The 115,343-nt window shown below is 56.9% G+C and carries 101 protein-coding genes and 1 rRNA gene (2 of these 102 running past the window's edge); 45 read left to right on the forward strand and 57 right to left on the reverse strand.

Going from position 1 to position 115,343, the window contains the following annotated elements:
* From V6L81_RS02725 to V6L81_RS02735, 3 genes are all read right to left on the reverse strand, one after another.
* Positions 1-739, reverse strand: a 16S ribosomal RNA gene (locus tag V6L81_RS02725); it reaches 798 nt to the left of the window's first position.
* Between the two features lie 549 nt (positions 740-1,288).
* Entirely contained in the window at positions 1,289-2,509 is a 1,221-nt protein-coding gene (locus V6L81_RS02730) for a CaiB/BaiF CoA-transferase family protein (RefSeq protein WP_094999505.1), read from the reverse strand.
* Between the two features lie 14 nt (positions 2,510-2,523).
* Positions 2,524-3,705 (reverse strand): acyl-CoA dehydrogenase, encoded by a 1,182-nt coding sequence (locus V6L81_RS02735; protein WP_094999506.1) that lies wholly within the window; start codon positions 3,703-3,705, stop codon positions 2,524-2,526.
* A gap of 158 nt (positions 3,706-3,863) precedes the next feature.
* On the opposite strand from V6L81_RS02735, the gene V6L81_RS02740 reads away from it, so the two are divergent.
* The 16 genes from V6L81_RS02740 (at position 3,864) to V6L81_RS02815 (ending at position 22,693) form a co-directional block, all read left to right on the forward strand.
* Positions 3,864-4,760 (forward strand): LysR family transcriptional regulator, encoded by an 897-nt coding sequence (locus V6L81_RS02740; protein ID WP_095017960.1) that lies wholly within the window; start codon positions 3,864-3,866, stop codon positions 4,758-4,760.
* A gap of 437 nt (positions 4,761-5,197) precedes the next feature.
* Complete coding sequence (locus V6L81_RS02745) at positions 5,198-6,319, forward strand: Re/Si-specific NAD(P)(+) transhydrogenase subunit alpha (RefSeq protein WP_094999508.1); 1,122 nt, start codon at positions 5,198-5,200, stop codon at positions 6,317-6,319.
* Between the two features lie 11 nt (positions 6,320-6,330).
* Positions 6,331-6,654, forward strand: coding sequence for an NAD(P) transhydrogenase subunit alpha (locus V6L81_RS02750; protein WP_003438157.1), 324 nt, complete (start codon positions 6,331-6,333; stop codon positions 6,652-6,654).
* The gene (locus V6L81_RS02755; RefSeq protein ID WP_150629145.1) at positions 6,651-8,087 is read left to right on the forward strand and encodes an NAD(P)(+) transhydrogenase (Re/Si-specific) subunit beta; all 1,437 of its coding nucleotides are present in this window, start codon (positions 6,651-6,653) and stop codon (positions 8,085-8,087) included. The genes V6L81_RS02750 and V6L81_RS02755 overlap by 4 nt, the downstream gene beginning before the upstream one ends.
* Positions 8,088-8,268: 181 nt before the next feature.
* On the forward strand, positions 8,269-9,759 hold the full coding sequence (locus V6L81_RS02760) for an acetyl-CoA hydrolase/transferase family protein (RefSeq protein ID WP_338660464.1): 1,491 nt from the start codon (positions 8,269-8,271) through the stop codon (positions 9,757-9,759).
* A gap of 318 nt (positions 9,760-10,077) precedes the next feature.
* Positions 10,078-10,293, forward strand: coding sequence for a DUF1127 domain-containing protein (locus V6L81_RS02765; RefSeq protein WP_094999511.1), 216 nt, complete (start codon positions 10,078-10,080; stop codon positions 10,291-10,293).
* 300 nt (positions 10,294-10,593) lie between these two features.
* Positions 10,594-10,911: a DUF2388 domain-containing protein gene (locus V6L81_RS02770; RefSeq protein ID WP_094999512.1), complete on the forward strand. Its 318-nt coding sequence runs from the start codon at positions 10,594-10,596 to the stop codon at positions 10,909-10,911.
* A 204-nt stretch (positions 10,912-11,115) separates the two neighbouring features.
* On the forward strand, positions 11,116-11,409 hold the full coding sequence (locus tag V6L81_RS02775) for a DUF2388 domain-containing protein (protein WP_094999513.1): 294 nt from the start codon (positions 11,116-11,118) through the stop codon (positions 11,407-11,409).
* 26 nt (positions 11,410-11,435) lie between these two features.
* Positions 11,436-11,756 carry a DUF2388 domain-containing protein gene (locus V6L81_RS02780; protein ID WP_016782951.1) on the forward strand — a complete coding sequence of 107 codons (321 nt, stop codon included), beginning with the start codon at positions 11,436-11,438 and terminating at the stop codon, positions 11,754-11,756.
* Complete coding sequence (locus tag V6L81_RS02785; protein ID WP_338660465.1) at positions 11,753-13,714, forward strand: DUF4105 domain-containing protein; 1,962 nt, start codon at positions 11,753-11,755, stop codon at positions 13,712-13,714. Before V6L81_RS02780 ends, V6L81_RS02785 begins: the two co-directional genes overlap by 4 nt.
* Positions 13,715-13,911: 197 nt before the next feature.
* Positions 13,912-15,378: a hypothetical protein gene (locus tag V6L81_RS02790; protein WP_095038449.1), complete on the forward strand. Its 1,467-nt coding sequence runs from the start codon at positions 13,912-13,914 to the stop codon at positions 15,376-15,378.
* On the forward strand, positions 15,366-16,841 hold the full coding sequence (locus V6L81_RS02795) for a hypothetical protein (RefSeq protein WP_338660466.1): 1,476 nt from the start codon (positions 15,366-15,368) through the stop codon (positions 16,839-16,841). The genes V6L81_RS02790 and V6L81_RS02795 overlap by 13 nt, the downstream gene beginning before the upstream one ends.
* A gap of 30 nt (positions 16,842-16,871) precedes the next feature.
* A complete protein-coding gene (locus V6L81_RS02800) occupies positions 16,872-17,288 on the forward strand; it encodes a hypothetical protein (protein ID WP_095023126.1) in 417 nt (138 codons plus the stop codon).
* A gap of 104 nt (positions 17,289-17,392) precedes the next feature.
* The gene (locus V6L81_RS02805) at positions 17,393-21,010 is read left to right on the forward strand and encodes a tubulin-like doman-containing protein (protein ID WP_338660467.1); all 3,618 of its coding nucleotides are present in this window, start codon (positions 17,393-17,395) and stop codon (positions 21,008-21,010) included.
* Between the two features lie 347 nt (positions 21,011-21,357).
* Positions 21,358-21,933, forward strand: coding sequence for a hypothetical protein (locus tag V6L81_RS02810; protein WP_338660468.1), 576 nt, complete (start codon positions 21,358-21,360; stop codon positions 21,931-21,933).
* 43 nt (positions 21,934-21,976) lie between these two features.
* Positions 21,977-22,693: a hypothetical protein gene (locus V6L81_RS02815; RefSeq protein WP_095017952.1), complete on the forward strand. Its 717-nt coding sequence runs from the start codon at positions 21,977-21,979 to the stop codon at positions 22,691-22,693.
* 69 nt (positions 22,694-22,762) lie between these two features.
* On the opposite strand, the gene V6L81_RS02820 is transcribed toward V6L81_RS02815, so the two are convergent.
* The 7 genes from V6L81_RS02820 to V6L81_RS02850 form a co-directional block, all read right to left on the reverse strand.
* On the reverse strand, positions 22,763-23,653 hold the full coding sequence (locus V6L81_RS02820; RefSeq protein ID WP_094999521.1) for a response regulator: 891 nt from the start codon (positions 23,651-23,653) through the stop codon (positions 22,763-22,765).
* Positions 23,654-23,730: 77 nt separating this feature from the next.
* Positions 23,731-24,492 (reverse strand): phosphate signaling complex protein PhoU, encoded by a 762-nt coding sequence (gene phoU / locus V6L81_RS02825; protein ID WP_094999522.1) that lies wholly within the window; start codon positions 24,490-24,492, stop codon positions 23,731-23,733.
* A gap of 85 nt (positions 24,493-24,577) precedes the next feature.
* Positions 24,578-25,411 carry a phosphate ABC transporter ATP-binding protein PstB gene (gene pstB / locus V6L81_RS02830; protein WP_094999523.1) on the reverse strand — a complete coding sequence of 278 codons (834 nt, stop codon included), beginning with the start codon at positions 25,409-25,411 and terminating at the stop codon, positions 24,578-24,580.
* Between the two features lie 155 nt (positions 25,412-25,566).
* Positions 25,567-27,237 carry a phosphate ABC transporter permease PstA gene (pstA, locus tag V6L81_RS02835; RefSeq protein ID WP_095017950.1) on the reverse strand — a complete coding sequence of 557 codons (1,671 nt, stop codon included), beginning with the start codon at positions 27,235-27,237 and terminating at the stop codon, positions 25,567-25,569.
* A gap of 15 nt (positions 27,238-27,252) precedes the next feature.
* Positions 27,253-29,538: an ABC transporter permease subunit gene (locus V6L81_RS02840; protein ID WP_094999525.1), complete on the reverse strand. Its 2,286-nt coding sequence runs from the start codon at positions 29,536-29,538 to the stop codon at positions 27,253-27,255.
* 217 nt (positions 29,539-29,755) lie between these two features.
* A complete protein-coding gene (locus V6L81_RS02845) occupies positions 29,756-30,742 on the reverse strand; it encodes a phosphate ABC transporter substrate-binding protein PstS (protein WP_094999526.1) in 987 nt (328 codons plus the stop codon).
* 166 nt (positions 30,743-30,908) lie between these two features.
* On the reverse strand, positions 30,909-32,198 hold the full coding sequence (locus tag V6L81_RS02850) for an MFS transporter (protein ID WP_094999527.1): 1,290 nt from the start codon (positions 32,196-32,198) through the stop codon (positions 30,909-30,911).
* 373 nt (positions 32,199-32,571) lie between these two features.
* On the opposite strand from V6L81_RS02850, the gene V6L81_RS02855 reads away from it, so the two are divergent.
* Together V6L81_RS02855 and V6L81_RS02860 are read left to right on the forward strand one after the other, a co-directional pair.
* Complete coding sequence (locus V6L81_RS02855) at positions 32,572-32,973, forward strand: acyl-CoA thioesterase (RefSeq protein ID WP_003438129.1); 402 nt, start codon at positions 32,572-32,574, stop codon at positions 32,971-32,973.
* A 22-nt stretch (positions 32,974-32,995) separates the two neighbouring features.
* Positions 32,996-33,895, forward strand: a complete 900-nt coding sequence (locus V6L81_RS02860) for a D-hexose-6-phosphate mutarotase (protein ID WP_338660469.1) — start codon at positions 32,996-32,998, stop codon at positions 33,893-33,895.
* 81 nt (positions 33,896-33,976) lie between these two features.
* On the opposite strand, the gene V6L81_RS02865 is transcribed toward V6L81_RS02860, so the two are convergent.
* The 4 genes from V6L81_RS02865 to purE form a co-directional block, all read right to left on the reverse strand.
* Entirely contained in the window at positions 33,977-34,513 is a 537-nt protein-coding gene (locus V6L81_RS02865) for a DUF3299 domain-containing protein (protein WP_094999529.1), read from the reverse strand.
* 81 nt (positions 34,514-34,594) lie between these two features.
* The gene (locus tag V6L81_RS02870; protein WP_016782939.1) at positions 34,595-34,843 is read right to left on the reverse strand and encodes a GlsB/YeaQ/YmgE family stress response membrane protein; all 249 of its coding nucleotides are present in this window, start codon (positions 34,841-34,843) and stop codon (positions 34,595-34,597) included.
* 106 nt (positions 34,844-34,949) lie between these two features.
* Entirely contained in the window at positions 34,950-36,035 is a 1,086-nt protein-coding gene (locus tag V6L81_RS02875; RefSeq protein WP_094999530.1) for a 5-(carboxyamino)imidazole ribonucleotide synthase, read from the reverse strand.
* A gap of 11 nt (positions 36,036-36,046) precedes the next feature.
* Entirely contained in the window at positions 36,047-36,538 is a 492-nt protein-coding gene (gene purE, locus V6L81_RS02880; protein WP_016782937.1) for a 5-(carboxyamino)imidazole ribonucleotide mutase, read from the reverse strand.
* Between the two features lie 415 nt (positions 36,539-36,953).
* Here purE and V6L81_RS02885 point away from each other — a divergent pair, with 415 nt between their 5' ends.
* Complete coding sequence (locus V6L81_RS02885) at positions 36,954-37,508, forward strand: hypothetical protein (protein ID WP_094999531.1); 555 nt, start codon at positions 36,954-36,956, stop codon at positions 37,506-37,508.
* A gap of 323 nt (positions 37,509-37,831) precedes the next feature.
* On the opposite strand, the gene V6L81_RS02890 is transcribed toward V6L81_RS02885, so the two are convergent.
* The gene (locus tag V6L81_RS02890; RefSeq protein WP_095017945.1) at positions 37,832-38,737 is read right to left on the reverse strand and encodes a LysR substrate-binding domain-containing protein; all 906 of its coding nucleotides are present in this window, start codon (positions 38,735-38,737) and stop codon (positions 37,832-37,834) included.
* Between the two features lie 180 nt (positions 38,738-38,917).
* Here V6L81_RS02890 and aspA point away from each other — a divergent pair, with 180 nt between their 5' ends.
* From aspA to V6L81_RS02915, 5 genes are all read left to right on the forward strand, one after another.
* A complete protein-coding gene (gene aspA, locus V6L81_RS02895) occupies positions 38,918-40,342 on the forward strand; it encodes an aspartate ammonia-lyase (protein ID WP_094999533.1) in 1,425 nt (474 codons plus the stop codon).
* A gap of 496 nt (positions 40,343-40,838) precedes the next feature.
* Positions 40,839-42,260 carry a sodium:alanine symporter family protein gene (locus V6L81_RS02900; RefSeq protein WP_094999534.1) on the forward strand — a complete coding sequence of 474 codons (1,422 nt, stop codon included), beginning with the start codon at positions 40,839-40,841 and terminating at the stop codon, positions 42,258-42,260.
* Between the two features lie 56 nt (positions 42,261-42,316).
* Positions 42,317-43,321: an asparaginase gene (locus tag V6L81_RS02905; RefSeq protein WP_094999535.1), complete on the forward strand. Its 1,005-nt coding sequence runs from the start codon at positions 42,317-42,319 to the stop codon at positions 43,319-43,321.
* A 180-nt stretch (positions 43,322-43,501) separates the two neighbouring features.
* Positions 43,502-44,494, forward strand: coding sequence for an AraC family transcriptional regulator (locus tag V6L81_RS02910; protein WP_094999536.1), 993 nt, complete (start codon positions 43,502-43,504; stop codon positions 44,492-44,494).
* A 140-nt stretch (positions 44,495-44,634) separates the two neighbouring features.
* Entirely contained in the window at positions 44,635-45,666 is a 1,032-nt protein-coding gene (locus tag V6L81_RS02915) for a histone deacetylase family protein (protein WP_095020581.1), read from the forward strand.
* A 102-nt stretch (positions 45,667-45,768) separates the two neighbouring features.
* Here the strand turns inward: V6L81_RS02915 and V6L81_RS02920 are convergent, their stop codons facing one another.
* Complete coding sequence (locus V6L81_RS02920) at positions 45,769-47,325, reverse strand: PLP-dependent aminotransferase family protein (protein WP_130872235.1); 1,557 nt, start codon at positions 47,323-47,325, stop codon at positions 45,769-45,771.
* An 89-nt stretch (positions 47,326-47,414) separates the two neighbouring features.
* Here V6L81_RS02920 and V6L81_RS02925 point away from each other — a divergent pair, with 89 nt between their 5' ends.
* Genes V6L81_RS02925 through V6L81_RS02935 form a run of 3 tightly spaced genes read left to right on the forward strand, consistent with a single transcriptional unit; the run spans position 47,415 to position 49,195 of the window.
* Positions 47,415-48,044 (forward strand): FMN-binding negative transcriptional regulator, encoded by a 630-nt coding sequence (locus tag V6L81_RS02925; protein ID WP_095023132.1) that lies wholly within the window; start codon positions 47,415-47,417, stop codon positions 48,042-48,044.
* 6 nt (positions 48,045-48,050) lie between these two features.
* A complete protein-coding gene (locus V6L81_RS02930; RefSeq protein WP_095020583.1) occupies positions 48,051-48,500 on the forward strand; it encodes a GNAT family N-acetyltransferase in 450 nt (149 codons plus the stop codon).
* A 14-nt stretch (positions 48,501-48,514) separates the two neighbouring features.
* Positions 48,515-49,195 carry a GNAT family protein gene (locus V6L81_RS02935; protein WP_338660470.1) on the forward strand — a complete coding sequence of 227 codons (681 nt, stop codon included), beginning with the start codon at positions 48,515-48,517 and terminating at the stop codon, positions 49,193-49,195.
* A gap of 341 nt (positions 49,196-49,536) precedes the next feature.
* Here the strand turns inward: V6L81_RS02935 and oadA are convergent, their stop codons facing one another.
* Positions 49,537-51,345 (reverse strand): sodium-extruding oxaloacetate decarboxylase subunit alpha, encoded by a 1,809-nt coding sequence (gene oadA / locus V6L81_RS02940; RefSeq protein WP_094999542.1) that lies wholly within the window; start codon positions 51,343-51,345, stop codon positions 49,537-49,539.
* A gap of 11 nt (positions 51,346-51,356) precedes the next feature.
* Positions 51,357-52,772 carry an acetyl-CoA carboxylase biotin carboxylase subunit gene (locus V6L81_RS02945; RefSeq protein ID WP_016782925.1) on the reverse strand — a complete coding sequence of 472 codons (1,416 nt, stop codon included), beginning with the start codon at positions 52,770-52,772 and terminating at the stop codon, positions 51,357-51,359.
* Between the two features lie 190 nt (positions 52,773-52,962).
* Here V6L81_RS02945 and V6L81_RS02950 point away from each other — a divergent pair, with 190 nt between their 5' ends.
* Positions 52,963-53,925 (forward strand): LysR family transcriptional regulator, encoded by a 963-nt coding sequence (locus V6L81_RS02950; protein WP_094999543.1) that lies wholly within the window; start codon positions 52,963-52,965, stop codon positions 53,923-53,925.
* On the opposite strand, the gene V6L81_RS02955 is transcribed toward V6L81_RS02950, so the two are convergent.
* The 3 genes from V6L81_RS02955 to V6L81_RS02965 all read right to left on the reverse strand — a co-directional run bounded on the left by V6L81_RS02955 (position 53,867) and on the right by V6L81_RS02965 (position 56,848).
* Positions 53,867-54,079 carry a PA3496 family putative envelope integrity protein gene (locus V6L81_RS02955; RefSeq protein ID WP_094999544.1) on the reverse strand — a complete coding sequence of 71 codons (213 nt, stop codon included), beginning with the start codon at positions 54,077-54,079 and terminating at the stop codon, positions 53,867-53,869. The two genes, V6L81_RS02950 and V6L81_RS02955, sit on opposite strands and share 59 nt — an antisense overlap.
* 209 nt (positions 54,080-54,288) lie before the next feature.
* A complete protein-coding gene (gene hexR, locus V6L81_RS02960; protein WP_094999545.1) occupies positions 54,289-55,155 on the reverse strand; it encodes a transcriptional regulator HexR in 867 nt (288 codons plus the stop codon).
* Positions 55,156-55,312: 157 nt separating this feature from the next.
* Complete coding sequence (locus tag V6L81_RS02965) at positions 55,313-56,848, reverse strand: bifunctional diguanylate cyclase/phosphodiesterase (protein WP_095020585.1); 1,536 nt, start codon at positions 56,846-56,848, stop codon at positions 55,313-55,315.
* A gap of 193 nt (positions 56,849-57,041) precedes the next feature.
* On the opposite strand from V6L81_RS02965, the gene uvrD reads away from it, so the two are divergent.
* The 3 genes from uvrD (at position 57,042) to V6L81_RS02980 (ending at position 60,875) form a co-directional block, all read left to right on the forward strand.
* Positions 57,042-59,225, forward strand: a complete 2,184-nt coding sequence (gene uvrD, locus V6L81_RS02970) for a DNA helicase II (RefSeq protein ID WP_094999547.1) — start codon at positions 57,042-57,044, stop codon at positions 59,223-59,225.
* 263 nt (positions 59,226-59,488) lie between these two features.
* Positions 59,489-60,334, forward strand: coding sequence for a Tim44 domain-containing protein (locus tag V6L81_RS02975; RefSeq protein WP_094999548.1), 846 nt, complete (start codon positions 59,489-59,491; stop codon positions 60,332-60,334).
* Between the two features lie 133 nt (positions 60,335-60,467).
* Positions 60,468-60,875: an SMI1/KNR4 family protein gene (locus V6L81_RS02980; protein ID WP_016782918.1), complete on the forward strand. Its 408-nt coding sequence runs from the start codon at positions 60,468-60,470 to the stop codon at positions 60,873-60,875.
* Positions 60,876-60,970: 95 nt separating this feature from the next.
* On the opposite strand, the gene V6L81_RS02985 is transcribed toward V6L81_RS02980, so the two are convergent.
* The gene (locus tag V6L81_RS02985; RefSeq protein WP_094999549.1) at positions 60,971-62,731 is read right to left on the reverse strand and encodes a cation:proton antiporter; all 1,761 of its coding nucleotides are present in this window, start codon (positions 62,729-62,731) and stop codon (positions 60,971-60,973) included.
* 287 nt (positions 62,732-63,018) lie between these two features.
* On the opposite strand from V6L81_RS02985, the gene V6L81_RS02990 reads away from it, so the two are divergent.
* The gene (locus V6L81_RS02990) at positions 63,019-63,504 is read left to right on the forward strand and encodes an acyl-CoA thioesterase (protein ID WP_094999550.1); all 486 of its coding nucleotides are present in this window, start codon (positions 63,019-63,021) and stop codon (positions 63,502-63,504) included.
* Positions 63,505-63,534: 30 nt separating this feature from the next.
* On the opposite strand, the gene pdxY is transcribed toward V6L81_RS02990, so the two are convergent.
* Positions 63,535-64,407: a pyridoxal kinase PdxY gene (gene pdxY / locus V6L81_RS02995; protein WP_095020586.1), complete on the reverse strand. Its 873-nt coding sequence runs from the start codon at positions 64,405-64,407 to the stop codon at positions 63,535-63,537.
* A 113-nt stretch (positions 64,408-64,520) separates the two neighbouring features.
* Between pdxY and V6L81_RS03000 the strand changes: the two genes are divergently transcribed.
* Positions 64,521-64,922, forward strand: coding sequence for a DUF3301 domain-containing protein (locus tag V6L81_RS03000; RefSeq protein WP_094999552.1), 402 nt, complete (start codon positions 64,521-64,523; stop codon positions 64,920-64,922).
* 199 nt (positions 64,923-65,121) lie between these two features.
* Here V6L81_RS03000 and V6L81_RS03005 read toward each other — a convergent pair whose 3' ends face one another.
* The 4 genes from V6L81_RS03005 to V6L81_RS03020 form a co-directional block, all read right to left on the reverse strand.
* Positions 65,122-66,096 carry a GTP-binding protein gene (locus V6L81_RS03005; protein WP_095020587.1) on the reverse strand — a complete coding sequence of 325 codons (975 nt, stop codon included), beginning with the start codon at positions 66,094-66,096 and terminating at the stop codon, positions 65,122-65,124.
* A 39-nt stretch (positions 66,097-66,135) separates the two neighbouring features.
* The gene (locus tag V6L81_RS03010; protein WP_094999554.1) at positions 66,136-66,789 is read right to left on the reverse strand and encodes a DUF1826 domain-containing protein; all 654 of its coding nucleotides are present in this window, start codon (positions 66,787-66,789) and stop codon (positions 66,136-66,138) included.
* On the reverse strand, positions 66,786-67,994 hold the full coding sequence (gene zigA, locus V6L81_RS03015) for a zinc metallochaperone GTPase ZigA (RefSeq protein ID WP_153326315.1): 1,209 nt from the start codon (positions 67,992-67,994) through the stop codon (positions 66,786-66,788). The genes V6L81_RS03010 and zigA overlap by 4 nt, the downstream gene beginning before the upstream one ends.
* A gap of 93 nt (positions 67,995-68,087) precedes the next feature.
* Complete coding sequence (locus tag V6L81_RS03020) at positions 68,088-69,299, reverse strand: N-acetylmuramoyl-L-alanine amidase (protein ID WP_094999556.1); 1,212 nt, start codon at positions 69,297-69,299, stop codon at positions 68,088-68,090.
* A 127-nt stretch (positions 69,300-69,426) separates the two neighbouring features.
* Between V6L81_RS03020 and folE2 the strand changes: the two genes are divergently transcribed.
* The 5 genes from folE2 to V6L81_RS03045 are packed head-to-tail and all read left to right on the forward strand — an operon-like array spanning position 69,427 to position 73,304.
* A complete protein-coding gene (gene folE2, locus V6L81_RS03025) occupies positions 69,427-70,320 on the forward strand; it encodes a GTP cyclohydrolase FolE2 (RefSeq protein ID WP_338660471.1) in 894 nt (297 codons plus the stop codon).
* Positions 70,320-70,979 carry a metal ABC transporter ATP-binding protein gene (locus V6L81_RS03030; protein WP_095024798.1) on the forward strand — a complete coding sequence of 220 codons (660 nt, stop codon included), beginning with the start codon at positions 70,320-70,322 and terminating at the stop codon, positions 70,977-70,979. The genes folE2 and V6L81_RS03030 overlap by 1 nt, the downstream gene beginning before the upstream one ends.
* Complete coding sequence (locus tag V6L81_RS03035; protein WP_094999559.1) at positions 70,979-71,845, forward strand: metal ABC transporter permease; 867 nt, start codon at positions 70,979-70,981, stop codon at positions 71,843-71,845. Before V6L81_RS03030 ends, V6L81_RS03035 begins: the two co-directional genes overlap by 1 nt.
* Positions 71,846-71,856: 11 nt before the next feature.
* The gene (locus V6L81_RS03040; RefSeq protein ID WP_095023138.1) at positions 71,857-72,747 is read left to right on the forward strand and encodes a metal ABC transporter substrate-binding protein; all 891 of its coding nucleotides are present in this window, start codon (positions 71,857-71,859) and stop codon (positions 72,745-72,747) included.
* The gene (locus tag V6L81_RS03045; protein ID WP_095020592.1) at positions 72,744-73,304 is read left to right on the forward strand and encodes a DapH/DapD/GlmU-related protein; all 561 of its coding nucleotides are present in this window, start codon (positions 72,744-72,746) and stop codon (positions 73,302-73,304) included. Before V6L81_RS03040 ends, V6L81_RS03045 begins: the two co-directional genes overlap by 4 nt.
* Here the strand turns inward: V6L81_RS03045 and V6L81_RS03050 are convergent, their stop codons facing one another.
* Positions 73,305-73,823, reverse strand: coding sequence for a DUF3617 domain-containing protein (locus tag V6L81_RS03050; RefSeq protein ID WP_153379700.1), 519 nt, complete (start codon positions 73,821-73,823; stop codon positions 73,305-73,307).
* Between the two features lie 134 nt (positions 73,824-73,957).
* Between V6L81_RS03050 and cls the strand changes: the two genes are divergently transcribed.
* Both cls and V6L81_RS03060 read left to right on the forward strand, forming a co-directional pair.
* Positions 73,958-75,397, forward strand: coding sequence for a cardiolipin synthase (gene cls / locus V6L81_RS03055; RefSeq protein ID WP_094999562.1), 1,440 nt, complete (start codon positions 73,958-73,960; stop codon positions 75,395-75,397).
* A gap of 125 nt (positions 75,398-75,522) precedes the next feature.
* On the forward strand, positions 75,523-75,993 hold the full coding sequence (locus V6L81_RS03060) for a hypothetical protein (RefSeq protein ID WP_254925213.1): 471 nt from the start codon (positions 75,523-75,525) through the stop codon (positions 75,991-75,993).
* Here the strand turns inward: V6L81_RS03060 and cfaB are convergent.
* The 7 genes from cfaB to V6L81_RS03095 form a co-directional block, all read right to left on the reverse strand.
* Positions 75,984-77,168, reverse strand: coding sequence for a C17 cyclopropane fatty acid synthase CfaB (cfaB, locus tag V6L81_RS03065; RefSeq protein WP_088378578.1), 1,185 nt, complete (start codon positions 77,166-77,168; stop codon positions 75,984-75,986). The two genes, V6L81_RS03060 and cfaB, sit on opposite strands and share 10 nt — an antisense overlap.
* Positions 77,169-77,287: 119 nt before the next feature.
* Complete coding sequence (locus V6L81_RS03070) at positions 77,288-79,198, reverse strand: cation-translocating P-type ATPase (RefSeq protein ID WP_095038462.1); 1,911 nt, start codon at positions 79,196-79,198, stop codon at positions 77,288-77,290.
* Entirely contained in the window at positions 79,195-80,253 is a 1,059-nt protein-coding gene (gene hflK / locus V6L81_RS03075; RefSeq protein WP_095017932.1) for a protease modulator HflK, read from the reverse strand. The genes V6L81_RS03070 and hflK (V6L81_RS03075) overlap by 4 nt, the downstream gene beginning before the upstream one ends.
* The gene (gene hflC, locus V6L81_RS03080) at positions 80,250-81,263 is read right to left on the reverse strand and encodes a protease modulator HflC (RefSeq protein WP_094999566.1); all 1,014 of its coding nucleotides are present in this window, start codon (positions 81,261-81,263) and stop codon (positions 80,250-80,252) included. Before hflC ends, hflK (V6L81_RS03075) begins: the two co-directional genes overlap by 4 nt.
* A gap of 11 nt (positions 81,264-81,274) precedes the next feature.
* Positions 81,275-83,209, reverse strand: coding sequence for a protease modulator HflK (gene hflK, locus V6L81_RS03085; RefSeq protein ID WP_094999567.1), 1,935 nt, complete (start codon positions 83,207-83,209; stop codon positions 81,275-81,277).
* 150 nt (positions 83,210-83,359) lie between these two features.
* Positions 83,360-84,694, reverse strand: coding sequence for a serine hydrolase (locus V6L81_RS03090; protein ID WP_338660472.1), 1,335 nt, complete (start codon positions 84,692-84,694; stop codon positions 83,360-83,362).
* Positions 84,695-84,798: 104 nt separating this feature from the next.
* Entirely contained in the window at positions 84,799-85,713 is a 915-nt protein-coding gene (locus tag V6L81_RS03095; protein ID WP_095024802.1) for a LysR family transcriptional regulator, read from the reverse strand.
* 186 nt (positions 85,714-85,899) lie between these two features.
* Here V6L81_RS03095 and V6L81_RS03100 point away from each other — a divergent pair, with 186 nt between their 5' ends.
* Positions 85,900-86,862 (forward strand): bifunctional GNAT family N-acetyltransferase/nucleoside diphosphate kinase regulator, encoded by a 963-nt coding sequence (locus V6L81_RS03100; protein WP_095026778.1) that lies wholly within the window; start codon positions 85,900-85,902, stop codon positions 86,860-86,862.
* A gap of 135 nt (positions 86,863-86,997) precedes the next feature.
* Here V6L81_RS03100 and glmS read toward each other — a convergent pair whose 3' ends face one another.
* From glmS to rpmH, 22 genes are all read right to left on the reverse strand, one after another.
* Positions 86,998-88,833, reverse strand: coding sequence for a glutamine--fructose-6-phosphate transaminase (isomerizing) (glmS, locus tag V6L81_RS03105; protein WP_094999571.1), 1,836 nt, complete (start codon positions 88,831-88,833; stop codon positions 86,998-87,000).
* A 9-nt stretch (positions 88,834-88,842) separates the two neighbouring features.
* Positions 88,843-89,610 carry a DeoR/GlpR family DNA-binding transcription regulator gene (locus V6L81_RS03110; RefSeq protein ID WP_088378585.1) on the reverse strand — a complete coding sequence of 256 codons (768 nt, stop codon included), beginning with the start codon at positions 89,608-89,610 and terminating at the stop codon, positions 88,843-88,845.
* Between the two features lie 269 nt (positions 89,611-89,879).
* Entirely contained in the window at positions 89,880-91,247 is a 1,368-nt protein-coding gene (gene glmU / locus V6L81_RS03115; RefSeq protein ID WP_338660473.1) for a bifunctional UDP-N-acetylglucosamine diphosphorylase/glucosamine-1-phosphate N-acetyltransferase GlmU, read from the reverse strand.
* Between the two features lie 115 nt (positions 91,248-91,362).
* Entirely contained in the window at positions 91,363-91,782 is a 420-nt protein-coding gene (locus tag V6L81_RS03120) for a F0F1 ATP synthase subunit epsilon (protein WP_029611653.1), read from the reverse strand.
* A 56-nt stretch (positions 91,783-91,838) separates the two neighbouring features.
* Positions 91,839-93,218: a F0F1 ATP synthase subunit beta gene (atpD, locus tag V6L81_RS03125; protein WP_016782877.1), complete on the reverse strand. Its 1,380-nt coding sequence runs from the start codon at positions 93,216-93,218 to the stop codon at positions 91,839-91,841.
* A 27-nt stretch (positions 93,219-93,245) separates the two neighbouring features.
* Positions 93,246-94,106, reverse strand: a complete 861-nt coding sequence (atpG, locus tag V6L81_RS03130) for a F0F1 ATP synthase subunit gamma (protein ID WP_003438003.1) — start codon at positions 94,104-94,106, stop codon at positions 93,246-93,248.
* Between the two features lie 50 nt (positions 94,107-94,156).
* The gene (gene atpA / locus V6L81_RS03135; protein ID WP_086799496.1) at positions 94,157-95,701 is read right to left on the reverse strand and encodes a F0F1 ATP synthase subunit alpha; all 1,545 of its coding nucleotides are present in this window, start codon (positions 95,699-95,701) and stop codon (positions 94,157-94,159) included.
* A gap of 21 nt (positions 95,702-95,722) precedes the next feature.
* Entirely contained in the window at positions 95,723-96,259 is a 537-nt protein-coding gene (locus V6L81_RS03140; protein ID WP_016782875.1) for a F0F1 ATP synthase subunit delta, read from the reverse strand.
* Positions 96,260-96,271: 12 nt separating this feature from the next.
* Positions 96,272-96,742, reverse strand: coding sequence for a F0F1 ATP synthase subunit B (locus V6L81_RS03145; protein WP_094999573.1), 471 nt, complete (start codon positions 96,740-96,742; stop codon positions 96,272-96,274).
* A 57-nt stretch (positions 96,743-96,799) separates the two neighbouring features.
* Positions 96,800-97,057 (reverse strand): F0F1 ATP synthase subunit C, encoded by a 258-nt coding sequence (gene atpE / locus V6L81_RS03150; RefSeq protein WP_002555987.1) that lies wholly within the window; start codon positions 97,055-97,057, stop codon positions 96,800-96,802.
* Positions 97,058-97,179: 122 nt separating this feature from the next.
* Complete coding sequence (atpB, locus tag V6L81_RS03155; RefSeq protein WP_086799500.1) at positions 97,180-98,049, reverse strand: F0F1 ATP synthase subunit A; 870 nt, start codon at positions 98,047-98,049, stop codon at positions 97,180-97,182.
* A 16-nt stretch (positions 98,050-98,065) separates the two neighbouring features.
* Complete coding sequence (locus V6L81_RS03160; protein ID WP_003437994.1) at positions 98,066-98,473, reverse strand: F0F1 ATP synthase subunit I; 408 nt, start codon at positions 98,471-98,473, stop codon at positions 98,066-98,068.
* Positions 98,474-98,621: 148 nt separating this feature from the next.
* Positions 98,622-99,494 (reverse strand): ParB/RepB/Spo0J family partition protein, encoded by an 873-nt coding sequence (locus tag V6L81_RS03165; RefSeq protein ID WP_094999574.1) that lies wholly within the window; start codon positions 99,492-99,494, stop codon positions 98,622-98,624.
* Positions 99,495-99,503: 9 nt separating this feature from the next.
* Positions 99,504-100,295, reverse strand: a complete 792-nt coding sequence (locus tag V6L81_RS03170) for a ParA family protein (protein WP_094999575.1) — start codon at positions 100,293-100,295, stop codon at positions 99,504-99,506.
* 18 nt (positions 100,296-100,313) lie between these two features.
* Positions 100,314-100,958: a 16S rRNA (guanine(527)-N(7))-methyltransferase RsmG gene (gene rsmG / locus V6L81_RS03175; RefSeq protein ID WP_094999576.1), complete on the reverse strand. Its 645-nt coding sequence runs from the start codon at positions 100,956-100,958 to the stop codon at positions 100,314-100,316.
* Positions 100,955-102,847: a tRNA uridine-5-carboxymethylaminomethyl(34) synthesis enzyme MnmG gene (gene mnmG / locus V6L81_RS03180; RefSeq protein WP_016782869.1), complete on the reverse strand. Its 1,893-nt coding sequence runs from the start codon at positions 102,845-102,847 to the stop codon at positions 100,955-100,957. Before mnmG ends, rsmG begins: the two co-directional genes overlap by 4 nt.
* Before the next feature lie 504 nt (positions 102,848-103,351).
* Entirely contained in the window at positions 103,352-104,968 is a 1,617-nt protein-coding gene (locus V6L81_RS03185) for an ABC-F family ATP-binding cassette domain-containing protein (RefSeq protein ID WP_338660474.1), read from the reverse strand.
* A gap of 269 nt (positions 104,969-105,237) precedes the next feature.
* On the reverse strand, positions 105,238-106,605 hold the full coding sequence (gene mnmE / locus V6L81_RS03190) for a tRNA uridine-5-carboxymethylaminomethyl(34) synthesis GTPase MnmE (protein WP_094999578.1): 1,368 nt from the start codon (positions 106,603-106,605) through the stop codon (positions 105,238-105,240).
* 80 nt (positions 106,606-106,685) lie between these two features.
* Complete coding sequence (gene yidC, locus V6L81_RS03195; protein WP_094999579.1) at positions 106,686-108,368, reverse strand: membrane protein insertase YidC; 1,683 nt, start codon at positions 108,366-108,368, stop codon at positions 106,686-106,688.
* Between the two features lie 13 nt (positions 108,369-108,381).
* Positions 108,382-108,615 (reverse strand): membrane protein insertion efficiency factor YidD, encoded by a 234-nt coding sequence (yidD, locus tag V6L81_RS03200; RefSeq protein WP_019828647.1) that lies wholly within the window; start codon positions 108,613-108,615, stop codon positions 108,382-108,384.
* Positions 108,608-109,009 (reverse strand): ribonuclease P protein component, encoded by a 402-nt coding sequence (gene rnpA, locus V6L81_RS03205; protein ID WP_019828646.1) that lies wholly within the window; start codon positions 109,007-109,009, stop codon positions 108,608-108,610. Before rnpA ends, yidD begins: the two co-directional genes overlap by 8 nt.
* Positions 109,010-109,025: 16 nt before the next feature.
* Complete coding sequence (gene rpmH, locus V6L81_RS03210; RefSeq protein ID WP_003213577.1) at positions 109,026-109,160, reverse strand: 50S ribosomal protein L34; 135 nt, start codon at positions 109,158-109,160, stop codon at positions 109,026-109,028.
* Positions 109,161-109,723: 563 nt separating this feature from the next.
* Here rpmH and dnaA point away from each other — a divergent pair.
* The 4 genes in view from dnaA to gyrB are tightly spaced (at most 38 nt apart) and all read left to right on the forward strand, a layout consistent with a single transcriptional unit that may run on beyond the window.
* On the forward strand, positions 109,724-111,223 hold the full coding sequence (gene dnaA / locus V6L81_RS03215) for a chromosomal replication initiator protein DnaA (RefSeq protein WP_095031564.1): 1,500 nt from the start codon (positions 109,724-109,726) through the stop codon (positions 111,221-111,223).
* Between the two features lie 38 nt (positions 111,224-111,261).
* Entirely contained in the window at positions 111,262-112,365 is a 1,104-nt protein-coding gene (gene dnaN, locus V6L81_RS03220) for a DNA polymerase III subunit beta (RefSeq protein ID WP_016782864.1), read from the forward strand.
* A gap of 21 nt (positions 112,366-112,386) precedes the next feature.
* Positions 112,387-113,490 carry a DNA replication/repair protein RecF gene (gene recF / locus V6L81_RS03225; RefSeq protein WP_094999581.1) on the forward strand — a complete coding sequence of 368 codons (1,104 nt, stop codon included), beginning with the start codon at positions 112,387-112,389 and terminating at the stop codon, positions 113,488-113,490.
* Between the two features lie 5 nt (positions 113,491-113,495).
* A protein-coding gene (gyrB, locus tag V6L81_RS03230) for a DNA topoisomerase (ATP-hydrolyzing) subunit B (protein ID WP_016782862.1) crosses the window boundary here: on the forward strand, positions 113,496-115,343 show its 5' portion. The gene runs 570 nt beyond the window's last position; the window shows 1,848 of its 2,418 coding nt (coding positions 1-1,848); the start codon lies at positions 113,496-113,498; its stop codon lies beyond the right edge, outside the window.

Below are 115,343 nucleotides of genomic sequence, written 5' to 3' on the forward strand. Positions count from 1 at the left end.
AGTCCAGGTAGTCGCCTTCGCCACTGGTGTTCCTTCCTATATCTACGCATTTCACCGCTACACAGGAAATTCCACTACCCTCTACCATACTCTAGCTTGCCAGTTTTGGATGCAGTTCCCAGGTTGAGCCCGGGGATTTCACATTCAACTTAACAAACCACCTACGCGCGCTTTACGCCCAGTAATTCCGATTAACGCTTGCACCCTCTGTATTACCGCGGCTGCTGGCACAGAGTTAGCCGGTGCTTATTCTGTCGGTAACGTCAAGACAATCACGTATTAGGTAACTGCCCTTCCTCCCAACTTAAAGTGCTTTACAATCCGAAGACCTTCTTCACACACGCGGCATGGCTGGATCAGGCTTTCGCCCATTGTCCAATATTCCCCACTGCTGCCTCCCGTAGGAGTCTGGACCGTGTCTCAGTTCCAGTGTGACTGATCATCCTCTCAGACCAGTTACGGATCGTAGCCTTGGTGAGCCATTACCTCACCAACTAGCTAATCCGACCTAGGCTCATCTGATAGCGCAAGGCCCGAAGGTCCCCTGCTTTCTCCCGTAGGACGTATGCGGTATTAGCGTCCGTTTCCGAACGTTATCCCCCACTATCAGGCAGATTCCTAGGTATTACTCACCCGTCCGCCGCTCTCAAGAGAAGCAAGCTTCTCTCTACCGCTCGACTTGCATGTGTTAGGCCTGCCGCCAGCGTTCAATCTGAGCCATGATCAAACTCTTCAGTTCAAACATCTTTGGGTTTTTAAGAAACCCTAAACTTGGCTCAGCAATCGTTGGTTACATCTTTGATTTCTCGCGGAGTAACTTGTGATGCTGATAATCTTGTTGACTATCAGTCTGACTCCACAAGCACCCACACGAATTGCTTGATTCAATTGTTAAAGAGCGGTTGGTCAGCTATTCGCTGTACCGAGGCGCGCATTCTACAGCAGCCTCTGTTGCTGTCAAGCGGTTATTTTAAGATGTTTTCAAAGTTTCCTCTGTAACATCAACCACTTGCGCTTTCGATCTCTCGTTAGCGGGAGGCGAATTCTACAGCGTTACACGCTGCTGTCAACACCTCATTTCCTGCTTCGATGACTTGAAGCTGACACCGCCGAAAACCGTCCAACTCATTGAAACTCAAGGAGTTTTCCGTTTCGACTGCGCCGGAAGTGGGGCGAATTATAGACAGTTACAAAACTGAGTCAAGGACTAATTGAGCGACTCTATCACTTAATCCAGAAACACCCGTAATACAGCTATATAGAGGGGGCTAACGCCCCCTCTATATAGCTACACAACACCCGACCGCCTTAAAGCCTCCACCGTTGCTGCCTTCAACCCCAGTACCTGCTCCAGGACCTGCCGGGTATGCTCACCCAGCAAAGGAGGAGCATTGCGATACTCCACCGGGGTTTTGGACAACCGGATAGGGCTCGCCACTTGGGGTACCAGCCCCGCCAGCGCATGGGGCAACTGCATCGCCAACCCTCTGGCCTGAACCTGAGGATCAGCAAACACCTGCGCCAGGTCATTGATGGGCCCACAAGGCACGCCGACAGCCTCCAACTGTGCAACCCACTGAGCGGTGGTTTTAAACACCGTTGCCTGCCTGATGAGCGGTACCAGCTCCGACCGGTTCGCCACACGCAACTTGTTGGTAGCAAAACGCGGATCATCGACCCACTCCGGTCGGCCAGCTACTTCAGCAAACTTGCGGAATTGACTGTCATTTCCCACAGTAAGAATGAAGTCACCATCTGCCGTCGGAAAATCCTGATAAGGCACGATGTTTGGATGGGCATTACCCAGGCGTTGCGGAGCCACACCTGTAGTCAAATAGTTCATCGCCTGATTAGCCAAACAAGCGACCTGCACGTCCAGCAACGCCATATCTATATGCTGCCCGCCACCATCATGCTGACGATGGGCAAGGGCTGCCAGGATCGCAACCGTCGAGTAGAGCCCGGTCAAAATATCTGTCAGCGCAACACCCACCTTCACCGGCCCCGCACCCTCCTCACCCTCAGGCCGCCCGGTCAGGCTCATCAACCCACCCAGCCCCTGAACCATAAAGTCATAGCCGGCCCGCTTGGCATAAGGGCCAGTCTGACCGAACCCCGTAATCGAGCAGTAGATCAAGTCCGGATTCAATACCTTGAGCGACGCGTAGTCCAAGCCATACGCCTCCAGGCCACCCACCTTGAAGTTCTCGATCAGGATGTCGGATTTGGCTGCCAGCTCGCGAACCAGTTGCTGGCCTTGCGGCTTGGTGAAGTCAATAGTTACCGATTGCTTGTTGCGGTTGGCTGACAAGTAATAGGCAGCCTCCCCCGTACTCTCACCATAAGCATCTTTAAGGAAGGGGGGCCCCCAGGCCCGGGTGTCATCACCATTGCCCGGGCGCTCAACCTTGATTACCTCAGCCCCCAGGTCAGCCAGTATCTGCCCCGCCCACGGCCCCGCCAGCACACGAGACAAATCCAACACCCGCAAATGCGATAAAGCACCCATGAGCCGAGCTCCTGTTAATAGAACGCCTGAAGACCGGTCTGCGCACGCCCAAGGATCAAGGCATGCACATCATGCGTGCCTTCATAGGTGTTCACGACTTCCAGGTTGACCAGATGACGCGCCACGCCGAACTCATCGGAGATTCCGTTGCCACCCAGCATGTCGCGAGCCATGCGTGCGATATCCAGGGATTTGCCACACGAGTTGCGCTTCATGATCGAAGTGATCTCAACCGCCGCGGTACCCTCATCCTTCATCCGCCCCAGACGCAGGCAACCCTGCAGGGCCAGCGTAATCTCGGTCTGCATGTCAGCCAGCTTTTTCTGGATCAGCTGGGTCGCAGCCAAAGGCCGGCCAAACTGATGACGGTCAAGGGTGTACTGGCGCGCGGTGTGCCAGCAGAACTCGGCTGCGCCCAGCGCCCCCCAGGAGATGCCGTAACGAGCCGAATTAAGACAAGTAAAAGGACCTTTCAGGCCGCGCACATCCGGAAAGATGTTCTCTTGCGGCACAAATACGTTGTCCATGACGATTTCGCCGGTAATGGACGCACGCAAACCGACCTTGCCGTGAATCGCAGGTGTAGTCAGACCCTTCCAGCCTTTTTCAAGAACAAAGCCACGAATGTCGCCTTCATCGTCCTTCGCCCACACTACAAACACATCGGCGATAGGGCTGTTGGTGATCCACATCTTGCTGCCCGTCAGGCTGTAGCCACCCTCTACCGAACGCGCACGGGTAATCATCGCACCAGGGTCAGAGCCGTGGTTTGGCTCAGTCAGACCGAAGCAGCCAATCCACTCGCCAGATGCCAGCTTGGGCAGGTACTTCTGCTTCTGCGCTTCGGTACCGAACTCATTGATCGGCACCATTACCAGGGAGGACTGCACGCTCATCATTGAACGGTAGCCCGAGTCGACACGCTCCACTTCGCGGGCAATCAGGCCGTAGCTGACGTAGTTAAGGCCACTGCCGCCGTACTGCTCAGGGATCATCGCGCCCAGCAAACCGGTCTCACCCATCTCACGGAAAATTGCAGGGTCGGTCTTCTCATTGCGGAAAGCCTCAAGTACACGCGGCGCCAGTTTGTCCCGAGCAAACTGCTCGGCACTGTCGCGCACCATGCGCTCTTCTTCAGTGAGCTGCTGATCCAGCAACAGTGGATCAATCCAGTTGAAGCTTGCTTTACCCGCCATGAGAGAACCCTCGCGTAATAGATCAAATATCGTGCACTGATCCTAGGCTCCCTCTATATAGAAGGACAAACGAGGATTCGACACGATGCTGTGATAATTTCTCACTCCGTGAACCACATGAAAGCCATTTCTGACTGTATTTAGTGAGGAAGCCGTACATGCGCCGCAAGATCCCCAGCACAACCGCCCTGATCAGCTTCGAAGCGGCTGCGCGCCATGAAAGCTTTACCAAGGCCGCACAAGAGCTTTCCATCACTCAAGGGGCTATTTGCCGACAGATCGCCAGCCTGGAAGAGTTTCTGAGTGTAGAACTGTTCCGACGCTCCAAGCGTGGCGTAAAACTGACAGAAGCCGGCATCTCCTACAGTAGGCGCATTGCAATCCAACTGGATGCTGTAGAACGGGACACGCTGTCCGTCATGGGCCAACAAGGCGCCAACGTGATCGAACTGGCCGTGGTGCCCACCTTCGGCACGCAATGGCTGCTGCCCCGGCTCAAGGACTTCCAGCAACAGCACCCGGATGTCACGGTCAACCTGACCAACCGCACACGCCCTTTTCTGTTCGCAGATACCGACTTCGATGCTGCCATCTACTTCGGTGATGCTGACTGGTCCGGCACTTCGTCCTACCGCCTGATGGGAGAAAACCCGGTACCCGTGTGTAGTCCTAACCTGCTGGGCCCGCATAAGAGCCTCTCCCCGCACACCCTCGCCGAACTCCCCCTACTGCAGCAAACCACCCGCCCCTACGCCTGGCGCCAATGGTTCAACGCCCAGGACATAAATGTGCCACGCGACATGAGCGGCCCACGTTATGAGCTTTTTTCAATGCTGGCTCAGGCCGCCATGCATGAAATGGGGGTCGCCCTGATCCCGCCCTTTTTGATTCAGCGCGAATTGGCCGAAAAACGCCTGGTGATTGCCAATGACAGCAGCCTGCCCAGCACCAGGGCTTACTACCTGATGATCCCCGAACGCAAAATTGAGTCGGCTTCATTGCAGGCCTTTCGAGACTGGCTGATCAAGCAGGCCGAGGGCTACAGCCTGATTTAAAGGATCGCATCGTCCGCACGAACTATGTAGCGCAGCATAAAAAGTCACTACATATATAAGTAAATGTCGCGTTTTGACACTCGGGACTTTGGTCTAACTGGACAAACCTGCAGGCCAGTAACCACGCGGCCTACAGGGTATTTCTCAAAGTTATGCAGCGATAACCAAAAGAAATCTGAAAAAAACTCAAAAAAACGTCAAATCTTCTGTAAGCCACGTATTTAAAGGCATGCAGCCGACCATTGCGACATTCGGTCACTGCATGACTTGTAGTTTGTATCTCGTCATCCTCCATAAGTCCTTGAAGGGCAAAAAAATTGCCAGCAGAATGCCCCGCCCCACCCATACTTTTGGTGGGATCGTGCTGATCGGCCGCCCCAGTCGCACCATCCGTAGTGCGCTGGCTTTCTTATAAAAGATCACGCAGGAGATATGACGTGCACATTGGTGTTCCTCTCGAAACCCATACGGGTGAAACGCGGGTTGCTGCAACCCCGGAAACCATCAAGAAGCTGATCGGCCAAGGCCATAAAGTGACTGTTCAAAGCGGCGCCGGCGTTAATGCCAGCGTTATCGACAGTGCTTATGAAGCCGCCGGCGCAACTATTGGCAACGCTACAGATGCTTTCGGCGCAGAGCTGATTCTCAAGGTTGTCGCCCCCAGCGACAGCGAACTGGCCCTGATCAAAACCGGCACCGTGCTGATTGGCATGCTTAACCCGTTCAGCAATGAAACCATTGCCAAACTGGCCGAGCGCGGGATCACCGCCTTCTCTCTCGAAGCTGCTCCACGAACCTCTCGTGCGCAAAGTCTTGATGTGCTGTCATCCCAAGCCAATATCGCCGGCTATAAAGCCGTCCTGATCGCCGCTCACCACTATCCGCGCTTTATGCCGATGCTGATGACCGCCGCCGGTACCGTCAAAGCCGCTCGCGTGCTTATTTTGGGTGCCGGTGTTGCAGGTTTGCAGGCCATTGCCACCGCCAAGCGCCTGGGTGCCGTAATCGAAGCCAGCGATGTGCGACCTGCGGTTAAAGAGCAGATCGAATCGCTTGGAGCCAAGTTTGTCGACGTGCCTTATGAGACCGACGAAGAACGCGAGTGCGCCGTTGGCGTAGGCGGCTACGCCCGCCCGATGCCTGCCAGCTGGATGCAGCGCCAGGCACTGGCCGTGCATGAGCGCGCCAAGCAGGCTGACATCGTGATCACCACAGCCCTGATCCCGGGCCGTAAAGCCCCGGTGCTGCTAAGCGCAGAAACCGTAGCCCAGATGAAGCCGGGCTCAGTGGTCATCGATCTGGCTGCAGCCCAGGGCGGTAACTGCCCGCTGACCGTCGCCGATCAGGTCGTGGTTGAACACGGCGTAACCATCGTCGGCCACACCAACCTGCCCGCCATGGTTGCTGCGGACGCCTCGGCACTCTACGCCCGCAACCTGCTGGACTTCCTCAAGCTGGTCTTCACCTCCGAAGGGCAGTTCCAGATCAACCTTGAAGACGACATCGTCGCCGCGTGCCTGATGTGCCGCGACGGTCAAGTCGTGCGCAAAAACGGCTGAGGACAATAATAATGGAAGAGCTCATCTCCCCCGGTATCTACAACCTGATCATCTTCGTGCTGGCCATCTATGTGGGCTATCACGTGGTCTGGAACGTTACACCTGCGCTGCACACCCCGCTGATGGCCGTTACCAACGCCATCTCGGCGATCGTGATTGTAGGCGCCATGCTCGCCGCCGCGCTGACCGTTACCCCCCTGGGTAAAACTATGGGCACCCTGGCAGTCGCGCTGGCTGCCGTAAACGTATTCGGTGGATTTTTGGTCACCCGGCGCATGCTGGAAATGTTCAAGAAGAAAGCACCTAAAGCCAAAGAAGAGGTGCGCAAGCCATGAGCATGAACCTGGTTACTGTTCTGTATCTGGTTGCGTCGATCTGCTTCATTCAGGCCCTCAAAGGCCTGTCGCACCCCACCACCTCTCGTCGCGGGAACCTGTTCGGCATGCTCGGCATGGGTCTGGCGATCATCACCACGGTTGGCCTGATCTACAAGCTGGGCGCCGAGATTGCCACCGCTGGTATCGGCTACGTCATTGTTGGCCTGTTGATCGGCGGTACAGCAGGCTCGATCATGGCCAAGCGTGTCGAGATGACCAAAATGCCTGAGCTGGTTGCCTTCATGCACAGCATGATCGGCCTCGCGGCGGTATTTATTGCCATTGCAGCCGTGGTCGAACCGCAATCGCTGGGCATCGTCAAACACCTGGGCGACGCCATCCCGGCGGGCAACCGTCTGGAGCTGTTCCTGGGCGCGGCCATTGGTGCAATCACCTTCTCCGGTTCGGTGATCGCTTTCGGCAAACTCTCGGGCAAGTACAAGTTCCGCCTGTTCCAGGGTGCACCGGTACAATTCGGCGGCCAGCACAAGCTCAATCTGGTACTGGGCCTGGCCACGCTGGGCCTGGGCATCACGTTTATGCTGACCGGCAACCTCAATGCTTTCGCGCTGATGCTGGCTCTGGCGTTCGTGCTGGGTGTGCTGATCATTATCCCGATTGGCGGCGCCGACATGCCGGTGGTGGTGTCGATGCTTAATAGCTACTCGGGGTGGGCGGCTGCCGGTATCGGTTTCTCGCTGAACAACTCGATGCTGATCATTGCCGGTTCGCTGGTAGGTTCTTCGGGCGCGATCCTGTCGTACATCATGTGCAAGGCGATGAACCGTTCGTTCTTCAACGTGATCCTCGGCGGCTTTGGCGGTGCAACCGACGTCGGTGGCCCGGCCGGTGCGCAAGAGGCCCGCCCGGTGAAATCCGGCTCGGCGGACGACGCCACCTTCCTGTTGACCAACGCCGACACCGTGATCATCGTCCCGGGTTACGGCCTGGCCGTGGCACGGGCACAACACGCACTTAAAGAGCTGACGGAAAAGCTGACTCACCGCGGCGTGACCGTGAAGTACGCGATTCACCCGGTTGCGGGCCGCATGCCAGGCCATATGAACGTACTGCTGGCCGAGGCCGAAGTGCCTTACGACCAGGTGTTCGAGATGGAAGATATCAACTCCGAGTTCGGCCAGGCCGACGTGGTGCTCGTACTGGGCGCCAACGACGTGGTCAACCCGGCGGCCAAGAACGATCCAAAATCGCCGATTGCCGGCATGCCGATCCTCGAAGCCTATAAAGCCAAGACTGTCATCGTGAACAAGCGCTCAATGGCCAGCGGCTATGCCGGTCTGGATAACGAGTTGTTTTACCTGGATAAAACCATGATGGTCTTCGGTGACGCCAAGAAAGTTATTGAAGATATGGTTAAAGCTGTCGAGTAACATCGCGCACCAACGCAACATCGAGAACCCCGGCGCTCTATTGGCCGGGGTTTTTCTTTTTCCAAGGAACCCGACCAAAGGCTCTAAATCGGCCGCTGGCATTCGACCATGGTAGCGGGACGCAAGGCTCTGAAAATGAATAGACTGCGCCTCTTGCTTCCGTTGCCCGAGATAACAATCCATGTACCGTGAACGTATTCGCCTGAACTCCCTGCACGATAAGGTCATGAGCGCCGAAGAAGCCGCCGCCCTTATCCATGACGGCATGACTGTCGGCATGAGCGGTTTTACCCGTGCCGGCGAAGCCAAAGCCGTCCCCCAGGCCCTGGCCGAGCGGGCCAAGAAGTCGCCGCTGAAAATCACCCTGATGACCGGCGCCAGCCTGGGCAACGACCTCGACAAGCAACTGACGGAAGCCGGCGTATTGGCCCGTCGCATGCCGTTCCAGGTAGACAGCACTCTGCGCAAGGCGATCAACGCCGGTGAAGTGATGTTTATCGACCAGCATTTGTCCGAAACCGTTGAGCAGTTGCGCAACAATCAGCTCAAGCTGCCGGACATTGCAGTTATTGAAGCAGTGGCCATTACCGAACAAGGTCATATTGTTCCGACGACATCCGTGGGCAACTCCGCCAGCTTCGCGATTTTCGCCAAGCAAGTGATCGTCGAGATCAACCTGGCGCATAACCCGAACCTGGAAGGTCTGCACGACATCTATATTCCGACCTACCGTCCGACGCGTACACCGATCCCGCTGGTGAAGGTCGACGATCGTATCGGCAGCACCGCAATCCCGATCCCGGCGGAAAAAATCGTCGCCATCGTGATCACCAACAAGCCGGACTCGCCATCCACCGTGTCCGAGCCGGACAGCGAAACCGACGGTATCGCCTTTCATCTGATCAACTTCCTTAAAGCCGAAGTTGAAGCCGGGCGCATGACCAACAAGCTCGGCCCGCTGCAAGCCGGTATCGGCAACATCGCCAACGCGGTGATGTGCGGCCTGATCGACTCGCCGTTCGAAGACCTGACCATGTACTCCGAAGTACTGCAGGATTCGACCTTCGACCTGATCGACGCGGGCAAGATGAGCTTCGCTTCGGGCAGCTCCATCACCCTGTCGGAGCGTCGCAACTCGGACGTATTTGGCAATCTGGAGCGCTACAAGGACAAACTGGTCCTGCGCCCGCAGGAGATTTCCAACCACCCTGAAGTGGTTCGTCGCCTGGGTATCATCGGCATCAACACCGCCCTGGAGTTCGACATCTACGGCAACGTCAACTCCACTCACGTGTGCGGCACGCGGATGATGAACGGCATTGGCGGTTCGGGTGACTTTGCCCGCAACGCGCACTTGGCGATCTTCGTGACCAAATCCATTGCCAAGGCGGGTGCGATCTCCAGCGTGGTGCCAATGGTCAGCCACGTTGACCACACCGAACATGACGTCGACATCCTGGTTACCGAACAGGGTCTGGCCGACCTGCGTGGCCTGGCCCCGCGTGAGCGCGCACGGGTCATTATCGACAACTGTGTGCACCCGGACTTCCGTGAAGCTCTCAATGACTACTTCGCCAAGGCCTGTGCGATTGGCGGCCACACCCCGCACATCCTGCGCGAAGCCCTGAGCTGGCATATCAACCTGGAAGAAACCGGGAAAATGCTGCCGTAACCCGCGAGCTAGACAGCCGCTGACGTAAATACTGTTACGTCAGCGGCTTTTTTATGCCTTATATTTCAAAAACTGTACTGCTGTACTGGTCATTTCCCACCCGTAACACTCACTTTGACTCACCTTCGGGCCAATTTCGCACCACTTAGGTGCGGACAGGTACAGTTGAGTCTATTTGTGCCCGTACAGCGTGCATAAACAGTTAACTGGCCCATCGCAATACAGCCGAACTGTATCTAGAGACCCTGGACAAAGAGGAGGATCATTGGCATCAGTTAAACCACTAGCCAATGCCGCCACAAGCGGAAGGATGTCACCATGGAACGTACACTCAGTTCCGAACTGTTCAGCGAAAGCAGCACTGTAAACTCCCAGGCTTCCATGCCTTTGCGCGTACTTGCCAACCTGATGTTGTGGCAGCGCCGCATCTCCAGCCGCCATCAACTGGCTCGCCTGGACTCGCGTCTTCTGGCTGATGCCGGGATTAGCGAAGCACAGCGTTACGAAGAGCTGAGCAAGCCGTTCTGGCGCTGATTAGCGCTCGCTGGCCCTGACCACCGGTCCACCGCCAGCAACCTGAATTGAAAAAACAAAGCCCGTCGCGGATTACCGCTGACGGGTTTTGTCGTTTTAGGGCCGAGTTTTGCCCACTTGCAAAGTGACAAGTACAGTTTTAAATTAATTGAAATACCACAGGTACAGTTTGCCTGATACCTGATTCAGAGCACCCTGATACGCGCTTCGGACAAAACAACCTTTGCCTGAAGCAACCCTGAGCCTACTATTCGGCCCATAACCGTCTATTTTCATTAGTTCATGTTCAGGAGTATTACCATGCCCACTCTTCGCCTACTTAGTGCCGCAGTTCTGCTGGCTGTTGCTGCAAGCGCCAACGCCACGAGCTTCATCGCCACCACCGATGGCATCGTGGGTACGCTCAAAGCCACCACCGACCTGACATCGGATGCTACCGGCTCGTTTCGTGACAACAAGATCGTGCGCGCAGCCCGTGACGACGCTGCCAGCTTTGTGGCCAGCGAAGGCGCCATCCGTGGCGTGAAACTGGAAAGCGCCTTCGATGCCATCCGCCAGCAAGCACCACAGCTGCAGGCCACCGATGCACAGCTGGCCCAGGCGATCCTGACGATCTGATCGGGGTCAGCACTCTGTGAGAGCGGGCTTGCTCGCGATTCAGGCGCCCTGATTTCTCAGGTAAACCGCGCCGATACAATCGCGAGCAAGCCCGCTCCCACATATACCGTGCAGGCATGAAAAAAATTTCAACAACACCCCCACGCTGGCCCTGCCCCGGCCATTACGCTAGCCTTGGCGCTCATTCAAACAGCCTCGAGACCCATGCGTTTTTCCTTATTAGCTCTGCTTGCACTCTGCTGGACTCAATCAGCCAACGCCTTCGACCTGACCACGCAAAATGTGGTGCTCAGTGGTTATGTCACCAGTAAAGTGACGTCCGCGCCTTTTGATCACAAACTGATACGTGCCGCCCAGGATGATGCCGCCGTCTTTATTGCCAGTGATGGCCAGACGCGAGGCGCACAGCTGGAGTCTGCCCTGCGTTATCTGCGCCAGAACCAGCCAAAATTGAGTGCCAGCGACCTTGAACTGGCACAGACAATTCTCGTCCAATAAATACCCGCTTTTTCTGGAGAAAATTCATGCGTAGCCCTTTGATTGTCGCCACTCTTGGCCTTTTGCTGCTTGCCGATGTGGCACAGGCACAGACCGTCGTGCAGACCAGTAACATCATCGTGCGTGCTTTTGGCCGCACCATCGATTTTACGTCCGATACAACTACCTCCATCCGTGACTCTAAAGTAGTGCGCGAAGCCCACGACGACGCCGCCACTTTCGTTGCCAGCCAAGGCGATATTCGCGGCGTACAACTGGAGGCGGCCTTCAGCACCTTGCGCGACCGCGTGCCTGAAGCCCGTAACGCCAGCGATCACGACCTCGCCGAAGCCATACTCGCACTGTGAGGCCGTTAACGCGCTGGCTCGCCGCCTGTGGCCTGCTGCTGATTGCCAGCAGCGCCCAGGCCGCGCTGCATCTGCAACTCAAGACCGAGGGCCTGAGCCCGGCCGAGCAACAGGCCAGCCAAGCCCTGCTTGATGAAGCCATGCAGAGACTGCCACCGCGTTTTATCGAACAACTGGACCGGCAAGTCCTGGTGGGGTGGACCGATGACATGCCCGCCAACGCTTACGGCCAGGCTTCGCTGACCTCCGAGCTGGACCTTAATCGCAAGCTGCTGGCCGGGCTGACCGATGGTTCCGCTGCCAGCCTGCAGACCAACCGCCCCCACGGCACTGCGCGCCGGGAGATGCTCGCCACCGTCTTGCACGAACTGACACACCTATATGACCGTGCCCGCCTCTGGCCCGCGGACGAGCGCACGCTGATACGCCGCTGCACCCGCCAAAACAGCAACACGGGGCTGATTGGCCTGCCCGACCAATGCCGCGGGCAAGCCGGACGCCGCTTCACCCTCAGCGATGACCCGCGTCTGCTTGATCTGGCCGGCTGGCAGCAATACGTGGGGCGCCGGGGCGAGCGCGAGCAAGACAATCATCAGGTGGTGCGCAGCCCGGACCTGTACGAAGTCAGCAGCCCCAAGGAGTTTGTCGCAGTCAACATGGAGTATTTCCTCCTCGACCCGGCTTACGCCTGCCGCCGCCCGGCACTGTATCGCTACTACCAGCAGCATTTCGGCTGGGCGCCTGCCGCCAGAGACGAATGCCCGAAGGGTTTTGCCTTCCTCAATGCCGGCAACGATTTCGCCAAACAGCCACTGGGTACCGTCGATCCCGAGCGGGTCTACGCCGTCGACTACCTGCTGGCTGAGGCCAATCAGGAATGGGCCAGCCGCTGGGGCCATAGCATGTTGCGCCTGGTGATCTGTGCCCCGGGCCGCCCACGCGGGCCGGACTGCCGACTCGACCTGCAAGAACACTTAGTGTTGTCCTACCGGGCATTCGTCAATGACGTACAGCTCTCAAGCTGGGACGGCCTGACAGGCGCTTACCCATCGCGCCTTTTCGTATTGCCGCTGGCCCAGGTAATTGACGAATACACTAAAACCGAACTGCGCAGCCTGGCTTCCGTGCCGCTCAAACTGAGCCGCCCTGAAATCGAAGAAGTGGTTGAACACGCCGCCGAGATGCACTGGAGCTATGACGGCGACTACTACTTCATCTCCAATAACTGTGCGGTTGAAACCCTCAAACTGCTGCGCAGCGGCAGCGACAATGCCCGGCTCAAAGGCCTGGACAGCATTGTGCCCAATGGTTTGCTCGAAGTGCTCAAGGCTCGCGGGCTGGCCGATACCAGCGTGCTGGAGGATCCCAAAGAGGCGTTGCGCCTGGGTTATCGCTTCGACTCCTACCGTGATCGCTACCAGGCGATGTTTGATGTTCTCAAAACCCGCTTGCCGATCAAGCAAACCACAGTCGAAGACTGGCTGGCCCTTGATGCAGCAGAACGCCGCCCATGGCTTGAGCAAGCCGATCTGCGCGCCAGTGCGGCATTGTTGCTGCTGGAACAAGCCAGCTTTCGTCGGCAACTGCTGTTGGCACAGGATGAGGTCAAGCAAAAGTACCTGGGCGCACGCCAGCTCAAGGATGGCGGTATGGACAAAGCCAACAAGACCCTGCAGGAAATTCTTGCCAGCAGCGGTTTTCTCAGCCGCCCGGCAGAATTGCTCGGCAGCGACGGCTACGGCTTGCCGCAAACCAGGGAGTGGGAAAAGCTCGAATCAGAAAGCAGCCAGCGCCAGCAGCAGCTACTGCGTCTGACCACTGATCTGGACAAGGAGGTGCGCAGCCTGCTGGAGCCTGCCCGTGCAGCCGAAATTGCAGCCACCGAAGCCAACGTCAAACTGATCGGCGAACATCTACGGACAATCCACAAGGCATCCGGCGGTTTGCAGCTGCCCTGACCGAACTAAAGTTCGGTTGACAAGCCCTATCATTCTGCCACTATTCCGCGATGGAAAGTGGCACCGCGCCATTATTCGGCACTGATCAATGCCGTTGGCCACACCATCGTTTGAGTCACACCCTCTCATTTGTGAAGTGCTTGCCATAACCCCGGCAGGGACTGGCATGCACCGTTTACAGGTATCGGCAGGATTATATGGAGATAGCCAGAAACGACCGCACCTCTGTCTGGACGCTAGGCGACCAGGAGTGGCTGCAAGCAGATGACGGTACATTCTCTCTGCACCAGGTCGCTGGTACCAAGCCCCCGGCCGAGCTGGTTGATCTGGATTATCTGGTCGGGGCAACACCCGCGCCTGATACCTCTCCCGGCAACTACCTGCCTGCTGCATTCGCGTTTTGCCCCAGCACAGGCAAAGAACTGCCGAAGGTCGCCTACCAGACAACTACCCGCTGGCTACCGCCTTATGGCGATGGCAGTGGCTCTCGCGTGATCAATGAGCGCTGCAAACTGTCCTCGGCCGAGGAGATCAGCTCGCGCTTGTACAGCCAGTTGCTCGATACCCGCCAGGGTGACCTGAACAGTCGCAAGCTGATTATTGAGTTGCCTCGCAAGAACGGCCTCAACTTCCTCGCCGCCAACCTCGGCGGGCATCGCGAAGCCCTGTACGCACTAAGCCGCGAAGGCAGCTTGTTCCTGTGGCAAAGAGGCTCGGGAAAGTGGCTTGAGTTACTGCCAAAGAGCGAACCCATCGGTCGCTCTCGCCTGGAAAGCTGGGCCTGGTCGGTCGCCCTTCACGTGGACGAAAACCAGCAGCACCTGTTGCTCTCCAGCGATAGCGGAGCGACGTTAGTCAGTGTCGACCCACTCACACTGCGTTACCAAACCTTGCGCGACGACGGCAGCCCGCTGGCCGGCCCTGGCACGCTGGAAGGCCAGTCTTATTTGCCTCAGCTCAAGAGCGGCCACGTTTGCATCGTCAACCCTGCCAGCCTCTACGGGTGGGACCGTTGCCTGGTTGAAGGCGCTGACCATGAGCGCATGACCCGGCTCTCGGCGCCGATTCTCGACGCAGCCTCCCGTCGCCTGTTGTGGATCGGTGAACACGGCTACCTCAGCCTGACCCAAGGCAGCGAACTCAAGGCCCAATGGCATCCGTGGCCCAACAACGCCACCGCCCATCCCGAGCAAGGGCCACCGTTTCTGGACGGCAGGGGCCTGTGGCAGCTGATCTTCGATGCCAACGGTCAGCATTACCTGCAACTGGATCCGGGTGCTACCGACCTGCCGATGCCCATCAAGGGGTATCGCCTGAGCACCGGGCATTTGAGCTTTAAATACAACATCCGGCTTGAGTTGCCCTGGGGCGAACACGACGAGAATATCGAGCCCACCACCCGTGAAGTGGTGCAGCCCTTCATCGAATTCGCCACGCAAAAGCGACTTCTCTCAATGCGGGCCCAGCAGTCCAGTACGCTGGAAACCTTTTTCGACAGCCGCCAGCCAATGGACGTTGATTATTGCTTCGAGCAGATTGGTGATCAGCGCTTTTCGATCAGTGCCCGCGCCAGCGAACCCTGGAATGCCCAGTGGTTCTTTTTTGATAACGCAATGTGGCTGTATATCGACTCATGCGGAGCGCTTTACCGATGGAATGCTTGACCTTCTGGCTGCGCCGCTGCCTGTTGCTCTCCCTCGTACTTGCCAGCAGCGTGGCCAGCGCAGAGCCTCTGCGCCAGGTATTCCTGGTACAAAATTCAGGCTGGATGGAGCCGTTCTACAGCGATCCGTCATCGCCGTTCAAGTCGATGGTCACCCAACTGGTGGGCACTGCTGCCGGCAGGGCAGAAGTCGTCATTGGCGGGTTCAACCAGGCTGACAGTCAGCACCCTTCGCCCGAGTGGATCTATCGCGGCCCGGCCAACCACGCTGCACTGCCCAACTACGTCAATGGCTTGAAGCTGGAGCGCAAAGCCAGCGGTGCCTATGCCGACACGGATTTCAAAGAGGCTTTGCTGGCCTCAATCACCACCGGGCTGGAAGGTCGCGAGGGTATTGTCTGGATCATCACCAACAATAAAAACAGCCCGAACAACAGCAGCGAAACCCAGGCCAAAAACCGCGAATTCTACGACCTGTTGCATAGCGAAGCAGCTATCACCCGGATTGCCGCCTTCCCGCAGAAAATGCCGGTCAAAGGCCCCAACTACGAAGCCAACGGGTTGATGATCTACGCTCTGGCCTATGGTCAAAAAGCCGGCGTGGCACTGGAGCAGGTGCTCAATCAGCCTGCCCTCGCCAGCTTGCTTAAAGATGACCGGGTACGGCTAAAGCCGTTGACCCAGGCTGCCGTGCGCTTTATTCCTACCGGTGTTGAAGACACTCAGGACGTGAGTGCCGAACTGGCCCCCGACCAGCAAACGGTCATCCTCAATATCAACGTCGACAGCTCGCCGAAAACGGCAGTGCTGCTGGGCAAATTCGAAAACCAGTTCAACCCTTACCAGATTCATGACGCGAAAATAGGCATGACCCTGGACATGCCGGGCGAAGCCCTGAACTCGAATATATCGCTGGACCGCCTGACAGACCTCGAGCCAGGCGCCCGCTCCGACGAGCTGAAGATCAGCCTGCAACTGCCGCCCCTGCCATCGCAATGGTCCAGCGATGTGATCTTTTCCAGCGGTTACCAACGCGCCGGCAGCATCAGCATCAACCTCAGCGAGCAACAACTGCGTATCTCCCAGGGGTTCATTGCACGCATGAATGAACTGTTCCCCGGTGACGCCCTGCCTGACGTATTTATCCCCTCCGGTGAAGCCACTACTTCCGAGACCCGTCTGCCGGTTGTGCTGAAAATCAGCTACCCGCTCGGTCCGGTGCTCATGCTGCTGGGGCTGTTTATTCTGCTCTTGATTGGCGCCCTGCTGGCTGCCTTGCTGATTGCAGGCAAAAAGACCCTGACCGTGATCGTCGAAGGTGTGCCCCAGTCTTATCCGCTCAAGCCCTTCAGCAGTGCCGGCGTATACGATTCAAACCAGAACAGGGTCGCGACCCTCAAGCGCGCCCTGTTTGGTGCCCGCCTGGAAAATATCCAGCCCGATACCGCCGTACGACTCAAGTAACCCCACACGCATAGCAAGGAAGTTTTATACATGGCACAGACCAGCACATTGCCAGCACCTATCGAAAGCGAAAGCCCTGCACCTGCGCCGTCGCCCATGACCACCACTCTGGCCGCGCCGCAACCGCTGGGCCTTGACCTCGGGGCGAAGAAAGTCGACAGCCGCGATGCCCTGATTGGCGTCGCCGTGCTGGTGGTACTGGCCATCCTGTTTTTCGTGATCAAAAACGCCTATGCCAACTGGCGCGTACGTGAGCGTGTCGCACCGAGCCGGGCAAACGCCTCGGGCTGGTTCCTGTTTCTGGGCCTGTTGATGATCGCCATCATGGCCGTGCTCGCCGTACTCAACTCGGGGCAGTTCCTTGCGCCGCTCTACATCGCACCGTTGGGTGGCGTAGCTGCCATCTCGCTGGTGGCATGGCTGATGACGTTTTCGGCCAAACGCTGAGCTCATCGGCCGTTGGCAGACACCTGTCTTTGGCCCGCCTGACCTGAATACTGGATTAACACACCGAAAGCATCGGTTGCCCCCAAGGGCTCATGGAGTTTGAGATGGACAAGAGTGAAGAACTGACCGGCCCTGCAACCCCTCCGGTCTGCGACAAAATATACCCCACTTTGTTTATCGCTCTTGGCGGCACCGGTATGAAGGTCAATATTCGCCTGCGCCGGCGCATCCTTAATGCGATCTGGGGAGGCAATAATCAAGTCCAACATATCTCGGATTTCCCGCTGGTGCAGTTCATCAATTTCGACCTCGATTCAGGTGAAGTAACCCAGGATGGTAAGTCAGTAAAAACCGACGTGCTGGCCGAGCAAGTGGCCTTCACCTCTGAAGAGAAAGTCATTGAGCCTCTGCATCTGAGCAAATACACCCACTCCATGGATGAGCTCAATCGCCACCGTGAAGTGGCCGAATGGTTCCCGCTGACACCAGATAAAATCAAAGCTTTAGGCATCGACCCCTCCAAGGGGGCAGGGCAGATTCGTGCACTGTCACGCCTGTATTTCTTCGACAAATATCCAAAAATCCGCGACAAAATGCGCGACAAAGTCGGGCGTTTGCTCAATAACATTGGTACTCAAGCAGACAAGCTGAAAAAACTTGGTCTGGAAATCGAACCGGGAAAACTGCGGATCGTTATTACCGGCTCAGCCGCCGGGGGTACCGGCTCCGGTGCATTCCTGGACATGGGCTATCTGGCCAAGGCCATCCTTAAAGAAAAAAACATTGTTGGCAAGGTCGACTTGTTCCTCGTCCTGCCAGGCGGTTTCCAAGCCTTCAACAGCGAGCGTGTTCAAGCGAACGGCTACGCTGCATTGATGGAAATGGAAACCTGCATGCGCGGCAATCCCCTGCTAAAACATTGGGACGCCTCCGACAATCTGTTTATCGACAGTCGCCCCTACGATGACGTTTTCATCCTAGACAACAGCAACGTCGCACAAGCAAGAACCGAGAATCAGGAAGACGTCTATGAAATGCTTTCCGACATCTTGTTCACCGACTTCACTTCACAAGACTTCGCCAACAAAAAGCGATCAGTTTCCGTAAACCAAAACCTGTTCAAGACCGAGAACTTTGATGTCAGCCTGCCGCGCGACTATGGCGACAACAACACACTGCAGTTTCCTCGTATCTACTCCTCGGTCGGGCAGGCCGTTCTCGACACACAAATTGACGCCCGCCAGAACGTACGTCTGAATCAGCAAGTGCAGCACATGCTTAAGGCGTTTTTCGGCGTCGCCAATAGCGAAGTCATCAGTAATCGTCCAACCGATAAAGAGCGTGACGAATTCCTGAAGGAACAACTCACCATCACGGCACGTACCTTCACCGACCTGCCAGAATTTCTGTCCCGTGTGGAGTTAACCCAAGCCACTGGCGAGTTCACTCACTATCAGATCGCCGATGATCTGCTACAGGTAGAAGGTGACAACAGTGTCATTGCGCAAATTGAGCACAAAGTCGAATCTCTGTTCGAGCGCTTGCAAAATGGCGGCGCCGATAAGGATCAATGGCTGACCCTGGTCCGCGAGATTCAACAGCAGCTTGAGCGTGACACCAAAGGCAGCTCTATCGACAGCGCCGAGCGTAACCATGAAGTGCGGATCAAGGAAAACCGACTGAAACGTTTCGCACAATGGACACGCGAAGATAGCTTGCCGGAGCAATTGTTCCGTCGTCTGGATGATGACGAGCGCGGAGGGCTGGATTACATCCTGGCACTGGTCGAAATGATCAAAGACCGCCTTGAAAACGACAATGGCATCATCCCTGCGCTGGAGAAAAATGCCGGACGCTTTAAAGAACTGTCGGAAAAGCTCGAATCATCTGAGCTGGCACGCGAGTTCGAGCGCCTGAAAGAAACGACTGGCAAAGGACTATTGGCGCGACTGAGCGGTAAAGATAAACAAGCCGACACTGTGATCAGCCAGGTCAAAGATACCCTGCGTGAAAGCCTGTTGTTCTACGTACGTTCGATTGCCGCGCGCGAAGCGGCTCAGTTGCTGCGTGATATCTCTGAATGGTTGGGCCGCAAAGGACCAGTAGACGTCAACGGTCGCCCTGTGTGGAGCGGTTTTGTAGGACGCCTGCAGGACGGCCGTAACGCAGTTGATCATCTTTTGCATCGCATCGACTCAAACATCGCCAAAATCAATGCCGGGCTTCAGACTCAACACGCCACGCTGATTCCGCTAAAACTGGTGCAAAGTGACGACCGTCATCCCGTCGACAGCCAGCAAGTACGCGAGTGGGCCAAGGACGCTTTCAAAGACTTTGGTGGCTCAAAAGCCTTGTTTGGCAAGTTGCAGACCAAAGAAGGTCAAGAGGAACTGCTACAGGCGCTGCGCAATAAAGCAGTGCATCAGTTACCTAAAAATCAAGCGGATGTGGATCCGTTGATGACCGCATTGGCGGCACTACCCCCCGAAGAACAGCGAGAGAAGTTCAGGATGTTGTTGCTGCGGGCCATGCCATGGGTACCGCTTAACCTCAATGGTGATTTCAATATCCACAAAGACCTCTATACCTGCCTGATTGGCGTACACAACTCGACTGAATTCAACCGCTTGTTTGGCGCTCAAATTGCGGAATGCTTGCCACAAGGCGCGGGTATCACAGCAGGACAAATCAATTTCTTTGAATCAGGCATGCCCGGCAAACTGGTGTGCTACACCGAATTGAGCGGGTTCCCGATCCCAGCTATCACCCAGCTGTCGACGTACCTAGCCAGCTATCGTAAAGAAAGCGCCTCCATCCCCCTGCATATCCATAAACGCATTAGCCAATTCGTACAACCGATCCAGTTCAATCAAGAGCAGTACCGCGAGTTCGCTGAGGATTTCAAACTCTACTTGCATGCCATTGGCTTGGGCGTCCTCAAGCGTCTGAACAACGGGCTGTATGAGTTCATGCTGGCCAAGGACAACTTCACCGTGGGCGATGAGTTTTCTATTCGCCAAAGCCGGTTCCATAGCATCCACCGTGCCGACATCGAACGTCAGGTCAACGACAAGGCCAAAGGCCTTAACGCCTTCCAAGTTGCGGTGCTGGCGACGATTTTCGAAGACATGAGCAGCACGGCCTATAAGCCGAAAAAGAAAGATGAAGGCGGACGCTCATATAATTTCAAAGCCTTCCCATGCAACATCGCAGAACTCTTAAAGCAAGAGTATCTGGAACGCCTTGACCGTCAGGCACCGACTGATGCGAAAAACCTCAAAGACCGCGCTGAAACCCTTATGGAGCAATGGGGGCAGCGGATCGAAGGCTCAAAAGCCGACGTCTATCACGATGAAGTTGAGGGTGATCACGGCGAAAAACTCACGGTAAATAAAGAGTTCTTCACCGACGGCTGGCTGGAAAATCTGTCCACCCAGGCAAGCACTGCACCTGCAGCCCCTGGTATGGCCCCACCACCACCGTTCGCCGCACCACAGCACAGCTACCACCTGAGTGTCAGCGGGACCAATTACGGCCCTTACAACACCCAGCAATTGCAGCAATATGTGCAGTCCGGGCAAATCACCCGCGACAGCCTGCTGTGGCGTGAAGGCATGCCTGCCTGGCAGACGGCCGGGCAAATCATGGAGCTTGCGCACCTGTTTGCGCCAGCCGTGGGCGGCCCTCCTCTGACAGCCCCGGCTCCACCGCCAGCACCTTGAGCGCACACGAGAAGACCATGTCCGCATCGTCAGCCAAAGCCTCTGCATTCCCGACCTCATGCGCCAACAGCGCCTGCGGTCAGGGGCTCTGCGGCCCAGTTAAATACTGCCCGTTCTGCGGCGCCCCGCTTCAGCAGGCGCCCGCAGCGGTTACCCCGGTACCGGCAGCTGAACCCAAGGCTCGGCCAGCCACCCCTGCACCCAAAGCAACCGTCACACCTGCCAGTGCTCCACCACCCCGGGACATACCTGCTGCAGCGCCAACACCTGTACCAGGTCCGGCGTCTCCCCCACCTGCGCCGCCTGCCGCAACACCAGCGCCCACCAACAGAAAACCGGCCCTGATAATGGCAGTTGTAACTCTGGCAGTGGTGGTGGGCGGCTACGTTGCAATCAAGATGATGGCCGGGCAAAGCCAGCAAAAGCTCGATGGCTTTTTGCAAACCGGTCAGAGCTGTTTTGACACCAGGGACTTTGCTTGCGCGCTGGACAATGCCGGGCTCGCCTTGCAACAGGACAGCAATGACCCTCGCGCCTTGAGTCTGCTGCAGCGTGCGCAGGCCGCCCAGGCGCGCCAGCAACAATTGCAGGAGGCGCAGCAGAAACAACAGTTGCTCAAAGCCCAGGCCGCCGAGGCGACGCGACAAGCCGATGCCCTGCGCGAACAGCAAGCTCTTGAGCGCCAGCGCCAGGAAGCGGCCGATCGCCAGGTGCGTGACCAACAGCAGCAACAGGCTGCCAAAGCTGTTAATGCCTCCCTGCAACAAGCGCAAAACGCGCTCAATGCCGGGGAGTACCAGTCTGCAATTGCCGTGGCCAGGGTCGTGCTGGGTATGGACCCAAACAATAGTCGGGCGCGCAACATCATCCGCCAGGCTGAACAACAACTCAAAGAAGCACTGAATCGAACCCGGATCGAATAATCAGGGTGTATGAGTTTTCCCCTCTCTTACTTGGAAGTTACTGATGAAATTGCCCTCCAACTCTTTGGATAAACGCTTGCTGGCCTTGGGCCTGGCTTCGCTACTGGGTCTGCAAGGCTGCGCCAATATCGACTCTGCCAGCATCAACCCGACCAACTGGAGTGGCAGCGACTGGATGAAGTGCGGGCTGGCAATTGCAGCAGGTGCGGCAGCGGGTGCTGCTGTGAGCGGTGCCAACGATAAAGGCGCAGGCGTATTGATTGGCGGGGTTGCCGGCATGGCCGCCTGTTTCGCGATCAATGCCAAGTCGGTACAGACCAAAACCGCTCAAGAAGTTGAACAACAATATAAAACCTCGGGCAAGAAACAACCGGCCCAGCCAGAACTGGTTAGCTACGACACCAGTATCCAGCCCGGTATGACCATCAAACGGGGCCAACCGATTACCGTGGTTTCCAATATTGTTGCTATCAACGGCGCGACCCAGCCGATCAGCGAAATCAAGGAAGAGATCCGCCTGTTTGCCCCCAACGAGGCCAAGCCGTTGAAAGAAGGCAGCAAGATCGCGAACACCAAGGGCGGCAGTGGCGGTTACGAGAACACCTTCACCATCACCCTCGATGAGCGTGCGCCGCAGGGTATCTACCGGATCGAAACATCGGTGGCCGTCAACGGCAAGCCGGCCAACACCCGAATCAACAATGTGCAGTTGGTGATGATTGATCGCGAGACCTATCAGCTGGCATTTCTGGATCGATAGCTGGCGGGTTGCATTCGCCCTGTAGCCGCTGCTGAAGAAACCAGGCAGCGGCTACACAGGCTGCTGTCATCACGCACCCGGCACAAAATGCTTCTGCGCCGTGCCGTGGGCGATCAGCCGCGAGAGATAGTTCATTTTGTCGGCGTCCTGATCGACAAAGCGAAAGGTCAGTTGCAACCACGCACTGTCCGGTTTTGGCTCGAATGCCACGATGGCATGCAGATAACCGTTCAAACGCGCCACCTCGGCGTTCTCGCCCTGCTCAAGGTCGAGTACGGCACTGTCCAGTACCTGAGGCAGCACTTCGCCACGACGCACCACCAGCAGCGCCTCCTTGAGGCTCAACGCCTTGATCACGCAGGTTTGGGTACCGCTGGGCAAACGCAGTTGCCCCTGACCACGGCTGGTCAGCGCCGGTGCCGCGACAGGTGCCGGCCGTGGTGCCGGGGCAACCGGGGCAGATGTCACCGACGTCGGGGTCACGACCTGCGCCTTGCCACCGGTCAATGCATTCAGCGAGTCATTGCCAAAGGCCGAATTAACCCGCGTCGGGGTGCTGGCCATCACGGCGCTCAGCAATCCCGCCTTGGTGAACGCCTTCTTCACCTTCGACAGTAACTGCTCATTGGTGAAGGGTTTGCTGACGAAATCCGAAACTCCGGCCTGAATGGCCTGGATCACGTTCTCTTTGTCACCACGGCTGGTGACCATGATAAAGGGCAGCGTTTTCAGACGGTCTTGCTCGCGGCACCAGGTCAACAGCTCAAGGCCGGACATCTCCGGCATTTCCCAGTCGCACAGCACCAGATCGAAGGCTTCACGGGACAGCAAGGCCTGGGCTTTGCGGCCGTTGACCGCGTCTTCGATCCTGATGCCCGGGAAGTAGTTACGCAGGCAATTTTTAACCAGATCACGAATAAACGACGCGTCATCTACCACCAGCACACTAACCTTGCTCATCGACTGCTCCTTGGATATGAACGCCCGAAAACCAAAACGCCCGGCATTGAGCCGGGCGTTTTTTAGATCGGGCTGCCTTATTTATCGTCAGGCGACGACGCAACATTAGCGTTATCGGCACCCGTGCCCTGAACTTCTTCGCGCATGCGCTTGAGACCCATGTGCCGCACGTCTGTACCGCGTACCAGATAAATCACCAGCTCCGAGATATTGCGGGCGTGGTCGCCGATACGTTCCAGTGAGCGCAGCACCCAGATGATGCTCAACACACGCGTGATCGAACGCGGATCTTCCATCATGTAAGTGGCCAGCTCACGCAGCGCGGTCTTGTACTCACGGTCGATGATTTTGTCGTACTGCGCCACAGACAGGGCAAGATCGGCGTCAAAGCGGGCAAACGCATCCAGTGCATCACGCACCATATTGCGCACCTGGTCACCGATATGGCGCACTTCAACGTAGCCGCGCGGCGCCTCACCTTCTTCGCACAACTGAATGGCCCGACGGGCGATCTTGGTCGCTTCGTCACCAATGCGTTCCAGGTCGATCACCGACTTGGAAATGCTGATGATCAATCGCAAGTCAGACGCCGCAGGCTGACGACGGGCCAGAATGCGCAGGCACTCCTCGTCGATATTGCGCTCCATCTGGTTGATCTGTTCATCGATCTCACGCACCTGTTGCGCCAGGCCCGAGTCGGCCTCGATCAGTGCGGTCACCGCATCGTTGACCTGCTTCTCGACCAGGCCGCCCATCGCCAGCAGGTGGCTGCGCACGTCTTCGAGTTCCGCGTTGAACTGCGCGGAAATGTGATGGGTGAGGCCATCCTTTGAAATCATGGTTCTGCTCCGCAAAAGCTGTGAGCTGCACGCGGTTAGCGGCCAGCCGAATTATCGTGACATAGAACGGGCAATGCCGCTCAAACTAGCCATAGCGCCCGGTAATGTAGTCTTCGGTCTGCTTTTTGGCCGGGTTGGTGAACAGCGTGTCAGTGTCACCATATTCAACCATCTTGCCCATGTACATGAACGCTGTGTAATCCGAGACACGGGCTGCCTGTTGCATGTTGTGGGTTACGATCACGATGGTGAACTTGGACTTGAGCTCGTAGATCAGTTCTTCGACTTTCAACGTCGAGATCGGGTCGAGTGCCGAGCATGGCTCATCGAGCAGCAACACTTCGGGCTCTACCGCGATGGTACGGGCAATCACCAGACGCTGTTGCTGGCCACCGGACAAACCCAGTGCCGAGTCGTGCAGGCGGTCTTTGACTTCGTCCCACAACGCCGCGCCCTTGAGGGCCCATTCGACGGCTTCATCGAGCACACGCTTTTTATTGATGCCCTGGATGCGCAGGCCGTAAACCACGTTCTCGTAAATGGTTTTGGGGAACGGATTGGGCTTCTGGAATACCATGCCGACGCGGCGACGCAGTTCGGCTACATCCTCGCCCTTGCGGTAGATGTTGTTGCCGTACAGGTTGATCTCGCCTTCTACGCGGCAACCGTCCACCAGGTCGTTCATGCGATTGAAGGTACGCAGCAGCGTCGACTTGCCACAGCCGGACGGACCGATAAACGCCGTGACCCGTTGTTTCGGGATATTCAGGCTGACGTCGTACAGGGCCTGTTTTTCACCGTAGTAAAGATTCAGGCCCGGGACTTCAATAGCGACTTCTTCGTTTGCCAGGTTCAAGCTTTGTTTGGTGCGACCCAAGGCGGACATGTTGATGCCGTGGGTTGAGGATTCATGCTGCATGGGTTGCTCCATACGCTAAAAATTCGTTTCGGTTTTTCAGTAACCGGGTTTCTTCTGGGAGAGCGGGCTTGCTCGCGATTCAGGCACCTCGGTTTCACGCTGAAACCTTACCGATACCATCGCGGGCAAGCCCGCTCCCACAGGTCATGTGTCTATCAGCTATCCAGCGCCTTGTACTTCTCGCGCAGGTGGTTACGAATCCACACGGCGGACAGGTTCAGGGTCGCGATCACCAGCACCAGCAGCAGCGCCGTGGCGTATACCAGCGGTCGGGCGGCTTCGACGTTCGGGCTCTGGAAGCCGACGTCATAAATATGGAAGCCCAAGTGCATGATCTTCTGGTCAAGGTGCAGGTACGGGTAGTTGCCGTCCAGCGGCAGCGACGGCGCCAGTTTGACCACGCCCACCAGCATCAGCGGTGCCACTTCACCGGCGGCACGGGCCACGGCGAGGATCATGCCGGTCATCATGGCCGGGCTGGCCATCGGCAGCACGATTTTCCACAGGGTTTCCGATTTGGTTGCACCCAGCGCCAGCGAGCCTTCGCGCACTGTACGCGGAATCCGCGCCAGCCCTTCTTCGGTGGCCACGATCACTACCGGCACGGCCAGCAGCGCCAGGGTCAGCGAAGCCCACATCAGGCCAGGTGTACCAAAGGTCGGCGCAGGCAATGCTTCTGCGAAGAACAGGCGGTCAACCGAGCCGCCCAGCACGTACACAAAGAAGCCCAGGCCGAATACGCCGTAAACGATGGCCGGTACGCCAGCCAGGTTGTTCACCGCGATACGGATGATCCGGGTCAGGGTGTTTTGCTTGGCATATTCACGCAGGTAAACCGCCGCCAGTACGCCAAACGGCGTCACAATCACCGCCATGATCAGGGTCATCATTACCGTGCCGAAAATGGCCGGGAAGATCCCGCCCTCGGTGTTGGCTTCACGTGGATCCTGGCTCAGGAATTCCCAGATATTGCTGAAGTACATGGCCAGTTTCTGCCAGCTGTTCATCGCGTTCGGCTGGTACACCTTGACCACCTTGCCGATACCGATTTCCAGCTCTTTGCCGTTGGCATCCCGGGCCGTGAGGCTGTCGCGGTTGAACTGTGCATGCAACTCGCCCAAGCGGTCCTCGATGGCCTTGTAGCGTGCATTCAGCTCGGCGCGCTCGGTTTCCATGTCAGCCTGCGCCTGCGGTGTCAGCTTGCCTTCCAGCTCCAGCTTGCGACCGTGCAGGCGGATGCGCTCCAGACCGTAGTTGATCGCGCCGATATCTTTCTTCTCAAGCTGGCTCAGTTGCGCGGCCAGGTCATTGACACGCTTGACCCGCGCTTGCAGCTCCGGCCAGGCCGCGGCACCTTCTGCCACCACCTTGCCGTTTTCCTTGACGTTAACCAGGTAGCCGTAGAAGTTGCCCCACTCGCGACGCTCGATGGCCATCAACTCGGGCGGCGTGCTCTGGTTCGTCAACCACTCGCCGACCACCCAGGTAAAATCATTGCCATTCAGGTCACGGTTGCCGACCTTGATCAGCTCCCGGGTCATGAACTCCGGGCCTTGTTCCGGCACCGGCAGGCCCGCACTTTTCAGGCGCTCGCGGGGCACTTCTTCCTTTTGCACCACTTCGCCGATCACCAGGTGATTGGCATCACCCGGCACGTTGTATTCAGCGTGGATCAGGTCGGCCGGCCAGAAGTGGCCCAGGCCACGAACGGCAATCACCGAGAGCAGGCCGATGGTCATGATGACGGCGATGGACACTGCGCCACCGCTGATCCAGACGCCTGGAGCGCCGCTCTTGAACCAGCCTTTGAGGGAGTTCTGTTTCACAGACTTCTACCTTCCTTAAAGCGACGAATATTTCTTGCGCAGACGCTGACGAATCAGTTCGGCAAGAGTGTTCATGATGAAGGTGAACAACAGCAGCACCAGCGCCGAGAGGAACAGCACGCGGTAATGGCTACCGCCCACTTCCGACTCCGGCATTTCCACCGCCACGTTCGCCGCCAGGGTACGCAGGCCTTCGAACAGGTTCATTTCCATGACCGGGGTGTTACCGGTGGCCATCAACACAATCATCGTCTCGCCGACCGCACGGCCCATACCGATCATCAGTGCCGAGAAGATCCCCGGGCTGGCCGTCAGGATGACCACGCGGGTCATGGTTTGCCACGGTGTGGCACCCAGCGCCAGCGAACCCAGGGTCAGACCGCGAGGCACACTGAACACGGCATCTTCAGCAATCGAGTAGATGTTGGGGATCACCGCGAAGCCCATTGCCAGACCCACAACCAGAGCATTGCGCTGGTCGTAAGTAATGCCCAGGTCGTGGGAGATCCACAGGCGCATATCGCCACCGAAGAACCAGGCTTCCATGAACGGGCTCATATACAGCGACAGGCCGCATACAAACAGAATCACCGGGATCAGGATCAGGCTTTCCCAACCGTCAGGCACACGCAGGCGGATCGACTCGGGCAGGCGGCTCCAGGTGAAGCCCGCCACCAGAATGCCGATCGGCATCAGCACCAGCAGGCTGAAAATCCCCGGCAAGTGGCCTTCCACATACGGCGCCAGGAACAGACCGGCGAAGAAACCCAGAATCACCGTCGGCATCGCTTCCATCAGCTCGATCACCGGCTTGACCTTGCGGCGCAGGCTTGGAGCCATGAAGTAAGCGGTGTAGATGGCTGCGGCAACGGCCAGAGGTGCCGCCAGCAACATCGCGTAGAACGCTGCTTTCAAGGTACCGAAGGTCAATGGCGCCAGGCTCATCTTCGGTTCGAAGTCAGTGTTGGCGGCTGTCGATTGCCAGACGTATTTAGGCTCGTCGTAGTTCTCGTACCAGACCTTGCTCCACAGCGCGCTCCAGGACACTTCCGGGTGCGGGTTCTTCAGGGTCAGTGGCAGCAGCTTGCCGCCCTCTTCCACGATGATGCGGTTGGCACGCGGCGACAACGCCATGACGCCCGGACCTTCTGCCACTTTCTCGACCAGCAGGGTGCGATGCGCGGTGCTGTGGAACACACCGATCTCGCCGGCCGCGTCCAGAGCCAGGAAGCCCTTGCGGCGTTGCTCGGCAGTGATTTCAACAATCGGCGACGTGCCCATCTGGAAGCTGCGGATATGTTTGAAGCGCTGCTCGCCATCCGGGTCGCGAGCCATGAACCACTGGCTCAGGCCGCCCTTGGAATCACCAAAAATCAGCGAAATACCGCCCACCAGTTGTGTGCTGGCGGTGATCTCGGTGGTTGCGTCATCCACCAGCTTGTAGCGACCGTTGAGGCTTTTGTCGCGCAGGCTGAAGACATCGGCCTGGGCGCGATCATTGATCACATACAACCACTGCTGACGCGGGTCGATATACAGCGCTTTGACCTTCGCGGTCATCTGCGGCAGGTCGATACGGGTCTCGGTGTTGGTGACCTCGTCGGTCATCATGTTTTCTTCGCGGGCCAGTGACAGCACGTTCAGTTGCGCGCCCGAGGAACCGGCCAGCACCAGCGTTGAATCGTTGACGCTGAGGTTGACGTGATCCAGTGCACCACCCTGCGGGTCGAGGACGATTGGCGTTTCGCCATACGGGTATTCGATTGCCGGGGTGATGGTCTTCTTGCCATCCGGGTAGCTGACTTTATAGCTGTGCCGGAACACCAGCGCCTGACCGTTGGACAGGCCCAGCACCGCCACCGGATTACCCGGCTGGTCTTCACCCAGAGAAGTCACTTGAGTGCCGGCCGGCAACGGCAGGTTGACCCGCGACAGCTCTTCGCCGTTCTTCGCATTGAAGAACAACACCATGCCCTTGTCGGACACCCGCATACCGACCTGATTCTGCTCTTCGATGGAGATCATCAGCGGCTTGCCGGCGTCCTGCATCCACACCGGCGTAATCGCCTGTTTGGCGTTCAGGTCGGCACCCTGGAACAGTGGATAAACCACATAGCCCAGGAAGAAGAAGATCAGAGTGATTGCGCCAAGCACGGCAAGACCGCCGATAAATACATACCAGCGGGTCAGGTGATCTTTAAACGCGCGGATACGGCGCTTGCGTTGCAGTTCAGGCGTATTGAAATCAATGCGCTTGGGAGCGGATGTCGTAGTCATTGGGGAATTGGCCAGATCATTCATGCGCACACCCTAGCGGTCCTGTATGACAGAAAGATGACAAAGCAGTGACGCAAAAAATCCGCCGCCCAACGGTGCTGGCAGCGGAATGGAAAATTTGGTGAAGCGGTTGCGAGGCAGACCTGCAGGAGCGGGCTCGCTCGCGATGGCGTCAACTCAATAGGTCTGATGTACCAAGTTGCCTGCATCGCGAGCAAGCCCGCTCCCACATGGCGTCTGCTTATGCGCCTTCTTTCAGGCCCAGGTCAGCCAATGCTTTGGCAGCGACTTTGGCTGGCAGAGGGATATAGCCATCCTTCACGACCACTTCCTGACCTTGCTTGGACAGGACCAGCTTGATGAACTCGGCTTCCAGCGGGTTCAGCGGCTTGTTCGGCGCCTTGTTCACGTACACGTAGAGGAAACGCGACAGCGGGTATTTGCCGTTCAGTGCGTTTTCTTCGGTATCTTCGACAAACTCGGTGCTGCCTTTTTTAGCCAAAGGCACGGTCTTCACGCTGGCGGTTTTGTAACCGATGCCCGAGTAACCGACGCCGTTCAGCGAGCTGCTGATCGACTGCACAACCGAAGCCGAGCCCGGCTGTTCGTTCACGTTAGGCTTGTAGTCGCCTTTGCACAGGGCTTCTTCCTTGAAGTAGCCGTAAGTGCCGGATACCGAGTTACGACCGAACAGTTGAACCGGCTTGTTGGCCAGGTCGCCGGTCACACCCAGGTCGCCCCAGGTTTTAACGTCGGCTTTGGCGCCGCACAGGCGGGTCGAAGAGAAGATCGCATCAACCTGTTCCATGGTCAGGTGCTTGATCGGGTTGTCCTTGTGCACGAACACGGCCAGGGCATCCACTGCCACCGGGATGGCGGTAGGCTTGTAGCCGTACTTCTGCTCGAAGGCAGCCAGTTCGTTGTCTTTCATTTTGCGGCTCATCGGGCCCAGGTTAGCGGTGCCTTCAGTAATCGCAGGCGGCGCGGTCGAAGAACCGGCAGCTTGAATCTGGATGTTTACGTTCGGGTATTCTTTTTTGTACGCCTCAGCCCACAAGGTCATCAAGTTCGCCAGGGTGTCGGAACCAACGCTGGACAGGTTGCCCGACACACCAGTGGTCTTCACGTAGGGCTGAATAGCCGGGTCAACACCAGCGGCAACCGCATTGGCAGTTGCAACGCCTGCGGCGACAAAAGTCAGGGCCGCCATCACACGCTTCAGTTTCATGCCTTACTCCTAGCAAACGGGGTTAGATGAATCGGGGGCCAGTATCTGCAGGCCATGTGACTACTCTATGAACCGATTGTGACAATTAGATGAAAGGCCATCATTCGTTACAAATGATGGCCTTCGGGGAGAGGCTAGCGAAGTGTCATGGCCACTGAGCGATGTCTCAGCGGCCCTTTTTCCACAAATAAGCACCGACCACCAGGCCCATCGTGCAGATAATGGCCACGTAATACGCCGGCCCCATCGGGCTTTCCTTGAGCAACAGGGTCACGGCCATTGGGGTCAGACCGCCAAAGATGGCGTAGGCCAGGTTGTAGGAAAACGACAGGCCACTGAAACGCACCACTGGCGGAAAAGCTTTAACCATCACATAAGGGACGGCACCGATGGTGCCGACAAACAGACCGCTCAGGGAATACAGCGGGAACAGCCAGTCCGGATGCTGCAGCAGGCTGTGATAGAAGGTCCACGACGTGATCAGCAACCCGGCGCAACCCACCACAAACACCTTGCCCGCACCAAAGCGGTCAGCCAGGGCGCCCGAAGCGATGCAACCCAAACTCAAAAAGACGATCGCCAGGCTATTGGCTTGCAACGAGGTGGTCGCTGAAAAACCATAAATGGTTTGCAGCACCGTGGGCGTCATCAGAATGACCACGATGATCCCGGCAGACAGTAACCAGGTCAGCAGCATCGAGACCACAATCGCCCCGCGATGGTCGCGCAGCACGGTCTTGAGCGGGACTTCCGCAGCCAGCGCCTTGCGCAGCTGCAACTCGGCAAATACCGGTGTCTCGTGCAACCAGCGACGCAGGTACACCGAGAACAGGCCGAACACGCCGCCCATCAGGAATGGAATCCGCCAGGCAAAGTCAGACACTTCAGCCGGCGTATAGATCGTATTGATCGCCGTGGCCATCAGGGAACCCAGCAAGATGCCCGCGGTCAACCCGCAGGTCAGGGTGCCGCAGGCGTAGCCCACATGCCGTGGCGGCACATGCTCGGCCACGAACACCCAGGCCCCGGGCACTTCACCACCAATGGCCGCGCCCTGGATCACGCGCATCAGCAGCAACAGAATCGGTGCCCACATGCCAATCTGCGCATAGGTCGGCAGCAAGCCCATGATCAAAGTCGGTACAGCCATCATGAAGATGCTCAACGTGAACATCTTTTTGCGCCCCAGCAAATCACCAAAGTGCGCCATGACAATGCCGCCCAAAGGACGCGCCAGATAACCCGCAGCGAAAATACCGAAGGTTTGCATCAGACGTAGCCACTCGGGCATGTCCGCCGGAAAGAACAGTTTCCCGACCACGGTGGCAAAAAATACAAAAATAATGAAATCGTAAAACTCCAGCGCACCACCCAAGGCAGACAGCGACAAGGTTTTATAGTCATTACGGGTTAACGGCCGCGAAGGCGGTGCAGCACTGGAAGGCTCTGTGATCATGGGGTATTGCTTCTCTTATTAGGCACGGCAAAAAGCTGCAACTTCGCCGGCAGGGGCTGGGCAGGTTTTGAAAGATAACAAATTGTTTACAAAAGCACAGAGCTAGACGTGCAGCGCACCCAAAAAGCAGAATCAGGAGGTCGTCGGCCAGGCTGTCCCCCGATATACTCATGCTGTAAGAAACACTTGGTAACTTCTGAGGTTGCTGTGCGAAAACGTCCGCTGGCCACTTCAGCCGATTTCGCAGAGTTTCCCCTTGGTGCGGCTTATGAAGAACGTGACGAACGTAGTATGTTCGGGCTGAATCGTTTTTCTAAAGACGCTTTTTCACCCGCAGTACTTATGATGAATCACGGGTCAGAGGCCCTTAGGCATGCTAGAGCTCGAACAAGAAGATCCAATTCCGCAAGGCGATCTGGCCTTGCAAATCACCGCCCTGCCGCGCGAGACCAATGGTTTCGGCGATATTTTTGGCGGCTGGCTGGTCTCTCAAATGGACCTGGCCGGTACCGCAATGGCCAGCAAGGTTGCCGGTGGCCGTGTAGCCACTGTCGCTATTGATCGTATGGCATTTCTGGTACCCGTGGCCGTGGGCGCACAATTGTCGTTCTACACCCAGGCACTTGAGATCGGCCGCAGCTCGATCCAGATGATGGTTGAAGTGTGGAGTGACGACCCGTTGTCCAGCGAATGGCGTAAAGTGACCGAAGCGGTCTTTGTCTTTGTCGCCATCGATGGCAGCGGCCGCACCCGCTCCGTTCCGCCACGTCGTTAAACCTATAAATAGAGAACCTGCCATGCACCACATTGAGTCAGTCACCCTGGATGAACTGGAGTGCTGGCACTTCCAGCATGGCCAGGCCCAACTGCTGGTCGCCAAACAGGGCGCGCAGGTTCTCAGTTATCAGGTAGGTGATGAGCCGCCGATCATCTGGCTCAACGAAAAAGCCCAATTCAAGCAAGGCCATGGCATCCGCACGGGCGTGCCGGTGTGCTGGCCCTGGTTTGGCAACCTGGCACTCAACCCGCAAAGCGTGCAGGCCATGCGCCACAGCGATGAACCCGCCACGGCCCACGGCCTGGTACGTACGCGCGAATGGGAAGTGCTGGAGATCGATGACGCCGGTGAGGCGCTGCATATAGCGCTGGGCTTGCCCCACATCGAAGGCGGCCTGCCCGGCTGGCCCCACGACGTGGCGCTGACCCTGAACATCCGCCTCGACAGCCAACTGCATATCAGCCTCACCAGCCATAACCGCAGCAGCATCCCGGTGAGCATCAGCCAGGCCCTGCACAGCTACTTTGCGGTCAGCGACGTGCGCAAGGTTGAGGTCAAAGGAGTCGACGGCCTGACCTACATCGACACACTCGACGACTGGAAACGTGTTGCGCAAGCGGGCGATTTGACCTTCAGCAGCGAAACCGATCGTATCTACCTCGATACCCCGCAGCAGTTGAGCATCGTCGACCCGGACTGGTCGCGCACGCTCGAGCTGACCAGCCGCGGCTCGCGCTCGGCGGTAATCTGGAATCCCTGGATCGACAAGACCGCCACGCTCGGCGATATGGCCGCAGATGGCTGGCAGCGCATGCTGTGCATCGAAACCGCCAATGTGATGGATGACATCATCACCCTGGAGCCGGGCGCCAGCCATACGCTGAGTGTGAGTATTGGCAGCGAGCGCCTGAAAACCTGATACAACCAAAACCTGTGGGAGCGAGCCTGCTCGCGAAGTGTGTTTTCGCGAGCAGGCTCGCTCCCACAATTGGTCTGATCCCTACAAGTCTTCCTCAACCACTACCCGCACCTTGCTCGCATCCAGCGCATAGGCCGCATCGGCCAGGTCATTGCTGACCTTCTCGACCTTCAGCGAGCCCATCACCCACAACGGCGTGTAGATGTCATCCAGCTTCAAGCCTTTTGGATAGCGCACCAACACCAACTGATTGGGCGGCGGAGGCGGCACATGAATGCAGGCGCCCGGGTACGGCACCAGGAAAAACAGCGTGCTGCGACCCTTGGCGTCTGTTTCCAGAGGCACGGGGTAGCCACCCAAACGGATATTTTTGCCGTTCATGCTGGCCACTGTCTTGCTGGAGTACATCACCGCGGGCAGGCCCTTGCTCTGCTTCAAACCACCCTTGTCGGTAAACGTACCATTGGCCTCGGGCGAGTCATGGTCAATTTCGGGCATTTGCTCAAGGGCTATTTGATCCGACTTGGGCATCAGTTCAAGCCAGTCGGTTTCGGGCAACTCTGCCGCATGTGCCAGGCCTGAACCCAGCAAAAGAAAAGTCAGTAGAAGACGGCGCATGCAAGGCTCGATAAAAGAAGGATTGAACGCGCGCAGTTTAACCCTCTCTGCGGCTGGCGCAGAGAGAGCCAAAGCGTTTAATCAGGACTTTTTCGACACCAGGCCGTAGATCACCAGCAAGATCACGGCACCCACCACGGCACCTATAAAGCCGGCACCCTCGCCTGCCTTGTAGATACCAATCGCCTGACCACCATAGGTAGCCGCCAGCGAACCGCCGATACCCAGCAGGATGGTCATGATCCAGCCCATGCTGTCGTCACCCGGTTTCAGGAAACGAGCCAGCAGGCCAACGATCAAGCCGATAAAAATGGTTCCGATGATGCCCATGGACGCTCCCTCAAAATTAAATGGCGTTACAACCAAAGCCTAGTCAGCACTTTGGCATCACGCCATCAGAGAGCAGCGACAACCCAATGGTTCCGTACAAAGCGATTTACGCTTCGTCGATCAGGGCTTCAACCTTGAGGATTTGCGCTTGCAACGTCGCCATGTCAGCGCAGCGCAGGTTGGCGTGACCGACTTTGCGGCCGACCTTGAACGCCTTGCCATAGTGATGCAGATGGCAATCAGCAATCGCAATCACCTTCTCAACCGGCGGCACGCTGCCGATGAAGTTGAGCATGGCGCTTTCACCCACTTTGGCTGTCGAACCCAACGGCAGGCCGGCGATGGCGCGCAAGTGGTTTTCGAACTGGCTGCACTCGGCACCTTCGGTGGTCCAATGCCCGGAGTTATGGACACGCGGGGCGATTTCGTTGGCCTTGAGGCCACCGTCGACTTCAAAGAATTCGAATGCCATCACCCCAACGTAATCCAGCTGCTTGAGCACACGGCTGGAGTAGTCTTCAGCCAGGGCTTGCAACGGGTGATCGGTACTGGCAACCGACAGCTTGAGAATGCCGCTGTCGTGAGTGTTGTGTACCAATGGGTAGAACTTCGTTTCGCCATCACGGCCGCGTACGGCAATCAGCGACACTTCGCCGGTGAACGGCACAAACCCTTCCAGCAGGCACGCCACACTGCCCAGTTCAGCAAAAGTATCCACGACATCGGCAGGGGTGCGCAGCACTTTCTGGCCCTTGCCGTCATAACCCAGGGTGCGGGTCTTGAGCACGGCAGGCAGGCCAATGGTGGCCACTGCTGCGTCCAGATCAGCCTGGGACTGGATGTCGGCAAATGCCGGCGTCGGAATGCCCAGATCCTTGAACATGCTCTTTTCGAACCAGCGATCGCGGGCAATGCGCAACGCTTCGGCGCTCGGGTATACCGGGACGAATTGCGACAGGAAAGCCACGGTTTCAGCGGGAACGCTTTCGAACTCGAACGTCACCAGGTCGACTTCGTCAGCCAACTGGCGCAAATGGTCCGGGTCGCTGTAGTCCGCACGCAGGTGTTCACCCAGCGAGGCGGCACAGGCATCAGGAGCCGGATCCAGGAAAGCGAAGTTCATCCCCAGCGGAGTGCCCGCCAGAGCCAGCATGCGGCCCAATTGACCGCCACCGATTACACCGATTTTCATCGTCAGAAACCTCAGGCTACGCGCGGGTCTGGATTGTCCAGCACGCTGTCTGTCTGTTCAGCACGGAATGCTTTCAAAACGGTATGGAACTGCGGATGCTTGGCGCCCAGGATGCTCGCCGACAACAGGGCAGCATTGATCGCGCCCGCTTTGCCGATGGCCAGGGTTGCAACCGGGATGCCCGCCGGCATTTGCACGATCGACAGCAGCGAGTCTACGCCCGACAGCATGGCCGACTGCACCGGTACACCGAGCACTGGCAAATGGGTTTTGGCTGCACACATGCCTGGCAGGTGGGCTGCGCCACCGGCACCCGCGATGATGACCTCGATCCCGCGGCCTTCGGCCTCTTCGGCATACTGGAACAGCAGATCCGGAGTGCGGTGGGCAGAGACCACTTTCACTTCGTAAGGAATGCCGAGTTTTTCCAGCATATCGGCGGTGTGGCTGAGGGTGGACCAATCGGACTTGGAGCCCATGATCACGCCTACCAGTGCACTCATCGTCGCGCCTCTTCTCTTGGGCGCCCGCAGGCGCGTCAAAAAACAACAAGCCACGTGGAGGATCCGACGTGGCTTGTTATAGGAATTAAGGCCGGTCAAGCCAGCCGAAGGCCGCGCAGTATACCCCAAACATGTGCCTTGAAAGCACCTTTGACGACCATCTGTCATGCACATCGGATAATCCTGAATCCCCCGGTTTTATTGACCTGCAGGTCAACGCACTCCTCCTCGGCTACGGCCTCTGATCATCGGGTGCCACGCCTACATCGCACAGAGATAGAAACGACATAACTCGACGAATTCCAGCCACGGCGAAACCTGGAATTAACGTCTTCACTTAAATTCAAACCGGTAACAGCAAAAACGTAAACAGTCCTGCAAGGATTGCAGGCTCCTTATTAAAAGGATATTTCCCATGCAACCGATCACACTTTATATTTTTATCCACAACGATGTCCCGCACCGCGCCATCAACACATTGGGGCGTGCATACTTCAAAGAGTTTACCGACGAAATCACGGCAATTACAAAACGATCTTTTATATTCAAGGACATACGTAACGTGCAGGGCATGACTGACTTCAACTATAAAAGTCAGTCCATAGACGATGTTCTTCATCGATGGGAATTGGCGGCCATCCGATACAAAAACCAACACGGGCTAAAGTGGGGTAAAACCGAACGCTACATTCTGGTTACGCACTCCCCGCTCAACGAAACCACCCTGGGCTGCGCTTACCCCGGACAACCCGCCGTCATTGCCAGCCTTAAACACTATCAAGTGATCGCCCACGAAGTAGGCCACAGTTTCAATGCATCCCACAACAATGCAGCACTCGGCCACAATCCATGGGGCAGCGTATGTGAAACGTTCATGTTTCCCAACGCTTCAACTTTTCGAAGTAATTGTTACCGTTTCACGCCGGAAAACAGAGACAACATAAGAGCATTCTTAAGTGATGCCCTTTGAGGCTTAAACTGTTAACAATCTTGTCGACCATCATCTTGATAATGGCTAAAAATCACAATCCATAAACGCATCTACACTTGCCCATGACGCTGCTACTTAGAAAACGATCACCGATTAAACTTATTTATTACTCGACAGGTTTACGCCCGAGCAATAAATAAAGACCGTCCGCATATTGGTGCCGTTATTGAAACATTGCGCATGTCTATTCAAACCGTTTCTGCTGCACCCGTGGCCGAATATCGGCGGGCCGAAAAGCCTGCCGATATTTGCATGATCCTGATTGATGACTCCTCATGAATTAATGAGGGTGGAGGCCGGGTTCACTCCGGTTGAGTTCCACTTTCCAGCTTGCGCCACAACAACCGTACGTTGGCCTTGCGCACCAGGGCACAGCGGTATAGGCGAATCTCCAGCGGCACATGCCATTGAGGGCCTCCACACACCACCAGCTCGCCCCGCGCCAGCTCGGCGCGCACGCTCAAATGCGGCACCCAGGCAATGCCCAACCCTTCGAGCGCCATGCTTTTAAGGCTGTCGGCCATCGCGGTCTCATAAATAGTGGTAAAGCGCAGGCTGCGCTGGCGCAGCAGCAAATTCACCGAGCGGCCCAGAAATGCGCCAGCGCTATAGGCCAGTAGCGGCACGCTGACATCGCCCTCCAGATCGAACAACGGCTTGCCGTCTGCATCGGCAGCACATACCGGGAGCATTTCGGTATTACCCAGGTGCAAGGACGGGAAAATTTCCGGATCCATCTGCAAGGCCGCATCCGGATCGTAAAAAGCCAGCATCAAATCGCAACCACCTTCGCGCAAAGCATGCACCGCGTCTCCGACGTTAGTCGCAACCAGTCGTGTCGCGATGTTCAGCCCTTCATTGCGCAACTGGGCGATCCAGCGCGGGAAAAAACCCAGCGCCAGGGAGTGGGCGGCAGCCACTTGCATGACCTCACCCTGCCCGCCTTCGAGGTGATGAAGGTGACGCAGCACCTCACCCAACTGTTCGACGACCGTACGTGCGGTAACCAAAAACAGCTGACCGGCCGCAGTCAACTCCACCGGGGTGCGGGAACGATTCACCAAGGTCAGCCCAAGCGCCGCTTCAAGGCTGCGAATTCGCCGACTAAAGGCCGGCTGAGTGACGAAACGGCGCTCTGCTGCCTGGGAAAAACTGCGGGTAGCAGCCAGGGCACTGAAGTCCTCTAACCATTTACTTTCGAGATTCATCGAGTCCTCCCGGACGCGCACCAAAATGGGTCACACGCTCGACGCGCCTGCCGCGTCACGTCGCTATTATGCCGTTTATGCATAGGTTAGTGTTTAAAGGCATTGGCCCAAAATAGTCTGCAGGCCTAGGATTCGCAGCGTTCCGGCCCAGACCGGGTTCATATCGAGATGATTTCTATCATGTCCTCCGCTGCATCTTTCCGTACCGAAAAAGACCTGCTTGGCGTACTCGAAGTACCCGCTCAAGCGTATTACGGCATCCAGACCCTGCGAGCGGTGAACAACTTCCGTCTCTCCGGCGTTCCGATCTCGCATTACCCGAAGCTGGTTGTGGGCCTGGCCATGGTTAAACAAGCCGCTGCTGACGCCAACCGCGAGTTGGGTCATCTGAGCGACGCCAAGCACGCTGCCATCAGCGAAGCGTGTGCACGTCTGATCCGCGGCGATTTCCACGAAGAGTTCGTGGTGGACATGATTCAAGGCGGCGCTGGCACTTCAACCAACATGAATGCCAACGAAGTGATCGCCAACATCGCGCTGGAGGCCATGGGCCATCAGAAAGGCGAATACCAATACCTGCACCCGAACAACGACGTCAACATGGCGCAGTCGACCAACGACGCCTACCCGACGGCCATTCGTCTGGGCTTGTTGTTGGGTCACGACGCGCTGCTGGCCAGCCTCGACAGCCTGATCCAGTCGTTTGCAGCCAAAGGCGCCGAGTTCAGCCACGTCCTGAAAATGGGCCGTACCCAGCTGCAAGACGCCGTGCCAATGACCCTGGGTCAAGAGTTCCGCGCTTTCGCCACTACATTGAGTGAAGACCTGGCTCGCCTGAAAACCCTGGCACCAGAGCTGCTGACTGAAGTGAACCTGGGTGGCACCGCCATCGGTACCGGCATCAACGCCGACCCGCGTTACCAGATGCTGGCCGTGAACCGCCTGGCCACCATCAGCGGTCACCCGCTGGTACCGGCGGCCGACCTGATCGAAGCCACCTCCGACATGGGCGCCTTCGTACTGTTCTCCGGCATGCTCAAGCGTACCGCGGTCAAGCTGTCGAAGATCTGCAACGACTTGCGCCTGCTGTCCAGCGGCCCACGTACCGGCATCAACGAAATCAACCTGCCAGCACGTCAGCCAGGCAGTTCGATCATGCCAGGCAAGGTCAACCCGGTTATCCCGGAAGCCGTGAACCAGGTGGCATTCCAGATCATCGGTAACGACCTGGCCCTGACCATCGCTGCCGAAGGTGGCCAGCTGCAACTGAACGTTATGGAGCCGCTGATCGCGTTCAAGATCTTCGACTCGATTCGTCTGCTGCAACGCGCCATGGACATGCTGCGCGAACACTGCATCACCGGCATCACGGCCAACGAAGCGCGCTGCCGTGAACTGGTCGAGCACTCGATTGGTCTGGTGACTGCACTTAACCCGTACATCGGTTATGAAAACGCCACCCGTATCGCCCGTATCGCTCTTGAAAGCGGCCGCGGCGTACTGGAACTGGTGCGCGAAGAAGGCTTGCTCGACGACGCCATGCTCGACGACATCCTGCGCCCGGAAAACATGATTGCTCCGCGTCTGGTGCCACTCAAGGCCTGATGCTGTAACACGCTCAACGCTCACCAGGTCGAGGGACTAGACACCTCTCACCTTTTGAGGGCTTGCAGATACGTCTGCAGGCCCTTTTTTTTGGCCCTGGAATTTTGAAACCCCTCCCCCCTCTCCCAGAGGGAGAGAAGACTAAAGGCAAAAGCAGATCTGATTAACGCCACAAATCGAGCCCTTTCACCCTCAGGGAGAGGGCTGGGGTGAGGGCAATTTGACAATAAACAAAGCCATATCGGACAACTCACACATGAAAATTCAGTCACTTATGCAGACGCTTCCTGCGCTCCTAGGTATAGTGCCGCCCCTCTTCCTGTGCCCGGCCCCAGCACCAGCGGCCATCGTCAGCACGGAAACAGCATCGTAAACCAAGCAGCAACATGGCCAGGGTCACATTGATCGCCTACGTTTATGCCTTGCTCAAGCAGGTGTAACGCGATATTTCGATCCGGCCGTGTTGCCATCAGATAAAAACAGCGAGGAATAATCCATGCTTGAAGTCATCAATGACTTCCTCTCAGGGAAAGTGCTAATCGTGCTCATGGTCGGGCTCGGTGGCTACTTCACGATCCGCTCGCGTTTCGTTCAGTTTCGTTACTTTCTGCACATGTTTTCGGTTTTCAAGGACAGCCTGCGCAGCAGCGCCGGTGAGCTGAGCTCATTTCAGGCATTGATGCTGAGCCTGGCCGGCCGTGTCGGCGCGGGCAACATTGCCGGCGTCGGTATTGCCGTTACCCTGGGTGGCCCCGGTGCCGTGTTCTGGATGTGGGTGACCGCCCTGGTCGGCATGTCCAGCAGCCTGATCGAATGCTCCCTGGGCCAGCTGTACAAGCGTCGTGATTCGGAAGGCCAACTGCGCGGCGGCCCGTCCTTCTATATGAAGTACGGCCTGGGCAAAGTGTGGATGGGCAAACTGATGGCCGTGCTGTTGCTGATCACCTTCGGTTTTGCCTTCATGGGCCTGCAAGCCCATGCCGTGACCCACTCGCTGCAAGACGCCTTCGGCTTCAAGGTCAACTACTCGGGGCTGGCCATCGCCATCCTGCTGGGCCTGGTGTTTATCGGCGGGATCAAGCGTATCGCTTCGGTAGCCGACCTGCTGGTACCGGTCAAGACCCTGGCCTATATTGCGGTCACCCTGTATGTGATCGTACTGCAGTTCGACCACGTACCCGCCATGCTGGGCCATATCGTCAAGAGCGCCTTCGGCCTGGACCCTGTGTTCGGTGGCCTGATCGGCAGTGCAATCGTGATGGGCGTCAAACGTGGCGTCTTCGCCAACGAAGCCGGTCTGGGCAGCGCCCCGAACGTGGCTGCCGTGGCCGATGTTGAGCACCCGATCGCCCAAGGCGTGGTGCAGGCATTCAGCGTATTCCTCGACACCTTTGTGATCTGCACCTGTACGGCTTTGCTGATTCTGTTGTCGGGCTTCTACACCCCAGGTTTTGAAGGCGACGGCATTGCCCTGACCCAGAACTCCCTGGCAGCCGTGGTCGGCGAATGGGGTCGTGTCTTTATCAGCGTGGCCCTGGCGCTGTTCGTATTCACCTCGATGCTCTACAACTACTACCTGGGCGAGAACAACCTGCGCTTTTTGGTTGGAGAGAGCCGCAAAGCACTGATGGGTTATCGCGCACTGGTACTGGTGCTGATCTTTTGGGGGTCGATCGAAAACCTGCAAACGGTTTTCGCTTTCGCCGACATTGCCATGACCATGCTCGCCTTCGTTAACCTGGTTGCGCTGGCGATGCTGTTCAAGATCTGCATGCGCGTGCTCAAGGACTACGATGACCAGCGCCGCGCGGGGATCAAGACACCTGTCTTCGATTCCAGTAAATTCCCGGATCTGGATCTCGATCTAAAGGCCTGGCCGCCAAAGCCGGCCGCCCAGGTCGACGAAACAAAACGCTGATACTTGACGCGGCGGTTCTCCAGAACCGCCGCGTTTTTGCTTATGGAGACTCAATAATGACCGCAGCCACTCATCACACCTGCCAACACGTCATGGTGCTCTACACCGGCGGCACCATCGGCATGCAGGCCAGCGCCAGCGGTCTGGCACCAGCCTCGGGTTTTGAGGCACGCATGCGCGAGCACCTGGCCAGCCAACCGCAGCTGCAAGTACCGCAATGGGCCTTTCGCGAAATGAGCCCGCTGATCGACAGCGCCAACATGACGCCTGCCTACTGGCTACGCCTGCGCAGCGCGATCATCGAAGCGGTCGAGCAGGATGGCTGCGATGCTGTACTGGTCCTACATGGCACTGACACGCTGGCCTACAGCGCTGCGGCGATGTGCTTTCAACTGCTGGGCTTGCCTGCACCGGTACTCTTCACCGGCTCCATGCTGCCAGCGGGCGTACCTGACAGCGATGCCTGGGAAAACATCAGCGGTGCCTTGCAGGCGCTGGGCCAGGGCCAGCCTAACGGCGTGCAGTTGTACTTCCACGGCAAGCTGATGGCTCCAACTCGCTGCGCCAAAGTGCGCAGCTTTGGCCGTAACCCGTTTGTGACGCTGACACGCAACGGCGGCGGGACCAGGGCCAGCACCCTCCCGGCAGAACTGGCCTACAGCTACCCCAAACACCAGGCCAGCGTAGGCGTGCTGCCACTGGTGCCAGGGATTGGCGCCGCCCAGCTCGATGCCTTGCTCAACAGCGGGATCGAAGCCCTGGTACTGGAGTGCTTCGGCAGTGGCACCGGCCCTGGCGACAACCCGGACTTTCTCGCCAGTCTGCAACGGGCACAGGAAAATGGCATTGTGATCGTGGCCATTACCCAATGCCATGAAGGCGGTGTAGAACTGGACGTGTACGAAGCTGGCAGCCGCTTGCGTGAGGCGGGTGTGCTGTCAGGTGGCGGAATGACCCGCGAGGCCGTGTTCGGCAAACTGCATGCCTTGCTTGGCGCTGACCTGCCGCTGGCCGAGGTGCGCCGCCTGATCGAACTGGATGTGTGCGGGGAGCTGGCCTAAAAGCCCATAACCCGGCCTATGTAGCCGCTCTAGCAGGCTGTGATGGACTGTGCACCAGACCCGCCTTGATTGAAGGTCCTGCGGCCCTTATCGCAGCCTGCGGCAGCGGCTACAGGTTCGGTGTACATCCCCCGGCACACAACTTGCTCGTTTCCTGCACCTCCCAGGCAGGAAACGAGCATGCTCCACTCCCATCTCACAACGCTCAACGCCGTATCCCTGGTGCTCAGCACCTTCAACGCAGAAGGCTTGCCCAGCGAGATGCTGCTGGCCGGCAGCGGCATTCGGGCGGCGGACCTGAGCCGTGCAGACACTCGCATCACCACCAATCAGGAAATGCGCGTGTGCGCCAATGCCGTGGCTCTGCGCCGCGAAATCGGCCTTGAACTAGGGCGGCGCATGCATGTGTCGTCCTACGGCATACTCGGTTACGCCCTACTCACCAGTGCCACCTTAGGTGACGCATTGCGTCTAGCTTTACGCTACCCGGCGCTGCTGGGAACACTTTTTGAGCTGAGCCTGGAGGTCGAGGGCGAACAGGTCCGGTTCTGTGCCAATGGCTATGCCGAGAGCCCGCAAATGGCGGTGTTCAATACCGAGCTATGCCTGGTTTCGCTCAAGGTTATATGCGAAGACTTGCTAGGCCAATCGCTGCCGCTATTGGGTGCACGCTTTATCCACAGCGCACCCGACTACCACGCCAGCTACGGGCAAAGCTTCGATTGCCCGCGTCAGTTCGATGCCGACAGCAATGCTTTCGCCTTCGCCAAGCGATGGCTCGACCAGCCTTTGCCACTGGCCGATGCGGTGACCCATCAAGCGATGGCCGAGCGTTGCCGCAAACAGAATCTGGAGTTCACCGGGAGACAAACCTGGCTGGAACGCATCCGCCAGTTGCTGGCCGCACAACTGCATGCAGCCCCCGGCCTCGAAGGGCTGGCCGAGCACATGAACTGCTCGCCGCGCACCCTGCGCCGCCACTTGCACGATATGGGTTGCAGCTACCAGACGCTGCTCGATGACCTGCGTTTTGAGCGCGCCAAGCTGCTGCTCAACGAAACCGAATGGCCCATTTACAAGATTGCCGAGACCCTGGGTTTCAGTGAAACCGCGAGCTTCCGCCATGCCTTCGTGCGCTGGAGCGGGGTTGCACCCAGCCAGTTCCGGGCCTGATTCAGAGGGGATGGGCAGGGGCCAATTACGGTCAACCATTTTGGCCACATACATCTCCTTTTGGCCGCTCCTGCCGTTCTCTCAAACCCCCGGCGCCGCAAGACTGTAGCCAACCGCTCATGCCCTGGGAGAACAAGACAATGCTGACGATCTATTCGGACGATCACCACCTGCATCATGGCCGCTGTGAGTTGATGGACGGGCAACTGTTGCCCTGCTTTGAAATGCCATCACGGGCCGACCATATTTTGCAACGTGTACAAACCCGTGAACTCGGCCCAGTGAGCGCCCCGCAAGACTTCGGCCGCGGGCCTATCGAGCGGATTCACAGTGCGGCCTACCTGGACTTTTTCCAGGGTGCCTGGGACCGCTGGGCCCAACATGGCCGCGACGGTGACTTGCTGCCTTATACCTGGCCTGCCCGTACTTTACGTGCCGTTCTGCCCACCAGCCTGCATGGCCAGCTTGGGTATTACAGCTTCGACGGCGGAGCGCCGATTACTGCGGGCACATGGCAAGCGGCTTACAGTGCAGCGCAAGTAGCCCTGACTGCCCAAGCCGAAATTCAAAACGGCGCCCACAGTGCTTTCGCACTTTGCCGGCCACCGGGGCATCACGCCGCCAGCGACTTGATGGGCGGTTACTGCTACCTGAATAACGCCGCCATAGCAGCCCAGGCCTTTCTCGATCAAGGCCACAGCAAGGTGGCTATCCTCGACGTTGATTACCATCACGGTAATGGTACGCAGTCGATTTTCTATGAACGTAACGACGTGCTGTTTACCTCGATTCACGGCCATCCTGAGGCCGAGTTTCCGTTCTTTCTGGGCTACGAAGACGAACTGGGGGAAGGGCCCGGGGAAGGCTTCAACTTCAACTACCCGCTGGCTGCGGGTTCGGCCTGGGATCGCTGGAGCGCGGCGCTGGAATTGGCCTGCGCTGAAATCGAGCGCTATGACGCTGGCGTAATCGTGGTTTCGCTGGGTGTGGATACATTCAAGAACGACCCGATTTCCCAATTCAAACTCGACAGCCCGGACTACCTGCGCATGGGTGAGCGTATTGCGCGGCTGGGCAAACCGACACTATTTGTGATGGAAGGTGGTTACGCCGTAGAGGAAATCGGCGTGAATGCGGTGAATGTGCTGGAGGGGTTTGAAAGCGCGCAATGATCAAGCCCTTCCTGTGGGAGCGGGCTTGCTCGCAATTCAGCCGGTGCGGTCTGTCTGAATTAATGCGGTGCCCCCCTCGCGAGCAAGCCCGCTCCCACAGGTTCAACGGCTGCCATTCCACACCTTGCCCAGCCGCTCCAGCGCCGCCTTGATCTCCACTTCGGGTACCGCTGCAAACCCCAACACCAATCCCGCGCGGTTATCCACAGGCTCACTCGAATCCTGTAACCAATAACTGCTCAGCCCGTTGATCTCCACGTCCACTGCCCGGGCCTGCGCCAGCAGTTGCTGCTCACGAGCCAAACTCGCCACCGGCACCGCCACATGCAAGCCCGCCGCGATACCCGGCATGGCCCCAACCTCCGCCAACCTCTGTGGCCAGTTGGCCAGCAACACATCACGGCGACTCAAAGCCGCGCGACGCATCCGCCGTATATGCCGCTGAAAATGCCCCGCCGCCATAAACTCGGCCATCACTGCCTGAGTGCCGACCTCCGAATGGCGCATATCCAGCGAGCGCCGGCGGGCAAACGGCTCGATCAGCCCCTTGGGCAGCACCAGATACCCCAGGCGCAACGCCGGAAACGCCACCTTGCCGAAGGTACCGACATAAATCACCCGCCCGCTGCGGTCCAATGCCGCCAGCGGGGCCAGCGGCGCACCGCTATAGCGGTACTCGCCATCGTAGTCGTCTTCGACAATCCAGCCCTCTGTACGCTCGGCCCAGGCCAGCAGTTCCAGGCGCCGGGCCAGGCTCATGGTGACCCCGCTGGGGTATTGATGGGAGGGCGTGACATAGGCCAGCCGACAGTTGTTCAAATGCGCCAGCGCCGAACAGTCCATACCGTCCTGATCCACCGCCACGCCCTGCACATTCGCCCCGGCAATCGCAAAGGCATAGGCAGCTGCGCGATAGCCGGGGTTTTCCACAGCCACCCCTTCGCCCGGCTCCACCAGCAGCTGTGCACAAAGGCTAATTCCTTGCTGCGCGCCACTGGTGATCAAAATTTGCTCAGCCGTACACGATAAACCTCGTGAAGTACGCAAATAAGCCGCAATCAATGCACGCAGACGCTCATCACCTGCAGGATCGCCGTAGCACAGATGCTGCAACTCCGGCTTACGCCAAAAAGCCGCCTGCAGCTTGCTCCATACCTCGAAAGGGAATAAGTCGAACGCCGGAACACCCACCCGAAATGCGCGGGGAACACCACTGGGTGGCAGGTCCAATGCATGGGTTGCAACCCTGCTCAGAGCCGTGCTGTGGATAACTTTACTGGATGTAATTACAGGTATTCCAGACTGTTTTGTGGATAACCCTGGGGATAAGCCTGTTGAAAAGCCTGTGGATAAGTTGGTGGACAACTTTTTTAGCGGCAGGGCTTTTTCTGGCAATTGGGCCACATAGGTACCGTCCCCAACTCTCCCCTCAATAAATCCTTCGGCATACAACTGGTCATAGGCCCGCATCACACTATTGCGGGAAATCCCCAAGGCACCGGCCATGTCACGGCTGGCGGGCAAGCGCGAGCCGCCATTCAAACGACCATCCAGCACACGTTGGCGCAATGCCAGATACAGCTGGCGGCTCAGACCCTTTTTGGGATCAAGCTCGATCCCGGCGGGGTTGAAGGCGATGGAAAGAACTGAATCCTTCATGGATTGGACCTATGAAATTGACCATTAATGGCTCTTACAACCAACCAATAGCCTGCCTAGGATAAAGCCAATCGCCAAGGATAATTTCCATGTACGTACCCCGCGCCTTCGCCGTAGACGACATTAAAATCCTGCACCAGCAGATGCAGGCCTCCCCCCTGCCCGTGCTGGTCACACATGCCAGCCAGGGCCTGCTCGCCAGTCATGTGCCTATGCTGTTGAACCCCGACGAAGGCCCGTGCGGCACATTGTACGGGCACCTGGCCCGGGCCAATCCACACTGGCAGGACCTGGCCCAAGGCACGGAAGCACTGGTGATCTTTGCCGGCGAACAGGCCTATATCAGCCCTACCTTTTACCCAGGCAAGGCCGACCACGGAAAAGCCGTACCCACCTGGAATTACCTGGCCGTACACGCTTATGGCATGGCCGAGGTGTTCGATGATGCCGAACGTTTGCTGGCACTGGTCAGCCGCTTGAGCGACAGGCAGGAAGCCAATCGCCCCGCGCCCTGGGCTGTCAGCGACGCCCCCGCCGACTATGTCGACAGCATGCTCAAGGCCATTGTGGGCTTTCGCCTGCCCATCACCCGCCTGCAAGGCAAACGCAAACTCAGCCAGAACCGCGACGCCCGCGACCAGGCTGGTGTGCGCCAGGGCCTGCTGGCCAACCCCAACCCGCAAGACCACGCACTCGCTCATTTAATGGTTAAGGAATAACTGAAAATGGCTCAAATCCAGATCAAACCTGCCACCGCCACCGATCGCGAACAGTGGCTACCACTTTGGCAGGCTTACTTGCGCTTCTATAAAACCGAGCTTTCCGACGAAATCAGCCAATCCACCTGGGCGCGCTTTCTCGACCCGGCAGAACCGACCACCCTGGCCCTGGCCTGGCAAGACGACAAAGCGGTGGGCATGGTGCAGTGCGTTTATCACCGCACCAACTGGAGCATCAAAGACGCCTGCTATCTTCAAGACCTGTTTGTCAGTCCCGATGTGCGCGGCAAGGGGGTGGGTCGTCAGTTAATCGAGCATGTATACGCAGCCGCCCGCGCCAAGGACTGCTGCAAAGTGCATTGGCTGACCCAGGAAACCAACGCCACGGCTATTCAGTTGTATGAGCGCATTGGCGAGCGCCCCGGCTTTATTCAGTTTCGCAAAACCTTGTCATAAATAAGGAACGCGCAATGCCCGACTCTCTAGAACGTTGGCTGGCGGCTAAAACCCCGGATACCCGCACCCTCGAAGGGCGATTCATTCGTCTGGAAAAGCTCGACCCCGAACGTCATGGCGATGAACTATGGCTAGCCTTACAAGGGCCGCAGGCCGATCCCAATCTTTGGGACTACCTGCCCTATGGTCCATTTAACGAGCGTCCGACCTTTGACGCTTGGCTGCAAAAGCATGCCGATAGCCGTGATCCACATTTCTATGCCGTTATCGACAAGCCCAGCGGTGAGGCACAAGGCTTGCTTAGCCTGATGTGCATCGTCCCGGAGCACGGGCGTATCGAGATCGGCCACGTCGCCTTTGGCGCACCCATGCAACGCTCACCGAAAAGCACGGAGGCGGTCTACCTGCTCGCCAAGGAAGCCTTCGCCCTGGGCAACCGGCGTCTGGAATGGAAGTGCAACAACGATAACGCAAGATCGAAGCGTACCGCAGTACGATTTGGGTACACATACGAAGGCGTTTTCCGCCAGCATATGGTGGTTAAAGGCAAAAACCGTGATACCACGTGGTACAGCATTATTAGTACGGAATGGCCCCCACTAGCGGCAGGGTTCGAAAAATGGCTGGCATTGGATAACCAACCAGAAAGCGGCCAAATAAAGACCCTGGAAGAATGCAGAGCCACAGCTGTATAAAATTTGATCAATACGCCCAGCAAGGACTGCTGGGCGTTTTTGTGCTTGGAATAAACACATTTGCGCTACGCGACCGCTTGATACCCCTGTTGCACAGGGAGAAGCGCAAACACTCGTAGCAGCGCGATGCACCTGAAACACCATGGCTCAGCGACCTATGTCTAACGCCTCGTACGGGCACACCACACCTCGCCCTACTTGCTAGGCGCTACAGGCGCTTTTCCAGCCTTGTCGTCGCCAGACTCCTTGAATCGAACCTGCGAAAAAGCCTCAATTCAAGAGCAAAAAAAAGGGGAGCACATGCCCCCCCGAGGTTTAAAGCGTTTACATCAAAGACAGTATCAGGCTTCGATTTCGATCAGAATTTCACCCGGATTAACGCGATCGCCCTTGATTACATGGATGGTGACGATTTTGCCTGCGATGCCGGCCTGGACTTCAGTTTCCATTTTCATCGCTTCGGTGATCAGTACCGACTGACCCGCCTTGACCACATCGCCTACAGCGACCAGTACATCAACGATGTTGCCTGGCATTGCCGTGCTCACATGGCCTGGCTCGCTGGCCTGCTTGCGCTTGCTTGAGGTGCCACCAACAAATTCGTTGAGGGGTTCGAACACCACCTCTTCCGGCATGCCATCGATGGACAGGTAGAAGTGACGCTTGCCTTCAGCCTTGACGCCCACACCGGTGATGTCAACGCGATAGCTCTCACCGTGCACGTCGATCACGAACTCGGTCGGCACGCCCTCACCGCTCGCCTTGGTGACACCGCCAGCCTCAGGGATAGGCAGCAGCACTTCTGGGGTCAGAGTGCCTGCAGCGCGTTCCTCAAGGAACTTGCGACCGATATCCGGGAACATGGCGAAGGTCAGTACGTCTTCTTCCGACTGGGCCAGGGCACCAATTTCAGCACGCAGCTTGACCATTTCGGGCTTTAGCAGGTCCGCAGGGCGTACGTCGATCAGCTCTTCGTTGCCAATGGCCTGACGACGCAGTTGTTCGTTGACCACGCCCGGCGCCTTGCCGTAGCCGCCTTGCAGGTAGAGCTTCACTTCGTTGGTGATGGTTTTGTAACGCTCACCCGCCAATACGTTGAAGAATGCCTGAGTACCCACAATTTGCGACGTCGGTGTTACCAGCGGCGGGTAACCGAGGTCTTCACGCACACGCGGGATTTCGGCCAGCACTTCGCTCATGCGGTTCAGCGCACCCTGCTCTTTGAGCTGGTTGGCAAGGTTGGAAATCATCCCGCCCGGCACCTGGTTAACCTGAACACGGGTATCTACAGCGGTGAATTCGCTTTCAAACTGGTGATACTTCTTACGCACTGCGTAGAAGTACATACCAATTTCCTGCAGCAGCGACAGATCGAGACCGGTGTCGTATTCACTGCCTTTGAGCGCGGCAACCATCGACTCGGTGCCCGGGTGGCTGGTGCCCCACGCGAAGCTGGAGATCGCGGTATCAATGTGGTCTGCGCCATTCTCGATAGCCTTGAGCTGGCACATGGCAGCCAGACCGGCGGTGTCATGGGAGTGAATAAAGATCGGCAGAGTGATTTCGGCTTTCAGCGCCTTGACCAGTTCACCCGTGGCGTACGGCGTCAGCAGGCCAGCCATGTCTTTGATGGCGACCGAGTCGCAGCCCATGGCTTCCATCTGCTTGGCCTGCGCCACAAACGCCTCGGTGGTATGTACCGGACTGGTGGTATAGGCGATGGTGCCTTGGGCATGCTTGCCGGCAGCTTTGACCGCCTCGATGGCCACACGCAGGTTACGCACGTCGTTCATGGCGTCGAAGATGCGGAACACGTCGATGCCGTTGACTGCTGCTTTGGCGACGAAGGCTTTGACCACGTCGTCGCTGTAATGGCGATAGCCCAGCAGGTTCTGGCCGCGCAGCAACATTTGCAGACGCGTGTTGGGCAAGGCGGCACGCAGTTGGCGTAGACGCTCCCACGGATCTTCCTTGAGGAAACGCACGCAGGCATCAAAGGTAGCGCCGCCCCAGACTTCCAGGGACCAGTAGCCGACTTTGTCGAGCTTATCGCAGATCGGCAGCATGTCTTCAGTGCGCATGCGGGTGGCCAGCAGCGACTGGTGGGCGTCACGCAGGATGGTGTCAGTTACGAAAATCTTCTTGCTCATTATTCTTTTCCTCACAGGCCTGCGTGGGCGGCGATGGCGGCAGCGATGGCCAGGGCCAACTCTTCGGGTTTGCGCTTGATCGAGTAGTTGGTCAGCTCAGGGTGGCTTTCTACGAAGCTGGTGTTGAACTGGCCACTACGGAATTCCGGGTTACGCAGGATTTCCTGGTAATACGCGGCGGTGGTTTTGACCCCTTGCAGACGCATGTCGTCGAGGGCGCGCAAACCACGGTCCATCGCTTCTTCCCAGGTCAGGGCCCACACCACCAGTTTCAGACACATAGAGTCGTAATACGGCGGGATGGTATAGCCGGTGTAGATCGCCGTGTCGGTACGTACACCGGGGCCGCCGGGCGCGTAGTAACGGGTGATCTTGCCGAAACTGGGCAGGAAGTTGTTTTTCGGGTCTTCGGCGTTGATCCGGAACTGCAGGGCAAAGCCGCGATGCTGCACATCTTCCTGCTTGATCGAGAGCGGCAGGCCAGAGGCGATACGAATCTGTTCACGAACAATGTCGATGCCGGTAATTTCTTCGGTGATGGTGTGCTCCACCTGCACCCGAGTGTTCATCTCCATGAAGTACACCTCGCCCTCGGCGAGCAGGAACTCCACGGTACCGGCGTTCTCGTAACCCACGGCCTTGGCTGCGCGCACAGACAGGTCGCCGATATAGGCACGCTGTTCCGGGGTCAGCTGCGGGCTCGGGGCGATTTCGATCAGCTTTTGGTTGCGACGCTGGATAGAGCAGTCGCGCTCAAACAGATGCACCACGTTGCCAAAGCTGTCGCCGAGAATTTGCGCTTCGATATGCTTGGGGTTGACGATGCATTTTTCGAGGAACACTTCGGCCGAACCAAAGGCCTTGGTCGCTTCCGAGATCACCCGCGGGAAGGCTTGCTCGAGTTCTTCACGGCTGTTGCAGCGACGAATGCCGCGACCGCCACCACCCGAGGTGGCCTTGAGCATCACCGGGTAGCCAATGCGTTCGCCTTCAATCAAGGCTTCGTGGATGTCGGCAACGTTGCCTTCAGTGCCCGGCGTGACCGGCACACCGGCCTTGATCATGCTGCGACGCGCTTCAGTCTTGTCGCCCATACGGCGAATGACTTCAGCGGCCGGACCAATGAACTTGATCCCGCGCTCGGCGCAGATATCAGCCAACTCAGCGTTTTCTGACAAAAAACCGTAACCGGGATGCAGAGCATCACAACCGGTTTCAACCGCCAGGTTCACCAGCTTGCGCGGATTCAAATAACCGGCCAGCGGGTCTTCGCCGATATTGTGTGCTTCGTCGGCGCGCTTGACGTGCAAGGCATGCCGATCAGCTTCGGAATAGACCGCTACAGAGCGAATCCCCATCTCGGCGCAGGCACGCACGATGCGGACGGCGATTTCTCCGCGGTTGGCGATCAGGATCTTTTTTATCACTTGGATTTTCCCTAAAGCCCATGGAACAAACGACCTGCTAGACCAGGTCGGCACGTGTCCAAATGTGTCTGAACCGTTGTGTCGTCACACTAGACCCACGCAGTGATAAACAAAAATCAATAATTCTTGGGTCGTGCATAAGTAACAACTTATAGTCAGATCACTTGTCGCTTCGGATAATTTTATAAAAATGCGTAAGTCATTGATGCGTATCACTTTTCGCCAATTACAGGTGTTTAACGAAGTCTGTGATTTGCGTTCTTACAGCCGCGCAGCAGAAGAAATGTCGCTGACGCAACCCGCCGTAAGTCTACAAATTCGTCAGCTTGAAGAGCTGGTTGGCCAACCATTGTTCGAGTACGTCGGCAAAAAGCTGTACATGACCGAAGCCGCTGAAGCGCTTCAGTTGGCCAGTCGGGATATTTTCGGCCGGCTGGAAAACCTCGACATGCAACTTTCCGACATGCTCGGGTCATTGCAAGGCCAGTTGAAACTGGCCGTAGAGTCGAGCGCGAAATATTTTGTGCCGCATCTGTTTGCGGCCTTCAAGCGCCAGCATCCGGAAGTCAATTTGCAACTGACGGTGGTCAACCGGGCGCAGGCCGTTCGTCGGCTGTCAGATAACCGCGATGATCTGGTGATCATGTCGATGGTGCCGCAGGACATGGGCCTGGAATTCTTGCCGTTTCTGAACAACCCGATTGTGGCCGTGGCTCCCGCTGATCATCCGTTGTGCAACCGGGGTCCGCTGCATTTGCAGGATCTGGAGCCTTATACCTTGCTGATGCGCGAGCAGGGTTCGGGCACGCGCATGGCGTGTGAGGAGTATTTCAAGGAAAAGCGCGTGCACTTCAATCAGACGCTGGAAGTGTCGTCCAACGAGTCGCAGCGCGAGTGCGCGGTAGCCGGGTTGGGCGTGGCGTTATTGACCCGCCACGCCGTCAGCCTGGAGCTGGCGACCGGCCTGCTGTGCGAACTGCCGGTCGAGGAGTTGCCGCTGTATCGCAGCTGGTGCGTGGTGCAGGCCAAGGCCAAGCGCCTGTCACCGGTAGCGCATGCATTTCTGGGGTTTATTCGCAGTGAGCGCCTGCAAATCAGCGCGTTGGTTGAGCGCTTCGACGGTCACTTGCCGACGCAGACTGCCAGTAGTTGATCGACCCCAGGTCAGGGTAATCAGAGGTTTCCAGACGCAGTTGGCGCTGGCTCGTATGGTCTTCAATCGCGCGACGGAAGGCCATGCGGCGCTGGTCTTCTTGCTGACGGCGGGTTTTGACGGCGCTATTGCGTTCTTCGTAAGGCTGAGCCATTTCGAGTCTCCCAAGGCGTGTACGGGAGCTTTACGATGCACCTTGTTTATGACGACTTGGCGAAGGTGGGATGACAGGGGGATGAACGCTGAATGTGAGCTCTGCGTGGGAGCGGGCTTGCTCGCGATTCAGGCGCTGCGGTGTGTCTGTCACACGGCGGCATTCCCTATCGCGAGCAAGCCCGCTCCCACAGAAGATGTTGTGCGCTTTTAATCTTCGTGGCTTTTCAGTGATTTAGGCGACAGGCGCAAGCTGCGCAGGCTGCGCTTGACGCTCTTGAGGTGGTTGACCAGGCTCGGGCCTCGGGCCATGGCAACACCCATTGCCAACACGTCAATCACTACCAGGTGGGCAATACGCGAGGTCAGCGGGGTATAGATTTCGGTGTCTTCATGCACATCGATCGCCAGATTGACGGTTGCCAGCTCCGCCAGCGGCGTCTGGCTCGGGCACAAGGTAATCAGGGTCGCGCCGCTTTCACGCACCAGGTTGGCGGTGATCAGCAAGTCTTTGGAACGGCCCGACTGGGAAATGCAGATCGCCACGTCGGTAGGCTTCAAGGTCACGGCCGACATCGCTTGCATATGCGGGTCGGAATAGGCCGCCGCGGTCAGCAACAGACGGAAAAACTTGTGCTGGGCATCCGCCGCAACCGCGCCCGAGGCACCAAACCCATAAAACTCGACACGCTGCGCTTGCGACATGGCCGTCACGGCACGCTGCAGCGCTATCGGATCGAGCTTCTCGCGCACGTCCATCAAGGTATGCAGCGTGGTGTCGAAAATTTTCAGGCTGTAGTCCGCTACCGAATCGTCTTCATGGATCGCGAACTGACCAAAACTGGCACCGGCCGCCAGGCTTTGCGCCAGCTTGAGCTTCAGGTCCTGAAACCCGGAACAGCCTATCGCCCGGCAAAAACGCACGATGGTCGGCTCGCTGATTCCGACACTGTGGGCAAGGTCGGCCATGGAACTGTGCATTACAGCCGCAGGATCAAGCAGCACGTGATCGGCGACCTTGAGTTCCGATTTACGTAACAGGTGGCGTGACTGGGCAATATGTTGCAGCAGGTTCAAAGGGCAGGACTCGGTCTGTAAGCGGCGGGCGCCGGGGATGTAGCAATCTTGTAGTTATACTACAAGAATTCGTTTTCTGCCCAGCCAATACGCCATCAACTATCCAGTTATCTCCCTTGATTCAAGCCGCTTGAGGGCCATGTAGCCCTTTTTGGCACTACAAGACCACTACACCGTTACGCAGTAAATCGCTGAATTGCACTGCGTTTATCGGACGACTGATCAAATAGCCCTGCACTTCGTCGCACTGGCGAGTCTTGAGAAATGCCAGCTGCGCCTCGTTTTCAACGCCTTCTGCCACCACTTTAAGGCCCAGACTGTGGGCCATGGCAATAATTGCGAGGGTGATGGCCTCGTCTTCGCTGCAACGACCCACGCCGTGAATAAACGTTTTATCGATTTTTACGTAATCCACCGCAAATCGCTTGAGGTAACTGAGCGATGAATAGCCGGTGCCAAAATCATCGATTGCTAGCTTCACCCCCAGTTCATGCAATTGCTGGAAGGTAGCGATGACGTATTCAACATTGTCGAGCAACTGGCTTTCTGTCAGTTCCAGTTCCAGGCAGTGCGGCGCCAGCCCGGTTTCTTCAAGTACCTGGCGCACCAGGCTGACCAGCTTGCCCTGGCGCAACTGATGCCCCGACAAGTTCACCGATACCCGTATTGGCGCCAGCCCTGCTCGTTGCCATTCACACGCTTGCCGACAGGCTTCGCGCAGTACAAATTCACCGATGGCGCTGATCAGGCCGGTCTCTTCGGCAAGGACAATAAAGTTGCCTGGCGGCACATTACCCAGTTGCGGGTGATCCCAGCGCACCAACGCTTCGGCGGCGTGCAGACGCCCTGTGGCCAGGCACAGCTTGGGTTGATAGAACACGTTGAGCTGGCGTTCGCTAATGGCTTTGCGCAGTTGGTTTTCCAGCTGCAGCCGTTCAAGGGAGCTGCCATGCAGGCTGTCACTGTAGAACTGAAACCTGCCGCCGCCCAGGTGCTTGGCCTGCTGCATGGCCTTGTTGGCCTGATGGACCAGGCTGGCAATATCGCGCGCGCTGTCGGGCAACATGCTGATGCCCATTGACACACTGATGACCAGCTCATGGCCATCCACCACCAGCGGCCGACCGAGCTTGTCCAGCAGCCGGGTCGCGACCCGCGCCAGGCTGGTCAGGCTGTTATAGGCATCAAACAGCACTGCAAATTCATCACCCGACAGGCGCGCAATGGTGTCGGCCTCAGGCAAGGCCTTGGTGATGCGTTCGGCCATTTTTTGCAGCACATGGTCCGCCAGCTCATGCCCGAAATTGTCATTGAGCAATTTGAAACGATCGAGATTGATGTGCAGCAACGTCAGGTTGCACGAGCCCTGGCGTACACGCTGGCTAGCCTCCTCCAGGCGTTCCTTGAACAGAAGGCGGTTGGCCAGCCCGGTCATCTCATCAAAACGGGTCAGGTGGCGCACCCGCGCTTCGCTCAAACGGCGTTGCTCGACCTCATAGGCAAGCTGGGTATTGAGTTGCTCACTACGGACATTCGCTTGCTGCAAATCTTCGCGCAAACCTTGATGCCGCAAGCGGCGCACCATGCGCCGTTGCCTGATCCGCTTGACCTGCCATCCCAGACCGCCCGCCAGCAGGAAAAAACCGATGCCTATGCCGAAAAATACACCCGGCGAATTTAAACTCTGAACCATCGGCGAAATTCTTATCAGTAGATGAGCCAAAAAGTCGCCCGAGCATACACAAGCAATGACCGTGACCAAACGCACAGGCGCTATTAAATGAATGAAATCAGCCAGGCACATTTATTGTCCGGCTTTTAGACCGCTCGGCCCAAGGCGGCCACGCAGCTAGCAATGAAACACCAACAGCCCCTAAAATGCCCCGATGCGCGATGATCTCTCTCTCTTGTTAAATTCTCTCAACGATGCCCAACGTCAGGCCGTCACGGCCAGTGTCGGGCGTCAGTTGGTCCTGGCCGGCGCTGGTTCCGGCAAAACCCGTGTGCTGGTGCACCGTATCGCCTGGCTGATCCAGGTCGAAAACGCGTCCCCGCACTCTGTGCTGTCGGTGACGTTCACCAACAAGGCCGCTGCCGAGATGCGCCACCGCATCGAGCAGTTGATGGGTATCAACCCGGCAGGCATGTGGGTCGGCACCTTCCACGGCCTGGCTCACCGTCTGCTGCGGGCTCACTGGCAAGAAGCCGGCCTTAGCCAGACATTCCAGATCCTCGACAGCGACGACCAGCAACGCCTGGTCAAGCGTGTGATCCGTGAGCTGGGGCTGGATGAACAGCGCTGGCCCGTACGTCAGGCCCAGTGGTTTATCAACGGTCAAAAAGACGAAGGCCTTCGCCCCAAACATATCCAGGCCAGCGGCGACTTGTTCCTGGCCACCATGCGCAATATTTACGAGGCCTATGAGGTCGCGTGCCAACGCGCCGGTGTGATCGATTTTTCCGAGCTGCTGCTGCGTGCCCTTGATTTGTGGCGCGACAACCCGGGCTTGCTGGCGCATTACCAGAAACGCTTCCGGCACATCCTGGTAGACGAATTCCAGGATACCAACGCCGTGCAATATGCCTGGCTGCGGTTGCTGGCCCAGGGCGGCGACAGCCTGATGGTGGTCGGTGATGACGACCAGTCGATCTACGGCTGGCGCGGCGCAAAAATCGAAAACATCTATCAGTACTCAACCGACTTCCCGGATGCCGAGACCATTCGTCTGGAGCAAAATTACCGCTCCACGGCGGGCATCCTCAAAGCGGCCAATGCCCTGATTGCCAACAACACCGGGCGCATGGGCAAAGAGCTGTGGACTGACGGCGGCGAAGGCGAAGCCATCAATCTGTACGCCGCGTTCAACGAACATGACGAAGCGCGCTACGTGGTCGAAACCATCGAAAGCGCTCTGAAAACCGGCATCGCCCATAGCGATATCGCCATCTTGTACCGTTCCAACGCCCAGTCGCGAGTGCTTGAAGAAGCCTTGCTGCGCGAGCGCATCCCTTACCGCATCTATGGCGGCCAGCGCTTCTTCGAACGCGCGGAAATCAAAAATGCCATGGCCTATATGCGCCTGCTCGAAGGTCGCGGCAATGATGCGGCGCTGGAGCGGGTGATTAACGTACCTGCCCGCGGCATTGGCGAAAAAACCGTCGAAGCCATTCGCGAACACGCACGTCACAGCGACGTGTCGATGTGGGAAGCAATGCGCCAGCTGATCGCCAATAAAGCCCTGCCGGGCCGTGCTTCGGGTGCCATTGCCGGCTTTATGGAACTGATCGAAAACCTCGCGGCAAAAGTCATGGACATGCCTCTGCATCTGATGACGCAAACCGTGATCGAGCAAAGCGGGCTGATTGCCTACCATCAGGCGGAAAAAGGCGAAAAAGGCCAGGCCCGGGTAGAAAACCTTGAGGAGCTGGTCAGCGCAGCACGCAACTTTGAGAACAATGACGAAGACGAAGAGCTGTCGCCATTGGCCGCCTTCCTCGGGCATGCCTCACTGGAGGCTGGCGATACCCAGGCCGAAGAGCATGAAGACGGTATTCAGCTGATGACGCTGCACAGCGCCAAAGGCCTGGAGTTCCCGTACGTGTTCCTGGTAGGCATGGAAGAAGGCCTGTTCCCGCACAAAATGAGCCTGGAAGAGCCCGGTCGCCTCGAAGAGGAACGACGCCTGGCCTACGTAGGCATTACCCGCGCCATGCAAAACCTGGTGATGACCTACGCAGAAACCCGACGCCTGTACGGCAGCGAAACCTACAATAAGGTTTCACGCTTCGTACGCGAAGTACCAAAGGGTCTGATCCAGGAAGTCCGACTATCCAACAGTGTCAGTCGTCCTTTCGGCGGCGGTCAAAAGCAGAGCGCCAGCACCCTGTTTGGTGGTTCGGAGATTCCCGAAACCGAATTCAAACTCGGCCAGATGGTCAAGCATGCGGTCTTCGGCGAAGGCGTCATCCTCAATTTCGAGGGTGCAGGTGCCCAGGCACGGGTACAGGTCAACTTCAGCGAAGGCAGCAAATGGCTGATGATGGGCTACGCCAAACTTGAGGCGGTCTGACAGCAACCCGACAGCTTGGCGGGAATAAGGTAAGGCAAACCGCTGTGGGAGCGAGCCTGCTCGCTAAGAGAGCACATCAATCAATATTATTGTTGGCTGATACACCGCTTTCGCGAGCAGGCTCGCTCCCACATGTTCTCCTACGCAAAATAAATCCTAGCCCTACAAACAAATAAGCAAAAGCCCGAAACACTTCACCGCTAGCCAGTCACAACTCATCTGTGCAACATGGCGCGCGTGATATCCACAAATGGGAACCCCTTATGAAACGTTTTCTTAGCATCGCCATGGCGTTGTGCATCGGCTTGACGATGAGCATCGACGCGAACGCCAAGCGCTTCGGTGGCGGCAAAAGCGCGGGTGCAGCGCCTAGCCACCAAACGCGTCAAGCTGCTCCAGCTGCAGCCCCGGCGGCTGCCGGTGCCGCAGGCGCCGCAGCCAAGGCCGGCGGTGCTTCGCGCTGGCTCGGCCCTCTGGCCGGCCTCGCTGCCGGTGGCCTGCTGGCGTCCATGTTCATGGGCGGCGGCTTCCAGGGCATGCAGTTCTTCGACATCCTGATCATGGCGGTTATCGCCTTCCTGATCTTCCGCTTTATCGCGGCCCGTCGTCGCAAACAAGCTGACATGATGGCCCCTGCTGGCCACGCACCCATGCAACGCGAAGCGTTCGACGCCAAGCCTGCTGCTTCGATCTTCGGTGGTTCGGCTGCCCCTGCAGCACGTCCGGTGATCAACGCTCCAGCCTGGTTCAACGAGCAAAACTTCCTGGAAGCCGCGCGCAACCATTTCCAGTCCCTGCAACAGCACTGGGATGCCAACGAAATGGACAAGATCGCCGAGTTCGTGACCCCGCAGATGCTCGACTTCCTCAAGCGTGAACGCGCTGAGCTGGGTGATGGCTTCCAGTCCACCTACATCGACAACCTGACCGTGCAACTGGACGGCCTGGACGATCGCGCAGACAAAACCATTGCAACCCTGACCTTCAGCGGCGTGTCGAAAAACTCGCGCTTTGACCAGGGCGAAGCCTTCAGCGAAAGCTGGAACATGGAACGTCAGCAAGGCGACAACCAGCCTTGGCTGGTGGCAGGTATCCGCCAGAACGGCTAACCCTGCGAGTTACACATGCGTTTACCAAAGCCCCGGACTTGTCCGGGGCTTTGCATTTCACGATTGCACTTATAACGAGCTACTGTATAAAGCGCGTCATATAAACCGCGCCATAGAGCATGAGGATGAGGTCGTGGAAGAGATTATTGAAGAGCTACGCGAAAAAAACGAGCCTGTACCGGTTCCCCTGGAACTGCCTGAAGAAGACCAGTTGGTGGAAATCGAAGAACAGCTGTTCATCGATATTCCATTTGTCTTCAGAGAATTTCTGCTGACCGTCAGTGACGTGGTGTATGGCAGCCTGGAGCCGGTCACAGTGACCGACCCACAATCGCACACCTATCTGCCGGAAGTGGCGGCAAATGCCTGGGATGCTGGCGTTGATCGCAGCCTGATCCCTATTTGCCAGGACGGCGACGACTACTACTGCGTGGAAGAAGACGGCACCGTGGTGCTGTGGTCCGGCGAAGAAGAACTCGTCACTGAAGAAACCTGGGAATCGGTCTGGCACTGGGCGCGCGACGTCTGGCTGGAAAGCTGATACCTCCAGGGTTGGTTGACGTTTCGTTGTGAGCCACAACGAAACATCAACAGCCCCCGGGCATCCCCGCTTTCCAGCCTTTGGTCAGCGGGCTGTCAGTGCCCCCCCTCCTTGTGGTTATCCAGCGTTTCCAGCAGTGCAACCTGCATGCGCGTGTGAATCCGGATAAACCAGCGCCACAACAGCGCCGCAACCCCCGCCGCCACCACCGCAATCACCATCAGCAACTCGTTGGTGGGCAGGATGCTTGCCGACAAGGCCGACAGCAGCAGAAAAATCACCAGCAACGACAGAATCGGGATGACTTCCGAGATCACCCGGCGCACGCGCTGCGTATGGCGCCCTGCCATTTCCGGCTTGACCCCCATCTCGGCCAGTAGCATCGAAAGCGCCTTGAGCTTGCGATACGCCGCAATCAGGAACGGCAACGACAGCAGCAAAGCAGCCCCCCAGATCATCCCTTTTTGCCAGCTCGGCTCCAGAATCCAGCCCTGCAAATAACGGCCGATGCGCGGTGCGAAATAACCGCCGGCAAAGAAAATAGCGATGACCAGGGCCAGATTGACCCCAACTTGCAGCAAGATCTTGCGAATCATGGCCGCCAACAACGCCCCTTCGCCCTGTGGCTGAATACTGCGCAGCCATTCGCCATATAACCCCAACACCCGTGACAAGCGACCAGGCACCACCTGTGCCAGCTTGAGCGAGAGCGGGTCTGCGGCGCGAATCAGGTAAGGGGTCATCAGGGTGGTCAATACGGAGACGGCCACTGCTACGGGGTACAGGAAGCTGCTGGTGACCTGCAATGTCATACCCAGCGCCGCGATAATGAAAGAAAACTCCCCAATCTGCGAAAGCCCCATTCCGACTCGTAGCGAGGTACGTCCATCATTGCCTGCGATAAACGCCCCAAGCCCGCAGGAGAGCATCTTGCCCAGCACCACGGCGATAGTGATCACCACAATTGGCAGCGCGTACTCCAGCAGGATGGCCGGGTCGAGCATCAACCCGATGGCGACAAAGAATATTGCACTGAACAAATCACGCACCGGTTCAATCAGGCGCTCGATTTTCAGTAACTGACGCGACTCGGCCATGATTGCACCGATCAAAAACGCCCCGAGCACCATGCTGTATTCCAGCTTGACCACCAGCAGGCAAAAGCCAAAACACAGGCCCAGCACAGTGATCAGCAGCATTTCATTGCTTTCGAATCGGGCTACATACGCCAGCACACGCGGCACCAGCAAAATGCCGATAACCAACGCCACGATCATAAACAATGACAATTTACCGACGGTCGAAAAAACCTCTTCGGGGCTGACGCTGCCGCTGACCGCAATGCTCGACAGCAGCGCAATAATCCCGATACCCAAAATGTCTTCAACGATCAGCACGCCAAAAATCAGCTGGGCAAAGCGCTCGTTTTTCATCTTGAGGTCGTTGAGGGCCTTGACGATGATGGTGGTAGATGAAATGGCCAGGATGGCGCCCAGAAACAGCGAATCCATGGTGTTCCAGTCGAACCAGCGGCCAATTTCATAACCAATCCAGATCATCAGCGTGATTTCCATAAACGCTGCGATAAAGGCTGTGGCCCCGACCTTGAACAACTTGCGCAGGCTGAACTCCAGCCCCAGACAGAACATCAAAAAGATCACCCCCAGCTCAGCCAGGGTTTTGATCGTTTCTTCATCGTGAATCAGGCCAAACGGCGGGGTGTGCGGGCCGATAATAAAACCTGCAACGATATAGCCCAGTACCACCGGCTGTTTGAACCTGTGGAAAAGAATCGTCACCACACCTGCGACCAGCATGATGACTGCCAGATCCTGAATAAAACTGATGGCATGCATGGCGTGGCACTCCTTGTTTGATATTCACCAGGCAACATGACGACAGACACAGCCTGTCAGGCCGCGCGTATCGACTGTTTAAAATGTAGGAAGTATCCGACTAACGGACTTTTGCAGGTTAACACCGCGACTTGCGACAGAAAGGCGGTGCAATATATGGAAACAGATAGAGATAAGCGTGACGGCAGCCAACACGGCAGCGTCCCGTTAATCACTGTTTCAAAAATCGACAAGTATCCACAGAGATACCCATTTCACTGCTGCCACACAACCACGAGCCTGCTGCTATGGAACCCGGAAACTCCCAACTGTCGATGACGGTCTTGATGACCCCGGACATGGCCAATTTTTCTGGCAATGTTCACGGCGGAACCCTGCTCAAGTACCTCGATGAAGTCGCCTATGCCTGCGCCAGCCGCTATGCGGGGCGTTATGTGGTCACCTTGTCGGTGGACCAGGTGATTTTTCGAGAGCCGATTCATGTCGGTGAACTGGTGACCTTCCTCGCCTCGGTCAACTACACCGGCAACACCTCGATGGAAGTTGGCATCAAGGTCGTTACCGAAAATATCCGCGAGCGCTCGGTGCGCCACACCAACAGCTGCTTCTTCACCATGGTAGCCGTGGACGACGACCGTAAGCCGGCCGCTGTTCCGCCGTTGCAGCCAGTGAACAGCGAAGACAAGCGCCGCTTTATCCAGGGCAAGCAACGCCGCCAGATCCGTCAGGAGCTGGAGCAGCGCTACCGCGAGCTAAAAGACGAAACACTGTAAGCCCGCTCCCACAGGTTTTGTTCAGTTTGCTTACAAACTGATCGGCACTGCCTCAAACCGCACACGCGGATGGGCAATGCGGTCCTGGGCCCGTACCAGCTGCAATTCATAGCTGGTGCAGGCCTGGGTTTCCAGCAACACCTCATGCACCGCCGCAGCGGTAAATTCAAACGCAGCCACCAGGCTGTCGCCCAGCAGCACTCTCGCCAGGAACAAACCTGAGGTCAGGTCGCCTACGCCCACTGGCTGGCGCGGGAAGGCAAGCAGCGGCCGACGCAAGTGCCAGTTGCCCTCTGCCGTGACCAGCAGCATCTCGAAACTTTCAGGCGGTTTGCCCGGATACGACAAATGCTTCACCAGCACCGCTTTCGGGCCGCGGGCCAGCAAGCTGCGGGCCATGGCCAGGCAGTCAAACAACGATTGCGGATGACGGCCGCAAAAACTGTCCAGTTCGAGCTGGTTGGGGCACAAAAAATCGGCCATAGCGGCAGCTTCTTCAAGCAGAAAGTCACTGACTTCCTGAGGCACGATACAACCTTTCTCCGGGTGCCCCATTACCGGGTCGCACAGGTACAGTGCATGGGGATTAACAGCCTTGATACGCGCCACCCCGCTTAAAATGGCCCGCCCCTGCGCCGCACTGCCCAGGTAACCGGACAAGACCGCATCACAGCTGCCCAGCTCGCCGATGGCGGCGATTCCGTCGACCAGCGAAGGAATTTGCTCGGGAGCCAACACTTCCCCCGTCCACTGGCCATACTGAGTGTGATTGGAGAATTGCACCGTGTTCAGAGGCCAGACATTCACCCCGACGCGCTGCATGGGAAAAACCGCTGCGCTGTTGCCGGCATGGCCGAAAACCACGTGGGATTGGATGGCGAGTAAATGAGGTGTACGTTTCATGCCGGATTCCAGACTACGGGTGGATTCAAGCCACGCAGTATGCGACCAAACGCGGCCTGTACGACAGGTTGAAGACGCAGTTAAGCTGAGCACAATCTGTTGGAGCACATGTAATGCTGACCCTGGGAAATATGTTCGTCCTCATGCTGCTGGCTGCAGGCGCTGCCTGGCTGTGGCACAACCACGGGCTGCGCGAGCGGGCGCTGGAGCGGGTCAAGCAACACTGCAAAAACCTCGATATCGAACTGCTCGATGAAAACGTGGCGCTTAAAAAAATCGGTCTGATCCCCGACGCCAACGGCCATAAACGCCTGGCCCGTGTGTATAACTTTGAATTCACGGTGACCGGTGATCAGCGTCATACCGGAACCATCACCCAGTTCGGCGCCCACAGCGTAAAAATCGAGCTGCCGCCCTACCCGTTCCAGACCGAAGCCGAGCCAAGTGTCATTCCCAGCGCTCAGGTGATCGAACTCAGCCAGTGGCGCCAGGAACACAGCAAGACCCGCCACTGAGCCCTGCCTTTCAGCGCCTGCATGCCGGGCGCCTGTGGATAACTTTCCGCGCAACCTCGCTAAAACCATTGAGATAGACACCTCCGTGAGGTTTTAACGGTGCAAATCTCCTGCGCACACTTCAAGTTGTAGGACAATTTTACCAGCACAGAACCCGCTAAAACCCTGGGTTTTGTGCCTCGCAACACGGGCCTGCTACCTAAAAAACCTCCTTGAGTAGACAACTTTCCAGCCCCGAGCAAAGCAAATCCAGATCCTGGGGCTGAGCAAAAATCAATTCGAGGCGTGAATCCTTGCGCCACTCACTCGATCTCCATTGCGCGATCGAGTTATCCACAGAATTGTTCGAAAACCAGCCCGCCGAACCATGAATAACCAGCTTTGCACGCTGCCAATCCAGGCTTTCGAGCCACTGTTGCAACAGATCCAGGTCAAATTGCCGAGAGGGGTGCCAGCGCCAACCTGCGCTCCATCCTTCGGGCTGATGTTGAGTCATCACCATCGGCGTACGCGGGTCGGAAAACACACTGCCAATATGATTAAAATCCTTATAAATCAATGAGTTATCCACAGCATGAGCGATATTCATATGGGCTACAGGCAGCGTATTTAAAGGGATGCGGCCATGCTCGACCCATAAAACAGGGCACTTTGGCAGGCTGCATGCAATCTGCTCACGTTGCTCATTTGGGACACTATTAGATTTATTCATGACCAGTAAACCGGCACTTTTCAGGGCCTCTTGCTGGGTTTTTGGCAAAGGTTTGCCCTGAGCCATCGCTTGCGCATCGAGCACCATGACGCACGGCTGGAGGGCCAAAACCCCCAGCCAGGGCGCTTCACCGAGCTGCTTTAGAATCTGTGCGGGATGGCCTAAACCGGAAGGCTCGATAAACAGGCGATCGGGCCTGGACTTGCGCAAAAGGCGACTCAAACCGATCTGAAAAGGCGCGCCATTGACGCAGCACACACAGCCACCCGCCACTTCGGTGATAGCAATGTCATCGCTTCCCTGGCTCATCAGGGCCGCATCCAGGCCGATCTGACCGAACTCATTGACCAGCACCGCCCAGCGTTCGTGTGGCGGTTTGTGCGCCATCAGGTGCTGAATCAGACTGGTTTTGCCGGCGCCAAGCGGCCCGGCAATCACGTGGGTAGGTATGTTTTGCAACATGAGGCCAGCTTCTGTACGGATTGAAGCAAGCAATATGCCTCAGGCCAGCCAATCGAGGGTCAAAATCAGCCTGCGCTCGCCCGGTGCCAGTGCCGGCGAACGATGGATCAACCCCGCTCCCTCGTTACCCTGCCACTTCTCCCCCTTGAGCAAGGCAACTTCACCGGCGTTTATTTGCTGAATCAACTCTGCACGGGCGGGTTCGGCCTGCACCTGCCCTAACTGACGACGCTCCATTACGCCTTCCTGCAGCCACTGGCTACCAATCCCTGCATAAGTGGTAATAAGACGTACAGGTACATGGTCCACATGAAACCGGGGGCACATGGCTTTATCCAGGGCTCTGAGACGCAGCCCAATGCGTTTTGCGCCCAACAGGCACGCGTAGGCACTCACCAGCCAGGAAACGTCTGCAATAAAGCCTGCATAGCCTTCCAGATCATTAAACCTGGCAGCCAGGCCTGTCAGGTTGGGGTGAGCCTTTTCGTTGGGCATATCTATCACGATGGCGTCAGCCAATGGCTCGTCCAGCGAAAGCAATAAAGCCCCGAAATCGACGATATGCACAGGTAACTGACGCTGCCAGATGGCCAGGTTGACGTCTTCATCCAGAATTCGGGTCATGATTTCAGGCGTCTGCCCACGAACCTGATCGATCAACGGCTGAGCGGTAAAGGCAAATGCATTCTTCATGCAGCCACCTCTTCATACCAGTCGCCAAAAGGATCGCTCAGCAATTTCCAGCTCGCTTCGCCCAAGGCCATTTCAGCATCGTTGAGCAAACAGGCATCGAGTTCAGCCGTCAGCCGGGCGAAGTCGATGTGCTGACCGATAAACACCAATTCCTGGCGGCAATCTCCTGTATCCGGCAGCCATTTTTGCAATATTTCTGCCTTGGCTTGCGGCTCCTGCGGCCATTGGTCGCGGGGCACAAAGCGCCACCAGCGACCGGCAAACCCATAGCGCATCAGACCGCCAGCCTGAGACCAACTGCCCGCCTCCTGAAATTTACTGGCCAGCCAGAAAAAACCTTTGGAGCGCAGCAGTTTGCCATTGGTCCAGGGCCGCTCGATAAAATTGAAAAAACGTTCGGGATGAAAAGGCCGGCGCGCACGATAGGCACTGGAGGCGATGCCGTACTCTTCGGTTTCGGGCACATGCTCACCGCGTAACTCTTGCAACCAGCCCGGTGCCTGCGCCGCACGGTCAAAGTCAAACCGGCCGGTATCGAGAATTTTATGCAGCGCAATTTCACCCATGACCATAGGCATTATTTCGGCCTGAGCGTTGAGGCGTTGCAGAATGGCCATTAATTCTTGCCGTTCGTCGGAACTTATTAAATCAATTTTGCTGATTAAAATGACGTCAGCGAACTCAACTTGTTCGATCAATAAATCAGTAATTGACCGTTCGTCTGATTCTCCAAGGGTTTCACCCCGTGAATCCAGGCTCTCTGCGGCTTGATAATCCTGAAGAAAATTCAGCCCGTCGACCACTGTAACCATCGTATCCAGGCGGGCAATATCGGCCAGGCTTTGTCCTGATTCATCACGAAACGTAAAAGTTTCTGCCACAGGCAGCGGTTCTGAAATACCGGTCGACTCGATCAATAAATAATCAAATCGACCCTCCCTGGCCAGTGCGCTGACCTCTTCAAGCAAGTCTTCACGCAGGGTGCAACAGATGCAGCCGTTGCTCATTTCGACCAGTTTTTCTTCAGCCCGGTTCAAGGTCACATCGCGCTGTACTTCACCGCCATCAATATTTATTTCGCTCATATCGTTAACGATCACGGCCACGCGCAAGTTGTCGCGGTTGCGCAAAATATAATTGAGCAGCGTGCTTTTACCTGCACCTAAAAAGCCTGAGAGAACAGTTACAGGAAGACGATTCGACATCTGGATATTTCCTCATCAGGGCTGCAGGTCAAAACGCCCGCTTGGCAGTCAATCCGATACCGGACCAACAAATGATACATTATAACAATACATTTAAGACAACCCTGAAGTGACGAACGTACTGTTTTTCTGTTCGTTAACCCACGCCATATGGCTGCTGGCGGGCGGATTTTTCTGAAAATAAGCGATTAATCCGTTAAATAAACCCTCGGCTACCGCCTGTTGATGACGCGCGGTGATCAAGCGCTCGCTGTCGCGGGGGTTGGACATAAAGCCCGTCTCTACCAGAATCGACGGAATATCCGGCGACTTGAGCACGGCAAAACCGGCCTGTTCCACGCGTTTTTGATGCAGTGAGGTGATGCCCGAAAGGCTGCCCAGAATGGTGTTGCCCAACTGCAAACTGGCCGCGATGGTGGCATTCATGGACATATCGAGGATCACGCCTGCGAGCATCGGGTCTTTGTCTTTAAGGTTCAAAAGGCGGGTGGCACCGAGCAGATCCACACCATTTTCACGCTGTGCCATATACCGCGCTGTGGCCGATGTGGCACCACCCTCCGAGAGCGCGTACACCGATGCTCCAGACGCCGTAAGGCGCGGCGCTGCGTCTGCATGCACCGAAATAAACAGGTCTGCATTGTGCTTGTGAGCGACTTCTACCCGCTTGCGCAGGGGGACAAAGAAATCATCATTGCGCACCAGCCGTGCATCAAAGCCTTTTTCACGCTTGAGGCGCTTGGCCAGCAGCTGGGCGATGGACAAAACAACATCCTTTTCACGATGGCCTTTGGCGCTCGTCGCACCCGGATCCTTACCCCCGTGCCCGGGGTCAATCACCACAATAATGTCGCGTTTGGGGTGTGTGTTGCTTGGCGTTGCCGCTGCCACACCCAGTTTGGCGACCGCACTTTTGGCCAGGTCTAGCACCAGCCTGTGACCTTGCCCGCCCTGGGGTGGCAGCAGAAAACTGCTGAGCTGAACCGGCTCATCCAGGTCCAGCACGATGCGCGTATCACCCTGGCCGTAATGCCCGGAGCGAATCGAACGCAGGCCCGTATTGGCCAGTACCAACTCACTGAAATCCCCCTTCAGGCTGGCACCACTCACATCAATAATCAGCCGATCGGGAGCCGTTAATGAGAAGGTTTTGTACTGCACCGGCCCACTCAGATCCAGAACCAGACGCAAGGTATTCCCGGTGCGCCATAGCCTGGCGTGCTGAATTTGGGCAGCTGAAATTCCCAGCGGCAATGTGAATACGGAACTGGCAAGCAGCCAGTTGAGCAGTTGACGTCTGTGCATAGCCTGTACCGCAGATAAGGGAGCATCCGTACTCAAGATTGCTGTGTGTATGCCCCAGCAAAAAAGCATCGTCGACTTTATAGTTATAATATAACATGTCAAAACACTCTGCGACGGATCTCACTTTATGAATGCGCTGACTTTGCCAGATGTCGCCGCGCAGTCATCCCAGCAAGCAATAGCGCTTGAATGGGTCGGTATGTGCGGCATTGCTTCCCCGGTATTAATCAACGGCCAACGCCTCAGCGCGAAAATAGATGCCGGCGTCAATCTCGTAGATGCCACTGCACGGGGCATTCACATGTCTCGCCTGTATCTGGCGTTGGATCAGCTGGAAACGGAAAACCTTACGCCTGCCCTGCTCAGGCAACTATTGCAGTGCTTTCTCGACAGCCACGAAGGTTTATCGAACAAAGCCTATGTGCGAATTCACAGCGATGTACTGCTCAAACGCCCGGCCTTGGTCAGCCCATTGGCAGGCTGGAAAAGCTATCCAACAAGCATTGAAGCGAGTTTGAAAAACGGAATGTTCCACGTGGAACTAAAAATTCTCGTGAGTTACTCCTCCACATGCCCCTGCTCAGCGGCGCTCGCACGGCAATTAATACAGCGACAATTCATCGATGATTTCGCCAACACATCACTGCAACACGCAGATGTTCTTGCTTGGCTCGGTAGTTCAAAAGGTATCGTGGCCACACCACACAGCCAGCGAAGCGCTGCACATCTAACGATTCGTTTGGAACATCAGTTCCCACAACTGACTCTGGAAACAATCATCAATAATGCCGAAGGCGCATTAGGGACTGCCGTTCAAACAGCGGTAAAACGCGCCGACGAACAAGCCTTCGCACTGGCCAACGGTCAAAACTTGATGTTCTGCGAAGACGCGGCCCGAAGGCTCAACACGGTGTTGCAGAAAAGTTCTGGCGTGGAGGCGTTCAAACTTAAAGTTGTTCACGCAGAAAGTTTGCACAGCCATGACGCCGTGGCCGAAAGCTTTTGGAATTGGGAGGTGTGATGATCGGTTGTCAGCATCTGACTTGGGGCGTTCCGGGTCAGCCCCTCACTCCAGCGCTAAATATGAACCTGGTCAAAGGCAGCCTCACAGCCGTAATAGGCGCCAATGGTTGCGGCAAAAGCAGTTTGCTCAAAGTGATTGCGGGGCTGCAAAAGCCGCTCTCGGGAAAAGTTGTGCTGGATGTTCCACGCCAAGGCAACGTGGCCTTTATGCCACAACAACAATTTATGGATCGGCAATTCCCCATCAGTTTGCAAGAGTTGGTGGCTGCGGGATTTTGGGGCAAGAAGCAAACGGCCCAACAACGAAGCGACCGGTTGAACGCTGTCTTGGCAGACTGGCATTTAGACGGCCTGGAACACCGACCGCTTATGGCCCTGTCGGGCGGCGAATTGCAACGCTCGCTTCTGGCCCGCTTATGCCTTGCCGATGCCTCGGTGTTGCTACTGGATGAACCCCATGCAGCTCTCGATGAACTGGGGCAAGAACTGCTCTGGCAACATATCCAGAGATGGCAAACCGAAGGCCGAACGTTGCTGGTTGTGTGCCATGACCTTAACGCCGTTCGCAAACATATCCCCCAAACATTATTGATTAAAAGCAGCGGCAACTTACTGGCGCCGACCGAGCAACTGATCAACCCGCCGCAGGTCGCCTGATGGTTATCGTCAGCCAGTTATGGCAACCGTTCCAGGAATTTGTCTTTATGCGCCGTGCCTTATTTGGCGGTCTGGTACTGGCATGTAGCACGGCACCCCTGGGCGTTTTTTTGATCTTGCGGCGCATGAGTTTGATTGGTGATGCAGTCGCACACGGCATTCTCCCCGGAGCTGCGCTGGGGTTTTGGTTTGCCGGGCTGAGCCTGCCTGCTTTGACATTGGGGGGGTTGGGGGCGGGTTTGAGCATGGCCGGAGTGTCAGCCTGGATCACTCGGCGCACCGGCTTGCGTGAAGATGCCAGCCTCGCGGCGATTTACCCGATCTCATTGGCCAGCGGCATATTGATCCTTGGCATCGCCGGTAAACGTCTTGATCTGCTCCATCTGTTGTTTGGTTCAGCCTTGGCCGTCGACAGCCAGACGCTCACAGGCATGCTCTGGGTAACCGGCTTCAGCATGCTGCTGATGGCAGCCATCTACCGCCCATTGTTGCTCGACACCCTGGATCCTCTATTCCTTCGCAGTGTCAGTCGGCTGGGGCCATTGGCTCACGGGCTATTCCTGACATTGGTGGTGTTGAATCTGGTGATCGGCTTTCAGGCTATCGGCGCACTGATGGTGGTTGGCCTGATGATGTTGCCGGCTATTGCCTCGCGCTTCTGGAGCCGTCGACTGCCTGTGCTGATCCTGATCTCGGCTGCGATTGGCTGCGTTTCGGTTTGGCTGGGCCTTTTACTGTCGTTTTATTACTCACTGCCCAGCGGCCCGGCCATCGTGCTGATAGCGGGTTGCAGCTATGCGTTGTCTGTCATTTTTGGTCCGGTACACGGTTTGCTGCGCCGACCGCCTTTGCTGTCATCCCGATGAGGTGCAACACGATGCGTGCTCTAACCATGATATTCAGTATGTGCGTGGCGATGGGCTTGTCCCTTGGCGTCGCGGCTCAGACACCGAAAATACCTGTCGTTGCCAGCTTCAGCATTCTCGGCGACATGACCCGGGCAATCGGCGGCGAACATGTGCACGTCAGCGCGCTGGTCGGCCCTGATGAGGATGCACATACCTATGAGCCCACCCCGGACGATGCCAAGGCACTGCTCAATGCCAAGATCATTATCAAAAATGGCCTGGGGTTCGAGCCCTGGCTTGATCGCCTGGTGAGCAGTACCGAAACCCCGGGGGCTATCGTGACTGCCAGCAAAGGAGTGGCTGCTCACACGATGGAGGAAGACGGCGAAACCATCCCCGACCCTCACGCCTGGCACAACCTGACAAACGCAAAACTGTATGTGAACAACATCACTCAAGCGCTGATCAAGGCCGACCCGGCCGATGAGGCGTACTACAACCGCAACCTTGCGGCTTATCTGAAAAAGCTGGATCGACTGCAAGCCGAGGCCATAACTGAGCTGGGCAACCTGCCCGCCGGCAATCGCCGTATCGTGACCTCCCATGATGCCTTCGGCTATCTGGGCCAGGCCTATGGCATCGACTTTATGGCACCTCAGGGCTTGTCCACTGAGCGCGAACCTTCGGCCGCTGAAGTCGCTTCGCTGATTCGTCAGATACGGGCCGACAAGGTGAGGGCCGTATTTATGGAGAACATTAAAGACTCGCGTCTGTTGCAGCAGATTGCCGATGAAAGTGGCGCACAGATTGGTGGCACGCTGTACTCCGATGCCCTGGCCAGTGAAGGTCCGGCCAGCACTTTTCTTGGCCTTTTCGAATACAACCTCACCACCCTGCACAACGCATTGAGCACACCATGATCCGAAAAAATCCATCAGGCGACTTGCCACAAATCGCCGAGTCCGCCTATGTCGACAGAACGGCCATCATTTGCGGCAAAGTAGTGATCGGCGAAAACGTATTTGTCGGACCGTACGCCGTGATCCGCGCCGATGAAGTCGACAAGGACGGCGGCATGCAACCGATCAGCATCGGCGCTAATTCAAATATTCAGGACGGCGTGGTCATTCACTCAAAGTCCGGCGCGGCGGTCATCATTGGTGAAAACACTTCGATAGCACATCGTTCCATCGTTCACGGGCCATGCCGTGTTGGCGATAGGGTATTTATCGGTTTCAACAGTGTGCTGTTCAATTGCGAGTTGGGTGATGGCTGTGTGGTGCGGCATAACTCGGTCGTGGATGGCCGCGACCTGCCGGATAACTTCTATGTGCCTTCCACGACCCGAATCGGACCAAACACGGACCTGAGCCAATTTGCGCCAGTGAGTGTTAGCGCATCGGAGTTTTCAGAAGATGTAGCGCGCACCAATGTGGATTTGGTGCGCGGCTATAAAGCGCTGCAAAACGAGTTCTGATCAAGTACGCGGTTTGACGGTTCCACAGTTTTGTCCCAACCAGACAGCACGGGTATCCATGCTGCCCTTCTGCTGTATCCCGGTCGCATTGAAGGTGCCATTTACTTGGGTGGTGAACTCCCGATCACTGGCAAACGTTGCCACACCTGCGCCCTGGGCTTTTGGACAACTAAAGCGAAACTTCCACTGATTTCCACTACGCTCAGTGATCTGCTGGGTACACCCAGACTTGGGGTCAGTCAGCGGAATGTTGTCTGACTTCACTTGCTCGGGCGTCAGGCACACCCGCACACCTTTGCCCGCCATGGTCAGCCCCTGGCTTTCCAGTTGGGCTTTTTGTTCCGGGGTTAGCATATTCTGTAATTGGCCTAACATTACCTGCAGTTCAGGCAGCTGTTGGCCATCTACCTGCATATTGCTGGAGCTGAGTTCCCAAAGCCCCGGTTGCAGCATCTGGGCCTGAGCCACAGGAATCGACAAACCACAGGCCATGAACAGCCCAAGCAGACGAACATTCATCAAGCAACTCCTACGCGATTGTCAGCGTTAGACGTCAAAAAAGGGCAAGTGTTGCGCCCGCAAACAAATAGGACATTCATAACAGATCATGGTCTGTTAGTACTGGCATTAGACATTTTGGAGTAAGGATACGCATGGATTATCTAGGCCCGCACGTACTTGGTTATCTGATTTTATTAATCCACAGCTTAGGCCTGATTGCCGCCGTGCATGCAGTGCTGACGGTCAGGACTGCGCAGGGCTCGATTGCCTGGGCTATGTCGCTGTTCTTTATTCCTTACTTCACGCTGATCCCGTATCTGATCTTTGGCCGTAGTACTTTTGACGATTACATTCGAGCCCGACGCGATGCCAACCAGGAAATGCGTGAAGCCATCACCCATCTGAGCTGGCGCCCATGGGTCGAAGAAGCACTGGCCGCACGCAGCTCAAAAGCCTACGCCTCGCTGCGCGCAATGCCCAGACTGGGTCGCATGCCATGCCTGGCCAACAACAGCGTGCGCCTGTTGATCAATGGCACGGCGACATTTGACGCCATTTTCGATGCCATTCGCTCAGCCAGAGAAGTGGTGCTGGTGCAGTTTTTTATCATCCACGACGATGACCTGGGCATGAAACTGCATGCACTGCTGCTCGAAAAAGCCGCGCAAGGGGTCGCGGTACATCTGCTGTATGACAGTATCGGCAGCCATGCCTTGCCAAAAGTTTATGCCGAGACCCTGCGCGCAGGTGGCGTACAAACTTATGCGTTTGCCACCCGTGGCGGCTGGATCAGTCGTTTCCAGGTCAACTTCCGTAACCATCGCAAAGTGGTGGTCGTGGATGGCGTGCGCGGTTTTGTCGGCGGCCATAACGTTGGCGATGAATATCTGGGTGCCAAGCCCCCGCTGTCGCCGTGGCGCGATACCCATGTGGAAGTCACCGGCCCTGTTGTGGCCTGCCTGCAGGAGTCGTTTGCCGAGGACTGGTTCTGGGCCGCACGCAAACTGCCGCCCCTGATCCTGCCACAAAGCTACCCGGACGGTGGCGTGCTCTGCCAGTTCCTGGCCAGCGGCCCGGCAGATCCATACGAAACCTGTTCGCTGTTTTTCGTTGAAGCTATCCATGCCGCCAATCAACGGGTGTGGATTACCAGCCCTTACTTTGTACCTGACGAAGCGGTGTTTTCCGCGCTCAGGCTCGCCGTGCTGCGCGGCGTGGATGTACGCATCCTGATACCTTCACGCCCGGACCACAAAATCGTGTACGCCGCATCCAGCCTGTATGCCTTCGAGGCAGTACGCGCAGGCGTACGGATCTTCCGTTACCAGCCCGGTTTTGTGCATCAAAAAGTAGTACTGGTCGATGACGAGATCAGCGCCATTGGCAGCGCCAATATGGACAACCGCTCGTTCCGTCTCAACTTTGAAGTCATGCTGCTGACCGTCGACCAAGACTTCGCCAGGCAAGTCGAGCATATGCTGCTTGATGACTTCGCACTGGCCCGTGAAATCACTGATGCCGATATCAAAGCCACACACCGTTTGCAGCAACTGGGCATGCGAATAGCCAGACTGGTTTCACCGGTTTTATAGCTGTGTAGGACGGATCTGAATTACTCAGGGCAGGCAAAAGCGTCAAGCAGGATTCCATAAACTGAATGGCCCGGAATAACCCGGGCCGTTCAGTTTAAGGAATAAAAATAATGAGATTCTCGTTAATGGGTGTGCTCTTCACTATCAGCACGCTTGCTTCAGCTCAGACCAAAGACACCCCTCACACCCCGCCGCTTATCAACGTAGAAGTGGGCCAGCCAACGTTTATCCACCGGCTGCACTACAAGAAGATGTATAGCGAAAAACCCTTTGAAGAGGCGGTGCTGTACTACTACGACAATGGCCTCTACAAAATCATCTCCCCGGGAGAGAACCATTACGGCGTGTATGTAGTGGAGGGAGATTTTACTGACGACCAATACCGCATCAGTTACATCTCCCTCCCCTCACCGGACTGGGGCGGCAATGTTGCCCGCCACGACCTTGTTTTCAACAAAAGCTCACTGACGTTTGAGCAAAAAGCCCTGGCCAAGGTTGATCAAAATATCGGGCTCCAGAATGGGCGCTTCGTCCTGGACAGAAACCTGATACAAGACCCGCAACCCATCACCTGGGAAACCCACGCTCAGCGGTAAATATCCGCCCTGGTCGGTGGTAACTCCAACGAGCCATCGGCATGGGGCTTGGTCGCCAGAATCTGGTCGATGTTGATCCAGCCATGGGCAAAGGCGTAGGCACAACCGGCCAGATACAAACGCCAGATCCGCAGGGCCTGCTCCGGTACCTGCTTGGCGGCAGCATCCAGTTTTTGCTCCAGGCGCTGGCTCCAATGCTCCAGCGTACGCGCGTAGTGCAGGCGCAAACTTTCAACATCGACCACTTCCAACCCGGCCTCGCTGATTTCGGCAGTCATCATCGACAGATGCGGCAACTCGCCATTGGGGAACACATAACGATCGATAAAATCCCCTGCACCCCGACCAACCTGGCGGCCATCGGTGTGCTTGGAAGTGATCCCGTGGTTCATCACCAACCCGCCTTCGCGCACCGCTCTGGAGAGAATTTCGCAGTATTCGCGCAGGTTGGCGTGCCCGACGTGTTCAAACATCCCGACGCTGACGATTTTGTCGAACCGGCCATCCTGCGGCAGATCGCGATAATCGAGCAGTTGCAGATCAACCTTGTCTTGCAGACCTTCAGCGTTGACGCGCTCACGGGCAAGTTTGAGTTGTTCCTTGCTGAGGGTAATCCCGAATACCTTGACCCCATATTCGCGTGCGGCAAACCGCGCCAGCCCGCCCCAACCGCAGCCTACATCCAGCAAGTATTCGCCGGGCTTGAGTCGCAGCTTGCGGCATAGCAGACGAAACTTGGCTTGCTGGGCTTCGTCCAGACTCTCTTCCCCGGTTTCAAAATAACCACAGGAATACGCCATGTCGCGATCAAGCCACAGCTGGTAGAAGTCATTGGACAGGTCGTAGTGATAAGAGATGGACTCGGCGTCAGTCGCCTTGTCGTGATAAACCCGGGGTGGCGGGGCGTAGTCATCATCATCTACCAGCGCCTGGCTCAACTCATCGCATACCCGAATCGCTTCGCTGATAGAGCCTTCCAGTTCAAGCCGACCCTCAACGAAGGCACTGCCCAGCAAGTCGAGGCTGGGGTGGGTAAATTGAGCCACCAGGGTCGGGTCCTTGACCACGATCGTGACGCTGGGCGTCGGGCCGAAATTGAACTCGTGCCCGTCCCACAGCCTCAGGCGTAATGGAAGTTGAAGTTTCTGTAAGGCCGGTGGAAGTTGCGCGAGCATCTGTAATCCTCCTTCATTTCAGATATCAAAACTATAGGTTAGACGAATAACGAAAACTGTCAGCTTCGCGGACAGGAGGTCGACGCTAGAGCGGGCGCGACCGTTTATCCGAATCACTTTCAAGCCAACTTCACCGGCTGCAGGGGTTCATGAAACCGCAGCAAACGCCCGGCATTGCCCAGCACCAGCAATGTGCTGAGGTTATGCAACACCGCGGCGATCATCGCGCCGGCGGCCCCCAGCCAGCCAAACGCCGCCGCCGCGACAATCGCCAGGGTCCAGCCCAGGCCGATGATCACATTGACCTGCAAAGTATGCCGGCACTCACGGCTCAGGCGCACGCAGGTGCCCAGCCGACGCAAATCGCTGCCGATCAACACGATATCCGATGAAGCCAGCGCGATATCCGCGCCACCGGCGCCCATGGCAACCCCCACCACACCGGCCTTGAGCGCCAGCGAATCGTTGATACCATCGCCCACCACCATAGGCCGAAAGCCGTTGCCGATTTCACTCAGCACACGTTCGAGCTTGTCTTCGGGCAGTGCCTGCGCTTGAACTTCGTTGATGCCCACAGTGTGCGCCAAATGCTCGGCCACGCTCTGGCGGTCGCCGGTCAGCAGCACCTGGCGCCCAAGCCCCAGTTCACGTAATTCACTTAACGCCTGTCGGGCTTCGGGTTTTACGCTATCTGCCAGCAACAGCCAGCCCAGGAAATTGCCATTGAGGGAAAGCCCGGCAATGGGGCCATCGTGGTCAGGCACGGCACTGGTGGTGATGTTCAATTGGCTGAACAATTCAGGACGGCCCAACGCTGCTTCACCCTGCCCGGTGCTGGCCACAATGCCCAACCCTTGTCGCTCGCGCACATCATTGAGGGGGAGCATCTGCTCGTGGCTCACCAACCCGGCCAGCGCCCGGCTCACCGGGTGGCTGCTGGCGGCGCCCAAACTGGCGGCCAGTTGCAGCAGCGGTTGCTCGTGCAGCACATCGGTTTCGATCGCTTGCAGGCGCAAAGTGCCGTAGGTCAGGGTGCCGGTTTTATCCACAACCAATGAGCTGAGGTCTGCCAGCTCTTCCAGAAACGCCGAACTACGGATCAAGATCCCGTGGCGCGCCGCCACGGCAATCCCGGCAATCGCCGTCGCCGGTGCCGACAACACCAGCGCACAAGGGCACGCAGCCACGAGCACTGCCAGCATGGCCTGGGCATCGTTGGTGATAAACCAGGTCACTGCTGCAATCATCAACACCAACACCATATAACTGCCAGCATAGCGTTCAAGCAAACGGGTGATCGGCGGCTTGGCGCGCTCGGCGCTTTGCATCAGGGCGATGACTTTACCTAATGTCGATTCTTCACCGGTGCGGGTAACCTGTACCCGCAGTAAACCATCGAGGTTGATGGCCCCACCAAAGACCGGCATGCCGCTACCGACTTCCAGCGGCACTGACTCACCGGTAATAGAGGCCGTATCCAGGCTGGCCTGCCCTGCCAGTACCAGACCATCGGCGGGCACCCGATCTCCAGCGCGCACCTCTACCTGATCGCCGCTTTTAAGGGTGGCGTTGTCGACTTCCAGCAAACTGCCGTCAGCCTGAAATAAACGCGCCTGGCTGCGGGTCAGTTTGCCCAGGGCATGGATCGCTTCCTGGGAGCCAATCACACTGCGCTCTTCCAGCACATGGCCAAAAATCATGATGATCGGCAGCAAAGCCGCCGTCAGCAAATCGCCGGTGGCCCAGGCGCCGAGCATGGCCAAGGCAATTAACTGGTCGGTGATCCCGTGCAGGCTCGGGTAGCGCAGGCTGTACCAGGCCGAACGCATGACCGGCACGGCCACCAATATTGAAGCAAAACCCAGCAGCAACTGACTGACGCCGATTTGCGCGGGCATCAGCCAGCGCCATACCAGCCCTAAACCCAACAAGCCCAGCGCCAGCATGGCCAGTGTCAGTTGGCGCGCTGCGCGACGTTGTTCGGGACCGGTCAACAGGCTCACGGCGGGTTGAGTGGCAGACGCATTCATTGTTCGGCTCCCTGAATAATCAGGCGGGAATCATCGTTGGGATCGACGCTGGTGACAGAACCGGCCTGCCCCAGAATCCTGGGCATGCGTTCGCGGTACAGGCGCAACATCAAGCCAGAGTCATTGCCGGCCTGCTGTACCTTGGCCAGGTTGATGATGGTAGACGTATCTGCCTGAGCCTTGGCCAGACGCTCGCTGGCCTGGGCCTGGGCCTGCTCGACACTGCGATCAGCCTGCTGGGTGGCCGATTGGGTGACTTTGGCCGCTTCATTGCGCGCTGCAGCCACCGCTTGCTCCGCATGCTGGCTGGCCGTCAGTACCGCATTGAAGGCATTCACCGCAGGGCCCGGCAAACTCGATTGCACATCCACCCGTACCACTTGCAAACCAATACCCTGCCCGGTGGCACTCAGGGATGCGAGTTGTTGGTTGATGCCTTGCACCAGATCACCGCGCAGGCGCTCACGGCGTTCAGCTGCCTGGCTGTCGCTGCCGATCAGTTCCGGGCGCGCCACCAGAATCGTGTCCAGATCGCGGGCGGCGCTCAGCGCAACGGCGCTACGTGTCACCAACCGGTCCAGCGCAGGCAGTACATGCTCACCTTGCAGCACAAACGCATAGGGCTCGGTGACGTTGTAAAACACCCGTACATCCAGTTGCACCACGCCAGCATCACCGGTCAGCAAATACCCGGAACCGGCCAGCGCATCGCTGACCGGCGTGGCGAACGAAGCTTTTCGATCGGCCTGCAACGCCACATCCGAGCGCAGCAGATTTTCAATCCGGCGTTCACTCACGCGGTCTGCTGCGGGGACGATCACCACTTGCTCGAAAGGCTTTGGCCACGCCCACAACAAGCCGGCATTCTGGATACGGTCCAACGCGCCCATGCGCAATACCACGGCACGATTTTGCGGATCGATCTGACGCACATTGGAAAACCCCCAGGCAACCGCCGCGAATACAGTCACCGCGTACAGGCCCAAAAATGCCAGTCGCCCCGCCTGTTGCCATGGGCTGCTGACACCTTTGATTTCATCAGGTGCCTGGCTCATGGCTGCGATCCAGCCTTGGCATCCAGCTTCGGCGGGCCATCGACCAGTACCCGGAAGGGTGCGGCATCGGTGCGCAAAATAATTTTTGTGCCGGGATTAACCATTGTTCCCAGCGTATCGAGCGCGCGCAGTTCGTTGTACAGCGCGGGCGAACTGGCATAGGCACGACCATAAATCTGCGCGGCTTCTACCCGCGACTGCGCTTCGATATCCGCGGCCTTGATGCTCGCATCGGCCTGCAGGATGCGCGCATCGCGTTCGGCAGCGGAGCGGATTTGCGCCGCTTCGCGCTTGCCTGCGGCGGTGCGCTCCGTGGCGATGGTTTCGCGCTCGGCACGCATGCGGTCAACCGTCGCCGTGAGCGTGACCGATGGCAAAGTCAGGCGCTCCACGCCCACTTGCAGCACACGCACACCATAGGTGTTGAGCAATTGCTGTTCGATCTGCTGACGCAATTGCGCTTCAAAGTCGGCAATTTTGACCTGGCTGGCATCGGTGTTCACCAGGCTTGAAAGATCAAAACTGGCAGCCGTCGTTTCCAGTGCCGACCCCACAAATGTACGGATCTGCCGCGCCGCTTCGTCAGGCTGATTTTGTACGGCGCGCATAAAGCGCTGCACATTCTCGGCATCGGGCTGCACCTGCCAGGCCACATAGGCCTGCACAATAATCCGCAGACCATCGCGAGTGCCCACGTCCTGCAGGCCGCTGGAGGTGGTGCGCAAACGCAGATCCACCGGCACGCTGACTTCAAATGGCGCCGGCCAGCGCCAGCCCAGACCGGGCTCCAGCAGCACCCGGGCCGGGTTGCCAAAGCGGGTAATTACCGTGGCTTCGCCGGAACGTACTTGCACCAGGCTCGCCGCGGCGATGGCGAACAGCACCAGCAATGCCGCCCAGCCCATGCGTCGCCACGGGAAGGGGCTTGGCTCAAGGGTATCGTCATGATGGTGATGACCGTGGTGGGAACAGCCATGATGATGGCTGCTGTGATCGTGGGATTGAGACAAGAGAAGACTCCTTACTGAGCAGCTTTACGCGGCGCGACAGGATCGGCCGGCAGCGTGAAAGAACGCAGGTCGAGGGTCGGCGCACTGCTGCCCCCAAGGCGATGGTCGAGGATCAGCAATCGGGCATTGTTCAGCCCCTGGCTTAACTGGCTCAGGTACTGTTCCAAAAGGAACGCATGACCGGCACTGGCGTAGGCTTTTTGCTCGGCGCCAAAGCGCAGGTCAGCTGTCAGTGCGGTGGCATTTATTTCACGCGCCAGCGCATGGGCTTGATCCAGGGCGACGCTGGCCTGCAATTGCGCCACATTGGCTTGTTCACTGGCCGCTCCCCGTTCGCGGGCAATCAGGGCCTGCGCGCTGATCTGTGCTGCCTGCACACCGTGATAGGCATTGGCGGCCCCGGCAGGTGGGTGGATGGCTTCAACCACGGTGGCAAGAATTTCCACCCCGCTGTCCAGGCCATCCAGATCAGCCTGCACGGCGTGGCCTATATCATCGGCCAGCGCACTGCGCTGCTCACCGAGCACACCATCAAGCGTCCGAGAGGCAAAGTCGTGTACCAGAATGCGGCTGGCGGTAGTGCGAATCAGCGTCGGTACATCAGCACTGTGATAAGTGGCGGCAATGGCGGCGTGGTCGCTCAGGCCAATGCGATAGACAAAACGCACGTCCATATTGACGATCTGAAAGCCCTGTTTGTCGCCACTGTCGCTGGCAATTACCTGGGACTTGTCATTCACATGGGTGGCATCCCACAGGCGATTGGCGGTAAGCGGTGGTAAACCATCGGCAGGCGTGAGTAGCGGATCGACAGTCGATTCTGTGCTAGTGGCCAACTCATGTACCACACCGTTTTCCACCGCCAGGACTCGCCCAAAAGGCCATGGCAGGCCCACGTGCAAACCCGGGCCCAACACTTCAACCGGCTCACCAAAGCGCTCATAAATCCCTCGACCTTGCAGCGGGATTTCACTCACACCGCTCAGCACCCAGCCGACAGCAGCAACCACCGCCAGCACCGGGAAAAACGCTTTGCGCATAAAGGTAAAAGCCCAGATTTGGCGCAGGTCGATGCCGAACCGGTTATGCAATTCGCTCTGCAGCGTCAGCAATGGCTGAGGCGGCCAACGCAACATACCAGCGACAAAGCTTTGCCCGATCATGCGCGGTTCTAGTTTGTCGCGGCGCGGGATGAACAGTGCAGCCAGCGCCCTCAGAATCAGCTCAATAGCCACGGCAGCAGGTAGCAACCCGGTCAGCACCGCGAGGCGGGCAGGCCACACCGCATCGTCGCTGCTGAAAATCAGGCACACGGCGCTCAGGAGCAAAGTGAGGATGGGCACGCGAACCAACGGTGCCAGCAAACGCGCCTCCGGCCATTGGCCAGGGTGTTGCTGCGCCAGGAAACGTTCGAACACTAACAGTGCAAACGCGCACAGCACCGCAATGCCAGCCGCGACACTGCCCCAGGTTCCCAGAGCCAAACCGGGTAAAGCCAGGTTCCAGGTGTGCTGGACGCTCCACCAGGCGACACCGCTCACGCCTGCCAGCCACAAAACGGGCGCGCCGATGGTGGCCAGCACCTGTTTTGCCCCGGCATCAATCCGCTGGTTAAAACGTTCAATGCCACGCAACTGTTCGTCGGGAGCGACCTCAGCCACCTGTGGTGCGGGGTTGAGTGCGTCATTGCGCCAATCCGCCACCCAGTAAGCCGATTGAACGCCTGCGGCCAGCACCAGCATGGCTGCTGCGTTATTGCCCAGCAGCACCGGCCACAGCGATTCCGATGAAAACAGACCTATAAAAAATGCCAGCACCCACGCCAGCAACGCCAGGACTGCCAGCACTACCCCCAGTAGATAGAGCTGACGAGCCTGTGCGCTGGCGCTTTGGAAACGAGGCAAAGACTCGAGCCGGCCCTCCTCTGCCTCTAAATCGACACGCATGGAAACACTCACTTATGAAATATCTAGTTACGATATCGCAGAAATGATGAAACTTTTGTCGAGCTTACGGATTCTTCATCTTGGTTTAAAAACGGCGAAACGCCGCTATGGGAGCCGGTCAAGCACGACTCCCAGCGTTTTTTGGCGCTATCAGTCCGGGTGAGTCATCAACTGTTTGGCCAGGGCTTCAAATGCAGGAATAGTCACCGGATCGTTAGCCGAGTTGCTGGCAACCGGGTTGGAGGCATAACGCACAATAACCATTTCGGCTTTCGGGTCAATGTAGGTGCGCTGACCGTAAACACCGCGCGCCATAAAGGCACCATCCGCGTTGTGCGTCACCCACCACATGTCGCGATAGCTGGCGCCCTTGAGCAAGTCATAACCGGCTTTGGCAAAGGCCGCTTTATCGCCGCCACCACGAATGTCATCGACAACCGCCTTGGGTACGATTTGCTTGCCGAGATACTGACCATTGTTACGGATCATTTCTCCAAAGCGGGCCATGTCCCGTAGCCCTGTATTCAAACCACCCCCCGCAAACGGGGTACCGATTGAATCCACGGTGAAATAGGCCGATTGTTCAGCGCCAATGCGCTGCCAGATTTTTTCCGAGAGCAATTGCGCAACGTTACGCCCTGTCACTCGTGCAATGACCCAGCCCAGCACATCGGTGTTCACGGTTTTATAAGCGAAGGCCTCGCCGTGCTCCCCCTCCGACTCGACCGTCTGCAAATATTCCATATAGCTTTGCGGGCCGGTGTAGTCCTTGGGTTTGGGGAGCGGATTACCCGCCTGGGCATGCTTCCAGACTTCCGCATTGGGGTCGGCATAATCTTCGCTGTATTTAAGCCCCGTGGTCATGTCCAGCACCTGGCGCAGGGTGGCGTTGCCAAAGGCCGACTTGGCCAGCTCGGGTACATACTCAGCAATTTTTTTATTGGCATCCAACGTGCCATCAGCCACCAGCATCGCGCCCATCGTGCCCACCACGGACTTGGTCATCGACATGGCGCCGTGCTGGCCTTCGGGGGTCAACACACCAAAGTAACGCTCATAAACAATTTTGCCGCGGTGCAGCACCACAATGCCGTCGGTGTAGTTCGCCGCCAGCGACTGTTCCCAGGTCATCGGCTCCTTGCTGCCCAGTGGCACGAAGGTCAAGGCGTCGATATCCGTGCGCAAGGCTTTGGCCAGCGGCACGGGCGCACCCAGGCCACGGGAGACATTGGTGGTAGGCATCAATTGACGGAAGTTGGAAACACTCCAGCGCATGGCGGGAAACTGGAAATAACTGCCGTCGGCAAAGCGCACGATGCGATCCGGCGGGGGCGGTGCACCGACCATCCAGCCCAGCTTCGCCGGGTCGCTGGCAGCGGCGTCCGGGTAACTGGTTTTATCGCTGGCACAGGCGATGGAAGCCGCCAGGCAAGTCACTAGAAAAACCGCACCGGTGCGGGCGGGTTTGATAAATTGCTTGATCATCGAAAATTCCTTTTCAGTTCATGGCCGTGCCCTACCCTGCGGGATAAGCAGTGGGAATGTATAGCGCACACCAGCACCCGCAGGCGATTTTGCGCACCTGAAATTTATTTTTTTATTTTTTCGATCAACCCTTCCAGCTCATGAAAGTCGCTGTGGATGGTTCGTTCACGGCTCCAGATCATGTCCAGAGTGAAAGTCGGAAAACCGGGCGGCGGTTGGAGAACTTTAATGTTTGGCGGCACATTCAACGTCGCCACTATTTTTTTCGGGATCACGATCAGTGCCGGCACCGCCAATAAAACATTGACCCCGGCGTGATAGGAGTTGGCCCGGGTAAAAATATTTCTACGCCGCGACTGTTTTTCCAGCCAGCCATCCACCATGTTTTTTTCCGACAGCCACGGCGTTGGAAATATGTGCGGCGTGTCACAAAATTCATCAATATCCAAAAAAGATTTAGCCTGATGTTTTGCCACGCTGGACAGGCACACAAAAGAATCTTCAGTAAGGCTGCGATAGCCCAGCAACGGATGCCGTTGGTGATAGCCCGGGCCGAAGCCAAAGCAAACGTCGGTGTCAGAAGCCAATAACTCACTGATGGGCAAATCCTGGCCCAGGCGGCTCACACTCAACGCCCAGTTGCGCCCGGTTGAACGCACCTGCTGCAACAATGCAGGCAACATGAGAATTTCAAAATATTCCGGGGCAGTGATATTCCACTGACGCAGCGCGGTGCCCTGCCCTGCTCCTTCCTTGGCGCACTGATTGATGCACTGCAGGATGTTTTGCAGATAGGGCTTGATCGCCAGCACCCGTGCCGTGGGTTGCATGGCGCCGTCGGTGTTCTCGAAGAGTTTGTCGTCGAAACAGTGGCGGAGTTTTTTCAGGCTGTAACTGATGCTTGATTGGCTGAGATTCAACATTTCTGCCACACGCTTGGCGCTGCGATTTTCGATCAACAGCAAGACGATCGAAATATCCTGCATATCCAATTGTTTCAGCGCATTGGTGTAAAGCATGCCAGCTCCTTGCTGAAGTTATCCACAACCCAGAAACCACAAGACATCCACGTACATTTGCTGGCGCTGCTTGCGGCGAGGCTCTGGGTCGGACCAAAGGGTAAACGAAGATATCCCCGAACTCTCCCGACCATTCGGCATTACTTGCGTTATGTCTTAAAATAGCCGGTTGCCGAAAGAACCGTCATGGCCGTAGCCATGAAGGGCTTTCATCCCTTGAAAATAAGTGTGGTGAAGATGAACAAGCCTTTCATTTCGCTGTGCCCGGAAGTTACTCGGGCGCATGCGTTGACGTTGATGGATTGGTTGGAAGATGAGCGCGTCACCTGTTATCTGAGCGATTCACGTCATGTCTCCCGCTCCATCGAGCAAGCCATTGATAGAACCCAATTGCCAATCCTGACCCATCTGTTCAACCAGGGTGGCCGATTCTTCATGGCTTATGACCGGCATGACGCCCCGGTAGGCTTTGTCCGTCTGATCAAGACCGGCTCAAATTGCGAGATAGTCCTGGTCATCGGAGACAGCGACAAATGGGGCCGAAACCTTGGCGCCCGCACGATCCGCGAAGGCATGAAACTGGCCTTCCTCGACATGCGGGCCAAGAAGCTCATCGCCAAGATCCACCCGGACAACACACGCTCGGTAAAAGCCTTTCTGCGCAGCGGCTTTGTGCTTGAAAGCGAAACGCCCACATTGAAGTCATTTTCCATGGCAGCGGGGCGCTATCTCCAGCTCTTGCGCGAAGGTACCGTTGGCGACTCCACCAGGATCTACATCACTGAAATCGACAAGGCCAGGCTCGAGAGTCTAATCGCTCTGGAGCAAGGTCCGACGGTTGTTGAGCTCGAACATGAGCTTGAACGAGCCATTGTCGTCAAGCCGCAGCAGGTGGCGGGCAATGTCGTCACGATGAACTCCAGGGCTTTAGTGCAACTGGACGACGAAGAGATCGAAGTGGCCTTGGTCTACCCAGAAGACGCGGACAGTAACGCCGGGAGGCACTCTGTGTATTCCGACATTGGTGCTGCCATCCTGGGGTATCAGGAGGGGGACGCCATAGACTGGCGAATTTCTGATCGGACCCGCCGAATTGAGATCAGGAAAGTGCTTTACCAGCCAGAGGCTGCGGGCCATTTCCATCTGTAATTGAATCTTTCCCTCAGTGTTGGTCAAGCAACCTGGAAGAAGGGGATCTGTCGAAGAAGGGAGCCCGTAAGTGGCTCCCTTCATTCGCGACAGTTTTAACTCTCTAAAACCACTGAGTAGTGCCGCAGCTGTGATTTATTCCACAGTCACGGATTTAGCCAGGTTACGCGGCTGGTCCACGTCAGTGCCTTTAAGCACGGCCACGTAGTACGACAGCAATTGCAGCGGGATGGTGTAGAGGATCGGCGCCAGCACATCGTGGATATGCGGCATGTTGATCACATGGGTGCCTTCGCCGTTGCTCATACCGGCTTGTTCATCAGCAAACACAATCAGCTCGCCACCGCGGGCACGCACTTCTTGCAGGTTGGATTTAAGTTTCTCCAACAGCTCATTGTTCGGAGCAACGGTCACTACCGGCATATCGTTATCCACAAGTGCCAGAGGGCCGTGCTTCAACTCGCCCGCCGGGTACGCTTCAGCGTGGATGTACGAAATTTCTTTGAGCTTGAGTGCACCTTCCATTGCCACCGGGAACTGAGCGCCACGGCCCAGGAACAGGGTGTGATGTTTATCGGCAAACAATTCAGCCACTTTTTCAACCACCGAATCCATCGCCAGGGCTTCGCCCAGACGCGCTGGCAAACGACGCAGTTCTTCTACCAGCTGTGCTTCAACGCCCTCTTCCAGGGTGCCGCGCACCTGGCCCAGAGACAGGGTCAGCAGCAACAGGCCTACCAGCTGGGTGGTAAATGCCTTGGTGGAAGCCACACCGATTTCGCGACCTGCTTGGGTTAGCAGCGTCAGATCAGACTCACGAACCAGCGAGCTGATACCTACGTTGCAAATCGCCAGGCTACCGAGGAAGCCCAATTCTTTTGCATTGCGCAGTGCTGCCAGGGTGTCAGCGGTTTCGCCCGATTGCGAGATCGAAACAAACAGGGTGTCCGGTTGCACCACAACTTTGCGGTAGCGGAACTCGCTGGCCACTTCAACCTGGCACGGAATGCCTGCCAGGCTTTCGAGCCAGTAACGGGCAACCATGCCGGCGTGGTAGCTGGTACCACAGGCGACGATCTGAACATTGCGAACCTTGGCGAACAATTCCTTCGCTTGTGGACCGAAAGCTTGAACCAGTACATGGTCAGCACCCAGGCGATTTTCCAGGGTGCGTTGAACTACTGCTGGTTGCTCGTGGATTTCCTTGAGCATGTAGTGGCGATACTCGCCCTTGTCGGCCGCTTCGGCGCCATCGCTGTATTGCACGGCTTCGCGTTGAACGCTCTGACCGTTTACGTCCCAGATCTGCACGCTGTCACGACGGATTTCAGCGATATCGCCTTCTTCCAGGTACATGAAACGGTCAGTGACCTGACGCAGTGCCAATTGGTCGGAGGCCAGGAAGTTTTCACCCAGGCCCAGGCCAATCACCAGCGGGCTGCCGCTGCGGGCTGCAACCAGACGATCCGGTTGCTTGGCGCTGATCACAGCCAGGCCGTAGGCACCGTGCAACTCTTTAACGGTGGCCTTGAGGGCCTCGGTCAGGTCGCTGTGATCTTTGAGTTTGTGGTTTAGCAGGTGGGCAATGACTTCGGTGTCAGTGTCCGAGGTAAACACATAGCCCAAGCCTTTGAGCTGCTCACGCAGGGCTTCATGGTTTTCGATGATGCCGTTATGTACAACAGCCAGATCGGAACCGGAGAAATGCGGGTGAGCGTTACGCTCGCACGGCGCACCGTGGGTGGCCCAACGGGTATGGGCAATGCCCAGACGACCGGCCAATGGCTCACCGGCCAGAGCTTGTTCCAGCTCGGCCACTTTGCCGTTGCGGCGCATGCGTTCCAGGGTGCCGTTGTTGGTGAAAACAGCCACACCTGCGCTGTCGTAACCACGGTATTCAAGACGTTTCAGGCCTTCCAGCAGAATGGCCGTGATATTACGTTCAGCGACTGCGCCAACGATTCCACACATAAAGTTCTCCTAGCTTAGGGCCGCGCATAACAATGTTATGCCCCGGGCCTGAATCTGTTCGCGTGCCTCAAGGGGCAGGCGATCATCGGTAATAAGGGTATGGACGCTGCTCCAGGGCAGTTCCAGGTTGGGTATTTTTCGACCAATCTTGTCCGACTCGACCATCACGATCACTTCACGCGCGACGTCAGCCATGACCCGGCTCAGACCCAACAACTCGTTAAAAGTTGTCGTGCCGCGCTGCAGGTCTATGCCGTCAGCACCGATGAACAGTTGATCGAAGTCGTATGAGCGCAACACCTGTTCGGCAACCTGTCCCTGAAAGGACTCGGAGTGCGGATCCCAGGTGCCCCCGGTCATCAGCAATACAGGCTCATGTTCCAGTTCACTGAGTGCATTGGCGACGTGCAGGGAGTTGGTCATCACTACCAGGCCAGGTTGCAGGCCCAGTTGTGGAATCATCGAGGCCGTGGTGCTGCCGCTGTCGATGATGATGCGCGCATGCTCTTTAATCAGACCAACCGCTGCACGGGCAATGGCTTGCTTATAAAGAGAAACTGGCTGAGGGACATCACTGACCAGTTCTTGCGGCATGGTGATCGCGCCGCCATAACGACGCAATAAAAGCCCGTTACTTTCGAGTGCAGCCAGATCCTTGCGAATCGTAACCTCAGAGGTTTCGAAGCGCTTGGCCAGTTCATCCACACTGACTTCGCCCTGCTCGGCAAGCATGGCCAGGATGTTGTGTCTGCGTTGTGGCGTATTACGTTTGGACATAACGGCTTAAGTTTCGTTTCGAAAGATAACGAAAGCAATGAAACCGTATCTCGAAACCTTCGTCAAGAAAATGTTGTGGGCTATTTTCTGTGAATAAGTCGATATGGGCCTGTATTCATTGGCCAAAACGCTTATTTAGGCCCGCAAAAAACAAAGCCTTATCCACAGGGCGTGAATAAGGCTTTAGGTAACTCATTGATTTAAAACAGTTATAGGATGACTTGTTAATAACCTTAAATCATCATCGCCTTTCTGTGGATAACTTTAAATCAAGGCTTTGGCTGTTTGACCGGACGCTTCCAGCCATCAATATTGCGCTGGCGCGCACGACCAACGGCCAGTTGCTCCGCGGCAACATCCTGATTGATGGTCGAGCCTGCAGCAGTGGTAGCACCGGTGGAGATATCCACAGGTGCAATCAACGAGTTGTTCGAACCAATAAATACATCAGCGCCCAACACGGTCTTCCACTTGTTGGCGCCATCGTAGTTGCAGGTGATGGTGCCAGCACCGATATTGGTGCGCGGTCCGACCTCGGCATCGCCCAGATAAGTCAGGTGACCGCATTTGGCGTCTTCACCCAAGTGGGCGTTTTTCAATTCGACAAAGTTACCCACATGGGCACGGGCATCCAGCACACTGCCCGGGCGCAGACGAGCGAACGGACCGGCATCACTGTTCTCGCCCATCACGGCACCGTCGAGATGGCTATTGGCCTTGATCACAACACCTTTGCGCAAGGTGCTGTCCTTGATTACGCAATTCGGGCCGATGACCACGTCGTCCTCAATAACCACGCGACCTTCAAGAATCACGTTGATATCGATCAGCACATCACGACCCACGGTGACTTCACCGCGCACATCGAAACGCGCCGGGTCACGCAAGGTCACACCCAAGGCCATCAGGCGACGGGCTTCGCGCAACTGGTAATGACGTTCCAGCTCACTGAGTTGTTTACGATCGTTGGCGCCCTGCACTTCCATCGGGTCAAGGGCATGCTCGGTGGCCACGACCAAACCATCGCTGACCGCCATGGCGATTACGTCGGTCAGGTAGTATTCGCCCTGTGCGTTGTTGTTCGACAGACGGCTCATCCAGTCAGCCAGGCGACGGGTCGGCAAGGCGAGGATCCCGGTGTTGCCTTCGGTAATTGCACGTTCGGCTTCGGTTGCGTCCTTGTGCTCAACAATCGCACACACCTTGCCATCCGCATCACGCACGATACGACCATAACCAGTCGGGTCGGCCAGGTTGACGGTCAGCAGGCCCAGTTGCTCGGGACCAACTTGCTTGAGCAGACGTTGCAGGGTCTCGACCTCGATCAGCGGTACATCACCGTACAGGATCAACACGTTTTCTGCGGTCAGAAATGGTAGCGCCTGAGCCACGGCATGGCCGGTACCCAGTTGCTTGTCTTGCAGCACAAAGTTCAGGTCATCAGCAGCCAGGCGTTCACGCACCAATTCGGCTCCGTGACCAATGACGACGTGGATGCGGGTCGGTTCAAGCTGACGAGCGCTGTGGATAACATGGCCAAGCATGGAGTTGCCTGCCACGGGGTGCAGAACCTTGGGCAGGGCAGAACGCATGCGGGTGCCCTGACCTGCGGCGAGAATAACGATATCGAGAGACATGACTGGCTACCAATCCTGGGTGGTCAGCGGTTGCGACCAAAAAGTATTTCGCGGAAAAAGAAAAAGGGTAGCCGAGGCTACCCTTTTTAATCAATCACACAATAAGACAGGAGGCTTAGCCGCCAAACTTCTTGCGGATTTGCTGGACGGTGCGCAGCTGAGCTGCGGCTTCGGCCAGACGTGCAGCAGCAGATCCGTAATCGAAATCTGCGCCTTTTTCGTTCAGTGCCTTCTCGGCAGCCTTTACGGCTTCCTGAGCGGAGGCTTCATCCAGGTCGGCAGCACGTTGCACGGTGTCGGCAAGAACCTTGACCATGTTCGGCTGAACCTCGAGGTAACCACCGGAGATGTAAAACACCTCCGATTCCCCGCCCAGCTTGATCAGGCGGATCGGACCCGGCTTGAGTTCAGTGATCAGCGGAGCGTGACCCAGAGCGATACCAAGATCACCCAGGCTGCCGTGCGCAATCACCATCTCGACCTGACCGGAAAAGATTTCTCCTTCCGCACTGACGATATCGCAATGGACTGTCATCATATTAGCCATCTGATTGCCTCAACCTGATTAGCGCCCGTTGCCGGGCGCTGGAATTACAGTTTCTTGGCTTTCTCGATCGCTTCTTCGATGCCGCCGACCATGTAGAACGCTTGTTCTGGCAGGTGGTCGTAGTCACCGTTGAGGATGCCTTTGAAGCCAGCAATGGTGTCTTTCAGGGAAACGTATTTACCCGAAGCGCCAGTGAAGACTTCAGCCACGAAGAACGGCTGAGACAAGAAACGCTGGATCTTACGAGCGCGGGATACCAACTGCTTGTCGGTTTCCGACAGCTCGTCCATACCCAGGATCGCAATGATGTCCTTCAGTTCTTTGTAACGCTGCAACACGTACTGAACGCCGCGAGCGGTGTCGTAGTGTTCCTGGCCGATTACGTTCGGGTCCAGCTGGCGCGAAGTCGAATCCAGTGGATCTACTGCTGGGTAGATACCCAGGGAAGCGATGTCACGGGACAGAACGACGGTAGCGTCCAAGTGGGCAAACGTGGTCGCAGGCGACGGGTCAGTCAAGTCATCCGCAGGTACGTATACCGCTTGGATCGAAGTGATCGAACCGTTTTTGGTCGAAGTGATGCGCTCTTGCAGAGTACCCATCTCTTCAGCCAGAGTCGGCTGGTAACCTACTGCCGAAGGCATACGGCCCAGCAGTGCGGATACTTCAGTACCGGCCAAGGTGTAACGATAGATGTTGTCAACGAACAACAGTACATCGTTACCTTCGTCACGGAACTTCTCGGCCATGGTCAGGCCGGTCAGTGCTACGCGCAGACGGTTACCCGGCGGCTCGTTCATCTGACCGTAAACCAGTGCCACTTTGTCCAGTACGCTGGAATCCTTCATCTCGTGGTAGAAGTCGTTACCCTCACGGGTACGCTCGCCCACACCAGCAAACACAGAGTAACCGCTGTGTTCCATGGCGATGTTACGGATCAGTTCCATCATGTTTACGGTTTTGCCTACACCGGCACCACCGAACAGACCAACCTTACCGCCTTTTGCAAACGGGCAGATCAGGTCGATAACCTTGATACCGGTTTCCAGCAGGTCGTTGCCGCCAGCTTGCTCAGCGAAGGACGGTGCTGGGCGGTGAATGCCCCAACGCTCTTCGGTGTCAATCGGGCCAGCTTCGTCGATCGGGTTGCCCAGAACGTCCATGATCCGGCCCAGGGTAGCTTTACCTACTGGAACGGAGATGGCTGCGCCAGAGTCGGTGACTTCCAGACCGCGCTTCAAGCCCTCGGTGGAACCCATCGCAATGGTACGAACCACGCCGTCGCCCAGCTGTTGCTGAACTTCCAGAGTGGTTCCGGCCGCGCTTTGTACTTTCAGCGCGTTGTAGATGCTCGGTACGTTTTCGCGTGGAAATTCCACGTCGATCACGGCGCCGATGATTTGAACGATACGTCCGCTACTCATAGCTGGATCCTCTGAATATTTGAACCGTTAAACCGCGGCAGCGCCGCCGACGATTTCCGAGATCTCTTGGGTGATCGCAGCCTGACGCGCCTTGTTGTAGATCAGCTGCAAATCGCTGATCAAGTCACCGGCGTTATCAGTGGCGTTCTTCATTGCGATCATCCGCGCAGCTTGTTCAGCTGCACTGTTCTCGACCACCGCCTGGTACACCTGCGACTCCACGTAACGCACCATCAAGCCGTCTAGCAGCTCTTTGGCATCCGGTTCGTAGAGATAGTCCCAGTGGTGCTTGAGTTCTTGATCCGGGGTCGCCACCAGTGGAATCAATTGCTCCACAGTAGGCTGTTGCGTCATGGTGTTGATGAACTTGTTGGATACCACGGACAGGCGGTCAATACGGCCTTCCAGGTAAGCATCCAGCATCACCTTAACGCTGCCGATCAAATCATTGATCGACGGTTCTTCACCCAGATGGCTGATAGCAGCGACGACGTTACCGCCGAAGTTACGGAAAAATGCCGCACCTTTGCTGCCGACCACGCACAGATCAATCTCGACGCCGTTTTCACGGTTTACCGCCATGTCCTTGACCAAAGCCTTGAACAGGTTGGTATTCAAACCACCGCACAAACCACGGTCACTGCTCACAACCACATAACCCACACGCTTAACTTCGCGGTCGATCATGAACGGGTGGCGGTATTCCGGGTTGGCGTTGGCCAAATGCCCAATAACCTGGCGGATACGCTCCGCATAAGGACGGCTAGCAGCCATGCGCATTTGTGCCTTGCGCATTTTGCTGACCGCCACTTTTTCCATGGCGCTGGTAATCTTTTGCGTGCTTTTGATGCTCGCAATCTTACTGCGAATCTCTTTTGCGCCTGCCATGTAACACCTATCAGGTTAGCAAGCGGGAGCCTTGCGGCTCCCGCTGCGGCTTACCAGGTTTGGGTGGCCTTGAACTTCTCGATACCGGCTTTGATGCCAGCGTCGATTTCGTCATTGAAGTCACCTTTAACGTTGATCTTCGCCATAAGCTCGGCGTGATCGCGGTTGAAGTAAGCAATCAGCGCTTGTTCAAAGCTACCGACCTTGGTGATTTCGACGTCAGTCAGGAACCCACGCTCAGCGGCATACAGCGACAGCGCCATGTCAGCGATCGACATTGGTGCGTATTGCTTCTGCTTCATCAGCTCGGTAACGCGCTGACCATGCTCAAGTTGCTTACGGGTCGCTTCGTCCAGGTCAGAAGCGAACTGGGCAAATGCTGCCAGTTCACGGTACTGAGCCAGAGCGGTACGGATACCACCGGACAGCTTCTTGATGATCTTGGTCTGAGCGGCACCACCCACACGGGATACCGAAACACCGGCGTTCACTGCAGGACGGATCCCGGAGTTGAACATGGCCGATTCCAGGAAGATCTGACCGTCGGTGATGGAAATCACGTTGGTCGGAACGAACGCGGAAACGTCGCCAGCCTGGGTTTCGATGATCGGCAGTGCGGTCAGGGAACCGGTTTTGCCGGTCACTGCGCCGTTGGTGAACTTCTCTACGTATTCTTCGGATACGCGGGATGCGCGCTCCAGAAGACGGGAGTGGAGATAGAACACGTCGCCTGGGTAAGCTTCACGGCCTGGTGGACGGCGCAGCAGCAGGGAAATCTGGCGGTAAGCCACTGCTTGCTTGGACAGATCGTCATAAACGATCAGCGCGTCTTCACCGCGGTCGCGGAAGTATTCGCCCATGGTGCAACCGGAGTACGGTGCCAGGAACTGCAGCGCTGCGGATTCGGAAGCACTGGCAGCAACGACGATGGTGTTAGCCAGCGCGCCGTTTTCTTCCAGCTTGCGAACCACGTTGGCGATGGTCGATTGCTTCTGACCGATCGCTACGTATACACAGAAAATGCCGCTGTTCTTCTGGTTGATGATCGCGTCGATCGCCAGAGCGGTTTTACCGATCTGACGGTCACCGATGATCAGCTCACGCTGGCCACGGCCGACAGGGATCATGGCATCGACAGCCTTGTAGCCAGTCTGTACAGGCTGGTCTACCGACTTACGCCAGATCACGCCTGGAGCAACTTTCTCGACTGCATCAGTCTCGGTGTTGCCCAGTGGACCTTTGCCATCAACTGGGTTACCCAGTGCGTCGACAACGCGACCCAGCAGTTCCTTACCAACCGGAACTTCCAGGATACGGCCAGTGCACTTGGCGCTCATGCCTTCAGCCAGAGTCGTGTATGCGCCCAGTACTACGGCACCTACAGAGTCTTGCTCGAGGTTGAGAGCCATACCGAAGACGCTGCCCGGAAACTCGATCATCTCGCCGTACATTACGTCGGCCAGACCGTGAATCCGCACAATACCGTCAGATACGCTGACGACAGTGCCTTCGTTACGGGCTTGGGAGGTCACATCGAGTTTTTCGATGCGGCCCTTGATAATTTCACTTATTTCGGAAGGATTGAGTTGCTGCATTGCTCTGCTGCCCCTTCAAACTCAAGATTTCAATGCTTCGGCAAGGCTTGCGAGTTTCCCGCGAACCGAGCCATCGATAACCAGGTCGCCGGCGCGGATGATGACACCACCTATAAGGCTGGCATCCTCCGCAACTTGCAGGCGCACTTCCCGGTCGAGTCGTGCACTGAGAACCTTGGCGAGTTTGTCTTGCTGTTCTTGGTTCAATGCAAAAGCACTGGTGACTTCAACGTCTACCGACTTCTCTTGTTCGGCCTTGTACAGGTCAAACAGAGCGGCGATCTCCGGCAACAGCGGGAGACGGTCGTTTTCGGCAACGACGTTGATGAAGTTCTGTGCTTCTACAGTGAACTTGTCGCCGCACACGTCAATAAACGTGGCGGCCTTTTCTGCGCTCGTCAGTCGCGGGGCCTTGAGCACGCGCTGCATAGTGTCGTCTTGCGACACTGCTGCAGCCAGGCCGAGCATGGCTGACCAAGAGGCCAGTTGCTGGTGGGCCTGGGCGTGCTCGAAGGCTGCCTTAGCGTAAGGTCGGGCCAACGTGGTCAATTCTGCCATGATCGCCCTCGCTTAAATTTCAGCAGCCAGTTTAGTAACCAGCTCCGCGTGCGCGTTTTGATCGATTGTGGCACCCAGGATCTTCTCTGCGCCTTCAACAGCCAGGGTACCCAGTTGGGCACGCAGGGCGTCTTTGACGCTGTTCAGTTCCTGTTCGATCTCGGCCTGAGCCTGAGCCTTCACACGGTCAGCTTCAACGCGAGCCTGTTCACGGGCTTCGTCTACGATCTGAGTACCGCGTTTCTTGGCTTGCTCAATGATTTCAGCTGCTTGAGCCTTAGCTTCGCGCAGTTGTTGACCCGCTTTATCTTGGGCCAACTCCAGGTCGCGAGCTGCTCGGTTAGCAGCGTCCAGTCCAGCCGCAATCTTCTTCTGACGTTCTTGCAATGCCGCGATGACCGGAGGCCACACGAACTTCATGCAAAACAGTACAAAAATGAAGAACGCAACGGACTGGCCAATCAGGGTTGCATTAATGTTCACGCCAACACCTCGCTCGTTCGTTGTCCATCACTCTAATCAACTCGAAAATTCGAGTGATTAGCCAGCGAGTTGACCAACGAAAGGATTAGCGAAGGTGAAGAACAGTGCGATACCAACACCGATCATGGTTACGGCGTCGAGCAGACCGGCAACGATGAACATTTTAACTTGCAGCATTGGAACCATTTCTGGTTGACGCGCTGCGCCTTCCAGGAACTTGCCACCCAACAGGCCGAAACCAATTGCGGTACCCAGTGCGCCCAGGCCGATCAACAGTGCAACAGCGATAGCGGTTAGACCAACTACAGTTTCCATCTTTCCTCCCGACTTTTACGTCGTATGGTTTAGGTTTTTAGATTAAAGCGGTAAAACAAAATCATTTTGCGACGCCCTCTCACCCGAAGGTGAGAGGAGCACCAGATTCGCCGAAGCGGATCTTAGTGATTATCTTCGTGTGCCATCGACAGGTAGACGATGGTCAACATCATGAAGATGAACGCTTGCAAGGTGATGATCAGGATGTGGAATACAGCCCACGCCCATTGCAGCACCACGCCCAGACCGCTAAGCCAAAGCAGGCCGCTGCCGAACATCACGGCGATCAGGATAAACACCAGCTCGCCAGCGTACATGTTGCCGAACAGACGCAGAGCCAACGAAATAGGCTTGGCAATCAACGTCACGAATTCGAGCAGGAAGTTCACCGGAATCAGCAGCGCTTGAACAAAAATGTTCTTGCTGCCGAATGGGTGCAGGGTCAGTTCACCGATAAAGCCACCGATGCCCTTGATCTTGATGCTGTAGAAGATGATCAGTGCAAACACCGACAGGGCCATGCCCATGGTCGCGTTTGGATCAGTCGTCGGTACGGCACGGAACGGGAAGTGTTCATCGCCAGTGATCAAGATGGCCAACTGAGGAATCCAGTCAACCGGGATCAAGTCGATGGCGTTCATCAGGAACACCCACACGAAAATGGTCAGCGCCAGCGGTGCGATTACTGCACTGCGACCGTGGAAACTGTCTTTTACGCTGCCATCAACGAATTCCACCAGTACTTCAACGAAGTTCTGCAGTGCGCCTGGCTGACCGGAAGTTGCCTTCTTGGCCGCCATGCGGAATACGAGGATGAAAATCAGACCAACAAACAGCGACCAGCCGAGGGTATCGACGTGGAACGCCCAAAAGCCCATTGCTTTAGCTTCTGCAACGGTGTGGGCAAAGCCCCAGCCGCCATCAGGTAGCTGCCCAAAGGTCAGGTTCTGTAAGTGGTGCTGGATATAGCCCGAAGCGGTTGTTTCTGCCATGGTTGCCTCAAACGCCCTAAGGTCTCGAAAGTGTTGTTCTCATTAGCAGGGGAGCGAACCAACTGACCAGTTGGGTCAGCACGAAGACACCGAATACTGCTAACGGCGCCAATGGCTTCACACCTGCAAACGTCAGCGCGAACAGCACTGCCGTCAAAATTAACTTGCCTGCCTCACCGGCGTAAAACGACCGGACGATGGCTTGCGCTGCTCGGGCGCCGGAAAACCGAAAAGCCCTGTGAGCAAAATACACATTGGGTAGCAAAGCTATCAGGCCTCCGCAGAGTCCTGAATATCCGGCGACGACTCCATGCCATTGCCAGAGCCCCAGAGCAGCCAGCAATAAAACGACAAATTGAGCCAGCAAAACCGGAAAAACCGCCAAGCGATGGAACGGCAAGCGGTTTGGCGTGCGGGTTTCCATCACAACTGCTCCTCAAAGGTCGGCTACCAAAAACAGAAAACTTGGCATAATTTGTGCCGACAAAATGCGCGCAGAGTATAGGGGCGACGAAGCCCCTATTCAACTGTCAGGTAGTGATTTCCGACTGCGCGCTACATGAGGAATTGTTTCAGCGGATGTGAGCAAGCACTCCTTGCAGCTCATCCAGGGAATTGTAACCAATCACTAACTGGCCTTTTCCCTTCTTTCCGTGGCGGATCTGCACCGCAGAGCCCAGCCGCTCAGCCAGACGCTGTTCGAGTCTGGCAATGTCCGGATCGGTTTTAACCGGTTCCGCGGGTTCCTGTTTGCCACTCAACCACTGGCGAACCAGGGCTTCAGTCTGACGTACCGTCAGGCCTCGTGCGACAACGTGTCGCGCCCCTTCAACCTGCTGAGCATCAGGCAAACCGAGCAATGCCCGCGCATGACCCATTTCCAGGTCACCGTGGGACAGCATGGTCTTGATCACTTCCGGTAACGAAATCAATCGCAACAAGTTAGCCACAGACACCCGGGACTTACCCACAGCGTCGGCGACTTGCTGTTGAGTCAGCTGGAACTCTTGCTGCAAACGCTGCAAGGCGACAGCTTCCTCGATCGGATTGAGGTCTTCACGCTGAATGTTCTCGATCAACGCCATCGCAATGGCGGTTTCGTCCGGCACGTCTTTGACCATCGCCGGGATTGTGTCCTTGCCGGCCTGTTGGCTGGCGCGCCAGCGACGTTCACCGGCGATGATCTCAAAGCGGTTACCTTCGATCGGGCGCACCACGATCGGTTGCATCACGCCCTGGGTGCGGATCGAGCTGGCCAGTTCTTCAAGCGCCTGCGGATCCATGTCGCGACGAGGCTGGTACTTGCCGCGCTGGATCAGGTCCAGGGGCAGGTGCTGCAGTTCGCTTTGATCAACCTTGACCGCTTGCTCTTCCAGCGAGCTGACCGTAGGACCACTCAGGAGTGCATCCAGTCCGCGTCCGAGACCTCGTTTCTTGACGGCCATGGAAATTCCTTAAGTTGGCTGAGGCGTGCGGGTAGAACGACGTTGACGACGAACCAGCTCGCCCGCCAGGGCAAGGTAAGCAATCGCGCCACGGGAATTTTTGTCATACGCCAGCGCTGGCATGCCATAGCTTGGCGCTTCGGCCAGGCGGATGTTGCGCGGAATCACGGTGTCGTAGAGCTGCTCGCCGAAGTGTTCCTTGAGCTGCGCCGAAACATCGTTCATCAGGCTCAGGCGCGGGTCGTACATGGTGCGCAGCAGGCCTTCGATCTTCAGGTTCGGATTGAGCAGCTCGGCGATGCGCTTGATGTTATCCACAAGGTCGCTCAGGCCTTCGAGTGCAAAGTACTCGCACTGCATGGGGATAATCACCCCATCGGCCGCCACCAGGGCATTCAAGGTCAGCATCGACAACGACGGCGGGCAATCGATCAGGATGTAATCGTAGCTTTCGCGAACCGGGGCCAGCGCTGTACGCAGACGGCTTTCCTTCATCTGCATTTCGAGCAGCACGACTTCAGCCGCGGTCAAATCGCGGTTGGCGGGAAGCAACTGGTAACCACCGTGCTCGGAGATGTGCATGGCCTGGGCCAGATCGCATTCACCGATCAACAGGTCGTAGACCGAATTCTCAAGACCGTGTTTATCCACACCGCTACCCATGGTGGCGTTGCCCTGTGGATCAAGGTCAATGAGCAGCACGCGGCGCTTGGTCGCGACCAGCGATGCTGCGAGGTTGATACAGGTGGTGGTTTTACCCACACCACCTTTTTGGTTCGCTATTGCGAATACCTTAGCCATTCTTGCTTGCGTTCCCAATCATGCCGTGCGGCGCAGTATCAGCAGATGGCGTTGGCCTTGGCAACCCGGAACGGTCAAGGCGTGTTCGCCATCGAGACGAAAATCAGACGGCAATGCTACCAGCTCATCGGCCGGATGAACGCCCTTCATTGCCAACCAGCGGGTTTCGCTGTTGCCAAGGTGGCGCGTCCAGTTGCTGAAGTTCTCCATGCTGCTGAAAGCCCTGGAAACAATTCCGTTGAAAGGCTGCTCAGGCTGGAATTCTTCGACGCGACTGTGGATAACTTGCAGGTTATCCAGCTTCAGCTCGAGTTTTACCTGGGTCAGGAAACGAGTTTTCTTGCCGTTGCTGTCCAGGCAGGTCACTTGCGACTCGGGAAACAGGATCGCCAGGGGAATACCCGGCATGCCGCCGCCACTGCCCACATCCAGCCAACGGCCATTTTCGATGAAGGGCATCACGCTCAGACTGTCGAGCAAATGACGCGACACCATCTCGTCCGGGTTACGCACAGCCGTGAGGTTGTAGGCCTTGTTCCATTTGATCAACAGGGCCAGATAACCCAGCAATTGCTGATGCTGATGCTCGGTCAGTGCGACGCCCAGCTGGCGTGCACCTGTGGATAACTCTTCGGCGTGTTGTGCGGTTACCAGCGAACTCAAGCGTTTTGCTCCAACGTGCGGCCAGCGCCGCGCTTTTTCAGGTGAATCATCAACAGGGAAATTGCCGCAGGGGTCACACCCGGGATACGCGAAGCCTGGCCCAGGGTCTCGGGACGTGTGGCGCCCAACTTGCTCTGAATCTCTTTCGACAGACCGGAGATGGTCGTGTAATCGATATCCACAGGCAGCTTGGTATTTTCACTGGCACGCAGACGGGCAATTTCGTCTTGTTGACGATCGATATAACCGGCGTACTTGGTTTTGATCTCAACCTGCTCGGCAACCAGCGGGTCTTCTGCCCCCTGCCCGGTCACTTCAACCAGGCCGGCGTAATCAATTTCGGGGCGGGTCAGCAGGTTGAGCAAATTGTATTCATGGGTCAGCGGTGTGCCGAACTTGGCAGCAATGGCATCACCCTGCTCGGTACCCGGACGAACCCAGGTACTTTTGAGGCGTTGTTCTTCCTGCGCGATGCTTTCGCGCTTGGTGCAGAAAGCCGCCCAACGAGCGTCGTCGACCAGGCCCAGTTCGCGGCCTTTTTCAGTCAAGCGCATGTCGGCGTTGTCTTCGCGCAGGATCAGGCGGTATTCGGCGCGGGAAGTGAACATCCGGTACGGTTCTTGAGTACCCAGGGTAATCAGGTCGTCGACCAATACTCCGATGTACGCCTCATCCCGGCGCGGGCACCAGCTTTCCTTGCCCTGTGCGAGCAATGCCGCGTTGGCGCCAGCCAGCAAACCCTGGGCGCCGGCTTCTTCGTAACCGGTGGTGCCGTTGATTTGCCCGGCAAAGAACAAGCCGCCAATCACTTTGGTTTCGAGGCTGTACTTCAGGTCGCGTGGATCGAAGTAGTCGTACTCGATGGCATAGCCCGGGCGCACGATATGGGCGTTTTCCATACCGCGAATCGATTGCACGATCTGGATTTGCACGTCGAACGGCAAGGAGGTGGAAATCCCGTTCGGGTACAGCTCGTGCGTGGTCAAACCTTCCGGCTCGATAAAGACCTGATGGCTTTCCTTGTCGGCAAAGCGATGGATCTTGTCTTCAATCGACGGGCAGTAACGCGGGCCAATACCTTCGATCACGCCTGAATACATCGGCGAACGATCAAGGTTGGAGGCAATGATTTCGTGAGTGCGGGCGTTGGTATGGGTAATCCAGCAGCTGACCTGGGCCGGGTGCTGTTCCTTGTTGCCCATGAACGACATGACAGGAATCGGTGTATCACCCGGTTGCTCGGTCATCACCGAGAAATCCACAGAACGGCCATCGATACGCGGTGGCGTCCCGGTTTTCAGGCGACCGACTCGCAGGGGCAGTTCACGCAGACGGTGTGCCAGGGCAATCGAAGGTGGATCACCGGCCCGACCGCCCGAGTAATTCTGCATGCCGATGTGGATAAGTCCACCGAGGAAAGTGCCTGTGGTCAGAACCACGGCATCAGCCATAAAACGCAGGCCCATCTGGGTCACTACGCCACGGACTTGATCCTGTTCAACGATCAGGTCATCAGCGGCCTGTTGAAATATCCACAGGTTGGGCTGGTTTTCCAGGATTTCGCGTACGGCGGCCTTGTACAGGATGCGGTCGGCCTGTGCACGGGTGGCCCGTACTGCCGGGCCTTTGCGTCCGTTGAGTACGCGGAACTGAATACCGCCTTTATCGGTGGCTATCGCCATCGCGCCGCCAAGGGCATCGATTTCTTTAACCAGATGGCTTTTACCAATCCCGCCAATTGCAGGATTGCAGCTCATTTGCCCGAGGGTTTCCACGTTGTGGGTCAACAGCAGGGTTTTCACACCCATACGTGCTGAAGCAAGTGCAGCCTCGGTTCCGGCGTGACCGCCGCCGATGACGATCACTGCAAAACGGGAAGGGAAATTCACCACGCACCTCGTGCCTGTTACTAGGGGTTTTTTGGATAGACCGCGAAGTATAGGGACTTCGCCCTTCTTAAAGAACCCTTTGCACAAAATTTAACCAGCTGTGGATAAGGGCAAGATAGATAAATAAATAGAGAAGAAATTTATAAAGCTTTGTTTTTATGTTTATTTCTACTGAGGCACCTTTCTGTGGATAGATTGCTACAGGCTATATTTTACGTACTGTACAGAGGATCAAAAGTCTGTGGTTATGCACTGATGAGGGGTTGGGATAAGTGCTTTAAGCCTGTGGGTAAAACAGGTGCTTATCCACAGGGGTGGTTATCTTCAGTTTTCAGACCTACTTACCCACTGACCTGAGGGCCAGTTATACACAGGGCTTATTCCCGTGTTTGGGTGCTTTCGAGCCAATAAACAGGCAGCCGAAAAACGCTTGAAGGTGCAATCCGGCAAGCGGTCGGACGTTCGGTCAATGATTAATGTGATAAACGGTAGTCAACAGCCCCGTTAGACGGGGCAAAACAGCCAGCCTGTGGGTGAGGCCATGAGCCTGTGGGTAATTCCGATTGCGGCCAGAAACACATCATCGTGTGAGGTAACGATCAGAGTGCCCGGGTAATGCTTGAGCATGCTCTCCAGGGCTTGAACGGAAGGCAGATCCAGGTGATTGGCCGGTTCATCGAGCAGTAACAGCTGTGGTGGGGATTGTGTATAAAACACGCAGGCCATCGCCGCTTTCAAGCGTTCACCGCCACTGAGCCGATGGGATGGCAGGTTGATACGATCGGCATTGAGGCCCAATTGCGCCAGCCGGGTACGTAATTCTCCTTCACTCAGTTGCCGGTTAAGTGACTGCAACTGCTCAAGAACTGACCGAGCCGGTTCCAAAACGCCCAGGTGCTGGTCGAGGTAAGTGCTGGTGACCAGGGTCCTGGCCTGACCGGAAACAACCGTTAGTTGCCCGGCCAATACCTTGAGCAAGGTCGACTTGCCGCAGCCGTTCGGGCCGGTCAAGGCAATGCGCTGGCCTCGCGTAACGGCAAGATTGATCCTGCGCAGTTGTTGCGCCCCATAAGGCAGGCGGGCCTCTATCAACTCGGCAATTTGAGCCGGCGAGCCAGAGCAAGGCTGCGGGGCAGAGATAAAGATGGCCTGCTGCTCTTCTACCTGATTCGCAGCCTGACGGACCTGCACAGATAATTGCTCGCGAGCCGCATCCTGCTGTACCCGCAACTTACCGCTGCTGGCCTGGCTGCGCTCCTTTTGCCGGCCCAGCAAAATCTTCGCCTGATTGGCGTCAGCGGCCTGTTTCCGGCCACGGGATTGTTTGCGCTCAAGACTTTCTCTTTGCTCACGCAGGGTCTGTTCCTGACGCTTGCGCTCCAGCCGGTATGCCGCCAGCTGTTGTTGCGCCGCTTGCAGTTGCCCGGCTTTGGCCTGTGCATAAAACGAGTAACCGCCGCCGTAACTGGTGAGGCCCTGTGGTGACAGCTCAACGATGCGCTCCATATTTTCCAGCAAGGCGCGATCATGGCTGATAACAAGTAATCCTTCTGGCCACTGCTGCAACTGTTCATGCAGGGCAAGTCGATGCTGGTGATCCAAATGATTGGTGGGCTCATCCAGGATCAACAGGTCGGCTTTCGACAAAAAGGCGCCCAGCAAAGCCACGCGCATGGCTTCTCCACCGCTGAGTGCTGATGCAGGAGTCGAAAGGGTCAGGTGTGCAAGCTTGTTGCGGCTTAGCTGATCGAGCAGTTGCTGGCGGATATTCCAGCGTTCGCCCACACAGTCAAAGTCCGCTTGGGCGCTGCTGCCCCGCTCTATTCGCTCAAGGGCGCTAATGACTGGTTGCACGCCAGCAAGCTCGGCAAGGGTGTGATTGGGGTCATGGCTGACTTGCTGCGTCAGGTAATACACCGTGCCATTACGGATGCAGTGGCCGGTTGAGGGCAAGAGATCCCCTGCCATGATGCGCGCCAATATGCTCTTGCCCACACCATTGCGCCCTACCAGGCCGGTGCGGCGCTGGTCGAGATGCAGATCAATATCTGAAAACAGGGAACTGCCATCGGGCAGATGATAAGAAACGCCTTGCAGCGTTACAGAGGTAACGTGAGCCATACGCACTCCAGAGATGCACAGATCTACCCCCTGTTGCAGGGGAATCAAGAACTGGCCGCAAGCATCGCGGCGGCATCAATGGCGCATCGGACTAATACCTCGTGTGAATGTGGATAACTGTAGCAGCTGCCGTAGGAACGAGGCTGCGTTCGGCGACGTAGTCGTCGTAAATCCTGAACTCCGGTTTTAACTGGCACACCACAGTGTCTGATTTTACGACGGCTGTGCCGCCGAACGCAGCCTCGTTCCTACGGCAGCTGCTACGAGGGTCATTTACCGATACAGAAGCTGGAGAAGATCCGTCCCAGCAGGTCATCCGAACTGAATGCCCCGGTAATTTCGCCAAGGGAATGCTGTGCCTGGCGCAAATCCTCGGCCAATAGCTCCCCGGCGCCCGCCAGAGTCAGTTGTGCCCTGCCATGCTCAAGTGCCTTGCTGGCGTGCTGCAATGCCTCCAGATGGCGGCGGCGTGCGCTGAAGCTGCTCTCCGAGGTCTGCTCATAGCCCATGCAGGCCTTGAGGTGTTCCCGCAGCAGGTCCAGGCCTTCTGTAGATCTGGCGCTCAGGCTGATGGTGACATGGCCATCTTCACTGACTTCAAGGGCTACATTCTCCCCGCTTAGATCCGCCTTGTTGCGGATCAAGGTCACCTTCGCCGGATCCGGGCGTTGTTCAAGAAACTCTGGCCACAGGGCAAACGGGTCATCAGCTTCCGGTGCCGTGGCATCAACCACCAGCAATACCCTATCAGCTTCACCAATGGCCTTGAGTGCGCGCTGCACGCCAATTTTCTCAACCTGGTCATCGGTGTCGCGCAGACCTGCGGTGTCGACAACGTGCAATGGCATGCCATCGATGTGGATGTGTTCGCGTAACACATCACGGGTAGTACCCGCGATTTCGGTCACGATCGCCGCTTCACGCCCGGCCAGGGCATTGAGCAGGCTCGATTTTCCAGCATTGGGCCGCCCGGCAATCACCACGGTCATGCCGTCGCGCAGCAAAGCACCCTGGCCGGCTTCGCGCTGTACGGTGGATAACTCTTCACGAACCTTGTCGAGCATACCGAGCACATGGCCATCGGCGAGGAAGTCGATTTCTTCTTCCGGGAAATCAATCGCTGCTTCGACATAGATACGCAAACCGATCAATTGCTCGGTCAAGTTATGCACACGTTGAGAGAAAGCACCCTGCAAGGAACGTAATGCGTTACGCGCAGCCTGTGCAGAACTTGCCTCGATCAGGTCGGCAATCGCCTCGGCCTGGGCCAGGTCGAGCTTGTCATTCAAAAAGGCCCGCTCGCTGAACTCCCCCGGACGGGCCAAACGGCAGCCCAACTGGATGCAGCGCTGCAGCAGCATATCCAGAACAATCGGACCGCCGTGGCCCTGCAGTTCAAGGACGTCTTCGCCGGTAAAGGAGTTGGGCCCGGGGAAGTAGAGTGCTATGCCTTCATCCAGCACTTCGCGGTTGTCGCCGTAAAAAGGGCCGTAATGGGCATAGCGCGGTTTTAGTTCGCGTTCGCTGAACGCTTTGGCCGCAACACGGGCGAGTGGGCCGGAAATACGTACGATCCCCACACCACCTCGGCCTTGGGCGGTCGCTACTGCAGCAATAGTCTCTGCCGGAACACTCATAAAACAGGCCTCAAAACAAAAGTGACGGATAGCAAAACGCCCCACTAGGGGGCGTTTTGAGTGGTGCGTATCAGAGTAAGTTACTCAGCGACTTTTTTGGTAGCCGCTTCGACTTTACGCGTGATGTACCACTGTTGAGCGATGGACAGGCAGTTGTTCACAACCCAGTACAGCACCAGACCAGCCGGGAACCACAGGAAGAAGAAGGTGAAGATGATTGGCATCAGCTTCATCACCTTGGCCTGCATCGGATCCGGCGGAGTCGGGTTCAGACGCTGCTGGATGAACATGGTTGCGCCCATGATGATCGGCAGAATGAAGAACGGGTCTTTGATCGACAGGTCGGTAATCCAGAGCATGAACGGCGCCTGGCGCATTTCAACACTTTCCAGAAGTACCCAGTACAAGGACAGGAAGACCGGCATCTGCACTAGAATCGGCAAGCAGCCGCCCAGTGGATTGATCTTCTCTTTCTTGTACAGCTCCATCATCGCTTGCGACATTTTCTGGCGGTCATCACCGAACTGCTCTTTCAGAGCGGCCAGTTTTGGTGCCACAGCGCGCATGCGGGCCATCGACTTGTAGCTGGCGGCCGACAGAGGGAAGAAGATCCCTTTGATCAGCATGGTCAGGAAGATGATCGACCAGCCCCAGTTACCGACCAGGCTGTGGATATGTTGCAGCAGCCAGAAGATAGGCTGGGCAATGAACCACAGAATGCCGTAGTCAACCGTCAGTTCCAGGCCTGGGGACAACTCTTTGAGTACACCCTGGCTTTTCGGACCGGCGTACAACGTAGCGCTGGTTTCAGCGGTTTTGCCCGGTTCAACAGTCAATGTTGGGCCAGTGAAACCGATGATGTAGTTGCCTTGGTTGTCTTTGCGGGTCTGAACGACGTTGTTATCGCCTTTCTGAGGGATCCACGCGGTCACAAAGTAGTGCTGCAACCAGGCAACCCAGCCGCCTTGTACGGTTTCTTTCAGCTGAGCCTTGTCGATATCTTTCATCGACACTTTTTTGTACGGCTCTGCACTTGTCCACAGGGCAGCGCCCAGGTAAGTCGCAGTACCGGTGGCGGTGCTGGAAGAAGGATCGGAGCTGGCATCACGCTTCAATTGCGCGAACAGGTTGCCGTTCCACGGCTTGCCGCTCTCGTTATCAATCAGATAGCTAACTTGTACATCGTACAAACCACGCTTGAGCGTGAAACGTTTGATGTAGTTGATGCCGTTTTCGCTGAATTTCAGATCAACAACCAGTTGATCCTGACCTGGGGCCAGTTCGTAGGTCTTTTTCTCGGTGCTGAAAACAGGACGACCTGACGGACGGGCGTCCGGGCCATCAACGCCTGTCAGGCCACTTTGGGCCAGATAGGTGCGTTCGTTGCCGTTATCGAACAACTGGAAAGGAACATCCGGGTGATCCTGGCGACGTGGATAAAGCGGCAGACGCAGCTGGGCAATATCACCACCCTGTGGATCAATCGCGATATCCAGAACATCCGTTTTTACGTGGATGAGGTCTTTGCTTGCAGCCACCGGGGTTTCAGTCGGTGTGCTGGTATCGGTATTGGCGCTGGGTACATCGGCACTGTTTGCAACGTTGTTACCTGAAACCGTATCGGGCAAAGCCGGTGCGGTGGTGCTGGCGGCAACATTCTGAGTCGGCAGGGCAGCTTGGCCGTAGTCCTGGTTCCATTTCAGAACCATAACGTAGGACACGACTGCGAGAGCGACGATCAGGATCGTGCGTTTAATATCCATGATTACTCGGCCATCAAGAAGAACGGGAGGTAGGGATAGGTGGAACCGGGTCGTAACCACCGGGATTCCACGGGTGACAGCGACCTAAACGACGAAAGGTCAGCCAGCCGCCGCGCAGAAGGCCATGATTTTCGATGGCTTCCAACGCGTAGCAGGAACAACTGGGGTAGAAACGGCAGTGGCTGGCCATCAAAGGACTAATGGCATAACGATAAAACTGGATCGGAACGAGTGCCAGTTTACGCATCAGGACTGCCTACCCCTACAGTTTCGGTTTTAACCGCTGGAACTGGCGTGTTACGGGCCAGACGCTTCCAGAGTTTGCCGAAATGCTGAATCAATTCGGGGTTCTCTACGTCACCCAAACCTTTGCGCGCGACGATAACGATATCCCAACCAACCAGTAAATCCTGGTGGAGACGAAACGATTCACGCATCAAACGCTTAAGGCGATTGCGCTCAACGGAGAGCTTTACGCTCTTTTTCCCGATCACTAACCCCAGGCGGGGGTGATCAAGATCGTTGCTACGCGCAAGGAGCAGGAGATTTTTCCCCGGAACCTTGCCGGTGGGGGAGTCAAAGACTGCCTTGAAATGTCGGGGAGTGAGTAACCGCTTTTCCCGACTGAAGTCCTGACTCACCACCATTGTCTGATTATCAAACTGCCAGACGTGCACGGCCTTTGGCGCGGCGACGCGACAGGACTGCACGGCCGTTTTTAGTAGCCATGCGAGCACGGAAACCGTGAGTGCGGGCGCGTTTGATAGTGCTTGGTTGGAAAGTACGTTTCATGTCGTGCTACCTGGTTCGTCCACAACGGGCCGGAATGGCCCCCGTTTTAAGAGACCGGCGATTCTAGAGAATGCAAGCCGATAGGTCAATTTCCAACCAGCGTTTACTGCTAAATAGATGTTTGCCGTTTTGCACCAGTCTTGTGCCTGCCAACTATAGAAATAAAAAAACGAAGTATTTAAAGCTCTTTTAAAGAACTTACTACTCTTATAGAGCCGTTCTGCTGTGGATAACTCTATGCAGCCCTTGTAGAGCAAGGTTTTCAGAGAACAGAAAGGTTGTCCACAAGCGGTGCTTTGCCTGTGCTGCACCCTCGGAAAAGCTGTGCATGAAAGGGCTACTTATCCACAGTCGTGTTATGCACAGAGTTTTACCCCCACTTGTGCAACGAGCTCAGGCCCGCTTATCCACAGACCTTATGCACATACCATTTGTCGCTTTGTTCACAGTAAAAAGCCTGTCAACGCCTTATATGCAGGTCAGCTACATGTGGATAAGTGGGGCGGCGGTCGCTACAATGGCGCCTGTTTTTGCCTCACCGGCTTTCAACTTAGGGGATATCCGTGTCAGTGGAACTTTGGCAGCAGTGCGTGGAGCTTTTGCGCGATGAGCTGCCTGCCCAGCAATTCAACACCTGGATCCGTCCACTACAGGTCGAAGCCGAAGGCGACGAGTTGCGTGTGTATGCACCCAACCGATTCGTTCTCGACTGGGTTAACGAAAAATACCTGAGCCGTTTGCTTGAACTGTTGAATGAGCACAGCAATGGCATGGCGCCAGCGTTGTCCTTGTTAATAGGCAGCAAACGCAGTTCGGCGCCTCGTGCTGCCCCCAATGCGCCCTTGGCTGCATCGGCTTCTCAACAAGCCCCGGCGCCGAGCGCGCCTACGCCTGCAGTCTCTGCACCCGCGCCCAAGCAGTCCGAGCCCGCCAGCGAAGAGCCTTCGCGTGCCAGCTTCGACCCGATGGCAGGCGCCAGCTCGCAGCAAGCACCCGTGCGCGCCGAACAGCGCACCGTTCAGGTTGAAGGTGCCCTGAAGCACACCAGCTACCTGAACCGCACCTTTACCTTTGAAAACTTCGTCGAGGGCAAGTCCAACCAACTGGCCCGCGCTGCGGCGTGGCAAGTGGCGGATAACCCCAAGCATGGTTACAACCCGCTCTTCCTTTATGGCGGCGTAGGTCTGGGTAAAACTCACTTGATGCACGCGGTGGGTAACCACCTGTTAAAGAAGAACCCGAATGCCAAGGTCGTATACCTGCATTCCGAGCGTTTTGTAGCTGATATGGTTAAAGCCCTGCAGCTCAATGCCATCAACGAGTTCAAGCGCTTCTACCGTTCGGTCGATGCTTTGCTTATCGATGACATTCAATTCTTTGCGCGCAAGGAACGGTCCCAGGAAGAGTTCTTCCACACCTTCAACGCCCTGCTTGAAGGCGGTCAGCAAGTGATTCTGACCAGTGACCGTTACCCGAAAGAAATCGAAGGCCTCGAAGAGCGTCTGAAGTCGCGCTTTGGCTGGGGACTGACGGTTGCCGTCGAGCCGCCGGAGCTAGAGACCCGCGTAGCGATCCTGATGAAGAAGGCCGATCAGGCCAAGGTTGATCTGCCCCATGATGCAGCCTTCTTTATTGCCCAGCGCATTCGCTCCAACGTGCGTGAGCTCGAAGGCGCGCTCAAGCGCGTTATCGCTCACTCGCACTTTATGGGCCGCGACATCACCATCGAGCTGATTCGCGAGTCCCTAAAAGACTTGCTGGCGCTGCAAGACAAACTCGTCTCTGTGGATAACATTCAGCGCACCGTGGCCGAGTACTACAAGATCAAGATCTCGGACTTGTTGTCCAAGCGCCGTTCGCGCTCGGTAGCGCGACCACGCCAGGTCGCCATGGCACTGTCCAAGGAACTGACCAACCACAGCCTGCCGGAAATCGGCGATGTGTTTGGCGGTCGCGATCACACCACGGTTTTGCACGCATGCCGCAAGATCAACGAACTCAAGGAATCCGACGCGGACATCCGCGAGGACTACAAGAACCTGCTGCGAACTCTGACAACCTGATGACACCAGCGCAGCTTATTAAGGCAAGGGACTAGACCATGCATTTCACCATTCAACGCGAAGCCCTGTTGAAACCCCTGCAACTGGTCGCCGGCGTAGTAGAACGCCGCCAGACCTTGCCGGTATTGTCCAACGTGCTGTTGGTTGTCGAAGGCCAGCAACTGTCGCTGACCGGTACTGACCTTGAAGTCGAGCTGGTCGGTCGGGTGCAACTTGAAGAGCCGGCCGAGCCAGGCGAAATCACCGTGCCTGCGCGCAAGCTGATGGATATCTGCAAAAGCCTGCCCAACGATGCACTGATCGACATCAAACTTGATGACAACAAACTGGTGGTCAAGGCAGGCCGTAGCCGCTTTACCCTGTCGACGTTGCCGGCCAACGATTTCCCGACGGTTGAAGAAGGTCCGGGTTCGCTGACCTGCAGCCTGCAGCAGAGCAAGTTGCGTCGTCTGATCGAGCGCACCAGCTTTGCCATGGCCCAGCAGGACGTTCGTTACTACCTCAACGGTATGCTGCTGGAAGTGTCGGCCGGGATCATCCGTGCCGTAGCTACCGACGGTCACCGTTTGGCCATGTGCTCGATGAAAGCCGATATCGGCCAACCAGACCGTCACCAGGTGATCGTACCGCGCAAGGGTATCCTCGAGCTGGCGCGCCTGCTGACCGAGCCAGACGGCGAAGTGAGCATCGTTCTGGGTGCACACCATATCCGTGCGACCACCGGCGAATTCACCTTTACCTCCAAGCTGGTAGACGGAAAGTTCCCGGACTACGAGCGCGTTCTGCCTAAAGGCGGTGACAAGGTGGTGATCGGTGACCGTCAGGCACTGCGTGAAGCGTTCAGCCGTACCGCGATCCTGTCCAACGAAAAGTACCGCGGTATTCGCCTTCAACTGGCCAATGGCCAGCTGAAGATCCAGGCCAATAACCCGGAGCAGGAAGAAGCGGAAGAAGAAGTTGGCGTTGATTACAACGGCGGCTCCCTGGAGATCGGCTTCAACGTGAGCTACCTGCTGGACGTACTGGGCGTCATGACCACTGAACAAGTGCGTCTGATCCTGTCGGACTCCAACAGCAGCGCCCTGGTCCAGGAGTCGGACAACGACGACTCGGCCTACGTTGTCATGCCGATGCGCCTGTAACTTATGCACAGCCCACGCTAGATGTCCCTCAGTCGTGTCACAGTCACCGCGGTGCGTAACCTGCACCCGGTGACCTTCTCCCCCTCCCCCCGCATCAATATTCTGTACGGCGCCAACGGCAGCGGCAAAACCAGCGTGCTGGAAGCTATCCACCTGCTAGGGTTGGCGCGGTCGTTTCGCAGTGTGCGGCTGAACCCCGTTATCCAGCATGAGCAGCAGAGCTGTACAGTTTTTGGTCAGGTAGAACTGGCAGAAGGCGGACACAGTGCACTGGGTGTCTCGCGGGATCGTCAGGGGGAGTTCCAGATTCGTATCGACGGCCAGAATGCGCGCAGTGCTGCGCAATTGGCCGAGATACTTCCGCTGCAATTGATCAACCCGGACAGCTTCCGACTTCTTGAAGGGGCCCCAAAGATCCGCAGGCAATTTCTCGACTGGGGCGTGTTCCATGTTGAACCGCGGTTCATGTCGACCTGGCAGCGGCTACAGAAGGCCCTGCGGCAGCGGAACTCATGGCTGCGGCATGGTACACTCGACGCCGTTTCACAAGCGGCCTGGGACCGGGAACTGTGCCTGGCCAGTGCTGAAATTGATGAATACCGCCGCGCCTACATCAAAGCCTTGAAACCAGTCTTTGAGCAGACCCTGAGCGAGCTGCTGGATCTCCAGGGGTTAACGCTGAGCTATTACCGTGGTTGGGATAAAGACCGTGAGCTGAGTGCTGTACTCGCCGCGTCTGTCCACCGGGACCAGCAAATGGGGCATACCCAGGCGGGGCCACAACGTGCTGATTTGCGCCTTAAGCTGGGTGCAAATAACGCCGCAGATATTTTGTCGCGGGGGCAGCAGAAGTTGGTGGTCTGCGCGCTGCGCATCGCTCAGGGGCACTTGGTCAGCCAGGCCCGGCGAGGCCAATGTATTTATCTGGTGGATGACTTGCCGTCCGAACTGGACGAGCAGCATCGCAACGCACTGTGTCGCTTGTTGGAAGACTTACGCTGCCAGGTATTCATTACCTGTGTAGACCACGAATTATTGAGGGAAGGCTGGCAGACGGAAACGCCAGTTGCCCTGTTCCACGTGGAACAGGGCTGTATCACCCAGACCCACGACCATCGGGAGTGAAGGCATTGAGCGAAGAAAACACGTACGACTCAACGAGCATTAAAGTGCTGAAAGGCCTTGATGCCGTACGCAAACGTCCCGGTATGTACATTGGTGATACTGACGATGGCAGCGGTCTGCACCACATGGTGTTCGAAGTAGTCGACAACTCCATCGACGAAGCGCTGGCTGGCCATTGCGACGACATCACCATCACGATCCACCCGGACGAGTCCATCACCGTGCGCGATAACGGCCGCGGTATTCCGGTTGACGTGCATAAAGAAGAAGGCGTATCTGCAGCCGAGGTCATCATGACCGTGCTGCACGCCGGCGGTAAGTTCGATGACAACTCCTACAAAGTATCCGGCGGCTTGCACGGTGTAGGTGTTTCGGTGGTAAACGCCCTGTCCGAACTGCTGGTCCTGACTGTACGCCGCAGCGGCAAGATCTGGGAACAGACCTACGTCCACGGTGTTCCTCAGGCGCCTATGGCTATTGTGGGTGAAAGCGAAACCACGGGTACGCAGATCCACTTCAAGCCTTCGGCTGAAACCTTCAAGAATATCCACTTTAGCTGGGACATCCTGGCCAAGCGGATTCGTGAACTGTCCTTCCTGAACTCCGGTGTGGGTATCGTCCTCAAGGACGAGCGCAGCGGCAAGGAGGAGCTGTTCAAGTACGAAGGTGGCCTGCGTGCATTCGTTGATTACCTGAACACCAACAAGAACCCTGTGAACCAGGTGTTCCACTTCAATGTTCAGCGTGAAGACGGCATCGGCGTAGAAATCGCCCTGCAGTGGAACGACAGCTTCAACGAGAACCTGTTGTGCTTCACCAACAACATTCCACAGCGCGATGGTGGCACGCACTTGGTGGGCTTCCGCTCTGCCCTGACGCGTAACCTCAACACGTACATCGAAGCTGAAGGCCTGGCCAAGAAGCACAAGGTCGCCACCACCGGTGATGATGCCCGTGAAGGCTTGACCGCGATCATATCGGTGAAAGTGCCGGATCCAAAGTTCAGCTCGCAGACTAAAGACAAGCTGGTGTCTTCCGAAGTGAAGACCGCTGTTGAACAGGAAATGGGCAAGTTCTTCTCCGACTTCCTGCTGGAACACCCGAACGAAGCCAAGTTGATTGTCGGCAAGATGATCGACGCAGCCCGTGCTCGTGAAGCTGCACGTAAAGCCCGTGAGATGACCCGTCGTAAAGGCGCGTTGGACATCGCGGGCCTGCCGGGCAAGCTGGCTGACTGCCAGGAAAAAGACCCTGCTCTGTCCGAACTGTACCTGGTGGAAGGTGACTCTGCTGGCGGCTCCGCCAAGCAGGGTCGCAACCGTCGTACCCAAGCCATCCTGCCGTTGAAAGGTAAAATCCTCAACGTCGAGAAAGCCCGTTTTGACAAGATGATCTCTTCGCAAGAAGTCGGCACCTTGATCACTGCGCTGGGCTGTGGCATCGGCCGCGAAGAGTACAACATCGACAAACTGCGCTATCACAACATCATCATCATGACCGATGCTGACGTTGACGGTTCGCACATCCGTACCCTGCTGCTGACCTTCTTCTTCCGTCAGTTGCCGGAGCTGATCGAGCGTGGCTACATCTACATCGCCCAGCCACCGTTGTACAAAGTGAAAAAGGGCAAGCAAGAGCAGTACATCAAAGACGACGAGGCCATGGAAGAGTACATGACCCAGTCGGCTCTTGAAGATGCCAGCCTGCACCTGAACGAAGATGCTCCTGGCATCTCCGGTGAGGCACTGGAGCGTCTGGTGTACGACTTCCGCATGGTGATGAAGACCCTCAAGCGTTTGTCGCGCCTGTACCCTCAGGAGCTGACCGAGCACTTCATCTACCTGCCGGCTGTA

Source organism: Pseudomonas bubulae, assembly GCF_037023725.1.
In the GTDB taxonomy this organism is placed as follows: Bacteria; Pseudomonadota; Gammaproteobacteria; order Pseudomonadales; family Pseudomonadaceae; genus Aquipseudomonas; species Aquipseudomonas bubulae.

Coding starts and splice junctions, on each gene's coding strand:
- V6L81_RS02730 (WP_094999505.1), bottom strand. CDS start 2,509: ATGGGTGCTTTATCGCATTTGCGGGTGTTGGATTTGTCTCGTGTGCTG.
- V6L81_RS02735 (WP_094999506.1), bottom strand. CDS start 3,705: ATGGCGGGTAAAGCAAGCTTCAACTGGATTGATCCACTGTTGCTGGAT.
- V6L81_RS02740 (WP_095017960.1), top strand. CDS start 3,864: ATGCGCCGCAAGATCCCCAGCACAACCGCCCTGATCAGCTTCGAAGCG.
- V6L81_RS02750 (WP_003438157.1), top strand. CDS start 6,331: ATGGAAGAGCTCATCTCCCCCGGTATCTACAACCTGATCATCTTCGTG.
- V6L81_RS02755 (WP_150629145.1), top strand. CDS start 6,651: ATGAGCATGAACCTGGTTACTGTTCTGTATCTGGTTGCGTCGATCTGC.
- V6L81_RS02760 (WP_338660464.1), top strand. CDS start 8,269: ATGTACCGTGAACGTATTCGCCTGAACTCCCTGCACGATAAGGTCATG.
- V6L81_RS02765 (WP_094999511.1), top strand. CDS start 10,078: ATGGAACGTACACTCAGTTCCGAACTGTTCAGCGAAAGCAGCACTGTA.
- V6L81_RS02770 (WP_094999512.1), top strand. CDS start 10,594: ATGCCCACTCTTCGCCTACTTAGTGCCGCAGTTCTGCTGGCTGTTGCT.
- V6L81_RS02775 (WP_094999513.1), top strand. CDS start 11,116: ATGCGTTTTTCCTTATTAGCTCTGCTTGCACTCTGCTGGACTCAATCA.
- V6L81_RS02780 (WP_016782951.1), top strand. CDS start 11,436: ATGCGTAGCCCTTTGATTGTCGCCACTCTTGGCCTTTTGCTGCTTGCC.
- V6L81_RS02790 (WP_095038449.1), top strand. CDS start 13,912: ATGGAGATAGCCAGAAACGACCGCACCTCTGTCTGGACGCTAGGCGAC.
- V6L81_RS02795 (WP_338660466.1), top strand. CDS start 15,366: ATGGAATGCTTGACCTTCTGGCTGCGCCGCTGCCTGTTGCTCTCCCTC.
- V6L81_RS02800 (WP_095023126.1), top strand. CDS start 16,872: ATGGCACAGACCAGCACATTGCCAGCACCTATCGAAAGCGAAAGCCCT.
- V6L81_RS02805 (WP_338660467.1), top strand. CDS start 17,393: ATGGACAAGAGTGAAGAACTGACCGGCCCTGCAACCCCTCCGGTCTGC.
- V6L81_RS02810 (WP_338660468.1), top strand. CDS start 21,358: ATGGCAGTTGTAACTCTGGCAGTGGTGGTGGGCGGCTACGTTGCAATC.
- V6L81_RS02815 (WP_095017952.1), top strand. CDS start 21,977: ATGAAATTGCCCTCCAACTCTTTGGATAAACGCTTGCTGGCCTTGGGC.
- V6L81_RS02820 (WP_094999521.1), bottom strand. CDS start 23,653: ATGAGCAAGGTTAGTGTGCTGGTGGTAGATGACGCGTCGTTTATTCGT.
- phoU (WP_094999522.1), bottom strand. CDS start 24,492: ATGATTTCAAAGGATGGCCTCACCCATCACATTTCCGCGCAGTTCAAC.
- pstB (WP_094999523.1), bottom strand. CDS start 25,411: ATGCAGCATGAATCCTCAACCCACGGCATCAACATGTCCGCCTTGGGT.
- V6L81_RS02840 (WP_094999525.1), bottom strand. CDS start 29,538: ATGAATGATCTGGCCAATTCCCCAATGACTACGACATCCGCTCCCAAG.
- V6L81_RS02845 (WP_094999526.1), bottom strand. CDS start 30,742: ATGAAACTGAAGCGTGTGATGGCGGCCCTGACTTTTGTCGCCGCAGGC.
- V6L81_RS02850 (WP_094999527.1), bottom strand. CDS start 32,198: ATGATCACAGAGCCTTCCAGTGCTGCACCGCCTTCGCGGCCGTTAACC.
- V6L81_RS02855 (WP_003438129.1), top strand. CDS start 32,572: ATGCTAGAGCTCGAACAAGAAGATCCAATTCCGCAAGGCGATCTGGCC.
- V6L81_RS02860 (WP_338660469.1), top strand. CDS start 32,996: ATGCACCACATTGAGTCAGTCACCCTGGATGAACTGGAGTGCTGGCAC.
- V6L81_RS02865 (WP_094999529.1), bottom strand. CDS start 34,513: ATGCGCCGTCTTCTACTGACTTTTCTTTTGCTGGGTTCAGGCCTGGCA.
- V6L81_RS02870 (WP_016782939.1), bottom strand. CDS start 34,843: ATGGGCATCATCGGAACCATTTTTATCGGCTTGATCGTTGGCCTGCTG.
- V6L81_RS02875 (WP_094999530.1), bottom strand. CDS start 36,035: ATGAAAATCGGTGTAATCGGTGGCGGTCAATTGGGCCGCATGCTGGCT.
- purE (WP_016782937.1), bottom strand. CDS start 36,538: ATGAGTGCACTGGTAGGCGTGATCATGGGCTCCAAGTCCGATTGGTCC.
- V6L81_RS02885 (WP_094999531.1), top strand. CDS start 36,954: ATGCAACCGATCACACTTTATATTTTTATCCACAACGATGTCCCGCAC.
- V6L81_RS02890 (WP_095017945.1), bottom strand. CDS start 38,737: ATGAATCTCGAAAGTAAATGGTTAGAGGACTTCAGTGCCCTGGCTGCT.
- aspA (WP_094999533.1), top strand. CDS start 38,918: ATGTCCTCCGCTGCATCTTTCCGTACCGAAAAAGACCTGCTTGGCGTA.
- V6L81_RS02900 (WP_094999534.1), top strand. CDS start 40,839: ATGCTTGAAGTCATCAATGACTTCCTCTCAGGGAAAGTGCTAATCGTG.
- V6L81_RS02905 (WP_094999535.1), top strand. CDS start 42,317: ATGACCGCAGCCACTCATCACACCTGCCAACACGTCATGGTGCTCTAC.
- V6L81_RS02910 (WP_094999536.1), top strand. CDS start 43,502: ATGCTCCACTCCCATCTCACAACGCTCAACGCCGTATCCCTGGTGCTC.
- V6L81_RS02915 (WP_095020581.1), top strand. CDS start 44,635: ATGCTGACGATCTATTCGGACGATCACCACCTGCATCATGGCCGCTGT.
- V6L81_RS02920 (WP_130872235.1), bottom strand. CDS start 47,325: ATGAAGGATTCAGTTCTTTCCATCGCCTTCAACCCCGCCGGGATCGAG.
- V6L81_RS02925 (WP_095023132.1), top strand. CDS start 47,415: ATGTACGTACCCCGCGCCTTCGCCGTAGACGACATTAAAATCCTGCAC.
- V6L81_RS02930 (WP_095020583.1), top strand. CDS start 48,051: ATGGCTCAAATCCAGATCAAACCTGCCACCGCCACCGATCGCGAACAG.
- V6L81_RS02935 (WP_338660470.1), top strand. CDS start 48,515: ATGCCCGACTCTCTAGAACGTTGGCTGGCGGCTAAAACCCCGGATACC.
- oadA (WP_094999542.1), bottom strand. CDS start 51,345: ATGAGCAAGAAGATTTTCGTAACTGACACCATCCTGCGTGACGCCCAC.
- V6L81_RS02950 (WP_094999543.1), top strand. CDS start 52,963: ATGCGTAAGTCATTGATGCGTATCACTTTTCGCCAATTACAGGTGTTT.
- V6L81_RS02955 (WP_094999544.1), bottom strand. CDS start 54,079: ATGGCTCAGCCTTACGAAGAACGCAATAGCGCCGTCAAAACCCGCCGT.
- V6L81_RS02965 (WP_095020585.1), bottom strand. CDS start 56,848: ATGGTTCAGAGTTTAAATTCGCCGGGTGTATTTTTCGGCATAGGCATC.
- uvrD (WP_094999547.1), top strand. CDS start 57,042: ATGCGCGATGATCTCTCTCTCTTGTTAAATTCTCTCAACGATGCCCAA.
- V6L81_RS02975 (WP_094999548.1), top strand. CDS start 59,489: ATGAAACGTTTTCTTAGCATCGCCATGGCGTTGTGCATCGGCTTGACG.
- V6L81_RS02985 (WP_094999549.1), bottom strand. CDS start 62,731: ATGCATGCCATCAGTTTTATTCAGGATCTGGCAGTCATCATGCTGGTC.
- V6L81_RS02990 (WP_094999550.1), top strand. CDS start 63,019: ATGGAACCCGGAAACTCCCAACTGTCGATGACGGTCTTGATGACCCCG.
- pdxY (WP_095020586.1), bottom strand. CDS start 64,407: ATGAAACGTACACCTCATTTACTCGCCATCCAATCCCACGTGGTTTTC.
- V6L81_RS03000 (WP_094999552.1), top strand. CDS start 64,521: ATGCTGACCCTGGGAAATATGTTCGTCCTCATGCTGCTGGCTGCAGGC.
- V6L81_RS03005 (WP_095020587.1), bottom strand. CDS start 66,096: ATGTTGCAAAACATACCTACCCACGTGATTGCCGGGCCGCTTGGCGCC.
- V6L81_RS03010 (WP_094999554.1), bottom strand. CDS start 66,789: ATGAAGAATGCATTTGCCTTTACCGCTCAGCCGTTGATCGATCAGGTT.
- zigA (WP_153326315.1), bottom strand. CDS start 67,994: ATGTCGAATCGTCTTCCTGTAACTGTTCTCTCAGGCTTTTTAGGTGCA.
- V6L81_RS03020 (WP_094999556.1), bottom strand. CDS start 69,299: ATGCACAGACGTCAACTGCTCAACTGGCTGCTTGCCAGTTCCGTATTC.
- folE2 (WP_338660471.1), top strand. CDS start 69,427: ATGAATGCGCTGACTTTGCCAGATGTCGCCGCGCAGTCATCCCAGCAA.
- V6L81_RS03030 (WP_095024798.1), top strand. CDS start 70,320: ATGATCGGTTGTCAGCATCTGACTTGGGGCGTTCCGGGTCAGCCCCTC.
- V6L81_RS03035 (WP_094999559.1), top strand. CDS start 70,979: ATGGTTATCGTCAGCCAGTTATGGCAACCGTTCCAGGAATTTGTCTTT.
- V6L81_RS03040 (WP_095023138.1), top strand. CDS start 71,857: ATGCGTGCTCTAACCATGATATTCAGTATGTGCGTGGCGATGGGCTTG.
- V6L81_RS03045 (WP_095020592.1), top strand. CDS start 72,744: ATGATCCGAAAAAATCCATCAGGCGACTTGCCACAAATCGCCGAGTCC.
- V6L81_RS03050 (WP_153379700.1), bottom strand. CDS start 73,823: ATGAATGTTCGTCTGCTTGGGCTGTTCATGGCCTGTGGTTTGTCGATT.
- cls (WP_094999562.1), top strand. CDS start 73,958: ATGGATTATCTAGGCCCGCACGTACTTGGTTATCTGATTTTATTAATC.
- V6L81_RS03060 (WP_254925213.1), top strand. CDS start 75,523: ATGGGTGTGCTCTTCACTATCAGCACGCTTGCTTCAGCTCAGACCAAA.
- cfaB (WP_088378578.1), bottom strand. CDS start 77,168: ATGCTCGCGCAACTTCCACCGGCCTTACAGAAACTTCAACTTCCATTA.
- V6L81_RS03070 (WP_095038462.1), bottom strand. CDS start 79,198: ATGAATGCGTCTGCCACTCAACCCGCCGTGAGCCTGTTGACCGGTCCC.
- hflK (WP_095017932.1), bottom strand. CDS start 80,253: ATGAGCCAGGCACCTGATGAAATCAAAGGTGTCAGCAGCCCATGGCAA.
- hflK (WP_094999567.1), bottom strand. CDS start 83,209: ATGCGTGTCGATTTAGAGGCAGAGGAGGGCCGGCTCGAGTCTTTGCCT.
- V6L81_RS03090 (WP_338660472.1), bottom strand. CDS start 84,694: ATGATCAAGCAATTTATCAAACCCGCCCGCACCGGTGCGGTTTTTCTA.
- V6L81_RS03095 (WP_095024802.1), bottom strand. CDS start 85,713: ATGCTTTACACCAATGCGCTGAAACAATTGGATATGCAGGATATTTCG.
- V6L81_RS03100 (WP_095026778.1), top strand. CDS start 85,900: ATGGCCGTAGCCATGAAGGGCTTTCATCCCTTGAAAATAAGTGTGGTG.
- glmS (WP_094999571.1), bottom strand. CDS start 88,833: ATGTGTGGAATCGTTGGCGCAGTCGCTGAACGTAATATCACGGCCATT.
- V6L81_RS03110 (WP_088378585.1), bottom strand. CDS start 89,610: ATGTCCAAACGTAATACGCCACAACGCAGACACAACATCCTGGCCATG.
- glmU (WP_338660473.1), bottom strand. CDS start 91,247: ATGTCTCTCGATATCGTTATTCTCGCCGCAGGTCAGGGCACCCGCATG.
- V6L81_RS03120 (WP_029611653.1), bottom strand. CDS start 91,782: ATGACAGTCCATTGCGATATCGTCAGTGCGGAAGGAGAAATCTTTTCC.
- atpD (WP_016782877.1), bottom strand. CDS start 93,218: ATGAGTAGCGGACGTATCGTTCAAATCATCGGCGCCGTGATCGACGTG.
- atpG (WP_003438003.1), bottom strand. CDS start 94,106: ATGGCAGGCGCAAAAGAGATTCGCAGTAAGATTGCGAGCATCAAAAGC.
- atpA (WP_086799496.1), bottom strand. CDS start 95,701: ATGCAGCAACTCAATCCTTCCGAAATAAGTGAAATTATCAAGGGCCGC.
- V6L81_RS03140 (WP_016782875.1), bottom strand. CDS start 96,259: ATGGCAGAATTGACCACGTTGGCCCGACCTTACGCTAAGGCAGCCTTC.
- atpE (WP_002555987.1), bottom strand. CDS start 97,057: ATGGAAACTGTAGTTGGTCTAACCGCTATCGCTGTTGCACTGTTGATC.
- atpB (WP_086799500.1), bottom strand. CDS start 98,049: ATGGCAGAAACAACCGCTTCGGGCTATATCCAGCACCACTTACAGAAC.
- V6L81_RS03160 (WP_003437994.1), bottom strand. CDS start 98,473: ATGGAAACCCGCACGCCAAACCGCTTGCCGTTCCATCGCTTGGCGGTT.
- V6L81_RS03165 (WP_094999574.1), bottom strand. CDS start 99,494: ATGGCCGTCAAGAAACGAGGTCTCGGACGCGGACTGGATGCACTCCTG.
- V6L81_RS03170 (WP_094999575.1), bottom strand. CDS start 100,295: ATGGCTAAGGTATTCGCAATAGCGAACCAAAAAGGTGGTGTGGGTAAA.
- V6L81_RS03185 (WP_338660474.1), bottom strand. CDS start 104,968: ATGGCTCACGTTACCTCTGTAACGCTGCAAGGCGTTTCTTATCATCTG.
- mnmE (WP_094999578.1), bottom strand. CDS start 106,605: ATGAGTGTTCCGGCAGAGACTATTGCTGCAGTAGCGACCGCCCAAGGC.
- yidC (WP_094999579.1), bottom strand. CDS start 108,368: ATGGATATTAAACGCACGATCCTGATCGTCGCTCTCGCAGTCGTGTCC.
- yidD (WP_019828647.1), bottom strand. CDS start 108,615: ATGCGTAAACTGGCACTCGTTCCGATCCAGTTTTATCGTTATGCCATT.
- rpmH (WP_003213577.1), bottom strand. CDS start 109,160: ATGAAACGTACTTTCCAACCAAGCACTATCAAACGCGCCCGCACTCAC.
- dnaN (WP_016782864.1), top strand. CDS start 111,262: ATGCATTTCACCATTCAACGCGAAGCCCTGTTGAAACCCCTGCAACTG.
- recF (WP_094999581.1), top strand. CDS start 112,387: ATGTCCCTCAGTCGTGTCACAGTCACCGCGGTGCGTAACCTGCACCCG.